Source organism: Streptomyces albireticuli (assembly GCF_002192455.1).
GTDB classification, from domain to species: Bacteria; Actinomycetota; Actinomycetes; order Streptomycetales; family Streptomycetaceae; genus Streptomyces; species Streptomyces albireticuli_B.
The window spans coordinates 226,922-342,264 of the sequence record NZ_CP021744.1 but is presented as its reverse complement, the minus strand read 5'-3'; the positions used below and the strand labels follow the sequence as shown (position 1 = coordinate 342,264).

The following is a 115,343-nucleotide window of genomic DNA, read 5'->3' as shown; positions in this document are numbered from 1 at the left end:
GCGCTCTCGCGCGGCCTCGGAACGGCCGGACCGGTGGGTGACAGCGGGGGAGTGCCCGGGGGCCGGTGGACATGTGCCGGCCTCCGGGCGCGGGCGCGTCGCCACGGCGTGGGCGGTCCCTTCCGCCGACGCGTCCTCCGGGCGGGGCGGCGGGCTTCCGCACGCGGTCCGCGACCCCTGCTACCACGACGCCGTCACCCGGGCGTCGAAGCGCACCGGCAGCCCGCGTCCGGCAGCCTTCCGCCCGGCAGCCAGGAGGGTCAGGGCCGGGCCTTGTCCTCCAGGCCGGGCGATTCGTCGACGTCGTCGCTCAGCACGGCCTCGCCGGTCGCGGCGTCGACGTCCACCTCCCGCTCCGTTCCCTGGGGGTCTTTCAGCCGTACTTCCCAGACGGTGCGCCCGTTCTCGGTGTCCAGATGGCTGGAGGCCACCGTGGAGCCGGGCAGCATCTTCTGGGCCGCTTGTTCGGCGCGCTGTTTGTCCACCGCCGGCGACCCGGACGGTGCCGGGCCGCTCGGGGTGGTCCTCGTCACGCCGGGAGAGACCGAGGTGGCGGCGGGAGGCGTCGTGACGTCGTCCTTGTCCTTGTCTTTGTCGCCGTCGCTTCCGCACCCGGTCAGCACCAGCATCGCGGCCGCGACCGTACCGGCCGCGCACCACCGGTTCGCGCGGCGCGCCGGACGGGCGTCGCGCCTGTGGTCCCACTGCATCGAATCGCCGGCCTTCCTGTTCGTGGATGAGCCGGCGGCCGGGGTCACGGGTCCTCGTCCCGTGACCCCGGCCGCCGACAGAGGCGCCGTCGGCTACTTGTCCTTCTTCTCGGTCTTCTCCGCGGTGGGGCCGCGCAGGACGTGGCCGCTGTGCGGGTCGACCAGCACCTCGTAGGTGGTGCCGTCGCACTCGACCTCCACCGCCCACACGGTGCGCTTCTTCTCCTTCGAGCTGAGCTTCTCCTCCTCCAGCTCCGCGCCGGTCACCCGCCCGTGCTTCGCCTTCTCGGCGATGTGGGCGGCCTCGTAGATGGACACCTTGTAGTGGTGCTCCGACTTGCCGGACTTGTCGGTGACCGGCGTCACCGGGTGGCCGCTCGTGCCGGCCCATGCCGTCACGGGGGCGCCGACCGTCAGCAGAGCCGCCGTCAGCACGCCTACGGCCGCCGCGCGGCGTCGGGACGAGTTCTTCACAGTCATCACGTCTCTTTCTCCTCGACTATTGGGTGGGCAGCGGCCGGGCCGCTGCCACGGGGGAATCGACGCACGCATCGCGCCCACCCCCGCAGAGGGGATCATCGGATTCGCGGTGAATATGAATACCCTATGGAACTCGCGGGGCCGATCAAGCTTCGTCGTAGGCGTGTCCGGTCAAGGGTTCACCCCCACACGGGTGAACCGCCCGCTGCGGGAATCCTCATCGTTCATCATTGGATAAACTGCGTTACCGGATTCCGTGTCGAAAGCGGTCGAGTATGGCGGTAGTGCGAGGGCCTGACGGTTCGGCTGTGACACCGGGCGGCGAAGCCGCTCCCGCGCGTGCCGTGGAATTCGCGTGACGTCGACGCCGTCGGTGACGGCCTCCCGTGCCTCGGGATCCTCCGGCCCGCCGGTCAATTCCCACAACGAGTGGGATCCGTTGGAGGAGGTCGTCGTCGGGCGCCTCGAAGGCGCGACGATCCCCTCCCGCCATCCGGTCGTGGCCTGCAATCTCCCGCCGTGGGCGGCGCGGCTCCAAGGGGCCACCGCCGGCTTCGGGTATCCGCGCGTGCTCGTCGAGCAGGCGCAGCGGGAACTCGACGGGTTCATCACCCTCCTGGAGTCCCTCGGCGTCACCGTCAGACGCCCGGACGCGGTCGACCACAGGCGGCGTTTCGGAACGCCCGGCTGGTCGTCTCGCGGCTTCTGCAACAGCTGTCCGCGGGACAGCATGCTGGTGATCGGGGACGAGATCATCGAAACCCCGATGGCGTGGCCGTGCCGGTACTTCGAGACCCATTCCTACCGCGAGGTCCTCAAGGATTACTTCCGGCGCGGCGCGCGCTGGACGGCGGCGCCGAAACCGCAGCTCACCGAAGCGCTGTTCGAGACGGATTTCCGTGTCCCCGGGCCGGAGGAGCCCATGCGGTACATCCTCACCGAGTTCGAGCCGGTGTTCGACGCGGCGGATTTCGTGCGGGCGGGACGCGATCTGTTCGTCACACGAAGCAATGTCACCAACCGCATGGGAATCGAATGGCTGCGCCGCCATCTCGGGCCCGGTTACCGGATTCACGAGATCGAGAGCCGCTGTCGCACGCCGATGCACATCGACACGACGTTTCTCCCTCTCGCGCCCGGCAAGGTGCTGGTCAATCCCGAATACATCGACATCGACCGGCTGCCCGACGTCCTGGGCTCCTGGGACATCCTTGTCGCTCCCGAGCCCACGCCCATGGAAGAGCGTTTGCTCAAACTCACCTCGATGTGCGGGAAGTGGCTCAGCCTGAACGTCCTCGTCATCGACGGCCACCGGGTGATCGCGGACCGGCACCACACCGGTATGCTGCGCGCGCTCGAACGATGGGGGTTCGAGCCCGTCCCGTGCGACCTGCGGCACTACGCGCCGTTCGGCGGCTCGTTCCACTGCGCGACGCTCGACATCCGGCGCCGCGGGACGCTCGAATCGTATTTCGACTGACCGCTTCACCGGTCGGCCGAGCCGGCGGCACGCGTCATCCCCGCCGGACCTGCCGGATCCGCGGGCGAACGGCTAGAACCCGAAGCGCCACCGCTGGTCGTAGTTGCCGTGGCAGTCCCAGATGACGAGCCGGGTGCCGTTCGCGGTGCTGCCGTTGTTCGCCAGTCCCACGCACTTGTTGGCGGCGGCCTGACTGCGCACGCTGTTGTCGCTGTGGACGGCCCACTGCTGGTCGAAGTTGCCGTGACAGTCCCATACGACCAGCCGGGTGCCGTTGGCCGTGCTGCCGTTGTTCGCCAGCCCCACGCACTTGTTGGCGGCGGCCAGGCTCTGGATCAGACCTGCCGGGGCGCCGGCCGCCCACCGCTGGTCGTAGTTGCCGTGGCAGTCCCACACGACCAGGTCGGTGCCGTTCGCGGTGCTGCCGTTGTCGGCGAGCCCCACGCACTTCTCGTGGCCGGCGAGGCTGCGCCACAGAGGGACCGCGGCCGGCGCGGGGGACTTGTCGTGGCTCTGCGCCGTACCGGTCGCCATCCCTGTGGCGGCGAGCACCGACGCGGCGATCAGGGCGGGGATACGGATGGATCTCATCTCGTCCTCCTGGTGACGTGACGGGTCCGGGCCCGCCCATTCCCCACCCGGTGACGACCGGCCGTCAAGGCACTGGTACGACATGGACGGAATCGGTCCCTCTGGCCGGTCGCCGTCAGCGTCCGGCGTCTTCGAGTGGATATCGCCTTGCCGGACAGGCAGGGGCGGGGCCGCTCCGGTGCGTATCGCCGCGAGGCCGTGTGCCGGGCCGGTCGCGCGGCAGCAGCGACGCCGGCAGCAGGCCGAGAGCGGTGAGTCCGGCGAGGACCAGCAGGGTGGACCCCATCGCCGGGGACGACTCCAAGGCCGCGCCCGCGTCCGAAAGCCCCGCGGCGGACGACGCCGGCGGCGTCATCCCGGCGGCGACGGCGATGCCGAACGTCGGGCCGACGTTCATGGCGGTCTGCTTGAGTCCGCCGACGACCCCCGCGTACCCGGGCGGCGCGTCGCCGACGACGGTGCCGGTGGCGGCGACCATCACGGTGGCGAACCCCGCACCGAGCACGGCGAACGCCGCGCCGGTGACCGTCCACGCACCGGCCTCGCCGATCCGGGACAGCCCCGCGATGCCGAGCACGACGAGGACGACACCGGCGAGCGCGGCGCGGCGGGGGCTCGTCCAGCGCAGCGCGGCACCGGCGAGAGGCGCGCCGATGACCATGAACGCGGTCAGAGGGAGTACCCGCAGACCACAGTCGAGCGGGTCGAGACGGAGCACGTCCTGAAGGAAGAACGTGGTCACGAACAGCGTGCCGAACAGGCCGGCGGTGCTCAGCAGCAGGAGCGCCATCGATGCCGTCACCGGCACCGACCGCGCCACGGCCGGTGGCACGAACGGGTGCGCGGTACGGCGTTCGTGCGCGACGAGCACTGCCGCGACGCCCGCGACGGCGACGAGCCCGAGCAGCGTCGGCGTCCCCGTCCACCCGTACGCCGGCACCCCGGCCAGGGTGTGCACCAGGACCGCGAGCCCGGTCGTGAGCAGGGCGGCACCGGTGAGCCCCAGCCGCTGGGACGGGTGGCGTTCGGGCGCCGGCGCCCGAACGGCGAGGGTGAGCGCGGCGATCGCGAGCGCGGCCGGGACGTTGACCCAGAACACGGAACGCCAGCCCAGATGCGCCACGAGGACACCCCCGAGCAATGGGCCGGCCGCCGCGGCCACCCCTATCGCGCTGGTACGGACGGCGACCGGAGTGCCGAGCCGGTCCGGCGGATACGTGAGCCTCAGCAGTGCGAGCGTCGCCGGCTGGAGCAGCGCGCCGAACACCCCCTGGGCGACACGCAGGCCGATCACCCAGCCGACGGAGGGCGCGAGCGCGATGCCGGCCGAGGTGGCCCCGAAGCCGAGCACGCCGGTGAACAGCAGCCGCTGGTGCCCGTACCGGTCGCCGAGACGCCCCGCGAGGACCAGGAGCGCGGCCACCGCGAGCAGGTAGCCGGTACTGGTCCACTGGACCTGCGCCACGCTCGCGCCGAGGTCGCGCCGGAGACCGGGCTGGGCCATGAGCAGGACCGTGCCGTCCAGCGCGACGATCATCGCGCCGGCCGCGCTGACGAGGAGCGCGAGGTGCCGCCGTGCGGGTCGGGCTCCGGCCGCGGTCACGGGGTCACCGGGCCGAGATGAGCGTCCAGGGCCGCCGTGACGAGCCGGTCGAGCCGATCATCGTCGGGGGCACCGCTGGTCGACGGGGTGCCGAGGGCGAGCCGCAGGCTGCCCCAGGCCCAGAGCTGGGCGATGCCGTGCAGGTTCGACCAGAGGGCGGCGGCCGTGACCGCCGCCGCGCCCGCGTCCTCCGCGGCGCCGGGCCCGTGCGCGGGGTCCCGCTCCGCCCGGCAGCGGGTGACGAGCTCCACGACGACGCCGAACAGCGGGAGGGTCGACTCCCGCAGCCGGGGCCGGTCCGGTGCCGCGTCCTCGCTGTCGAGCAGGTCGTGCCGGAACATCAGCTCGAACATGCCGCGGTGCTCCAGCGCGTACCCGACGTACGCCCGCCCGAGTGCCCGCAACTGGCCGCGCGGCGACGTCGTACCGCCGGTCGCGGCCTCGAACCGGCCCTTGAGGTCCGCGAAACCGCGGTGGGCGATCGCGGAGAGCAGGGCGTGGTGGGTGGGGAAGTAACGGCGCGGCGCTCCGTGCGACACCCCGGCCCGGCGGGCGATCTCACGCAGTCCCAGTGAAGCGGTTCCCTCGGTCATGACGAGGTCCACGCCGATGTCGATCAGCCGTTCCCGCAGCGGGCTCCCAGATTCCATAGACAGTGTCTACCAGAGGAGGTAGACACTGTCTACTCGCAGAGAAAGGGCGGGTCAGGCCCTGTGGGGCCGGGGGTCCGTGCCGTACGGGCCGCTTCTGACGGTCGGCGTTCGAGCGGCGCGATCCGGACATGCTTGCGCATTCAAGCGTCCCGTCAGCCCTGGGGATGATCATCTTCCGGTGCGGCGTGCCCGCCCCGTCCCTTCGGCTCACTGTTCACTCCTACCTGCGGTGATCACTGAGTGTGCACGCCTCGCCGCGCTCTGGTGAGAAGCGGCTCAAAAACCGGCAGAATCCCGAGTTTGTCGGCCATATGTTCGGGGATTGATCACTCGCTTTCAAGATTGCTCAACAAGACGACGCCGCGACAGCACCGTTCCGGCCGCGCCGTGCCGGCCACCGAGACAGGAGCCCCACTCATGCTGCCCTCCATGCCCAGCCCCGCCCGCGAGCACTTCCTCGCCGAGCCGCGCGTCGGCGTCCTGGGGGTCACCGACTCCCGGGGCGGCGATCGTGCGCCCCTGATCGTGCCGGTCTGGTACGGCTACGAGCCCGGCGGTGACGTCGTCGTCCAGATGGGCCGGGCGACCATCAAGGCGAGTCTCCTGCGCGCCGCCGGCCGGTTCAGCCTCTGCGTGCAGGACGAGGGCAGGCCGTACCGCTACGTCAGCGTCGAGGGACCCGTCACGGCGATAGAGGAGACGGTGGACCCGGAGCTGCGCGAGGCACTGGCCCGGCGGTACCTGGACCCCGAGGAGGCGGGCGCCTATCTGGCGGCGACCTCCGACCAGCTCAAGGACGACATCGTCTTCCGCATGCGCCCGCGGCACTGGCGCAGCGCCGACTTCGCCGCCTTCGCGGCGGACTTCGCCGAAGCCGGCGCCGCCCAGGACGACGGCGCGGCCTGAGAGCCGGCGCGTCCTCCGCACCGCCCCACCGCACGAAACGGCGCGCACCCGCGCCGAAGCCCCACAAGCAAGAAGGACTCGATGACCGACACCGACGTTTCGTCACGCCTGCTGTTACCCCGTTCCCCGGCCCCCGCCCCGTCGCCGGCGGCGCCCGGCGCGCTCGCGGCCGGCTACCCCCGGGACAGCCTCGTCCCCGAGCTGTTCGAGGCGCGGGCCGCGGCGCGGCCGGACGCCCCGGCGGCCCGGCACGGGGAGCGCACCGTGACCTACGGGCAACTCGACGCCCACGCCGACGCCCTGGCGGCACGCCTGCTCGCCCGCGGCGTCCGTCCCGGTGACCTCATCGGCGTGTGCGGCAGCCGCTCGCTGGAAGCGCTGGTGGCACTGCTGGGCATCCTCAAAGCAGGCTGCGCGTACGTACCGCTCGACGACGACCTTCCGCCGGCGCGCCTGCGGGCCATGGCCGAGGACGCGGGGCTCAGCGCCGCCGTCACCCTGCCCGGCAGCACGCGCCCCGTGCGTGGTCTACGCGCGTCAGTCGAGGTCGGTTCCCTCGACCACCCCGTGCCTCCCACCGACGCCGCGGCCGCCGGCGCCCACCGCGGCCACCCCCGTACCCGCTCCGCGACCGACTGCGCCTACGTCGTCTTCACCTCCGGCACGACCGGCCGCCCCAAGCCCGTCGCGATACCGCACCGGGGCGTGGTGCGCCTCGTGCTGTCCGACCCCGAACTGTCACCGCCCGCCCCGGGCGACGGGGTGCTGCACGCCTACGGCCTGTCCTCCGACGCCTCGACGATCGAGATCTGGGGCGCGCTGCTCACCGGCGCCTGCCTGGTCCTCGCCGACCGGGAGGAACTCCTCTCACCCCTCGCCCTGGAACGCCTCTTCCGCGCGCAGAACGTGACGATGGCGTACCTGACGACGAGCGTCTTCCACCTGGTCGCCCGCACCCGCCCCGAGGCACTGGCCACGCTGCGGCACGTCTCCGCCGGCGGGGAGGCGATGGACCCGCGGCTGGCGAACGCCGTCCTCGCCGCCTGCCCGGACACCACCGTGGTCAACTTCTACGGCCCGACCGAGAACTCCGTGGTCTCCACCGCCCACGTCCTGGACCCGCTGCCCGAGGACGCCACGACCGTCCCCCTGGGCCGCCCCTTCGGCGCCTCCACCTGCCACGTCCTGCGGCCCGACGGCTCGGTGGCCGGGCCCGGCGAGGAGGGCGAGCTGTACGTCGGCGGCGACGGGCTGGCCCTGGGCTACCTCGGCGACCCGCGGCTGACCGCCGAGCGCTTCGTCCCGCTGCCCGCCGTGGAGCCGGACGGGCCGCTGTACCGGACCGGCGACCGGGTCGTACGGACCGCCGACGGCCTGCTGGAGTACCGCGGCCGCCTCGACCGCCAGGTCAAGCTGCGCGGCGCGCGCGTCGAACTCGACGAGGTGGAGACCCGGCTGCGGGCCCACCCCGCGGTCGGCGAGGCCGTCGTCGAGGCCGAGTCCGGCGCCCTGACCGCCTACGTCACGGCCGCCCGCCCCGGCGACCCCCTGCCGCTGCCCGCCCTGCGCGCCTACTGCGCCGAGTGGCTGCCCCCGCAGGCCGTCCCGGTCCTGATACCCATGGACCACTTCCCCGTGACCAGCGGCGGCAAGGTCGACCGCGCCCGCCTGAAGTCCACCGCACCGCTGCCCGGCCGCGCCGACGACGCGGCGAGCCGCGAAGGGACGGAGGAGGCGGAGGAGCCGAAGGTCGAGGGCCTGCTCGACGTCCTCACCGAGGTGTGGCAGCGGGTGTTGCGCGTACGCCCCACGCCCCAGGACGACTTCTTCCTCCTCGGCGGCGACTCCCTGCTCGCCTCGGAGGCCGTCACCCGCACCCTCGCCGTGCTCAGCCTCGACGCGGCCCTGGGCTCCACCCTCATCAGGGCCCTGCTGGCCGCGCCCACCCTGGAGGGCTTCACCGCCGCCGTGCGCGAGGCCCGGGGCGGCTTCGGCCGGGCGGACGACGCGGAGCCGGCCGTCGACTTCGCCGCCGAGACCGAGCTCGGCTTCGACCTCCCGCCCGCCGAAGGCCCGGCACCGCACCCGCACGACCCGAAGGACATCCTGCTCACAGGCGCTTCCGGGTTCGTCGGCGTGTTCCTGCTGCACCGCCTGCTGCGCTCGACGACCGCCCGCGTCCACTGCCCCGTCCGGGCGACGAGCCCGGCCCACGCCGAACAGCGGGTACGTACCGCGCTCACCCGCTACGGACTGCACCTCGACGAGGCCGACCGGCGGCGGGTCGAGTGCTTCCCCGGAGACCTGACCCAGCCGGGACTGGGGCTCGACGCCGGGCACTCCGCCGAACTGGCCCGCCGGCTGGACCTGATCGTGCACAACGGCGCCCGCGTCAACTTCCTCTACCCGTACGAGCAGCTGCGCCCGGCCAACGTCGACGGCACCCGCGAGATCATCCGCATCGCGGCACCCCGCCGGGTCCCGGTGCACTTCGTCTCGACCGTCGCCGTCGTCGCCGGGTTCGGCACCGCCGGGGTGCGCGAGGTGGACGAGGACCTGCCGCTCGCCCACGCGGACGGGCTCACCATGGGCTACGCCGAGAGCAAATGGGTCGCCGAAGGCGTGCTGCGCCGCGCCGCCGAACAGGGCCTGCCGGTGGCCGTGTACCGGCCGTACGAGGTGACGGGCGACCGGGCGACCGGCGCGTGCAACACCGAGACGGCCATCTGCTCGCTGTTCAAGACGGTCGCCGAGACGGGGCTGGCCCCCGACATCGAGCTGCCGATGGACTTCGTCCCCGTCGACCACCTCGCCGAGTCCGTGGTCCACATCGCCACGCACCAGAAGGCCGACGGCCGCGTCTACCACGTCACCAACCCCCGCCCGGCGATGTTCTCGGACGTCCTCGACCGGATGCGGGCGGCGGGCTTCACCCTGCGCACGCTGCCGTACGACCGGTGGGTCGGCGAGCTGGTGCGGTACGTCGCCGAGAAGCCGACGAGCGCCACGGCGCCGTTCGTGTCCCTGTGCGTCGACCGCAGCCGCAACGCCGACATGTCCGTCAAGGAGATGTACCTCAAGGACACCTTCCCGGTCCTCGGCCGGCGCAACGCCGAGGAAGCGCTCACGGACAGCGGACTGCACTGCCCGCCCGTGGACTCCGCGCTGCTGGACCGGTACCTGGAGTACTTCTTCGCCTCCGGCTACCTCGACCGCCCCGCGCACGTACCGGACCGGCCGGCGCCGCACGCCGCCGCGGCGGGATCGGAGCACACCGCGTGAACCCGTCCGAAGCCCTCGTCCCGGTCCCCGAGGTCGAGCCCGGCACCGCCGGACCGCCCTGCGCCTACGCCCGCCTGCGCGCCGAACAGCCCGTCGTCAAGGCACAGCTGCCCAACGGCGAGACGGGCTGGCTGATCAGCCGTTACGACGACGTGCGCGCCGCGTTCGCCGACCCCCGGCTCGTCCGGCCGCTGCTGTCGGCCTGGCCGCCCCGCGAAGGGTCCGACGCCCCGCCGCCGTGCCTGCCGACCTTCCTGGAGATGACCGGCGCGCACCACGAGCGGGTACGTCGCACCGTCCTGCCGATGTTCGGCCGGCGGCGGCTGGAGTTCATGGGGCCCCGGATCCGGACGATGGCCGGGGAGCTCATCGACGCCATGGTGGCCGGGGCCCGGGACGGCACGGCGGACCTCGTCGCCGCGTACGCCGAGCCGCTGCCGCTGCGCGTGCTCTGCGAGACCACCGGCCTGCCGTACGAGGACCGCGACGTCTACCTGCCGCACACCCTGGCGCTCCTCGGCGCGGCCGGGCTGACGATGGAGGAGGTGCTCGCGGCGCTGTACGCGCTCCAGGACTACGCCGAGGAGCTCATCTCCCTCAGGGAGAAGGACACCGACGGCGAGGACTACATCCGGCTGCTGCTGGCCGAGGCCCGCCGCCCGGGCAGCGAGCTGACCAGGGACGACGTCGTCAGCTTCGTCGTCACCATGCTGATGGCCGGCTACAAGACCAACATCCAGCACACCGGCAACGCCCTGCTCGCCCTGCTCACGCACCCCGAGCAGCTGCGGATGCTGCGTGAGGAGCCCGGGAGGATCGGCACCGCGGTGGAGGAACTGCTGCGGTACGTCCCGCTGATGAACGCCATCAACATCCTCGTCGCGAAGGAGGACTTCACCCTGCACGGGCAGCACATCCGGGCCGGGGACGCGGTCGTCCCGGTGCCGGCGTCCGCCAACCGCGACCCGGAGGCCTTCGACGACCCCGACCGGCTCGACCTGACCCGGTCGCCCAACGCGCACGTCGCGTTCGGGCACGGCCCGCACGCGTGCACGGGCGGGCACCTGACCCGGCTCCAGCTCGCCACCGCGATCGAGGTGCTGCTCGAACGGCTCCCCGGCATCGAGCTCGCCGTACCGGCGGAGACCATCCCCTGGGACGAGTCCACCCCGCTGCGCGCCCCGGCCCGGCTGCCCGTGCGCTGGTGACGCGCCCGCCCGGCGGACGCACTGCCGGCGCCCCCAGGAAAGAACCCAGGAAGATCCCAGGAAAGAGACCCCGCACACCATGACCGCACCTCACGCCCCCGCGTCCGAGGAAACCCCGCACGACGAGCCCCTCCCGCACTACCCCTTCAGCACCCGGGGCGACCGGCTCGCCCCCGAACTCGGCGAGCTGCGCGGCCGCTGCCCCGTGGCCCGGGTCAGCACCAACTCCGGCGACCAGGCGTGGCTGGTCACCGGCTACGAGCTCACCCAGCACGTGCTGCGCGACCGCGCCTTCGCCCGCTCCGTGCTGGCCGAGGCGGACAGCCCCGGGCAGGACGCCCCGATCCTGGCGCCCGAGCTGCTCGACGCCATGAACCACCTCCAGAAGGCCGGGCTGCGCGACGAGGTGCTCAAGGCCCTCGGCCGCAACCAGCCCGAACTTCCCGCCGACTGGGTGGAGGAGGTCACCCGCGAGGGCCTGGAGGCGATGGTCCGCGGAGGCGGCCCCGGCGACCTGCAACACCACTTCGCGGAGTGGGTCGCGGGGCAGTGCATGTGCCGGCTGCTCGGACTGCCCTTCGAGGACCACGCCTGGCTCGCCGTACGGGCCGACCTCGACCTGACCATGGTCACGCCCACCCACGAGGAACTCGCCCGCAACTGGGAGGAGATCCGCGTCTACATGCACGAGCACATGGCGGCCCGCCGCCCCGGTGAGCCGCGCGGCCTGGCGGACCGCCTCGCCGACCTCAACGCCACGCACCAGGGGCTGACGGACCGGCAGCTGTCGAACATCGTGTCCGTCCTCTTCGTCAGCGGCTACGAGGACTTCGCGAGCTTCCTGGGCGTCGCCGCCTTCAACCTCCTCCAGCACCCCGAGGTCATGAGCGAGCTTCGGGCCCGCCCGGAGACGATGCCGCAGTGCGTCGAGGAACTCCTGCGCTGCGGCGTGGTCCTGGGCAACGCCATCCCGCGCTTCGTCACCCGGGACGCGCGGCTCGGTCCGGCGGAGGTGAAGGAGGGCGACATGGTCCTGCTCTCCCTGGACGCGGTCAACCACGATCCCGCCGCGTTCCCCGAGCCGGAGACCTTCGACCCGACCCGTTCGCCCAACCCGCACCTCCGCTTCGGCTACGGCCGCCACCACTGCCCCGGCGCCCACCTGGTCCGCCGCCAGTCCGACGTGGCCTTCCGCGTCCTCCTCGACCGGCTGCCCGGCATCCGTCTCGCCGTGCCGCCGTCGGAAGTGCCCTGGCACCCCGACCGCATGGCCATCATGCCGGCCGGGATCCCTGTGACCTGGTAGACGGAACCCGGCACCGCGATCGCGGCTGAAGACGACGAGGCCACAGCTCTATGGGCTGTGGCCTCGTCGTCTGCGCGCTGTCGTCCGCGCGCTCAGGAGACCGGGGCCCCGCCGGCCTCCGGCGTGCCGGCGGGTGCGGCGGCCAGCCGCAGGGCCCGGTCGCGGTCGCGCGCGTCGAGGGCGTCGACGAGAGCGGCCTGCCGGTCGTACCGGGCCCGGAGAATCTCGGGGGCGGTGGTGGTGGGTCCGGCCGGTTCGGCGACGGTCAGCAGGCCGTCGTACAGCGAGCGCAGCAGTGCGCTGGGGCTGAGGGCGGCGAGGCGGGCGCGCAGCGTCCGGTCGGCGTGGGCGAAGGCGACGGGGTCGGCGGCGTCGGCGGCCTCGCCCAGGGGAGTCAGGTGACGCCGCAACCCGGCGATGTCGGCGGGGGAGGCGTGCCACAGGGCGTCCTCGACGAGCAGGGGGTCGAGGGCGTCGCGGACGCGCAGGGCCTCGTCCGGGCGCCGCTCGTCCAGGGCCCGGGCCCAGGCGTCCAGCCGCCCGGCGGGCGGTGGCTGGGCGGCGAAGAGCCCGCCGCCCGGGCCGGGCCGGACGGTGACCAGGCCGCGCGCCTGGAGGAGACGCAGCGCCTCGTTGAACGTGCCGACGGACACCCCGCACGCGGTGCGCAGTTCGTCCTTGGTGCCGAGACGGGCGCCCGGTTCGGTGCGGGTGACGCGCTCGGCGATGCGCTCGGCGGCCATCTCGGCGCGGGAGGGGGAGGCGGGGCGCTCCCAGTCGTCGCGGCGCAGGGCGGGGGGTTCGGCACCGTCACGCGCGTGGCCGGTGTCGTGCCCGTCTGTGCGGTGGTCTGCGGTTCCCACGGTGCCTCCTCGGTCCCCGACAACCCCGCCGGAATTGATTATGACGAATAGCATCGCACCTCTTGACGCCTTTCGTAAACCACATGCATGATCACCGTAATCATCATGATGATTAGAGGGGAGCGAGCACGGTGATCGAGCAGGACTTCCGCGACGCGATGGCCGGGGTCTGTGCCCCGGTGACGATCGTGACGGCCACTCAGCACGGGACCCCGTACGGGGCCACGGTCAGCGCCTTCACCTCGCTGTCACTCCGCCCGGCGATGGTCTCGGTGGCGCTGGACCGTTCCTCCGACGTCCTCGCGCGCATCCTCGCGACCGGGCGGTTCGGGGTGAACGTGCTCGGCCACGACCAGGACGAGCAGGCCAGGACCTTCGCCCGCCGTGTGCCCGACCGCTTCGCCGCGTCCGGGACGCCCTGGGGCTACGACCACGGGCTGCCGCGGCTGACCGGTGCGCCGGGCTGGCTCGTGTGCGAGCTCGGATCGGTGGTCGAGGGCGGCGACCACCTGCTGCTCCTCGGCGACGTCGCGCACGTCCGCACGGCCGAGGCAGCACCTCTCGTCTACGGTCGCCGCACCTTCGGCACCCACTCCGCGTTCGCGCGATGACCCCCGCCCCTTCCGCGTTCGCGCGATGAACCTCCGTCGGACGCCCCTCAGTCAGACACCCAGCCAGCCGAACCCCAGCCGGGAGCCCCACATGACCAGCACGTACACCCGTCCCGCGCCGTCCGCCGTCCCGCCCGCCGCGGCCCCGGCCCCGACCCGGGCCGAGCTCGTGGCGCGGGCGGAGGCGCTTCAGCCCCTGCTGCGTGAGCACGCCGCCCGGATCGACGCGGAGCGGCGGGTGACCGACGAAGTGATCGAGGCGCTCGCGGAGGCCGGCCTGTTCAAGCTGACCGTGCCGCGGCGCTTCGGCGGCCACGAGAGCGACGTCCGCACCCTGATCGACGTGACGGCCGCGATAGCCGAGGGCGACGGCTCGACGGGCTGGGTGGCCGCCGTGGTCAACACGGCCAACTGGCTCGCCGCGCTCTTCCCCGAGCAGGCGCAGGAGGAGGTCTTCGGTGCCGACCCCGACGCCCGGGTCACCGGCGTGTTCAGCCCGACCGCCACCAGCCGCAAGGTCGAGGGAGGCTGGCGGATGACCGGCCGCTGGTACTACAACTCGGGCTCCTCGCACTCCTCGTGGGCGGTCCTCGGCATGCCCCTCACCGACGGGGACGGCGAGGTGGTCGACCAGGCGATGGTGCTGGTCCCGCGGTCCGAACTGGAGCTGGAGGACACCTGGTTCGTCGCCGGGCTGCGCGGCACCGCCAGCAACTGCCTGATCGCCGAGGACGTCTTCGTGCCCGGGCACCGGGTGATGTCCGTACCCGGTGCCATCGAGGGGGACGTCCCCGCCGACCACGGCCCGAGCGGCCTGTTCCGCACCGCGTTCTCCCCGCTGCTCGCCGTGGGCCTCGCGGGCCCCCAGCTCGGCCTGGGGCGCGCCGCCTTGAAGCTCGTCACCGAGAAGGCCGCGACCAAGCCGATCTCGTACACGTACTACGAGACCCAGGCCGAGTCGGTGGGCGTCCAGCTCCAGGTCGCCGAGGCCGCCATGAAGATCGACACCGCCCATCTGCACGCGCACCGGGCCGCCGCCGACCTCGACACGGCCGCGGCGCAGGGCGCCGACCTCGACATGCTGACCAGGGCGCGGGTGCGCGCCGACACCGGACACGCCATCGACAACCTCCTGTCCGCCATCGGCACCCTGCTCAATGTGCACGGCGCCGGGTCCTTCGCGGACACCAGCGCGCTCCAGCGGATCTGGCGCGACGCGAGCGTGGCCGGCCGGCACGCGGCGTCCACGCCCGCGGTGGCCATGGAGATCTACGGGAAGGTGCTGCTCGGGGTCGAGGAGCGGATCACGCCCTTCGTCTGACCGCGCCCGATGCCGCCGGTGCCGGTCATGTCGGGGACGACCCGGCCCGGCCCGCTCGCCGCGCCGGGCCGGAGCGCCCTCCGGCGCGGTGTCCGGTTCCCCCCTTGGATGTCCTGTGAAGAGCGTGAAGAATCCGCACCGTCACGCCATGTCTCTCGTGTCACATCGGTGAGGAGAAATCATGCGCTCGGTGAAGACGGCCCTCGCTCTCGGTGTCGCGGCGCTGGCCGCGGCGGGGAGCGTCATGGCCCCGGCCGCGACAGCCGCGACTCCCTCCGTGAACGCCAACGGAAAGGCCATGACCTGGACCCTGCTCGCGGACGGCCCCAGTGGAACGGTCCAGGTGGGCGGCGGTCCGCTGAGCAACGCCTATCAGGGCGACACCGCCGTGTCCACGGCGTTGCCCCTGCTCTGCCTGAGAGTCGACGGCCGGCCGGCCCCCGCGGGCATCACACCCGGTTTCTACGCGGGCTGGGCGCGCGGCACGGTCGCGGCCACCGGTCCGATCCGCGGCACCCGCCTGACCAGCCTCGCGGTCGCCGACGGCGTCTGCGCGAACAACTTCGGCCCGGGCTGGCGCATGGCCGAGTTCCACGACGGCAGGTACGGCCCCAACCTGGAGAGCTCAGGGGGCTGGAGCTTCTGGGCCTACGGTGACGTCCCCGCGGGCACCCGGTTCTGGACATCCATCGACGACCAGCCGGCCAACCCCTGGAACTGAAACGGTCCGGGCGGCGGGGTAGGTCAGGGTGATACGCCCTGACCTACCCCGCTGTTCTTCACTGTGAACGATCCGTCACCATCCGTCTGGAGCCTGACTGTTCCGGCCTGGCGCCCTGACCAGCCGCGCAGCCCTTCCTCGCCTCCATGTCATAGTGGAGCCTTTCATTCAGCAAAGGACCAAAGGCTCTCTGCCTGAGGTCCCGTCAGCTATGAAGACTGAGCAAGGGCTCGATCGTCACGCAGCGGCCCGGAAGCCCGGGAAACCGTGGCGTGGTTCCGTGCGCGCTGTGCTGCCGCCGAGTCTCCACCACCGGAGATCGGAGACCGTGTGACCGCCAAGACCCCCCGCACAGCACTCGCCGCCGCCGGCGCCGCGCTGATCCTGTCACCCCTTCCCACCGGCACGGCCGTGGCCGCCGAGAAGGCACCGGCCATCAGCGTGATGGCCTTCAACGTCGAGCAGCTCCCCTCCATCACGGAGATCGCCCGCACCTGGGGCAGCGACCGCCGCACCGAACGCGCGACCGTGGCCGCCGAGGTCATCCGGCGGGAGAACCCCGACGTCGTCGTGCTGGACGAGGCGTTCAACAAGTACGCCCAGGCCATGCGCACGGACCTCCGGAAGGCCTACCCGCACCAGAGCTCGCTCGTCGGCGAGCACTGCGGCGGGAAGGGCAACTGGACCAGTTACGCGGGCAATTGCAGCAACTCCCCGATCGTCGTCAACGGCGGCGTGACCGTTCTCAGCAAGTACCCCATCCTCGAATCCCACCAGCTCGTCTACAGCGACAGCGACAGAAAGACCAGCGACTACAAGTCCAACAAGGGCGCGGCGCTCGTACGCCTCTCGGTGGACGGCGCCCCCGTCTGGGTCGCGGGCACCCACCTCCAGGCGGACGAGGAGTCGGGCAGCCCCATCGAGAACACCCGCAAGGTCCGCCTCCGGCAACTGCGGGAACTGCGCTCCTGGGCCACGGAGAAGTCCGGCGGCCGCCCCGTGATCGTCGCGGGCGACCTCAACGTCGAGTACCACGCGACCGACCCCCGCGACGGCCGCGCGCCCACCGGAGCGGTCAGCGCCGACGTGGCCGAGGCCGACGGGGCACTCGGCGGGAAGCTCTCTCCGCAGCACATCACCCAGCACACCTACGACATGGTCGGCAACGCCCGCGCCAAGCTCCGCGACGACGCCAAGGGCAGCTACGCCAAGTACCGCAACCGCCTCGACTACATCGGCTACATCAACGGCACCGGCCCCGCCCCCACCTTCACGGACGGGCGCGTCGTGAGCTACGCGGGCCTCCACAAGGGAGGGGACCCGCTGGCCGAGATCCCCTCCGACCACCAGCCCCTCGTCTCCCGCGTGACCGTCGCACGCTGACCCGACGCCTCACCCCGGGGCGTGTGGACGGGCCCCATGGGGCGGCCCGTCCACACGCCCGGAACCTGTCGGGGGAAGCCGAGAGGGGCGTACCCGCGTGCGTTCCGTCATGGTGGGAGGGGTGGCACCGCGTGGCTCCCGCCGGTGCTCCGCCGTTCCCGGGCGCCCGTCGATTCCGCCGCCTCATCGGCGAGGCGGGCCCCCGGGGCCCTCCCCGGCGGCCGGCCGGGTGGTACGCCCACCACGCCCTCGGCGGACGGCTGCGCGCATTCGCCTGATCATCGTTCGCCGGACGGCGGCGCGGGGGAGAGATGCTCCATGCCCAGGACCCCCGCCTTCTGCTACGCCTTCATCAGCCACCGCCTCATCAGGGCCGCCCTGGGAGACAGCCCGTCCCACGACGTCCGCTGGATCACCCCGGCCCCCGGCACGCGCTGCGCCGAGATCGGCAGCGGAGGAGGCTTCTACACCTCCGCCCTCGCCGCCCACCTCGGCCCCGGCAGCCTCCTCGTCGCCCTGGACCCCGCCGCCCACGACCCCCGCGCCCGACGCGGTACGGGACCGGGCGCCACGACCGTCCACGTCGCCGGGGACGGCCTCGCCCTGCCCTTCGCGTCCGCCAGCCTCGACGCCCTGCTGTACAGCTACAGCCTGGAGGAGATGCCCGACCAGCGCGCGGCCCTGGCGGAAGCCGAGCGCGTCCTGCGCCCGGGAGGACAGCTCGTGCTGTTCCTGTGGCGGCCCCTGATGCCCCGTCGCCGCCGCACGTCCGCCCTCACGGCCCTACGGGCCCGGGGCGAAGGACTCGTACCGGTCCGTGCCCACCGCGGGTTCCAGAACCTGCGCCTCGCCTACAGGAAGCGGTGACCGGCCCTGCGGTCATTTCCGGAAGCACAGTGACGGGCACCGGGCACCCGGCACCCTTGGTCTGAGGACCAGTCAGCGGTGCCGTCCGGCGGTGTGGTTGGCTACGCCGTATGGGTCTCAGGCAAGAGTTCTTCGAGTGCGCAAATGTGCGATCGAGTGTTTTCCGCCGGGGTGCCCGGCGGAACCTCGCCGGCCGGGCGGGGGGTGCGTCATGAGCGTCGGCAGCGTCCCGTCGGAGCCCGGTCGCGTCCAGGCGCCGTATGCGGCGCCCCCTTTCGATCCCGAACTGGAGCCCGCGCTCGCGGCCATCAGCAGGGAGTCGCGGGAGTCGCTCACCCCGGACAACCTGGAGGCGCGGCGGGAGCGGGACGCCGCGTCCCGGCCCAGGCCGACGGCCGAGGAACTGCGCGCCGACGGACGTTTCGAGGTGACGGAGCTCCGTGTGCCGGGCCCGCCGGACGGACCGGACGTCACGCTCGTCAGCGCACGCCCGGCCGGGCTCACCGGCCCGCTGCCTCTCCTGTACTACATGCACGGAGGCGCCATGGTCATGGGCAACGCCTGGTCCGTGCTCCCGCGCATCCTTCGCGAGTGGGCCCTCCCGCTGGGGCTGGCTGTCCTCTCGGTCGAGTACCGGCTGGCGCCGGAGACGCGGTACCCGGGACCGCTGGAGGACTGCTACGCCGGACTCGTCTGGGCGGCCGGACACGCGGCCGAGCTGGACATCGACGCGGACCGCGTCATCATCGGAGGCAAGAGCGCCGGAGGCGGGCTCGCCGCGGCCCTCACCCTGCTGAACCGCGACCGCGGCGGCCCCCGGCCGCTGGGGCAACTGCTGCTGTGCCCGATGCTCGACGACCGCGGCGGCACCTTCTCCAGCCACCAGATGTCGGGCCTCGGCATCTGGGACCGCACCTCCGACGTGACCGTATGGAAGGCCCTGCTGGGGGAGCGCTACGGTGCCGCGGACCTGCCGCCCTACGCGGCCCCCGCCCGTGCCACCGACCTCTCCGGCCTTCCTCCGACCTTCATCGACGTCGGGTCGGCCGAGATGTTCCGGGACGAGGACGTGGCCTACGCGAACGCCATCTGGCAGGCCGGCGGCCAGGCCGAACTGCACGTATGGCCGGGCGGCTACCACGGCTTCGACGGCCTGGCCCCGAAGGCCGCCCTCAGCCAGGACGCACGCGAGGCCCGTACCCGCTGGCTCCGGCGCCTCCTCGCACAGTCCGGCGAGGGGAACCGGCACGTCCGATGAGCGGGCGGGGGCCACGGCGTGCCCGCGGCTTCCCGTACGTTCTCGCCTGCCGGGCCCGGCAGGGCATCCGCGGCCCCGCGCGGCACGCTGCCGGTCAGCGGCGGAGGGCCGAGTCGAGCTGGTGACGGAGCACGTCGAACCGGGTGCGGCCAGGGCTGTGCGGCGGCATCTGCCGCATGATCGCGCGGACCGCTTCCGGTGCGTGCTCGATCGCCCACCGGATCTCCTCGTCACCGACGCCGGCGTCGTCGCCCGCCGCGAGTTCGCCGGCGCGCGCCGCGTACATCGCGGGTCCGAGGGCGTGCTTCGCTTGGTGAGGTGTGGCCAGCGGGTGGATGTAAGGGGCGGCCGCCGAGTAGCCCGCGGCGCGGGCGGCTGCCGTCGCGGCCGGATCGCCGACCTCCCGCGCGGCGGCGAGGGCCGCGAGGGCGAGGGAGCGCAGCGGCCCCTTCCGCATCTCCTCGCGCGCGTAGGAGCGTATGCCCTCGACGGCCTCGCGAGGGCGCGTGTCGGAGGGGGCCTTCGCCTCGAACAGCGGCAGCGCCCGCTCGGCGCAGTCGGCGGCCCAGGCCCCGAGGCGGCGGCGGTCTTCTTCGCTTATGGTCACCTTGTCCACTCGCACATACTGCCGGTTCCGGCGCTCCCTGTCGCCGCGGGCCGTCACCGCGGCGGGCTGCCGACCTGAAGTCGGCAGCCCGCTGGAACAAGCCCGCAGCGGGGCCGGCCGGGCGGTGTCAGCGACCTTCGTCAGGCGGTGTGCCACAGCTCCTGCCGCCCGGCCCGTCGAACTGCACCGAGCTGAAGAAGTCCCGGTAGGTGGGGAAGAAATTGCCCTTGCCCGCCGGGCCGGCGGAAGTGACGGCCGTACAGCCGGAGTAGTTCACTTCGGACCAGAGGTGGATGGTCGAAGAGGTCCGGTTCCAGTCGGACTTGGCCCGGTCGTTCATGCCGAGTGGGATGAGGTCCGGCGTGCTCGCCCTCAGCATGACCATGTCGCCGGTGCCGTCGAGTCCCGAGAACATGCAGTAATAGCCGTCAGGGCACCGGTCGTATCCGTCGGCCGCATGGGCCGTGGAGACCGGCAGTACGACGGCGGCCGCGGCCGCCGCGAGCATGAGAAGGGCACGCTTCGTGTTCCTCATCCGCTTGTGCTCCTTGATCCGAATCCCGGGATTTCGCCGCCCGACGAAGAGCACCGCCCGCACCGTCACCGCTGCCCGGTGCCGTTTCGAACAGACGCCGCAGAGGGCGGCCGGACCGGCCGCCCTGGCATCGCGTCCGCCCGGTCGGAGGGGACGGAACGCGGGTCATCCAGGGCTCGGCCTGCTGTGCCTGACGTTACCGGGAATCGGCTGTACGGGGGAGGCTTTGTGAGGCTGGCACTTCTGTTCTGGGCGAAGGGGGACGTGGTCACGGTGGGGACCGTCCTGCCTGGGCGCGACGCTCCGATGCCCAGCCGACACCGACGGGATCGGCGCATCGGCCCAGCCAGGAATCGCCACAGCCGCCGCTCGCCCACCACCTTGCCGGGAAGCCTGGCGGTCAGCCTCGCAGGGCCTCGTAAGCGGCTCGCAGCAGTTTTCGGCCGCGGGGGTCGGTGAGGCCGAGGTGGGTCATCTGGTTCATCACGTAGGAGACGGTCATGCGTGCGTCGAGGTCGTTGACGATCAGTGATCCGCCCCTTCCGCCCCAGTAGCAGGTATGTGGGCTGGGCGTGTCGACCGGTGCGTCGTCGGAGGCCAGGGCGTAGCCGGTTCCGAAGCGTACGGGGATCCCGAGGACGAGGTCGGTGCCGTGGGACTGCTCGTCGAGCGCCGCGCGGCAGGTGGCTTCGGAGAGGAGACGTGCGGAGGGCGTCCTGCCTCCGTCGGCGAGTACGGACTGGACGGCGGCTACGGACCGCGCGTTTCCGTAGCCTGCCGCGGCGGGTATCTCGGCCCGGCGCCAGCGGGTGCTCCAGGTGTCCTGGGCGGTGACGTAGGCGCCGACCGGGATGGTCACGCGCGATTGGCGGCGGGTGCGGGTTCGCCGTCGAGGCGGATCGCCACCGAGGCGCCGACGTCCGCCCCGTCGCGCAGGGAATCGGCGAACGCCTCCCGCACGGCGCCGAACCGGTCGCTGCAACTGCCGTGAATCTCCATGTCGAAGAGGATCTCCGATCGCAGCGCGCCGCGGAGCCCTTCCTGCGCGGCTGTCCGAACACGTGGGCTCGCTGACCGATGCCTTCGGAGTTCCTGAACAGGCCGTCGGCCGAACCAAGGAAGGCCCGGCCCCTTTCGGCCTCCTGTGACACGGCCGGGCCGGCGGCCACCCCCGTCCGGTCACAAGACAGGCGTGACGTCCCCCGGTGTTGTGTCGTTGTCGTGTTTGGGTGCACGAACCCCGTGTGCCGGTGGACCGGGCGTAGTTCCGGGCACCGGCGCACGGGGACTCCCCGGCAGCATGAGACCCGATGGACCTGCGGAGATCCCTGCGGTACGGCTGCGTATGCTCCTGTGGTGACTGAAGTGAACATGAAAAAACCACAGGACGGGACCGTGGACCGGGGGCTGTACCTCATGTTCACGCTCGCCGTGGTGCTGCTCGGCTGGATCATCGCCGCGGCCAATACCGGCCTCGCGTACCTCACCCTCGGCATGGACTGGATACCGATCTCCACCGGCGTGCTCGGGTGCTTCGTCCTCGCGATCGTCCTGCGCTTCCTCCACTGCGCGTGGTGGCTGGCCGCCCTCTCGTTCGTACCGGCGCTGTGCGTGCTCGTGGGCTCGGTCCAGTACGCACCCGAGGCCGCGCTCGACAACAGAGGCGTCCGTGAGAGCGTCCTCATCACCGACGACAGCGCCGAAGCCGGCCGGTCGGACCACCGCTTCACTCTCACCGGCCGCTCGGGCGAGCTCAAGGAGACGCTCAACCACGACGGAGCCTTCCCCGAGTGGAAGGTGGGTGACCGCGTCGAGGTCATCAGCGACCCGAAGGGCGTCGTCCCGCTGGAAGCGGCCTCCGGCGTCGACCCGGACTCGGAGTTCGACCTGCTCGTCATGGGCGTCATCGGATGGACCGGCATCACGCTGCTCGCCGGCCGCCGCGGATTCGTACGGCGCAGTGCGGGCCGGCGCCCTCTGTTCGACCACGACTGAGCCCGGCGGTCGGTCATGCCGTGCGACACCGGGGTCGCACGAACGAGTGACGTACGGCATGTCCGCCAGGCCTCGTGGGAAGCCCTGCGGCGACATGCAGTGCACTTCAAGGGGGCGTTCATGCACCGTATCTCCGCAGTAGCGGCAACTCTCGGGGGCCTCGTGCTCCTCGGTTTCCTCGCCACGCCGGCCAACGCCGTGCCGGACCCGGTGGCAACCGTCACCTGTGTCGTCGAGGACGTCACGGGTCTGGTCGACCCGGCCAGCATCGCGGTCCCGAGCGAGCTTCCCGGCGTTTCCTGCCTGGCTCCTTGATCCGCGCGAGGGCGGGAACGGCCCTCGATGTCCTGGCCCGGGGACGGCGGGCACGCCACCCTGGCCCCGCGGATGCGCTCGGTGTTCGACGAGCAGCAGGCGCGCCCGGCGCTCTGCTCTCCCCTTCACCATGGGGAGGGCAGAGCGCTTGTTCGTTCTCAGCGAGGCAGCCGGTCGGCCGACCGGATCGTGTTCGTGCAAGCCCTGTGCTGCCCGCGGGCAGAGAAGAGCTTGCCGCAGTACGAGACCTTCGCCGAGGAGTGCATGCTCGGCGACGTCCTCGTGGACCGGGACATGCCACCCGGGTACGGCGTGCGTGCCACCGCCGCGAGGAGGATGGTTCGGCCGATGACGTGCTGGTGTGCATCCCCTTGCCGGAGCGGGCCGCTACCGCATATCGATTGAAGGCCCCGGCCGGGTCCTCCACGCGGCCGCCCGGGGGAGGACCGCCCTTTCATACGAATGCCGCAACGCGCCCATCGCGTACCTGCCGGGGAGGGAGAAGGACAGACCGTCGGATGCCCCGCCGACCTGCGCGGAACCGGGCGGGCACCGCCGGACGACTCGTCTCGCGACCCCAGGGGCGCAGACCTACGCTGATGCCGTTGCCTTGGTCCTCGGACGACAGGAGCGCATGCGGTGAAGCCGTCCCTCACCCGGTTGTACCAGGCCTGCGTGGCCGCTGCCGCCGCCGGTGTACTCGTCGCCCCGGCCGTCGCGGGCCCCGCGTACGGGGCCACCGCCCCGGTGCGGCCCGTCCCCGCCGCCTCGTCGGACAGTGACACGGACTTCTCGCGGCTCACCCCGGCCGTCGCGGCGAAACTGGACAAGGCTGTGCGCCGGACCATGCGTGAGGCGAAGGTGCCGGGCGTGATCGTGGGGCTGTGGGCTCCCGGCAAGGGAAGCTACGTGCGGGCCTTCGGCGTGGCCGACAAGGCGACCGGCAGGCCGATGAGGCCTGATCTCAACGTCCGCATCGGCAGCGAGACCAAGACGTTCACGGTCACCGCTCTCCTCCGGCTGGTCGACAGGAGGAAGGTCGGCCTGGACGACGCCATCGGCAAGTACGTCACCGGCGTGCCGAACGGGGACCGCATCACCCTGCGCCAACTGGCGGGCATGCGCAGCGGGCTCTTCAACTACAGCGAGGACGAGGCGTTCGACAAGGCGCTCACCGCTCACCCCGAACGGCCGTTCACGCCGAGGCAATTGCTCGACTACTCCTTCAAACACCCGGTGGGGTTCGCGCCGGGGGCGAAGTTCGAGTACTGCAACACCAACCTGATCCTGCTCGGGCTGGTGGTGGAGAAGGTCACCGGCCGGCCCCTGCACAAGGTCATCGAGCAGGACGTCCTGAGGCCCGCCGGTCTGCGCCGCACGCTCTTCCCCACCGGCGCGGAGTTCCCCGCACCGCGCCCCCACGGCTACACCGGCCAGTCGGCCTCCGGCAAGATCGTGGACGCGACCCACTGGAACCCCTCCTGGGCCTGGGCGGCGGGAGCGATGATCTCCGACCTGCGGGACCTGCGCAGCTGGGCCCACACCCTCGCCACCGGCACCCTGCTGAAGCCCGCGACCCAGGCCGAGCGCCTGAAGACCCTGCCGACGGGCATTCCCCGCGCCGGCTACGGTCTGGGGATCTTCGACGTCAACGGCTGGATCGGCCACAACGGCTCGCTGCCCGGGTACGAGAGCCTGGCCGTCTACCTGCCCCAGGCGCGGGCGACCATGGTCGTCCTCCTCAACACCGACGTCCTGCACAAGGGCCAGGAGCCCAGCACGCTCTTCGGCGAGGCGGTCACCCGCATCGTGAGCCCGGGACATGTGTACCCCGGCCACAAGCTGTCCGAGACCAAGTGACACCCATGGACACCCTCGCGAGCACACGAGGGCGCGGCCCCTCGCGGTGTGTCGGGTTCCACTCAAGCCCCGGGAAAGCGGGCACGCCGTGTCCAGCCGGCTGGACACGGCGTGAGATGCCGCGCGGGGCGCCCATCGCCTGATGCAACGCGATTCACACCAGTTCGGGCTGCGGTTTCGGTTGCCGCACCGCTGCGGCCCCGGGTTCCTGTTCCCACAGTCTGATGGTCCGTATGTAGCCGTAGATCACCGAGATCATCGCCAGGACGAGAAGCGGTCCGAACACCCACGGATATTCGGCCATTTCCATCGGCAGATAGCGATAGGAGACCAGGAACGCGGCGAATACCACCGTGCCGTAGGTGACCAGCTGAATTCCCGACCGGTCCCAGCCGCGGTCGAACGCGCGCAGCGCCGCCTCGATCGTGAGCGTGAACACCACGCCGGCAATGATGTCCGTGCCGTAGTGGTAGCCGAACCCGAGCGTCGCGCCGAGCGTGGCAATCAGCCAGAACGCTCCTGCCCATCGCAGAACTCGCGGGCCCTTGCGGGAATGAATGAATATCGCGGTGGCCCATGCGGTGTGCAGGCTGGGCATGCAGTTGCGAGGAGTGAACTCGTCGAACGGCATCTGGTGCGGGGTGCCGAGCGGCGGCGGCGTGTCCGGCCACAGGTTGGCGACCGCCCAGTGCCCGCCGTCGGCGCCGTAGGCGAAGATCGGTCCGACCACCGGGAAGATCATGTAGATGCCCGGTCCGAGGAGGCCGATCACCAGGAAGGTGCGCACCAGGTGGTGGCCCGGGAAGCGGCGCTCGGTCGCCACGTTGCGCAGCTGGTAGAGCGCGACGGCGACCGCGGCCACCGCGAGCTGGATGTAGACGTAGTCGAGAACGTGCTCGCCGACCGTACCGGTGGCCTCGACGATCCGGCCCGCCAGCCACGAGGGGTCGCCGAGCGCGTGATCGGCGGTCGCCACGTACTGGTCCAGCACCATCGGGCGGGTCTTCGACGTGATGAGCAGCCAGGTGTCGCCGGTCTTACGGCCGGCCACCAGCAGCAGGCCCAGTCCGACGCCCTTCAGCAGCAGGACGCGTTCCTTGCCGGTGCGGCGCGTGACAGCGATGACCGCGCAGCCCAGAATCACCCACAATGCGCCGTTGCCGAACATCATCTTGGCGTCGATCATCCACCGCACCAGGAAGAAGACGATGTCGATGCCGACCGCGACGCCGGCCGCTATGAATCGCTGCCGCCAGGTGAGCACCACCATCATCAATGCCATGCTGGCGTACAGCAGCGGCCCCGATTTGGGGGCGAGTATCACCTCTTTCGCCTGGTTGGTCATGGGCCCCGGAAGGCCGTAGTGGCGCGCGGCGACCTCCAGCATGATGAGGAATCCGAGTGCCACCACGCTCGCCGCGGTCCACAGCATCACCCGTGGCTGACGCCACGCGGCGAATGTAATTCTGGAATTTATTCGCGAAAGCACCCGCGATGCTATAGATATCAAGTGTTTGGCCGATTTGTTAGGTTTTGGTTAAATAAGTCACTCTTCGTGCCGGATAGCATGGTTTTCCGGTGAAGGACGGGCGATGGGGGCGCTCGTCATGAGTTCGGTCATGCTATCGAAGCGGTGCGGGTGGGTTTGGCTGGTCACGGGTGGTACGTGGGTCGGCCGGTCCTGGGCTCGGCGATCCGGTGGCCGAGGCGTGCGGACCAGGTTCACCGGGTCGGGTCCCTTGTGATCCACCAGGCGTCCGGCGAACGGGGTGCAAAGTGTGGCCGCCGCGTCGACCGGGGCCGGCATCCCCGCGGCCTGAGTGCCCAGGCCGTAGGCCGGGCCTGTGGGGGAGAGCGCCAGGCGGGTCCAGCCGGACGAGGAACCGGCGAAGACCGTCACCTGGTAAAGGCGGGAGCGGCGCGGGTCCGGCTCTCACTCGGCGGTAAGCGCACCGCTGTGCGTATATCGCGTTGTGGGCGCCAGGGGTGCGGCCATAAGGTCATCCGTATGTCTATGCGACTTCGTATGCGTCAAGCGCTGCCGGAAGCGATGCGTGCCCGTGACAAGACGGCGGTGCGTGCCCTGCGCGCGACACTCGCCGCGCTGGACAACGCCGAGGCGGTACCCGTTGATGAAGCGGAGCTCCGCGGCGTGGCCCTTGAGCATTCGCCGGCCGGTGTAGGCGTCACCGAGGCGGTGCGGCGCGAGCTGAGCGAGAGCGATGTCGTGGAGGTCGTGCGCGCCGAGGCTGCCGAGCGGCTGGAGGTCGCGGCGCAGTTGACCGCGCCCGCGCATGCTGACCGAGCCGCGGAGCTCCGTGCGGAGGCGGCCGTGCTGCTTCGATTCCTTGACGGTCCCGTGACCGCTTAGCACGCGGTGCGGCCTCGCCTGCGACCGCTTTGGCGCGAGCCCGGAGACAGCTACGGTGTCGTCGTGATCGGTAATACGCTGCCCCTTCTCTTTCTCGATGTCGACGGCCCTCTCATCCCCTTCGGGGCGACGCGACAACAGCTTCCTCACGGTTACCCGACATACCGGTCCGGGCGTGAGACGCAGGCAGCCGACGCGAATCCGCTGATCACCAGGATCGATCCGGCGCACGGGCCCCGGCTGATGGCATTGCCGTGCGAGCTGGTGTGGGCCACGACCTGGATGTCCGACGCGAACGAATGCATCGCACCCTGGCTCGGCCTGCCGGAGCTGCCCGTCGTGATCTGGCCCGAACCGTCCGACGAGGACGAGCGGGGCGGGCTCCACTGGAAGACCCGCGGCATCCTCGACTGGGCGGCCGGACGACCGTTCGCCTGGGTGGACGACGAGATCACCGACGCCGACCGGATCTGGACGGAGGCGCACCACCCGGGGCGGGCCCTCCTGCGCCGCGTCGATCCTCGGCAAGGCATCACGGACGAGGACTTCGCCGCTCTCGACCTCTGGCTGCGACTCCACGCGGGCTAGCCGCATGCCCGTGCCGGTCCAGCAGGCCCTGTGGCGACACATGTGACCGAAGGTTGCTGGACTGCGTACGTCCCCCATGTCACCTTCGAAGCCATTCGAAGCCACAGGAACCGGCTACGGGGGGTTGGGAATGCTGGTGACGGATTTCAGTACAGAGGTCGTGGCGGCGCCGGAGCGGTTCGCGCTGTTCGAGGAAGTCGCGGCAGGGTCGCACCTGCGCAACCGGCTGCGCAGCGACGACCGGGAGGACTTCCGTGCCCGGGTCCGCGTCCTGGACCTGGGGGAGTTACAGGTGTCCGCGCTGTCCTTTCCGCATCTGGAGATCACGCGGACAGCGAAGACGATCCGGCAGTCCGACCCCGAGGTGTACATGGTCAATTACATTTTCGGTGGGGGCGCGGGTTTCGCCCAGGCCGGCAAAGACACGACGTTGCGTGCGGGCGACCTCATGGTGCTGGACAGCAGTCGTCCTTTCGACGCCCATCGCCACGCCGTCCGGGAGAGCTGGTCGCAACTGACCGTGCAGCTGCCTCACACGCTGCTGCCGCTGCCGGAGAAGACGATGCGGGGCCTGCTCGCTGTCCCGATCAGCGGCCGCGGCGGCATGGGCGGGGTGTTCGCCCGCTGGCTGGCCGACCTCGACGCACGTGCCGAGGAGTTCACTCCGGCCGACATCCCCACGCTCGCCTCGGTCACCCTGGACCTCCTGACAGCCGTCGTCGCCCGCTGCCTGGAGGCCGAAGAGGCGCTGAACCCGGAGGCCCGCCGGAGTGCCCTGCGGGCCCGGATCAACGCGTATGTCGAGCAGCGCCTCGGCGATCCGGCCTTGACCCCCCGGACGATCGCGGACGCCCACCACATCTCCCTGCGTCATCTCCAGCAGCTGCTCGCCGAGGACGGCACGTCGCCGGCGGCCTGGATACGTCACCGCCGTCTGGAGCGCTGCCGCCACGACCTGGCCGACCCCCGCCTGAGCGCCCGTCCGGTCCAGGCCGTCGCCGAACGCTGGGGCTTCGTCAACCTCGCGCACTTCAGCCGCCTGTTCCGGGACGCCTACGGGATACCACCGCGGGACTACAGAACCCTGTCGCCCAAGACGTGCGCGAATCGTCAACAGCCCTGCGCGGACTGACAAGGCCAGGCGCTGTCGCTCCCGGCATCCTGAATGCCGGACACCCCGAACAGCCCCGGCCGGCTTTCGCCCGGCCCGCCCAGCCCTCGGCTCGGGTCGGGGCGAGGACCACCGAATGCCCGCTGCCCGCCGCCCGTTCACGGCAGGCGGCTGCTGTTCAGAAGCGTGCCCTCCGGCGGCGGGGGAGGCGCGACTCTCAGGGGGAGGGAACCCACATGCGTATCAGACGCGCACTCGCCACCACCGCGGCGGCCGCCGCACTCGTCGGCGGCCTCGCCGTCGCACCCGCCGGTGCCGACAGCAGCGGCGAGATCAATGCCGCGGTGGTCTGCGACGTGGTGCCCGATTACCACCACTGGGAATCGGTCGTCGTTCGCCACGCGACCGCCCCGTTCCGCGACGGCCCCTACGCCGAGTGCGACGGGACCACCAGGAGTGCCTCGTCCTACCTCGACGCGTACTGCCGGTACCGGAACAGCTACGGCAACATCTGGTACTTCACCTACTACGGCTGGGTGTACGGCACGCACGTCACCCGCCCCAACGGTGAACCCGTTTGGTGCGACATGTCGTGATCTGGTGATGCGGCCTCCACCTCGGCCGGCTCTTGGCCGGCCGAGGCTGCTCGTGCTGGGACCCCGACAGGTCTTGGCCCCCATCTGGAAGCGGGCGGGAAGCCACCGCCCCGAGAAAACGGGTAGAGGCGAGACGAGCCGTCTTGTTATGGTGGGTGCATGCACTTCTTCTACTTTCTCTGAGTCCGGGCACGGCCGATGCCGCCGTTTCTGCTGCCCGTAGACACTTCGCATTCCCAGGGAAAGCCAGATGCGCGAACGCGCCCATACCGCCGTGCCCGCTGCCGTGGCACAGCTGTCCGTCAAGGACGTCACCAAGACCTACGGCACCCGGACCGTCCTCGACCAGGTCTCCTTCACCGTCCGCCCGGGCGAGAAGGCCGCCGTCATCGGCGAGAACGGCTCCGGCAAGTCCACCCTGCTGCGCCTGCTCGCCGCGGCCGAGGCGCCGGACGCCGGGGAGATCATTGTCAGCTTCCCCGGTGGCACCGGCCACCTCACCCAGACCCTCGACCTCGACCCGGACCGCACCGTGCGGGACGCCATCGACCTCGCCCTCACCGAACTGCGCGACATGGAGCGCCGGCTGCGCACGGCCGAGGAACACCTCGGCGAGGCCACGGAGGACGAACTCACCGCGTACGGCGAGCTGCTGATCGCGTACGAGGAACGCGGCGGATACGAGGCGGACGCCCGCGTCGACGCCGCCATGCACGGGCTCGGGCTCGCCGGGATCACCCGCGACCGGGTGCTCGGCTCGCTCTCCGGCGGAGAGCAGTCGCGGCTCGCGCTCGCCTGCGTGCTGGCCGCCGCCCCCGAGCTGCTGCTCCTCGACGAGCCGACCAACCACCTGGACGCGACGGCCGTGCGCTGGCTGGAGGAGCACCTGCGCGCACACCACGGGACCGTCGTCGCGGTCACCCACGACCGCGGCTTCCTGGAGCGCATCGCCACCACGATCCTTGAGGTCGACCGGGACGCGCGCACGGTGCACCGGTACGGCGACGGCTGGACCGGCTACCGCGCCGCGAAGGCCGCCACCCGGCGCCGCGCGGAGCAGGAGTACGCGGAATGGCTCCAGGAGGTGGCCCGTACCGAGGAGCTGCTGGAGGCCGCCGGACGGCGGCTGGCCACCACCGGCGGGGACCCGCGCCAGGGCTTCGGCAAGCACCGCCGCTCGCACGAGGCGAAGCTCGGCGGGCAGGTGCGGGCGGTCCGGGAGCGGCTGGCCCACCTGCGGCGCCACCCGGTGGCGCGACCCGCCGAACCGCTGCGGTTCACCGCGGCGCTGACCGCGGCGGGCGGCGAGGACCCGGCCGCCCACCTCCCGCTCGCCGAGCTCGACGGCATAGCGGTCGGCGAGCGGCTGCGCCTGGTCGGTCCACTGGCGATCGCGCCCGGGCAGCGACTGCTGGTCACGGGCGAGAACGGAGCGGGCAAGACGACCCTGCTGCGCGTCCTCGCGGGCGATCTGGAGCCGGACGCGGGCGTCGTACGCCGCCCCGCGCGGATCGGTTACCTGGCGCAGGAGCTGCCCGCGCGCTCCACGCGGCTCCCGCTGCTCGCCGCCTTCGCGGCCGGGCGGCCCGGGCTGCCGGAGGAGTACGCCGGGGAGCTGCTGGCGCTGGGCCTGTTCCGTGAGGAGGACCTGTACGTCACGGTCGCGGCGCTGTCGGCGGGTCAGCAGCGGCGGTTGCAGATCGCACGCCTGGTGACCGCGCCCGCCGACCTCCTCGTACTCGACGAGCCGACGAACCACGTCGCGCTCGATCTGGTCGAGGACCTGGAGGCGGCACTCGCCGCCTACCCGGGCGCGGTCGTCGCGGTCTCGCACGACCGCGGCTTCCGCGAGCGGTTCCCGGGGGAACGGCTGGAGCTGCGCGGCGGCCGGCGGGGCTGACCCACCGGGCCGGGGCCCGGCCCCGTGGGACCTGCGGGCTTGCTGTCGAGAGCCGCGCGGGGCCTTCGGGGCCGGGCGCCCCACCGCCGTCTTGACGCTCAGCCGCGGTCGCGGCCGAGGCGGTCGACCTCCTGGAGAACGGCCGCGGTTCCGTCCAGACCCGCGACGACTTCCCCCGTCCGGTGGGTGCGTTCCCGGTATCCGGGGTCGGCCAGGAGACGCGCGAGGCCGGCCGTGAGGATGCCGCCGTCGAGGCGGCGCATCGGGGTGACGCCGGGGGTCAGGCCGAGGGCATGGAGACGGGAAGCCCAGAAGGGCTGGTCGAGGCGGACGGGGACGGGCAGAGCGGGGGTCCGGGACCGGAGGCAGGCGTGGGTGGTGCCCGCGCCCGCGTGGTGTACGGCCGCGGCCATGCGCGGCAGGAGCCAGGAGTGAGGGCATTCGCCGATGTTGAGGATGTCGTCGCCGGGCACGTCCAGCTCCGCCCAGCCTCCTTGGACCACGGCGCGGATCCCGAGCCGCTGGACGGCCTGCTCGATGGCCCGGGAGACACGCGCGTTGTCGAGTTCGTTCATGCTGCCGAACCCGAAGTACACCGGTGGGGGACCGGAGCGGAGGAAGTCCGTGAGGCGGTCGTCAGGGCGCCAGTCCGCCGGAAAGGGCGGGTGCCAGGGGCCGACCGCGCGGTGGCCCGGGGGCAGGGGAAGGCCGGGCGGGAGGAGGGCCGGGGCGAAGCCGTAGCGCACGGGGTGGCGGGGTGAGGGCGGGGCGACGGCGTCCGCGAGGCCGGCCTTGACGTCGAGTTCGCGTCGTAGCCGGGCGGCGGCCGTACGGTAGACCGGGCTGAGGATCAGCCTGGTGAGGCCGTCGGTGACGGTGTACCGCCGGCGGGGCGTTCCGCTGATCAGGGCGGGGAGCATCATGGCGTGGGAGACGGTGTAGGCGCCGACGCACGGCACCCGCAGCCCCTTTCCGATGACGGCGGCCAAGGGGTGCATCAGCGGGTGGGCGAGCAGGACGTCGGCTCCTTCCCGTGCCGCGTCCAAAAGGCATCGGGCGCCGACGTCCGCCATATGGGCCGCGTTGGCGATGCGGGCGCGCCACGTTCTGTGCGGCCCGATCGTGGCTTCCTGCGCGTCCAGCGGCATGGCACGGACGGTCAGCCGGTGGCGGCGGAAGACGGGGGCGTAGCGGTTGGAGGTCACGACGGTCACCCGGTGGCCGGCCTCTTCGAGGGCGACGGCGAGTCCGGCGTAGGGGGCGATGTCGCCGGTGGAGCCCCAGGTCGCCAGCAGGACGCGCTGTGGTGCGGCAGATGGTCGCGGCGTGGGCGAGTGCACAGTGGGGTGTCTCCTGCGGGGAGTTACGGACCTGAGCGGGCCGCCGGGGGTGAGCGGAAGTGTTCCGTGGTGCAGTGGGGCAGGGAGTCGAGGGGACTGCCGCGCAGGAAGAGGGTGAGGGCGGCGGCGAAGTCGGCGTCGCGCTCCACGTGCAGCAGGTGGTCGGCGTTCCGCATCACCAGGAAGGTGGAGCCGGAGACGGTCGCGGCGACGGCGCGGTTGTCCTCGACGGTGGTGGCGGTGTCGTGTTCGCCGACGCCGACGAGCGTGGGGACACCGGTGAGGCCGCCCGGGGGGAGCGGGTCGCGGAGGAGCAGGGAGCCGCGGTCGGATACGTAGCGGACCAGGGGGTCTCCGGGAGCGGCGGTGAGCTGGTCGGTCATGACGCGCGCGGCGGCTCTGATGAGCAGGTGGTCCGCGGCGGCCTCGGTGTTGGTGAGGACGTCGACCAGGTCGGCCGCGGTGCGCCGGTGTGTGCCGGGCGGGTCGTCGGCCCGGGGCGCGGCTTCCCGGCGGAGGCCCTCTTCGATGAGTGCGGCGAGCCGGGGGCCGGGCCGGGGAGAGGCGCCGAAGAGCATCAAGTGTGTGACGCGGGCGGGGTGTCGTTGCGCGAGCCGGTAGCCGATGGGGTAGCCGGAGGAGACGGCGAGGACGGCGAAGCGCGGTACGCGGAGTTGGTCGACGGCGCTCAGGGCGGCGTCGGTGAGGTCCTCCCACGTGAGGCTCGTGCGGGCGCGTCCGGGTGAGCGGGCAGGCGGCAGGTCGGGGATCAGGAGGGGGTGACGGGCGGAGAGGCGGCGTTCCAGCCGCGCCCAGGAGTGCCGGGTCTGGAGGCCGCCGCCCAGTACGAGGAGTGGCTCACCCGGCGCCGGGGCGCGGGGGGTGAGGACCCGGCAGGGGTAGTCGGCCGCGGGCCAGGTGATGTGGTGGTCGCGGATGTCGGCCGCGGGCGGGGGCGGTGCGGTGGCGGACCGGGGTGCGCCCGTCATGGGTTGGCCGCCTGGTGCCGTTCGATGAAGGCGGCCAGGTCGGCGATGGTGGAGTTGGCCGAGAGGTCCGTCTCGGTGATCACCAGGCCGTGGTCGTCCTCCAGCACCATGGAGAGGACGGCGATGGCCATGGAGTCCACGCCGGCTTGGGCCAGGGTCGCGGTGGGGGTGACGGAGGCGGCGGGGAGCCCGGCCTTTTGCGTGAGGGTTGCGATGACGATCTTCAGCATGTCGCTCATGGGTTCTCCGTGGACGACCGGCCCGGCCGACCGGTTCGGGTGGCGTGACGGCGGCTTGACGGCTTGCGTAGATGCGACGTTCGCGGGGGAAAAAACCGTAGGCTCCCTCGCGCCGCGTCAGAGGCAGGGAGTGATTCCCGGAGGCCACGTAACGGTGGTCGCCGCCCAGGACAGCCCGCTGCCGAAAGCCACCATCAGGACGCGCAGGCCCTCCTTGACCGTCCCGTCGGCGGCCGCTTGTGCGAGCAGGATCGGCACGGAGGCCGCGGCGGTGTTCCCGACGGTCTCGATGTTGGAGGGCATACGGGCCGAGGGGAACTCCAGAGCGGCCGCCAACGCGCCGGTGATCGCGGCGTTGGCCTGATGCGCGACGAGCACGTCGACGTCCGGCAGGCCCCAGCCGGCCGCCTCGGCGGCCGCGGTCGTGGCCGCCTTCATCCGGCGCACCGCGTTGCGCAGTACTTCGGTGCCCCGCATGCGCAGGAAGAGGTCGGCTCCGCCGGAGTCGGTTCGGGCCGTGCGCTGCCGGGATCCGCCCGCCGGGATCGCGATGGCGTCGGCGAGTGTTCCGTCGCTTCCCCAGACCGTGGGTCCGAGCGTGGGCACGTCGCCGGGCCCGGCCCGGCGCAGCACGACGGCGCCCGCGCCGTCGCCGAAGAGGGGGCCGGTGCCGGGGTCCGCGGGGTCGACCATGGCCGACGTGCTTTCGGAGGCGATCACCAGGACGGAGTCGGCGGCGCCGGTCGCGATCAGTCCCTTGGCCACCTCGCAGGAGTAGAGGAACCCGGAGCAGCCGGCGTTGACGTCGAAGGCGGGAACGCCGGTCAGGCAGAGGCGGCTCGCCACTTCGGGTGCTCCGGCGGGGCAGAGCCGGTCGGGGGTGGTGGTGGCCAGGACGAGGGCGTCCACGCGTTCGGCGCGCGCCGAGGTGAGGGCGCGGGCGCCGGCCCCGGCGGCCATGTGGACGGTGGCGGCGCCGTCGGTGATGCGGTGCCGCCGTGCGATGCCGATACGCCGCCGGACGAAGGCATCCATTTCCGGGCTCATCAGGTCCGCGTTGTCCACGACGGTCGGTGGCAGCCAGCACCCGAGCCCGGCTATGACGGTGTTGCGGGTCATGTCTCTCGCTCGCCCCGTTCTTCATCTGTGCCACTGTTCCGGTGCCGTTCGGTCCCGACCGGGCGTGTGCGGCGGGACGTTCGTGCCGTCGGGTCCGCCGCGGCGGCGAGCCGCGACACGCGTGCCGGTCAGCCGTGTACGGCGGCTGTGCCGACGGCGGCCGCGGGTTCGACCAGGTAGTCGCGGTCCTGGAACGGCCGGCCGGTGAAGAAGCGCATCACGAGGTCGCTCGCCTCGTCGCGGCGCTGCATGAACACCCAGTGGTCGGCCTCGGCGATCGCGGCGAAGGCGCAGTCCTCGATGGTCGCGGCGAACCGCCGTTGCTCCTGCGAGGAGCTGACGGTGTCGTGCTCACCGCAGAAGACGAGGGTGGGAACGCCCCGGAGGCCGCCTTCGGGGTCGAGGTTCTCCAGGACGGACCGTTCCATCGTCTCGAATCCGTGGGCGCTGGCGGTGACCGCGCGCAGGGTCATGCGCTTGACCAACTGGCGTACGACGTCCCGGTTCCTGACCTCGGCCCGGGGGTCGGAGCACAGGAACATCTCCGCCAGTACGTCGACGAAGCCGGAGGCGTCGCCGCTGAGCATCCGCCGGGCGCCGCGCGTCCACAGGTCGATGAGCTTGTCGCTGATGCGGACGGGGACGCCGCCGAGTGCCAGCTTGGCGAACCGCTCCGGACGGCGCTGCGCGCAGCGGAAGGCGATGGCGGAGCCGAAGGAGTACCCGAGGAAGTTGACCCGTTCCAGACCCAGGTCGTCGATGATGATCTCGGTGGCCTCGCACATGGTCTCCATGCTCTGCTCGGGCCGCAGCGGTGTGGACCGGCCGGCGCCGGGCAGGTCCACCGAGATGAGACCGGCGTGGGGCAGGACGTGGCGCTCCATGATGGACCAGCCGTGCATTCCTTGCAGGACGCCCCCGATGACGAGGACGGGGTCGGTGCGCGGGTTCTCCGCGTGGGTCACCTGATAGGAGAAGGACAGTCCGTCCAGGGACAGGGTGCGGGTGAGCGTCTCGGTCACGGCTCTCCGTCAGACGGCAGAAGGGCGGGTGAGGGCCGGGGGCGGGGAACGGTCCGTGCTCAGAGCGCGGGCGCGCGGCCGGTGGACGGCGCCCGCGCGGGGTGCCGCAGGATGTGCCGAGCCGGGGGCGGTGTATGTGCCGGGTCGGTGGGTGTACGGGCGTCAGCCCGGCGCGACCGCTCCGGCGTCCTGCGGCTTCGGCCGCCCACCGCCGCTCTCCAGGGCCGCCGAGACGAGGTCGGCTGTCTGTCGCAGGGTCATCTCGTCGCCGGCCAGCGAGTCGTCCAGCTGGACGCCGTAGTGGTCGGAGAGCGTCACGAACATCTCCACCTGGGCGATGGAGTCCAACTCCAGGCTGCCGAAGGTGCGGTCGCCGGTGAGCTCGTCCGCGGTCAGGCCGAACGCCGATGCCAGGTAGTCGCGGATGTAGGTGAAGGGGTGCTGCACGGCCTCGCTCATGAACGTGGGGTCTCCTTCGGGATCAGGACGCGGGCTTGAGGTCGGGCCAGGTCAATCCGATCGCGCCCCACACGGCCCCGCCGCCGAAGGCGGTCAGCAGCGTCCTGGCGCCGCAGGGGACGGTGCCGGCTTCGACCAGGTCGTGCATGACCAGGGGGATCGAGGCGGAAGAGGTGTTGCCGACGTCGCGGATGTTGGCGAAGCGGCTCGTGGCGGGCACGCCCACCAGGTCGGCGACCTTGTCCAGGATGCGCTGGTTGGCCTGGTGGCCGATGAACGCTCCGACCGAGTCGACGGGCCACTCCAGCCTCGTCAGCAGCAGCCGCGACACCTCGGTCATCCGGCGTACCGCATGGGCGAACATGTCGGGGCCGCGCATCCGCAGACAGCGGTCGGCCAGGGCGGCGGCACCCTCGGGATCCGGGCGGCGCGAGCCGCCCGCGCTCACGACCGCGAGGTCGTGCTGTGCGCCGTCGCTGCCGAGGCACACGGCCTGGACGGCACCGGGCTCGCCGGGCTCACCGCCGCGCAGGACCACGGCGCCGGCACCGTCGGCGAAGACCACGGCCGTTCCCCGGTCGCTGGGGTCGGTGATCGTCGACAGCGTCTCGGCCGCCAGGACGAGCACGCATTCCGCGGACCCGGATCTGATCCAGGCGTCGCCGACCGCCATGCCATAGGTGAATCCGGAGCAGGCCGCCGAGATGTCGAACGCCGGGACCGTTCCCAGCCCCAGTCGCGCGGCCACCCACGGGGCCGTCCCCGGCGAATGGTGATCGGGTGTCGTGGTGGCCAGCACCACGAGATCCACCACCGGGTCGCCCGCGCTGCGCAGCGCCGCCCGGCCCGCTTCCACCGCCAGGTCCCCGGTGCTCGTTCCCGGGTCCACCCAGCGTCTGCGCTCGATGCCCGTCCGCTTGCGGATCCAGTCCTCGGTGGTGTCCAGGCCCGACAGCGGGGGGTCGCCGTTACGGACGACGCGCGGTGGCAGGAAGGACCCGACACCGGCGACAACCGAAGCCAAGCAGGATGCCATCAAGATCCTCAGTGATCGGTCGGCGGCGGCTGCACTTGATTCCTCGAACTCCGCGCGCATGGTCCCCATGGGGCGATCCGCGCACCGGGCGGCACCATATTAATGCCTGCGCATACCCGCCAAAAGAGGAAGAACATTTTCCCGAAAACCCTGCGGCGTCTTATCGTTCAGTCTGTTTTTCGGTTTTTCTTTGCCTCGTGCATTCCGTGTATGAATCACAGGCGAGTCCCCTCGGGGCGATGCCCCGTCCAGCACAGGCCCGGCCCGCACCGCTAGCATCCGCACATGGATGCGAACAGCGGATTCGACCCGTGGTCCTCCCGGTTCGTCGCCGATCCCTATCCGGGGTACGAGCGGCTGCGGGCCTCCGGGCGGGTGCACTGGTTCGAGCCGAGCCGTCAGTGGCTGGTGCCGCACCACGAGGACGTGCGGGCGCTGCTGCGCGACCGGCGGCTGGGCCGGACGTACCTCCACCGGTTCTCCCACGAGGAGTTCGGGCGCACCGCTCCGCCGGCGTCCCACGAGCCGTTCCACGTCCTCAACGGCAACGGCCTGCTGGACCTCGAACCGCCCGACCACACGCGCATCCGGCGCCTGGTGTCGAAGGCGTTCACGCCGCGCACGGTCGAGGACCTGGCGCCGGTCGTGGCGCGGCTGGCCGCCGGGCTGGTGGACGAGCTGCTCGCCGAGGGCGGTGGGGATCTCATCGGCGCGGTCGCCGAGCCCCTGCCGGTGGCCGTCATCGCGGAGATGCTGGGCATCCCCGAGGCCGACAGGAGGCTGCTGCGGCCCTGGTCGGCGGCGATCTGCGGGATGTACGAGCTCAACCCGGACGAGGAGACGGCGCGGCACGCCGTCCGCGCCTCCCTCGACTTCTCGGCCTACCTGCGGGAGCTGATCGCCGACCGCAGGGCCCGCCCCGGCGACGACCTGATCACCGCGCTCGTCCACGCGCACGACGAGGGCGACCGGCTCACCGAGCAGGAAATGGTCTCCACCTGCGTGCTGTTGCTCAACGCCGGCCATGAGGCCACCGTCAACACCACGGGGAACGGCTGGTGGGCGCTGTTCCGCCATCCGGACCAGCTCGCCGCCCTGCGTGCGGACCCCGGCCTCCTGCCGGGCGCGATCGAGGAACTCATGCGGTACGACACCCCGTTGCAGCTCTTCGAACGGTGGGTGCTGGACGACATCGAGATCGCGGGTACGGTCGTCCCGCGCGGCAGCGAGGTGGCCCTCCTCTTCGGCTCGGCCAACCGCGACCCCGCCCGCTTCCCCGACCCGGACCGCCTGGACGTCACCCGGGCGGACAACCCCCACCTCAGCCTGGGCGCGGGCATCCACTACTGCCTGGGCGCGCCGCTCGCCCGCCTCGAACTCGCGGCGTCCTTCGGTGAACTGCTGCGGCGGGCGCCCCGGCTCCGGCTCGTGGCGGAGCCCGAGTGGAAGCCGGGCTTTGTGATCCGGGGGCTGCGGGAGCTGCTCGTCGCGTGCTGACGTGACGGGTTCGGCCCCACGCACCGCCGCCGGCCTCACCGGGACCGCGTGCTGGGCGGAGGTCTCTCGGGTGGCCTCTCCGAGTTGCCCATGCGGTGGTAGCGACCCCGCCCGGCCGGTGGGACGGGCCCCGCCTCCCCATGAGGGTGGAGGCGGGGCCCCGCTCGTTCCGCGGTGTCCGTGGTGGTGCCGGGCGGCGCCTGTGCTCAGGTCGTCGGTGCCTCTGTGGCGCTCGCCGTTCCTCCGGTGTGGTGAACGGCTCGCGTACTCCCCTCCGTTGCGCTTCCGGCGTGTCGGGGGCGCCGGGTGAGTGCGTGGAGGGAAGCGGCCGAGAGGAGGGTGAGGGCGGCTTGGTAGAGGGCGATGGGCCAGAGGTGGTTGCCGGAGAGGGTGGTGAGGGTCTGGGCGGTGGCGGGGGCGGTGCCACCGAAGGTGAGGCTGGCGAGTTGCTGGGCGAGGCTTATGGCGGTGTAGCGGATGCGGGTGGGGAAAGCGTCGTGGAGGAGGGTGGCGATGACGGTGTAGGTGATGGCGCTGGCGGCTTCGAGGGCGGCGATGCCGGCGGTGATCCACCAGATGCTCTGTGTGTGCAGGCAGTAGAGGTTGAAGGGGATCGCCGCGAGGTAGAGGGCCAGGCCCACGGCGCAGATCCGGGCGGGGCCGTAGCGGTGGGCGGCGAGGGCGGTGAGGGGCTGGAGGAGGCAGCGGCCGGCGGCGGAGCAGAGGATGACGGTCAGGACGGTGTGCCGGGGGAAGCCGAGGTGGGCGGTGGCCCAGGACAGGACGAAGGTGCCGGCGAGGTAGGTGCCGGCGATGGGGATCGCGCAGGCCCCGGCGCACAGGGCGAGGGTGCGGCGGTGGTGGCGCCAGGTTTCGGCCAGTGGGGCGGTGGCGGTGCCCTGGGGAGTGGCGGTCAGGTCGCGGTACTGGGGGGATTCGGCGACCCGCAGGCGGATGAGGAGGCCGGTGGCGGTGAAGGCGGCGGCCAGAAGGAAGGGGACGCGCCAGCCCCAGCTGAGGAACTGGTCGTCCGCCAGGCGGGAGAAGGGCAGGAAGACGGCGGTGGACAGGAGCGAGGCGACGGGGGTGCCTTGCTGGATGTAGGCGGTGAAGAGGGTGCGGTGTCCCCGGGGGGCGTGTTCGCCCGCGAGGAGGACGGCGCCTCCCCACTCCCCGCCGACGGCGATGCCCTGGAGGAGGCGTAGCGCGCACAGCAGGGTAGGGGCCGCGACACCCGCGGTGTGGTAACTGGGCAGGAGGCCGATCGCGGTGGTGGTGGTGCCCATCAGGGTCAGGCTGGTGATGAGGCTGCGTTTACGGCCGTAACGGTCGCCGAGGTGGCCGAAGAGGGCCGCGCCCAGGGGGCGGCCGAGGAAGCCGACCCAGAAGGTGGCGAAGGAGGCGAGTATCCCGCCGCCGGGGGTGGTGGAGGGGAAGAACAACTGGGGGAAGACCAGGCTGGACGCGGTGGTGAAGACGAAGAAGTCGTACCACTCGACGGTGGTGCCGAGCATGCCGGAGAGCCCGGCGCGGTGGGCCTGAGTGAGGCGGCCGCGGTCGGTGGCGGCGGGGTCGGGGTGTGTGGTGTCGGGCATGGTTCTCCAGTAGGAATCATCGGGCAGGGACATACATACGGGTCGGGACGCGAGGACAGGTCGCGGGGCGGGGAGCGGTTGCCGGTGTGCGCGCTGGTGGGGGCGGCGGCTCCGCTGCCCCGGGCCTGCCCGCCCGGGTCCGGCTGCCGTTCCCGATCCTGTGGCACGGCCGCCGCCCGGAACGGGGCTGTGCCCGCTCCTGCCGCCGCTGTTGACGGCTGTTCGCCCGCCGCCCTGGCCGGCGGCGGGGCTGTCCCGGCCGTCTCACGGTGCCGACTGCCGACCGCTGCCTGTCCGTGTGCGCTGTTGCCCTACGAGCCGGTGACGCCGCATCAGCCCGGCAGGGCCGTACGTACGGCCGCCGATGTCAGCCCCCGCCCGTGGCGTGCGCCGTCATCACCTGTCAGGGCTTCGGGTCCCGGCCGGTCGCACTCCTCGCTTCCGCCGGCTCCCTGCCTGCCGCCGGGCCCGGCCCGTTCGTGCCGGTGGCCGGGTGGTGGTGCCCGTGTGCTGTTCCTCCTGGGCTGTCGCAGGGGGTCGCGTGGAGCATGCTGGCCCGTCATCCGTCCGTGCACCAGCGCTCCTTCATGGCGTTTTCCCGCCCGTCCGCCGGGCCGTGCCGGCTGTGGACGCGTTGACCTGCGGGGTGGCTGTTCAGGGTGCCGCGTCCGGCCCGGCGACTCTCATCATCCGCTATAGCGGATGCCTTGACGGGTTTGGGTCCGCTGAGTAACGTTCCGGATACTCCGGCCACTTGGCCTGTACGGACGGCATCATCCGCCGCCCGTGCACGCACTCACGCGGCTGGTACGGGGGCGCAGCCGCGTGAGTGTGGTGGTACCGGGTACGCGCACGTGCCGTGAGGCACCCGCACCGCTGGTGCGAGGGGCCTCACGGTGGTGCGGGTGCCTGTTGCCCGCCGCGCCGCCCCGTGGCGGGAGTGTCATCAGTCCACCTTTCCACTCTTCCCCCGTGGCTACTGCTCCACCCTGCGCACCGTTCGCGCGGCCACCGGCTCCCGACCCGGTGGCGGTGCGGGCGTTCTCCCGCTCCGGAACACTGCCGGCACCTCAGAGATGGGTGAAGATGCTCAAGGAAGCCGTACCGGTCCACTCAGCCGCGACCGCGACACCTGTGGCACCCGTAACTCCCGTAATACCGAGGTCCCCTGTGGCGGCGGTGTCGTACGCCCGTCACCGTGCCCCGGCTCCTCCGGCTCCCGCGCCGAACGCCGTTCCCCGCACCGCCGCTCCTGCCGCCGCCGCGCCGGTCTCCGATGCGCCGCGGGCGTCCACCGTGGCGGACGCCCGCGGAACGGCGCCCGCGGAGGTCGCGGTCGCGGGTGTGGGGGAGTGCGCCCTGCGCCTCTACGCCTTCGCCTTGGGCCGGTCCTCGGTGACGGTGGGGGAAGCGGCCGCCGTACTGGGTGTTCCTGTGAGACGAGTGGAGCGGGCGGTGACAGAGCTGCGGGAGTTGCGACTTCTGGTGGGTGCGGCGGGTTCGGGAGGCGGCTTCGCGGCGGTCGGCGCGGAGGTGGCGCGGCGGGAGCTGGCCGTACCGCTACAGCGGGTGATCGAGGACGCCCACCGTGAACTGGACGGTGTCCACGAGCGCCTGGCGTCCTTCACCGCCGCCCTCCACACCTCCGCCGGCCATGCCCCGTCCTCCGCCGCTTCCCCCGCGGGTGCTTCCGCCGAGGACGCTTCGACCGGGGTCGTACGGCAGGCCCGGGCGCGGCTGGTGAACCTCGCCGGGGGCTGCCGGTTCGAGGTCGTGGTGATGCTGTCGGCCCGGGAGGTGTCGGGCCCCCGCCCGTTCGTCCTGGAGCTGCTCAAGGAGCCGTTGCGGAACCAGGCCCGGGTCCGGGTCCTCTGCCCGCACACCCTGCGCGCGGACGCCGCCGCGCGTTCGGTGCTGACCCGCCTCGTCCAGGACGGTGCCGAGGTGCGTTCGTGCACCGAGGCGTTCGACCCGGTGGTCGTCTTCGACGGGCAGGCGGCCTTCCTCCCCGCCCAGGACGGGCGCGAGGAAGAGGACGGCGGTGCCCTGACCTACGAGCAGCACCTGGTCGCCTTCCTCGGGCGGGTCTTCGAGCGGCTGTGGGAGCCGGCGAGTCCGGTCGAGGGCGCGGCGCCGGGTTACGGGGACGCGCTGGGGGACCTGAAGTCCACGATCCTGCAACTGCTGGCGTCCGGGCTGAAGGACGAGGTGATCGCCCGGCGGGTGGGGATGTCCTCGCGCACCTTCCGCCGGCACCTGGCCGCCCTGATGCACGAACTGGGGGCGGGCAGCCGCTTCCAGGCGGGTGTACGAGCCGCCCGGCTCGGCCTGGTCAGCTGACACCGCCTCGCCTTCCCCCTTGTCCTCATTCCCACCCCCCACCCCTGTTCCAGGGTCCGGCCCGGGTCCCACCCCCGGTCCGGACCCTGGCCAGGGACCCGGCCGCGGTCACCCGCCGCCGCGGCTTCCGCCCGGCCTCCGGCCGGCCGTCACCCGGCGCCGAGGCGTCCGCTCAGCCACCGCAGGGACGGCGGGATCTCCCGGAGCCAGGTGTTGACGTTGTGGCCGCCGCGGTCGAGGGTGACCGACGAAACGCGTGCGGGACTCCTCACCTTCTCGATGAACTGCTGGGCCGGTGCGCATCCGGCTGGAGCGATGCACGGGACGAAACGTTCCGTCCGAGTGTGGATCCTGATCGATTCCGCAGGGCGGGCAAGGGGCCGGCCTCTTGGCGAACAGGTTCGCGGACCGCATCGTAGAGGAGGAAGAGGACTTCCTCCTCGGTCCTGACGGCTGCGCGAACGGATCTGTGATCGGAGCGGAAATGGCTGCTCTCAGGGCGGGTGACCAGCGCGAGCGGCGCTCGGGGCGCTGTGCGCGCCATCGGCGCCCCGGTGGCACGGGCGGCGGTTCGTCATAACGAAATGCGGGCATTACAGGCAAGCGTTCGACGGGAATTGACAATTTTAGGCTTGCCTAACCTAAGGTCTGCCCCGTGAACGCGACCGATGTCCGGCCAGTCCGGCCGCCCCGGCCCGCCGCCGGGCGCCCGGCGGCACTCCGCAGGGCCCTGCTGCTGACGGGCGGCGTGGCCCTGCTCGTCCTGTGCGTGGCGCTCAGCCTCGCCGCGGGGTCGCGCGCCGTGCCGCTGAGCACCGTGTGGCACGCCCTGGCCGACGGGGACCGCAGCAGCGACGGCCTGGTCGTCACCGGGCTGCGCGTGCCGCGCACCGTCATCGGCGTGGTGGTCGGCGCCGCCCTCGGCGTCGCGGGCGCCCTCGCCCAGGGCATCACCCGCAACCCGCTGGCCTCGCCCGCCACGCTCGGCATCAACCACGGAGCCGGCTTCGCCGTGGTCGTCGCCAGCTATGTGCTGCACCTGACGCACCCGGCCCAGTACCTGCCCTTCGCCTTCGCCGGCGCGGCGATGTCCACCCTCGCCGTCCTCGCCCTCGCCCGCCGCGCCGGCGACCTGGACCCGGTACGGCTCGCGCTCGGCGGCACCGTGCTGGACGCCGTGCTCATCTCCTGGACCTCCGCGGTGATGCTCACCAGCCACCGCACCCTGGACGAAGCCCGCTTCTGGCTGGCCGGCTCGCTCGCCGGGCGGCAGACCGACATCCTGCTGCCCGTCCTCGCCCCGCTCGTCATCGGCCTCGTCCTGGCCCTGGCCGTCACACCCGCGCTCAACGCCCTCGCCCTCGGCGACGAGACCGCCCAGGCACTCGGCGTCCCGGTCGCCAAGGTGCGCGCCGCCGGCGGGATCGCCGTGATCCTGCTCGCCGCCTCCTCGGTGGCCGTCGCCGGCCCGCTCTCCTTCGTCGGCCTCGCCGCCCCCCACCTCGTCCGCAAGCTCGTCGGCGCCGACCACCGCTGGCTGATCCCCGGCTGCCTGATCGCGGGCCCGCTGCTGCTGCTCACCGCGGACGTCCTCGGCCGCCTCGTGCTGCGCCCCGTCGAACTGGAGGTCGGCATCGTCACCGCCCTGCTCGGCGCGCCCCTGCTGGCCCTCCTCGCCCGGAAGGTGGCGCGATGACCGCCGTCATGACCGATGCGCCGCCCCGCGCGGCAGGCGGCGCGCTCGCCCGGCAGCGCCGGCGGACCGCCCTGCTGAGCGCGGCCGCCACGGCCCTGCTCGTGGTGCTCACGGCGATCGGGCTCGGCACCGGCGAGGTCCCGATCGCGCCGGTGGACGCCCTGCGCGGCCTGGTGGGTCTCGGCGACGCCGGCGACGTGATGCTCGTCCAGGAGCTGCGCGCCCCCCGCGTGCTGTCCGCCGTCGTGGCCGGGGCGGGCCTGGGCGTCGCCGGCGCGGTCCTGCAACGCGCCGCCCGCAACCCGCTCGCCTCGCCCGACGTGGTCGGGGTGACCGGCGGCGCCTCGCTGGGCGCGATGGCCGTCCTCGCCTCGGGCGCGCCGGCCTCGCTGATCTCACCCGCCGCGCTCGGCGGCGGGCTGCTCGCGGCCGGCCTGCTCGGACTGCTGGCCTGGCGGGGCGGGTTCACCGTCTCCCGGCTCGTCCTCGTCGGCCTCGCCGTGCAGTCGGGCCTCGCCGCCGCGGTGAACCTCCTCATCGTCCGCTTCCCCGCCGAACTCGCCTCCTCCGCCCTGCAATGGACCACCGGCTCGGTGTACGGACGCACCTGGGCCGAGGTCCAGGCCGGGGGAGCGGTGATCCTCGCCGGGCTCGTCCTCGCCCTGGTCTGCCACCGCAGGATCGCCGTCCTCGACCTCGGCGACGACAGCGCGGGCGCCCTCGGCCTGCCCCCGAACGCCGCCCGGCTGCAACTGCTGCTCCTCGCCGTCGTGCTGGCCTCGGTCGCCGCCGCCCTCACCGGCCCCGTCGGCTTCGTGGCCCTGGCCGTACCGCACATCGTGCGGTTCCTGGCCGGGCCGCCCACCACCGGCACGCTCGCGCTGACCGCGCTGACCGGAGCCGTCCTGCTGCTGGGCGCCGACCTCGTCGTCCTGCACCTCCTGCCCGTCCACGGGCTGCCCGTCGGCGTCGTCACCGCCACCCTCGGGGCGCCCTGGCTGCTCGTACTGATGCTGCGTCAAATGAAGCCCAACGCCGGGAGTGCCGTCCGATGAACGCCACGACGAACGCCAACGAACTGGCGACCAGCGGCCTGCGGCTCGGCTACGGGAACGCCGTCGTCGTCGACGGGGTCGACCTGACGCTGCCCGGCGGCGCCGTCACCGCCGTCGTCGGCCCCAACGCCTGCGGCAAGTCCACCCTGCTGCGCGGCATGGCCCGGCTGCTGGCCCCCGCCGCCGGCACCGTCACCCTCGACGGCAGCGACATCCACCGGATGCCCGCCCGCGCCCTGGCCCGCCGCATGGGCCTGCTGCCGCAACAGGCCGCCGCCCCCGAGGGCATCACCGTCGAAGCGCTCGTACGCCTGGGCCGCTACCCCCACCAGCGGATGCTCACCCCCTGGTCCAAGGCCGACCAGACGGCAGTCGAGGAGGCGCTGGAGCGCACCGGCACCGACGCGCTGCGCGACCGGGCCGTCGACGAACTCTCCGGCGGCCAGCGCCAGCGCGCCTGGATCGCCCTCGCCCTCGCCCAGGACACCCCGCTGCTGCTCCTGGACGAGCCCACCACCTTCCTCGACCTGCGCCACCAGCTCGACGTGCTCGACCTGGTCGAGGAGCTCAACACCGAGGCCGGCCGGACCGTCGTCATGGTCCTGCACGACCTCGGCCAGGCCGCCCGCTACGCCGACCACCTGGTCGTCATGTGCGACGGCCGCCCGGCGGCGGCCGGATCCCCGGCGGACGTGCTGACCGCCGAACTCGTCGAGGAGGTCTTCCGGGTGGAATGCCGGGTCGTCCCCGATCCGGAAAGCGGCACCCCCCTGGTCGTCCCCCGCGACCGGTCGCGCAGACGCGCGGCCGCCGCGACCTCCTGACGCCCCCACCACGCCGAAAAGCCCCCTACCGCTCGAAAAAGGGAAACCCACCATGACCGTGCTCCGACCGGCCCCGAGCCGAATGCGAAGAGTGTCCGTGATGGCGCTCACCGTGATCATAGGCGCCTCCGCGCTCGCCGCCTGTGGTGGCGAGGACAAGAAGAACGACGAGTCCAAGCCCGCCGCCTCCGCCGGCGCCGGCTTCCCGCGCTCGATCACCCACGCCATGGGCAAGACCGAGATCAAGAAGAAGCCCCAGCGCGTCGTCGTCCTCGACACCGGCGAACTGGACGACGTGACCATGCTCGGCATCGAGCCGGTCGGCGCGGTCTCCCCCCACATGAAGACCGAGGGCGGCTTCCCCGCCTACCTCTCCGCCAAGATCAAGAACACCAAGGACGTGGGCCCCATGGCGGAGCCCGACATCGAGCGCATCATGTCGCTCAAGCCCGACCTGATCCTCTCCTCCAAGGTCCGCCACGCGAAGGTCTACGACAAGCTCAAGGGCATCGCCCCCACTGTCTTCACCGAGACCACCGGCGCCCCCTGGAAGGAGAACCTGAAGGTCCACGCCCAGGCCCTGGGCCTGGAGAAGGAGGCGGCCTCGGCCATGAACGCGTACGAGAAGCGCGCCAAGGCCCTCGGCGAGGAGATCAAGAAGAAGAACGACGGCAAGGCGCCCACCGCGTCCGTCGTCCGCTTCGTCGCCGGCCCCACCCGCCTCTACCAGAAGCAGTCCTTCAGCGGCATCGTCCTCAGCGACATCGGCCTGCGCCGCCCCGAGTCGCAGGACGTCGACAAGCCCATGCTCGACATCTCCCCGGAGCAGATCGACAAGGCCGACGCCGACATGGTGTTCGTGACCGTCGCCGACGACCCGAAGAAGACCCAGCAGGACGCCGTCCAGGAGAACCCGCTCTGGAAGGGCCTCGGCGCCGTCAAGAACGACAAGGTCTTCCAGGTGCCCGACGAGACGTGGATGTCCGGCATCGGCATCCAGGCCGCCGGCCACGTCCTCGACGACATCGCCAAGGCCGCCGGGGTCACCGCCCCCAAGTAGCCGCCCGGGGCCTGCCGGTCGCCCTACCGGCAGGCATCGCCTCACCGTCGCTCCACAAGACGGCGGAAGCGGTGCGGCACAATCCCCGTATGCGAACTGTGATCTTGTGTGGTGGAGAGAGCTCCGAGCGGGACGTCTCCCTGGCCTCCGGCCGGTCGGTGGCCCGGGCTCTGCTCGAACGGGGCCATGAGGTGGTGCTGGTCGACCCGGCGGCGGCGGTGCCGGTCCTGGCCGGACCGCTGCGCCCGGGTGACGTGGTCGACGGGTTCGCCGTCGCGAAGGAGCCGCCCTCCCTCGCTGATCAGCGGCAGTGGCGGCAGCGTATGCACGCGTCCCTGACGTCCGGTCCGGTCCTCGATCTCCTGCGTGACGCGGAGGCCGTGTTCCTGGCGCTGCACGGTGGCTGGGGTGAGGACGGGCATGTGCAGGCGCTGCTGGAAATGACGGGTGTCCCGTTCACCGGCGCGGGCAGCGCGGCGTGTGCGGCGGCCTGGCACAAGGGCCGGGCGCAGGCGGTGCTCGGCGCGGCGGGGCTGCCGGTGGTCGAACGGGCGCTGTGGCGGCCCGGGGCGGGCGACGTGCCCGAGGACGTGGAACGTCTGGTGGCGGCCGGTCCGGTGGTGGCGAAGCCGGTGGCCGACGGATCGAGCGTGTCGGTGTACCGGGTCGACTCGCCGGCGCAACTGTCCCAGGTCGCCTCCGAGGTGCGCTCCCGTGGGGTCGAGCTGATGGTGGAGCCGTTCCTGCCGGGGCGCGAGTTCACCGTGGCCGTGGTCGGTGACCAGGCGCTTCCGGTGATCGAGATCGAGCTGACGACCCCGGTGTTCGACTACGCGGCCAAGTACCAGCCCGGAGCCGTGAACGAGGTGTGCCCCGCGCGGGTCCCGCCCGCCTTCGCGTCCCGCCTGACGGAGCTGGCGCTGCGCGCGCACCGTGCGCTGGGGTTCGACGGTGACGCGTACTCGCGCACCGACTTCCGCTGCGACGCCGACGGCGATCCGATGTGTATCGAGGTGAACGCCCTTCCGGGCCTGACGGCGACGAGCCTGTTGCCGCTCGCGGCGACCGGTGCCGGCTGGACCTACCCCGACCTGATCCAGCGCATCCTCGACCTCGCGACGCGCTGAGCACCGGTCGTGACGCGCGCCGGTGCGCTGTTTCCCGCCCCCGTGACCGGGCCCGGCCGGGCGTGTGAGCCGGCGGCCACCGCCGGCTCACACGCCCGTCACATCAGGTCGGCGTGTGGGCTCACGCCTCAGGGGCCCCGGTCTCCGTCAGCAGGCCGTCGGCCAGCCGCAGCCACCGGTTCACACCGATCCGCTGGAGGAACCGCTCGTCGTGGCTGACCACCACGAAGGCCCCCTGGTAGGAGTTCAGGGCGCTCTCCAACTGGCCCGTGCTGACCAGGTCGAGGTTGTTCGTCGGCTCGTCCAGGAGCAGCAGGTGCGGGGCCGGTTCGGCGCACAGTACGCAGGCCAGGGTGGCGCGCAGCCGCTCGCCGCCGGAGAGCACCGCGACGGGCAGATGGGCGCGGTCGCCCCGGAAGAGGAAGCGGGCGAGCAGGTTCATCCGCTCCGCCTCCGGCCGCTCCGGGGCGAAGCCGGCGAAGTTCTCCGCGACCGTACGGTCCGGGTCCAGCAGGTCGAGGCGCTGCGAGAGGTAGGCGACGCGTCCGCCGGCCCGCTTGAGCTCGCCGCCCCCGGGGGCCAGGTCGCCGTTGAGCAGACGCAGCAGGGTGCTCTTCCCGGCGCCGTTGGGGCCGGTCAGCGCGATGCGTTCCGGTCCCCGTACCGTCAGGTCGACGCCGTCGCCGGCGAAGACGTCCTTGTCGCCGAGACGGACGCGGAGCTGTTCGCCGGAGAACAGGTTGCGTCCGGCGGGCACATGGGTGGCGGGCAGGTCCAGCGTGATGCGCTGCTCCTCGCGCAGGGCGCGCCCGGCCTCGTCCAGCCGGGCCTTCGCTTCGTCGATCCGGCCGGCGTGCATCTGCCCGGCCCGTCCGGCGGACTCCTGCGCGCCGCGCTTCATGTTGCCGGCGAAGATACGGGGCAGCCCGGCGCTCTTGAGGTTGCGGGAGGCGTTGCTCTGCCGGCGTTCGGCGCGTTCACGGGCCAGCTGCATCTCCCGCTTCTCCCGCTTCAGCTCCTGTTCGGCGTTGCGGACGTTCTTCTCGGCGACCTCCTGCTGGGCCCGCACGGTCTCCTCGTACGCGGTGAAGTTCCCGCTGAAGGAGCGGAGTTCGCCACGGTCGAGTTCGGCGATGCGTTCCATCCGGTCGAGCAGGGCGCGGTCGTGGCTGACCAGCAGCAGGCAGCCGTTGAAGTCCGCCAGCGCGTCGTAGAGCTTGTGCCGGGCGGCGAGGTCGAGGTTGTTGGTGGGTTCGTCGAGCAGCAGGACGTCGGGCCGCTTCAGCAGTTGGGCGGCGAGGCCGAGGGAGATGACCTGGCCGCCGCTGAGGGTGTGCAGGGTGCGGTCCAGCGCGAGGCCGGCCAGGCCGAGGCGGTCCAGCTGGGCGCGGGTGCGTTCCTCGATGTCCCAGTCGTCGCCGATGGTGGCGAAGTGCTTCTCGTCGGCGTCCCCGGACTCCACGGCGTCGATGGCCCGGACGATCGCGGCGATGCCCAGGACCTCGGCCACGGTGAGGTCGCCGGTCAGGGGGAGGCTCTGCGGGAGGTAGCCGAGGGTGCCGGTCATGGAGACCGACCCGGTGCCGGGTCGCAGGTCACCGGCGATGAGCTTGAGCAGGGTGCTCTTGCCGGTGCCGTTGGGCGCGACGAGACCGGTGCGGCCGGAGCCGAGGGTGAAGGACAGGCCCTGGAAGACGGGGGTGCGGTCGGGCCAGGTGAAGGACAGGTTCGAGCAGACGACGGAAACGCCGGACATGGAGGTGACCTCATGAGGAGGGAGGCAGGGATGAGACTTCTGCCTCGGCAGCAGACAAGGGAACGAGGAGACGACAACGAAGCCACGACGGCGGCGCTTCCGCGCACCGGCCGGTGGCCTGTCGGGTCCGGGTGGTCACCCGGAGATGTCGTCGTCCATCACCATGTCCGGCGTCTCCTCAACGCATGATCAATATTGGTGGCAGTTTAGCAACGGGGGCGGGGACGGTCGAAACGATTTAACGGGCCGGGAAGGCCGGCCCCCGGCGGACGCTCCGGGCGTCCGGCACGCCGGGCGCCGGGCTCGGGGACTCGGCGTCGCGACAGGCCGGTGAGCTGTTCGAAGGCGCCCGGCAGGGCTGAGTGGCCGCCCGGCTGGGGGTCAGCGCCGGTAGAGGGTGATCTCCAGGCCGCGGGCGCCGCGGTGGTGGGCCGGGGACAGGCCGGCGCGGGCGAGCGCCTCTTCCTGGGACGCCGCCGTGCGGGCGCCGGCCCGGCGGGCGCCGGGGGAGAGGTGCCGGCAGGTGATGTGCCAGACGCGGGACGCGGCCGCGAGGCGTCGGTCCAGGAGGGCCGGGCCGGCGGGCAGGCTGTCCAGGGTGCCGCGCTCGGCGGCCGTCTCGGCCGTGCCCAGGTCGGGGTGGTGGGCGAAGGTCTCCGGGGCGGCGGAGGCGATCAGGTCGCACCGGGCGCCGCTGAACAGGACGCCGTCGCCGGGGGCGGCGCGGGCGTCGAGTGTGGTGATCACGGCGGTGGTGTCCCAGGGGCGGCTGTCCTGCTGGCGGACGGCCAGGTGGGACACGGCCATCGGGACGGCCAGCAGGAGTCCGAGCAACAGCCGCTTGGGAAGCGGGGCGACGGTGGCGGCCGCCGCGATCAGCAGCGCCAGGGCCGGCAGGCAGAACAGCAGGTAGCGGTAGGCGAAGAGGGGCTGGCCGAGGGAGGCGGCCATGAGGACCAGCGGCGGCACGGTCAGCCAGGGCGCGCCGACGGCGAGGACCAGGGGCGGGGCCTTGTGCCGGCGGGCCACGAGGAGGGCCACGGCGGCGAGGGCGGTGGGGGTGAGCAGGAGTTTCAGGGCGGCGGGGAGGGTGTCCTGGCCGGGGGTGAGCAGCCAGGTCAGGTAGTTGTACGGGGTTCCGCCGGCGACCGGTGCCACGTCGCCCACGGCGGAGCGCTGGGAGAAGCCGAGGACCAGCAGCGGAGCGACGGCGGCGATGCCCGCGGCCTGGGCCGACAACAGGCGTACGACCACGCGGCGGCCGGGACGCCGCAGGACCACCGTGACCATGTGGGCGGCCACCAGCAGCAACCCCATCGCGTTGAACCAGCCCAGCAGCGCGATCAGCACGGCGTAGCCGGCGGCCCACCGGCGGCCGCCGGACAGGGCCTTCACCAGGGCGCCCGTGGCCAGGACCGCCACCGCCATGACGAAGGCGAACGAGCGGGCCTCCTGCGCGTACCGCGACGCGGTGGGCATCACGGCGAGCAGCAGCCCCGCGTACAGGCCCAGGCGCGGACCGCCGAGCATCCGTCCCAGCCACGCGAGGCCCCCTGCCGCGACGGCCACCGCCACCGCGGAGGGCACCCGCATCGTGAACTCGCCGACCCCGACGGCCTGCCCGACCAGGTGCATCAGTACGTAGTGCAGACCGTGTACCGCGTCCAGGTTCCCCAGCAGCTCCATGAGCTGCGACCCGGACCGCTGGGCCACGTCCATGGTGACGACCTCGTCGGTCCATGCCGAGGGTCCCGTGATCCCCCACAGTCCGAGGGCGAGCGCGACGACCGCCGGTGCCCACACGGCCGTCCGGTCGGGGCTGGGCAACGGCAGACGAATGACCCGAAGGATGGAGGCTCTCCCCGCGACCGGTGGTACATGGGCTTGCGCGGCGGGCTTGAGGTGCCTGCTGCCCTGCCGAGCGTGATCACGCGAGGGTACAGCTTTCGCCGCAATATTTACCAATTTCGGATAAATTGCATGCCGGTCAGTAACCGATCGGCGCGGGCGTCGTTCATGGGCGGCGGGCCGGGCCCGTCCCTCGCCCTGGGGCAGCGGCGCGTAGCGGCGGTGAGTGCGGCATGGCGAAGGGGGCTGCCGGACGGATCCCCCCGCCCGGCAGCCCCCTTCGGACCGCCGGTCAGCTCCCGGAGGTCCGGCGCACGAGGTCCGCGGGGTCGGTGTTGGAGCCGCACAGGACCACGGCGATCCTCTCGCCACCGCCGGGCCGGTAGCCGCGGCCCGGGGAGGTGAGCGCGGCGAGGGCCGTCGCGGCGGCGTGCTCGACGGCGACCTTGTGGTCGTCCCACAGCGCCTGGCGGGCCCGGACGATCTCGGCGTCCGGCACCAGGACGGACCGCACACCGTCCTGCCGGGCGGCGTGCAGGGCCATGGCGGAGACGCGGCGGGCACCGAGGGAGTCGGCGGCGACCGAGTCCACCGGGACGTCGACCGGGCGGCCGGCCTCGAGCGCGGCGTTCAGCGCGCGGCAGTTCTCCGGCTCCACCGCGACGGTGCGGATGCCGTGGTGCCGGGCGGCGGTGGCCACCCCGGCGAACAGGCCACCGCCACCGACCGAGACGACCACGGTGTCCAGACCCGGGACCTGCCGGCGGATCTCCTCCAGCAGGGTGCCTGCCCCGGCGGCGATCAGCGGGTGGTCGTAGGCGTGTGAGGCGAGCGCCCCGGTCGTGCCGGCGAAGTCCTCGCAGGCGGCCAGCGCCTCGGCGTACTCCGTGCCGACCAGCCGGACGTCGGCGCCGTAGCCGCGCAGTTTGGCCACCTTCACCGCCGGGGCGGTGGTGGGCAGGAACACGGTGGCGGTGACGCCCTGCTGCCGGGCGGCCCACGCGCACGCGAGCCCGGCGTTGCCGCCCGAGGCGATGGTCACCCCGGCGGCCGGCAGGGTCCCGGCGTCGTGGTGCGCCTGGAGGAAGTTCCGGGCGCCGCGGGCCTTGAAAGAGCCGGTGTGCTGCATGAACTCCAGCGCCAGCCAGACCTCGCAGGACTCTTCCGGCCGGTCACCCGGGAGGCCCGGTCCGTCGCCGTGGCGGGCGGCGCGGATCGCGTCGGGCTCCACCGGGGCGAGGGCGACGGTGCGGACGCGTCCGGCGATCCGGTCGGCGGCGGCCGTGATGTCGCCGTACGTGAGCTGGTGCACTTCTTTGCTCCTGCGGGGAGAGGGCCGGGGCAGGCGATGAGCCCGCCCCGCGGTGGTGGGGGCGAGAGGCGACGCGGAGGCGGACCGTCGCCGCACGGGGCGGGGCCGGGCGGCGCGGCGGCTCGCAGGGGTGGGGGTCGGTCCGCCGCCGAGGCCGGGCCGCAGGCCCGCCTGTCGGCAGCGCTCGGGGGTCTCGGGCCGGCAGCCGGACATCTTGCGGTGCTGTCCGTCGGTCGGCCGGCTCGCGTCGGGGGTGTCGCACGGTCGCCGCCCCGCGGGGACCGGTGCCCGGTCGGCCTGGCGCACGCAGGTCCGGTGGCCCGGGAAGCCGGGGACGCGGACGGCGGAGAGGGCGTCGACCGCGAGATCGGCCGGGTGCCGGTGAATGAAGCCCGCCGGAGCGTCCACGGCGGTGAGCAGGGGGTCGAGCGCCGTGCGGGACACGTTGTCGCCTCCGAGTGAGCCTACCGTGAACGATACGCTGTACCGTACGCTGGCTCGCATGCCTAGGCAATCCGCTTCCCTGGACCTCGCGACCCCCGAACGCATCGCCGCGACGGCCCTGCTGATCGTGGACCGAGAGGGCGCGGCGGCCCTGAGCTTCCGGTCCCTGGCCGCCCGGCTCGGCATCGCGCACGCGACCATCCAGCGCCGCTGCACCGACCTGGCCGGACTCCTCGACCTGTGCGCCGACCACCTCGCCGCCGGCCTGCCCAACATCCCGTCCGGCACCCCATGGGCCGACGCCACCGAGACCCGCTTCCGGCGGCTGTACGAGCTGCTGACGGCCCACCCGGGTCTCCTCACCCTGCGCGGCGGCCGGCCCTGGCTCGGTCCGCAGCTGCTCAAGCGCCTGGTGGAGCCGCAGCTCGCCGATTCCCTCGCGGCCGGCATGACTCCGCAAGAGGCGATCACGGGCTACCGGCGGATGTACCTGCTCACTCTCGGCAGCGCGAGCTTCGTGGACCACCGCGACCCGAAGGCCGCGCAGGCCGCCACCCGGACCGCGCTGGCCGCCCTCGATCCGGAGGAGTTCCCCGCGCTCACCGGGAACCTCGCCGTCATCCTGCCCGCTGTGGTCGACCACGAGGTCTACTACGGGGCGCTCCGCCAGCTCATCCACGCCGCCGACCCCGCCCGGACCGGCCGGGGCGAAGGGCACGGCCGGTGACCTGAGCCTCGCGGGCACCGCATCCCGGCCACGCGGGACCCCGTGTCCCGGCGGCCCGAGTGGTGTGCGCTCGCTGTGTTGCCCGTCGGGCGGGTGCGCCCGGTGGGGCGGGGACGGAATCGGACATGCCGGGGGAGGGAATCGGCCAGGGCGTGATGCAGGGGTGGGGGTGGTGTGCCCCGTGGTGCCAGGCTCGCTGGCGGTCGTTCACCGAGCGGTGAACCGGCCTACGGGGAAAGGAAGTTGACATGCGAATAAAGAACGCGGCGGTAGTCGCGTCCGGGATGGTGCTGCTGGGGACGGCCCTGGCCGGTACCGCGCAGGCCGCGCCGTCCGATGACCGGCTGGAGGTCTCGCTCACCCCGGTGACGGCCGGCGCCGCCCTGGCGGCGGGAGAGCTGAAGTGCCCGGTGCCGCCGCCCGGCAACACCAGCGTGTGGAGCCGCACGCACTCGTGTCAGACGGTCAACGCGACCGTGAACGTGCTGCGCAACGGCAGGCCGGTCGGATCGGCGCACTTCACCGTCCAGCACGTCATGAGCCTCGACATCAACAAGACGGCCTGGTCGGAGACGGTCAGGACGACCAAGGCCAGACTGGTCGGCAACGCCTCCGGCATCCGGGCTGTCTTCGGCACCACCTGCGGTTCCGGTTGCAAGGCCACCCCGGGGCTCAAGCCCTTCACCCTCGGTTCGTCGGCGCCCTCCGCCCGCACCGCGTACCAGGCGACGGTCAAGCGGTACACACAGCGCGACAGCATGTCCCGCTACACGTTCTCGCTCACCAAGCCGGGCTTCACCCCGGGCAGCCTCGCCTACAACTCGTCCGTCTACCGGTGCGACGACAAGTTCTATTCGAAGAAGCCGCAGTTTTCCAAGCCCCCGGGCTGTGTCTTCCGCACCCACCCCGCCGTCGAGACGAACCAGCGGCTGCTCCCGTACATCAGCGAGAACATCCGGAACGTGCAGTCCAAAGGGATCCACATCGGCTCCCCGAACTACGGCCGGCCGCTGCACCGGATCACCGACGGGAAGAAGATCGCCGCCAACCGCGAGGCGGTCTGCCCGGCCAGGACCAAGCCCCCGACGAACCTGCCCTTCCCCAAGCCGCAGTGCGACGAGTACCCCTTCGCCTCCACCAAGGAGGGCGGCACCGCGCTCGCCAAGCCGAACCGGGGCACCATGTGGGTGCCCGACAAGGAGAACCAGACCCAGGGCGGCTTCCTCGCCACGTTCTACCGTGAGAACCGTGTCCTCAACGGAGACCCGTACTACGTGTACGTCGGCGTGTGACCCTGGCTGACCACCGCACCACGATGGGGTGGCCGGTACCGCGAGCCGCGGGTACCGGCCACCCCTGTCGCACGCGCCCGAGAGAGGAAGGGGCATTCCATGAGCGCCAGCACCCGCGAGGTGTTCGTCGAGACCGGCTACTGGATTGCGTCCGGCGGCACCGAGGACTTCGACCGCTTCGTCGGCGAAGTGGCCGACCGCGACGACCGTACGCTGGTGCACGTCTCCGCGGGAGGCGGCCTCCTGGCCGTGACCACCGCGACCGAGTGGGCCGATGTCCACCTCACCGCCCGCGTCCACGACACCGAACCCGCGCTGGACACGGCCCCCTGGGACGCCGTCGACGAGGTCAGCATCCTGGTCGACCCGCCCACCGAGGACGACGAGCGGGACTCCTCCCTCGGCATCATGGCCGGCCCCGTGCCCGAGGACGCGCCCGAGCCCCTCCCCGTCCCCTGCCCCACCGGCGAGCCCGCCTGGTGGCGACTGCGCCTCCACGCGCGCGTCGGCGACACCGGGACAGAGGAGCACTTGCTGCTGCTGTGGCCCGCGGACCGGCGGCCCACCGTCCACCACCGCACCGGCGGACAGGACCGCTGATCCCGCGCCGCCCGTCGCGGGCCGCATGGGACCACTGCCGCAGCGCACCGCCACAGCGGCCCGGGCCGCTGTGGCGGTGAAAAGGAGACGAACATCCGGCAAGGCCGCAACGGCATCCAGCGGAAGGCGGGTTGTCCTTGCCTGGCCATGCGCTGGTTGTGTGCGGGTGCGCTCCTGGATGCCGCCGGGGACTCGTGAGGAAGCGGGTGAGGTCCGGTGCGCGAATGGGTAGGTTCCGGCGGTAGTCCGGCGCCGAGCCAGGAGGGGACCAGCACATGGTGGAGGAACAGGGACGGCAACACCCGCGCGGCGGCGGGAGGCACGCCAGGCGCCGCTTCCTGACCCTGGCCGCGGCGGCCTCGGCGGGAGCCTTCGCCGGCATGCCGCGCGCCCACGCCGAACAGAGGCGGGTGACACCGGCCGGCTTCCCTTTCACCCTGGGCGTGGCCTCGGGAGACCCGCTGCCCGACTCCGTCGTGCTCTGGACCCGGCTGGCCCCCCGCCCCTACGAACCGGGCAGCGGGCTGCCCCCCGCCGCGGTGGTACCGGTCCAATGGGAGATCGCCCGCGACGAGCACCTGCGGGACACCGAGCGCACCGGCCTCGCCGTCGCCGACGCCAGGAACGGCTACAGCGTGCACGTGGACGTCCGTGGCCTGCGCCCCGGAAGCGACTACTGGTACCGGTTCCGCACCGGATCCTGGACCAGCCCCGTGGGCCGCACCCGTACCGCACCGCCCCCGGGCGCCACGGTGTCCCGGCTGAGAGTGGGGCTGGCCTCGTGCCAGCAGTACGACGAGGGCTACTTCACCGCCCACGCGCATCTGGCCAGGGAAGAGCTCGACGCGGTGTTCTTCGTCGGCGACTACATCTACGAGAACGCCATCGACCCCCGGGCGGGCGCGCGCGAACTGCCCGCCGGCAGCCGGCTGCCCGAGGTCTTCGGCCACGAGCTGGCCACCCTGGAGGACTACCGCCTGCGCTACGCCCTGGCCAAGACCGACCCCGACCTCCAGGCCGCCCACGCCGCTCACCCCTGGTGCGTCACCTGGGACGACCACGAAGTCTCCAACAACTACGCGGCCGGCGTCCCCCAGGACGGCGAGGACGCCGGCCGATTCCTCCAACGCCGCGCGGCCGCCTACCAGGCGTACTGGGAGAACATGCCGCTGCGCCGCTCCCAGGCGCCGCAGGGGCGGGAGATGCGCCTGTACCGGCGCCTGCGGTTCGGGACCCTGGCGCAGTTCGACGTGCTGGACACCCGGCAGTACCGATCGGACCAGGCCTACGGCGACGGCTGGCAGTACCCGGGACCCGCCTCGCAGGACCCCGCGCGCACGCTCCCCGGCCACCAGCAGGAGCGCTGGCTGCTGGAGGGCTTCCACGCCTCGGCGGCGACGTGGAACGTCGTCGCCCAGCAGGTGGCCTTCTCCCGGCGCAGGCTCACCGTCAGTGGCCCCTCACGCCTGTCCATGGACGCCTGGGACGGCTACCCCGCCTCCCGCCGACGCGTCCTCGACGGTTTCCGGGCCAGAGGCGCCGGGAATCTGGTCGTGCTCTCCGGCGACTCCCACATCCACCTCGCCATGGACATCAAGAAGGACTTCGACGACCTCCGCTCGCCCACCGTCGGCGTCGAGATCCTGGGCACGTCCATCTCCAGCAACGGCGACGGCATGGACAAGCCCGAGGACTGGGCGGCCCTCCTCGCCGCCAACCCCCACATGTCCTACTACGCCAAACGCCGCGGCTACGTCGTGCTCACCCTGACCCCGACGCACGCCCGTGCCGACTACCGCACCTTGCCGTATGTCACCCGCCCCGGCGCGCCCCTGGCCACCGAGGCCAGCCTCGTCACCCAGGCGGGACAGCCCGGTTTCCACCCGGCCTGACGCGTAAGAGGGGGCGCTCCGGGCCGTGTCGGCGGTCGCCTCGCAGGAAGCAATGCGGGAGGAAACGGAAATTAGCGGACCAGGTGTGAGGGGCGCCAGAGGCTCCAGGCACACTCTGTGTGTTGCAGTCTCGTATAGCAAGAGGTGTTCCACGCATGATTACGCTCAAGAAGGAAGACGGCCCGGCGGACCTGGACGGTGTGACCCACCTGTCCATCGGGGTGTCCTGGGACCCCACCGGCGGGAGCAGCGGCGGCGTGATGGGTGTGCTCCGCCGCAAGACCGGCACCGACCTCGACCTGATCGCCATCGCGATGCAGGGCGCGGACCCGGTGCGCCTGGCGGGCCTGGACTCCCTCGACCCGATGGGTAACGGCTCCGTGGTCCACAGCGGAGACAACCAGACCGGTCGCGGGGACGGCGACGACGAAACGGTGACGGTCGAGTTCGCGCGCGTTCCGGAGAACATCACCTCGATAGTCTTCGTCGCCGCCGCGTACAAGAAGGGCAGCTCCTTCCAGAAGGCGCGCAACATCAGCTTCAAGGTGTACGACGCGAGCGGTGGCAGCTCCCAGCAGGTCGCCGACATCTGGCCGAGCCTGCTCAGCAGCGACAACGGCTGCGCCGTGGCCAAGGCCGTGCGTGTCGGCGGCAGCTGGAAGCTCGAAGTGATCAACGTGACGGGGAAGATCAAGCAGGGCGACGAGCACGCTCTGATGCGCTTCGCGATCAGCAAGTAACACGGATCCGTGCGGCCCGGCAGCCTGTTGGCTGCCGGGCCGCATTTCTGTACCGGGGCGTGGATCCGAGATCTGAGCCCTGACTCCTGAGCCCTGAGCTCTCAACGTGGCACCGGCCGACCGGCCGGTATCCGGCCGCGCTGATGAGTGAGCCGGGGGCGGGCTGCCGGCTTCGGGCGGCGGGTGCGTGCGGCTCCCGGTGGCCTCGTTCGGCCGTTTTCGCCCACTCAAGTGGCGAACAGTTGACCGAAAATTGTTGTGCCCGGAAGGTTTGGCGGTCGTTCCACAGGCGTGGCAACCCTGGGGCAGGCGGCGGCGTCTGGCTCAGTGCCGGCGTCCACAGTGGAGCGAGCCGTAACGAATCACCCTTCATCCACCACTCCCGCCTCACGAGGTGGAAGCGGTACCTCCTGTATCGGGGAGGGGAACAGGCCAGATCGCCAAGATCCTCTTTACGTGTCAACTGGGCGCCCTAGACTGCCGGTTGGCAGGCAACTTGCGTGGTCCAGATGACATACGGGCCTCTGGTCGCCGTCCGGGGCCCCGTCGCGCCCCACGGCGGGCCTGCCCCCCGTACAGCACGTACCCACCGCACCCTCGACAGTCCAGCCACCGCCCACGACCCGGCCTCGCCCCCCACCACAGTCCTGACCGGTACTCGACCCTTGAACCCCCGCAAACCCCTGTAGCGCACCATCTCGTACGACTCGTGACAGGCAAGTCCCCCGTGGGCGCGCCCCTCTCTTGGTGGGGTGGGCCCGGTTGCCCTTTGTGCCGTGAGGCCGACAGGTGAAGGACGACAGATGCAAGGTCTGCGTGGCGTCCACCGGGCGCTCGAGGAGCAGGTCGCGCGGCAGGTGCCGCCGGACCTGGGCCCGGTGTGCGAGCTGTCCGGCCCTGAGCTGCTGGAGGCCGAGGAGCGGGAGGTGGCCCGGCTGCTGGTCCTGGCCGCCGTGGGGTCGTACGCCGGGGGCGGGCCGCCGGTCACCGGCGCTCTCCTGGCGGTGTCCAGCCGGTACCAGGAACGGTCCTTCCTGTGCACCGGACGCAGTCTGCCGCGTGCCGGTGAGCTGATCGGACTCCTGGACGCCGCGGTCGCCGCCCGCTCCCCGCGGCTGCTGGCCGAGGTGGCCGACCACCTCGGGCAGGGCTGGCCGGGCTACCCCGATTCCGTCTTCCCCGCCGCCTTGGCGGCCCTGGCCGCGCGCCTGGACCCCGCCGGCGCCGCCGGCCCGGGATCCGACCGCGACGCCGGGGCCACCACCCCGGGGAGCGGCACCGTTTCCGCCCCACGCCTGTCCTCGCCTCCGGATCCGGCGCCACTTCCGTCCCCGGGCCCAGGGCCGGGACCGCTCCCGTGCCCGGCGCGGGGGAGTTCGCCGTGACTTCCTTCATCTGCCGGGAGCGTGGTCTGCGGTACGCCGCCGCCGGCCGCGCCGCCCGGGCGGCGGACCTCTTACGGGATGCGTCGAGGCGGTACCAGGCCTCCGCCTACCGCGCGGACGCCGCCTGGCTGTTCACGGACGTGATCCTCGCCGAGCTGATGGCCGGGCAGGTGCGGCGGGCCGCGGCGGTGGGGGAGGAGCAACGGCGCTTCGTCGAGGAGGTGTTCACCACGCTGCCTCCCGCGACGGGCCCCGGGGCCGCCTCGGCCTTCACCCGGCCCGTGGGCCTGCGGCCCCGGGCGCTGACGCCCGAGGACCACGAGATGCTGCTGCGCTACGTGCGCACCAGCCAGTTCCTCGTCGAGGCCTGCCGGCACCGGTCCGCGGAGGACTTCGCCGCCGCCGTGGACCTGATGTCCTTCGGGTGGGCGGGTTTCGCCGCCTCCCCCTACCCGAGGATCCTGCGGCACCTGGCCGACCGTTACGCGGCCCCCGGCGCTCCCTGGGAGGTGCACCTGGGCGCCGACGGGTGGTGGCACCGGATGCTGCGCAGCAGCCGGGTCCAGGTCACCTCCGCCCATCTGGTCGCCACCGCCGTGGCGCTGCGCGCCCGTCTGGGCCGGGCCGGTCTGCTCGTGCACGGCGACGTGGCGCTGCTGGACGCGGCGGTGGTGCACGCCCGCCTGTACGGGACCGCGGCCACGGTGGAGTGGGTCACCCGCTACGTCGCCGAGCTGCGCCCGCGGATCCCCGGTCTGCTGCGTACCGCGGTCACCTACCTCCAGGCGTCCTCCGGTCAGGAGGCCGCCCGGCTCCTGGCCTCCTACACCGCCCTGCGCACGGCCTGCGCCGCCCCTGACCTGCTCTGTGCCGCCGGTCTTCACCCCGCCGGCCCCCTGCCTCCCGCCGGCCCGGACGGTGCGGCGGTGCGGGGCGCGCGGTCGCCGCGGCTGGAAGTCGCCTTCTACGGAAACCTGCTGTCGGTGGAGGGGATCACGATCCACCGCGTCACCCCGGCGCCGCTGACGCAGCTGCTGCGGGTGCTGGGGAGGAGTTCGTACGGGCGGGGGAGCGGGGGGAGGAGGTGCCGTTCCTCTCGGCCGGCGAGCTCTCCGCGCGTACGGGGCGCACCCCCGCGGCGCTGGCGCAGACCGTGCGCCGCTTCCGTGCCGTGTGCCAGGACCGGTTCGCCGAGGCCACCACCTGCCCGATCGGCCCCGAGACGGTCATCCAGGGGCGCCCCGGCTACCGCCTCAACCCCGACAGCGTGGAACTCTTCCGCCCTCCGCCACCCCCCGTACCCCCTGCGCCCCTTGAGCCTTCCGCGCCCCGCACGCCCCGCACGACCCGCGCGTCCGACGGGACGACGGCGCCCGCCGCGTCCCGTACGCCTGCCACGTCCCGCACCGCCCCGGCTTCCCGGGCGGTGCGGGAAGCCCGTACGTCCCTCTCGTCCCCGGTGGCCGGGCTGTCTCCCATGCCCGGTGCACCCTCCACCCCCCACCCTGGCCTGTCAGCTTCTTGTCCGCCCGCCGGATCCGGGCCTGCCCCGAGTACCAGGAGCCTGTTGTGAGTACGGAAACCACCTCATGGGCATACAGTGGAAAACGCTACCGTATGTACCGATTTCAGCCGGATGTCGAGCGTGACCTGCGCGCGCTGAACCAGTCCGACAACTGGCACGTCTTCCTCGCCTGGGTCCACGACGCCGTATGGATCGCCGCGTGCATAGCCCTGTGCGTCTACGGCAGTTACTGGACCTACCCGATCGCCGTCCTGATCATCGGGGCCCGCCAGCGCGGGCTCTCCACGATCCTCCACGACTGCGCGCACGGTGTGGGCGTGAAGAACCGCCGCCTCCAGATGTTCGCCGGCACGGTGCTGACCGCCTACCCCATCTTCCAGCAGCACTACGCCTACAAGGTCTCCCACGTCTACACCCACCACCCCAAGCTCGGCAGCCCGGACGCCGATCCGGACCTGCGGTTCTTCATCGAACAGGGCGCCTACCGGCGGGACTCCACCGCCGCCTACGTCCGCCGTGTGGTGATCATCCCGCTGCTGGGCTCGCAGACCTGGGCCTACCTGCGCTACCTCGTCCGCAACCGGTACCGGGTCCTGAAGGGCGAGGACAAGCGCCCCGAGGCCGCCTCGCCCGTCCAGCGCCGCAAGCGCGCCGCGGACCGGATCGGGTTCTGGCTCTTCTGGGCCGTCGTCGTCGGCCTGGCCTGGTACGGGGGCTGGCTGCTGGGTCTGCTGCTGTTCTGGGTGATCCCCTACCTCACCAGCTTCCAGATCCTCGGCTGGTACATCGAGCTGTCGGAGCACACCCCGCTGGTGCGGGACTCCAACATCGACCTGCACATGACGCGCAACCGCAAGAGCCGGACGTGGGAGAGGTTCCTCACCGGCATCCACAACGACCACTACCACCTCGAGCACCACCTCGACCCGCGCACCCCGTTCTGGAAGCTGCCCGAGGCCCACAAGATCCGTATGCGCGACCCCGGTTACGCCGCCGCCGACGCCGAGGTGGGCGGCCTGTTCACCCGCGGGCCGCAGAACCAGCCCAGCGCCATCAGCGCCATCATCCGCTCCATGACCCCCGAGAACCCCGGCCCCACCCCCACCTCCTCGTCCACGTCCTCGCCCGCTTCCGGTTCCGCCGGTACGCACCCCCAGGAGACCCACGATGCCGCAGCATGACCACCCCACCACCCCCGCCGCCGACTCCACCGCCTCCGACGCCGGTCCGGGGCTCGCGCCGAAGGTGTTCGCCCGGCCCGAGACCGCGGCCATCCACGGCGGCTTCGAGGCCCGCATGGGCCTCAACCCGCCGATGATCACCCCGATCTTCCAGAGCGCCGCCTACGAGCTGCCCTCCACCGCCGCCGCGGCCGGCATCTTCGACCTCCTGACCGACGGTCAGGCCTACACCCGCCTGAACAACCCACCTGCGACGTCCTCGAAGAGCGCATGGCCGCCGTCGACGGCGCGGTCGCCGGCCTCGCGACCGCCTCCGGACAGGCCGCCACCGCCCTGGCCCTGCTCAACCTCGCCCAGGCCGGCGACAACATCGTCTCCTCCAACGAGCTCTACGGCGGCACCTGGAACCTGCTGGCCAACACCTTCGCCCGGTTCGGCATCGAGACCCGCTTCGTCAGCCCCGAGGACCCCGCGAACTTCGCCGCCGCCACCGACGAGCGCACCCGCGCCTACTTCGGCGAGACCCTGCCCAACCCCCGCCTGCGCCTGTTCCCCGTCGAGGAGGTCGCCCAGCTCGCCGAGGCCCACGGCGTCCCCCTCGTGCTGGACAACACCATGCTCCCGCACGTCCTGCGCCCCATCGAGCACGGCGCGCACATACTCGTCTACTCCGCCACCAAGTACATCGGCGGCCACGGCTCCAGCCTCGGCGGCCTCATCCTGGACGCCGGTACCTTCGACTGGGAGGCCCACGCCGCCCGGCACCCGCTGATGACCACCCCCGACGCCGCCCACGGCGGTGTGGTGTGGACGCGCACGGGCAAGGAGCTCGGCGGCGGGCTGGGCCGCAGCGGCTACCTCCTCAAGGCCCGCGAGACCCTCATGCGCGACCTGGGTCCCTGCCTGAGCCCGTTCAACGCCTTCCTCCTCCTCCAGGGCCTGGAGACCCTCCCGCTGCGCATGCGCGTCCACGGCGAGAACTCCGCGCGCGTCGCCGCGTACCTCCAGGGCCACCCCCTGGTCGAGCAGGTCCGTCACCCCAGCCTCACCGAGGGCGCCGAGGCCGACCGGGTCCGCCGCTACCTGGGCGGCAACACCGGCCCCCTGCTCCAGTTCGAGCTCAAGGGCGGCCAGCAGGCCGGCAGCCGCTTCATCGAGGCCCTGCGCCTGGTCTCCCACGTCACCAACATCGGTGACGTCCGCTCCATGGCCACCCACCCGGCCTCCACCACCCACGCCCAGCTCCCCGAGGCCGACCTCGCCGCCGCCGGCGTCACCCAGGGCTCCATCCGCCTGTCGGTCGGCGTCGAGCACATCGACGACATCCTCACCGACCTCGGCCAGGCCCTGGACGCCATATGAGCACCCCTCACACCCCCTCCGACGCGGGCACGTCCCCCGGCACCGGGGCGGGCGCGGGAGCCGGTACGGGCACGGGCGCCCGTACCGCTCCGGCGCCCGCCGGCGCCCGGCACGCCCGTACCCCGCTGGTGGCGCTCGCCTGCTTCACCGAAACCCTCGACGGCGTCCCCTACGCCGCCGTCCGCCAGGCCTACGTCCGCGCGCTCGAGGACGTCGCCGGCTGTGCCGTGGCCCTGATCCAGGGCCCGGCCCCCTGGCTGCCCACGGTCCTGGACCGATTCGACGCGGTCGTCCTGGGCGGGCACGAGTCCAATGTCGACCCCCGCCACTACGGCGTCCCGCCCGCCCCCGGCCCCCGCGCCCCCGAACGCGACACCCTGGCCCTGGACCTGCTGCCCCGGGCCGTCGACGCCGGCCTGCCCGTCCTGGGGATCTGCCGGGGCCTCCAGGAACTCAACGTCGCCTACGGCGGCACCCTGCGCGACCTGACCGGCACCGCGCTGGGGGAGGCCCACCGGGAGGACCTCACCCTGCCCCGCGACGCCCAGTACCTGCCCCGCCACCCCGTCACCCTGACCCCCGGCGGCCTCCTGCACCAGCTCACCGGACACCCCACCGTCACCGTCAACTCCCTGCACCAGCAGGCCATCGACCGCCTCGCTCCCCGGCTGCACACCGAAGCGGTCACCGACGACGGCGTCATCGAAGCCGCCTCCGTCACCGGCGCGGACGCGTTCGCCCTGGCCGTCCAGTGGCACCCCGAGTGGTACGCCGCCTCCGACCCGGTCTCCAAGAGCCTCTTCACCGCCTTCGGTGCCGCGGCCGCCCGGCGGGCGGGGGGACGCGCATGACCGTCACCGTCCCCCGCCACGCCCGCACCCTGACCCTTTTCGAGGACCCCGCCCGCCCGCTCCGGCTGGCGGGCGGGGGCTCCCTCATCGGCGTGCCCGTCGCCTACGAGCGCTACGGGCCGCCCCCGGCCGACGCCGAGGGCACCGTCTTCGTCTGCCACGCCCTGACGGGGGACTCCCATGTCGCCCGCCACGACGACACCGACGCCCCGGGCTGGTGGGACGCCATGGTGGGCCCGCAGCGTCCCCTGGACACCGACCGTTACCACGTCATCTGCGCCAATGTCCTGGGCGGCTGCTCCGGCACCGCCGGCCCCGCCCCGGACGCCACCCCGTCCGCCTTTCCCGTGCCCTTTCCGGCGGTCACCGTCGCGGACATGGTCACCGTCCACCGCGAACTGCTGCGCCGGCTGGGCATCGGCCGCCTCCACGCCGTGGTCGGCGGTTCCCTGGGCGGCATGCAGGCGCTCGAATGGCTCCTGCGCCATCCCGCCGACGCCGACCGCTACGCTCTGATCGCCACCGCCGCCCGGCTGAGCGCCGACAACCTCGCCTACAACGCCATCGGCCGGGCCGCGATCCGCGCCGACCCCCGCTACGCCGGCGGCCGCTACGACCCCCAGGCACCCCCCGACACCGGACTGGGCATCGCCCGCATGATCGGCCACCTCACCTATATGTCCGCGCCCTCCCTCCAGACGAAATTCGCCCGCCGCCTCTCCCCGCCCACGACCGCCATGGGTGCCACCGCCGGCGGGTACCTGGCCGCCCCCGCCCGCGGCCCGTTCGCCGTGGAGCGGTACATGGAGTACCAAGGGGAGAAACTGGCCGCCCGTTTCGACGCCAACAGCTATCTGTACCTGACCGCCGCCATGGACGCCTTCGACGCCTTCGCCACCCCGTACGACGCGGCGGCGCTGGCCGGCGCGGACGTCCACCTCTTCAGCTTCGATTCGGACCGGCTCTTCGGCTTCGACCACAGCCGCCACATCGCCGGCCGGCTCGCGGAGGCAGGGGTGAAGTGCGGCCACTTCCACGAGGAGAGCGCGCCCGCCGGGCACGACGCCTTCCTGATGGATGTTCCGCCCTACCTCCAGGCCGTCCGCCGCTGGTTCACCGCCCCCACCCCGGCCCCGGCTTCCGCCGCGGGCCGGGCCCGGTCGGTGGTGCGCCCGCACGCCCTGATGCCCGCTTCCCACGGCCCTCGAAGGTCCCAGGAGTCCCCATGACCCCCACGCCCTCCCGCCCCCCGGGCACCCCCACCCCCAGCCGCGGGGGCGGGCGGCTGCGCGCCGTCGGCCGCTATCTGATCCCCGACCGGCCCTCCCGTCGCCTGACCCAGCTGCTGCTGGGGCTGGTCCTGTACGGGGTCAGCGACGCCATGGTGATCCTTTCCGGCCTCGGCGTGGAGCCCTGGGACGCCCTGAGCCAGGGCCTGACCCGCACCGTGGGTCTGAGCATCGGGATCTGGACCAACCTCATCGGCGCCGCCGTGCTGCTGCTCTGGATCCCCCTGCGGCTGCGCCCGGGCCTGGGCACCGTGTGCAACGTCCTGCTGGTGGGCACGTCCATGGACCTGCTGCTGATCTGGGCGAGCACCCCCGATTCCCTCTGGGGCCGGTGGGCGCTCCTGCTGGGCGGGGTCTTCCTCAACGGCGTCGCCACCGGCGCCTACATCGGCGCGAACCTCGGCCCCGGCCCCCGCGACGGACTGATGACCGGCTGGGCCGCCCGCGGCCACTCGATCCGCGGCGTGCGCTGGGTCATCGAGCTGACCGTCCTGGTCATCGGCTTCGCCCTGGGCGCCACGCTGGGCGTGGGCACGCTGATCTACGCGCTGGCCATCGGCCCGCTGGCGCAGATCTTCATCCCGATGCTGGAGGTCAAGTCCCCACCCACCACCCCCGCGCCCGGCGCCCGCACGACCCCCGCCAAGTCCGCCGCTTCCGGGTCCGCGCCCGCCGGTCCGGCTTCTCCGGGGCCGGGGCCGGACATGGCTCAATAGTCCCTCTCCCTTTTGATCCCTGTCGCGGACTAGCGTGCGTCGGCGCGGGGGTCTCTCGGGCGATGAAGGGGACGAAGCCGGCGTGTTCTACCACCTGTTCAAGTCCATCGTGCTGATACCGCTGTTGCGGTGGGTGTTCCGACCGCGGGTCGAGGGGCGCCGGTACCTGCCGGACACCGGTCCCGCGATCATCGCGGGTAATCATCTGTCCTTCTGTGATCATTTCCTGATGCCGGTGATGATCAAGCGTCGGATCGCGTTCCTGGCGAAGCAGGAGTACTTCACCGCCCCCGGTCCCATCGGCCGTCTGAAGGCCGCCTTCTTCCGTGGGATCGGTGCGATCCCGGTCGACCGTTCCGGCCGCCACGCCGCCCAGGCGGCCGTCGACAGCGGCCTGGACGTGCTGGGGCGCGGCCAGTTGCTGGGCATCTACCCCGAAGGCACCCGCTCCCACGACGGGCGTCTGTACAAGGGGAAGGTCGGCGTGGCCGCCATGGCCCTGCGCGCCGGTGTCCCCGTCATCCCCTGCGCCATGATCGGCACCTTCGAGGCGCAGCCCGCCGGGCGTCTGCTGCCCCGCCTGACCCCGGTCACCATCCGCTTCGGCGCCCCTCTGGACTTCTCCCGCTACGCGGGGATGCAGGACGAGCGCCTGATCCTGCGCGCGGTAACGGACGAGATCATGTACGCGATCCTGAAGCTGTCGGAGCAGGAGTACGTCGACACCTACGCCGCTGAGGCCAAGGCGGCCCTGCACGCCGCGCCCGCCGGCCCGGCCGCGCCCGTGACGCAGCCCGCCGGCGGTGCTCCCCGCCCGCCCGTGGTGCCGGCCGTGTCCGGGCAGGAGCCCCGCGCCGCGGCCTGAGCGACCCGGGGCTGCGGTCCCGCCCCGTTCTTTGACGGCTCTCCCCGGGGGACCGGTCGGCTCGTGGTGGGTGTGGTGGCCATGGGCCGGCCGGTCAGGTGCCTGCGGCCGGTGGGACCTCGTCCGGTCCGGAATCCGGCTGTCGTGCCCACAGCACGCCGCCCAGGTCGTGTCGCCCGGCGCGCAGTACGGAGCAGCCCGTGGCCGGGAATCCCTTGTCGCGCAGCCGGGTCAGCCACGTCCAGCGATCCGTCCCGCCGTCCCCGGTGGAGCCGTCCAGGAAGGACAGCAGGGGGCCCAGTGGCCACACCGGGCCGTCGGCGGCGGGCCCGTGCGGGAGTACGAGCAGTGAGCTGTCCCCGAAGTGGGCCTCGGTGCCCAGCGGCACGGGCGGTCCTTCGAACCCGTGGCGGTCCGCCACGTCCGCGGTCAGTTCCGCGTGCGCCGCCAGGGGCCACTCGGTGAGAAGTGCCCTGTGCCAGTGGGCCTTGGCCTCGGACAGTTCCGTGCCGTCCTCGTCGTGCCAGTGCTCCCGCATGAAGTCGAGGGCGCCGAAGACGGCTTCGTCGTCCGCCCGGGGGCGCGGGTCTCCCGCCGACGCGGCCAGCGCGCGCAGGCCGGGGTGGTCGGCCCCGGTGCGCAGCAGGTCGTGCGCGGTGGCCGCCGCGTGGCGCAGCAACCGTTCGTAGCGTGCGGGGGCCAGGCGGCGCGCGGCGAGGCTCCGGCTCATCGCCGTGCGCCGGGGCTTGCCGGTCGGGGTCGCCAGGAAGCCGCCGAACTGGATCGCGGACGGCCGCAGCGGCGCCCGTTCGCAGAGTTCGCGGACGTCGGAGACCGGCTGCTCCGTGGCGATCAGGCCGATGTCCTGGCCGAGCGTGGGTTCGTCCACCGCGACCGCCGCGAACCGGCCGGACAGCCCGGCCTCGCGCCAGCCGTGCTCGACGTCGAGCGGGTAGTACTTCTCCCCGCCCCGGTTGATCCGCTCCCCGGCGCGGCCCCGGAGGACCAGCAGGCCGTCCCGGAGTTCGCCCAGGTCGCCGGTGCGCAGCCAGCCGTCGTCGGTGACCGCGGCCGCCGTGGCGCGGCTGTCCTGCCAGTAGCCGGTCATCAGGTCCGGCGTTCTGATCCACACTTCGCCGGATTCCAGCCGCAGTTCGGTTTCCGGCAGCGGTGTCCCGACCGGGGGCGTGTGCTCCAGGTACTGGTCGCGGAACTCGGCTTCGTCGAGCACGGGCATGGTGAAGCTGAAGTTGACCGCCTCGGTCAGGCCGTAGCCCTGCCGCAGGCGCGGGCCGTACCGGCGGTGGAAGCGGCGGGCGAGATCGCTGGTCAGCGGGGCGGCCGCGGTGATCAGGTACTCCAGGCCGTCAGGCCATCGGGGACCGGCCTCCAGCAGGTCCGCCAGCAGGGCGGGCACGATCGAGGCGGTCCGGGCCCCGGTGGCGTCCAGTGCCGCGAAGTAGCCGGCCGGGTCGAAGGCGGCTCGCAGGGTCAGCGGCGTGCCGGTGAGGTGCGTGCCGAGCAGCGACATGACCAGCGCGTTGCAGTGGTACAGCGGAAGGCAGGTCCCGTGCGGGCGTTCCGGTGTCAGTCCGTGCAGGGCCGCGGTCCTGGCGGCGTTGCCCAGGACGGCTCGCCGGCCGAGCATGACCCCTTTCTGCGGGCCGGTGGAGCCCGAGGTGAACATGATGAAGGCCAAGTCGCCCGAGGCCGAGGCCGGGGCCGCGTGGACGTCGGGCGGGCCGGTGCGGTGCAGCCCGTGGAGGTCCACCAGGGCCGCCGCGGAGACGCGTTCGGCGATGTCCGCGAGGGCCCGGTCGGTGGTGCGGGGGTGCAGGGGGACCGCGACGAGGCGCAGGGCGAAGCAGGCGAGCAGGACGTCCGCCAGTGCGCGGCCGCTGGGCAGCCGGATCACCACCCGGGCGCCCGCGGGCAGTCCGGCGAGGGCACCGGAATCGGTGCGGGTGCGGGAATCAGTGGAGGCGCCGGGCTCGGTGCGGATCAACGCTGCCTCCTGAGCAGGTCGCGGAGCTGGATCCCGACTTCGTGCACGTGCTGCGGCTGCATCGCCCGGTAGTGGCGCGCGGAGACGTACCCGACGGTCAGATCGCCGCCGAACCGGGGCCGCCACAGTTCGTGGTTCGGGACGCGGCGCGGCCCGTCCCCCGTCGCTTCGATGTAGGTGGCGTCGCCGGGGTAGCGCGGCGGCCGGTAGGCCCGCGCGAGCTTGTCGTGGTGACGTGACACCGCGACGACCCGGCGGATCTCGTCCTCGGTGAACCGGGCGAACACGCTTCCCTCCCGGCGCAGCAGGGCCGAGACGGTGGCGAAGTCCAGGTCCGTCGCGGCCCAGCGCGCGTCGTCCAGGCCCGCGGCCGTCAGCAGCACCCGGTGGACGCGCTGGTCGTCGATGGGTTCTTCCGGTGCGGCCGCGGCGTCGGCGGCCGTGTCCACCAGGCACAGCGAGCCGGCCGGCTCGCCGAGCTCGTGCAGCCGGACCGCCATCGCGTAGGCCACCAGCCCGCCGAAGGACCAGCCGACGAGGTGGTACGGGCCGCGGGGGCGGACCGAGCGCATCAGGTCCACATAGCGCTCGGCCATCGCCTCGACGCTGCCGGGCAGGTCGCTCACCCCGCCGGGTCCCTCGGCCTGGATGCCGTACACCGGGTGGTCCCGGTCGATGTGCCGCAGCAGCCCCGCGTACAGCCAGCTGATCCCGCTGAGCGGCGGTGCGCAGAACACCGGTGCCGCCGGGCCGCCCGTGCGGAACGGCACGAGGTGCGTGGCCCCGGTCTCCGGCGACGCCCGGTTCAGGAGACGGGTCAGCGCGGCGGGAGTGGCCGCCTCGAAGACGTTCCGGATCGTCGGTTCCAGCCCGAGCACGGTCCGTACCCGGTCGGTCAGCCGCGCCGCCAGGAGCGAGTGCCCGCCGAGTTCGAAGAAGTTGTCGCGGGGACCGACCCGGGGCAGGTCCAGCACGTCGGCGAAGAGCCCGCACATCCAGTGCTCGTCCAGGTTCTCCGGGGGCGCCGGGTCTCCCGCGGGGGCCCAGTCCGGTTCGGGCAGCCGGTCGCGCAGCAGTTTCCCGTTGGGGCTGAGGGGGAGCTCGTCCAGCCCGACCAGGCGGGTCGGCAGCATGTAGTCCGGCAGGTGCGCGGCCAGGTGCGCGCGTACGGAGCGCAGGTCGGCGCCGGCGGGGACGACGTAGCCGACCAGGCGGCGGTCGTCGGCCTTCCGGTCGTGTACGGCCACCGCGGCCGCGTCGACGTCCTCGTGGCGGGCGAGTACGGCCTCGATCTCGCCGAGTTCGACGCGATGGCCGCGGATCTTCACCTGATCGTCGGTCCGGCCGTGGAAGCGCAGTACCCCGTCGGAGGTCCACGAGGCGAGGTCGCCGGTGCGGTACATCCGGTGCCCTTCCGGTCCGAAGGGGTCCGGGACGAACCGGGTCGCCGTCAGCGCCGGCCGGTGCAGGTAGCCCGTCGCGACGCCGGCGCCGGCCAGGTAGAGCTCGCCGGTGACGCCCGGGGGCACGGGCCGCAACCGGGCGTCGAGGACGTAGCACCGGGTGTTCCACAGCGGACGCCCGAGCGGCACCGTGGCGCCCACCTCGCGGCCGACCGGGTGGGTGGTCGACCAGACTGTCGTCTCCGTCGGGCCGTAACAGGCCAGCAGCGATGCGGTACGGCCGGACAGCGTCGCGGCCGGTTCCGTGGGCACCGCTTCGCCACCGATGACCGCGCGGATGTGGCGCAGCCGGTCCGGCCGCCGGGCCACCAGGGCCTGCCACAGCGACGGGGTCGCCTGCATCACGGTGACCTGGTGCCGGTCGAGCAGCGCGGACAGTTCGTCGGGCTCGCGCAGCGCGCCCTGCTCGGCGAGGACCATCGTCGCGCCGGTGACCAGGGGCAGCCACAGTTCGGGCTGGGACATGTCGAAGCCCGCGGGCGCGGCGGCCAGGACCCGGTCGGCCGCACCGACGGCCAGTTGTTCGCGCAGCGCGAGCACGAGGTTCGTCAGCGCGCTGTGGGGCACGACGACGCCCTTCGGCCGCCCGGTGGAGCCCGAGGTGTAGATCACGTACGCCGTGTTCCGCGGCACGACCGCAGGTTCCCGGGCGCCGGTGGTGACGGTGAGTCCGCCGTCGAACCCCTCGTCGTTGTCCACCGCGTTGCGCACCACCAGCAGGGGGCGGGCGTCCGCCAGCAGCGCCGCCTTCCGCCGCGGCGGCAGTGCGGGGTCGACGGGCAGCCAGGCGGCCCCGACCGTCTGGACCGCGAGCAGCGCGGCGGGCAGGTCGGGGTCCCGCCTCAGTTCCAGTGCGACCAGGCTGCCCGGACGGGCTCCGTGAGCCCTCAGTTCCGCCGCGATGACGGCCACCCGCCCGGACAGCTCCCGGTAGGTGCGCACGGTGTCCCCGTGCCGTACGGCCGGTGCGCCGGGGGTGCGGAGCGCCTGTGCCGCGAACAGTTCGGCCACGGTGGTCCGGGGCACCTCATGGGCGGTGGCGTTCCAGCGGCCTGTGATCTGTTCCCGCTCGCCGGCGACGAGGACCGGGAAGTCGGCGACCGGGCGGTCGGGCTCCGCCACCACCGCCCGCAGCAGCCGTTCCAGCCGGGCGGGCAGCAGACGGGCGGAGGCGGGCGTGAACAGTTCGGTGTCGTACTCCAGCTCGCCCTCGACGCCGGCTTCCGCGCCGTGGTCGCCGTGGTGCGGGCGCAGGCTCCACAGCAGGTCCATACGGGAGGCGCCGCCGTGCGCGACGACCGGCTCGACGCGCAGCCCCGGCAGGTCGAAGACGACGGGCGGCGTGTCCTGGAAGGCCAGCATCACCTGGAAGAGGGGGTGGCCGGACAGCGAGCGCGGCGGGTTGACCGCCTCGACCACCGACTCGAACGGCACGTCCTGATGGGCGAAGGCGTCGAGATCGGCGGTCCGGACCCGCTCCAGCAGCTCGGTGAACGTCGGCGTTCCGCTGAGGTCGGTGCGCAGCACCACCGTGTTGACGAAGCAGCCGACGGTCTCGTGCAGCGCCTCGTCGTGCCGCCCGGCCACCGGCGTGCCGATGGGGACGTCCGTACCGGCGCCGAGCCGTGACAGCAGCACGGCGAGCGCGGCGTGCGTCACCATGAACAAGGTGGTGCCGGTGGACCGTGCGAGCTCGCCCAGCCGGGCGTGCAGATCGGCGTCCAGGGTGAAGCCGACGGTCTCCCCGCGATGTGCGGACACCTGGGGCCTGGCGTGGTCGAACGGCAGGGAGAGCGCCTCCGGGGCGCCGCGCAGGGTCTCCTTCCAGTAGGCGATACCGGCGCCGAGGTCGGTGTCGCGCTGCCAGAGGGCGTAGTCCGCGTACTGCACGGGGCTCCCGGTCCACCGTGGGGCCTCGCCCGCGGCGCGCGCCCGGTACGCGGTCGACAGGTCGCGGGCCAGCGGAGCGAGTGACCAGCCGTCGGCGGCGATGTGGTGCAGGAGGACCAGCAGCACGTACCGCTCGGGTGCGGTCTCGAAGAGCGTGGCCCGGACCGGGAGTTCGCCACCGAGGTCGAAGACGTGCGCCGCCGCTTCGGCGAGCAGGCCGGGCAGCTCGCCCTCCGACGTGGTCACCACCTCGAAGGGCAGCTCCGCCCTGTCACTGATGCGCTGGTACGGCTCGCCGTCGGACTCGGTGACGGTGGTGCGCAGGCTCTCGTGCCGGGCGAGCACGTCACCGAGGGCCGCGCGCAGGTGCCCGGCCGTCAGGGGACCGCTCAGCCGGGTCGCGAAGGACATGTTGTAGACCGAGTTGGGGCCGGCGAGCCGGCTGAAGAACCACAGCCGGCGCTGCGCGGGGGAGAGGGGGATACGCTCCGGCCGTACGGTCGTGCCGAGCCCGGCGCGCGGGGCGCCGGCCGGCTCGGGCAGGCGCTCGGCCAGGTCGGCGACGACCGGGGCGTCGAAGAGGGTGCGGATGCTCAGCTCGGAGCCGGTCTCCGCCCGTACCCGGTTGATCAGGCGGGTGGCCAGCAGCGAATGCCCGCCCAGATCGAAGAAGCTGTCCTCCGCGCCGACCTCGGGGACCCCGAGGACCTCGGCGAACAGCGCGCACAGGAGCCGTTCCCGCTCGGTCGCCGGCGGGCGGCTCACCCGCACCGCGGACTCCGGTCGCGGCAGGGCCCTGCGGTCCAGTTTGCCGTTGCCGGTCAGCGGGATCGCGTCGACCGGCAGGATGAACGCGGGCACCATGTGCGCGGGCAGCACCGTACGGGCGTACGCGCGCAGCTCACCGGGTGCCGGCTCCCCCTTCGTCACGGCGTAGCAGAGCAGCCGGCCACCGTCGGCGTCCGCCTCCGCGAGCACCACGGCACGGTCCACGGCGGGGTGTTGTTCGAGGACGCGCTCGACCTCCCCGGGCTCGATCCGGTAGCCGCGGATCTTCACCTGGTGGTCCGTCCGGCCCAGGTACTCCAGCGTGCCGTCGGCCCGGCGCCGTGCGAGGTCCCCGGAACGGTACATACGGGTACCGGGCGCGCCGAAGGGGTCGGCGACGAAGCGGCTCGCGGTGAGCCCGGGGCGTCCCAGATACCCCCGCGCCACCCCGGGACCGGCCACGTAGATCTCACCGGGGCAGCCCGGCGGGACCGGCCGCAGCGCGTGGTCGAGCAGGTGCAGCCGCAGGTCGGGCAGGGCGGTGCCGATGACGCCGGCGGTCTCGTCGGGGTCGGTCAGCTCGGTGTAGGTCGCGTGCACGGTGGTCTCGGTGATCCCGTACATGTTGACGAGCCTCGGCCGGCCGGGTCCGTGCCAGGAGCGGACGCGCGTGGGCTCCAGCGCCTCACCGGCGAACACGACGACCCGCAGGTCGGGCAGCGCGCCCGGCTCCGCTTCCGCTTCGGCCCGCATGAGCTGGTAGAACGCCGACGGGGTCTGGCTCAGGGCGGTGACCCGCTCCCGGGCGAGCAGCGCCAGGAGTTCCCGCGGCGACCTGGCGACGTCGTCCGGCACCACCACCAGGCGGCCGCCGCGGCCCAGCGACGTCCACAGCTCCCACACCGAGACGTCGAAGGCGTAGGAGTGGAACAGCGTGTGCACGTCGTCGTCACCGAAGCCGAACCGGGCGTCGGTCACCGTGAGCAGCCGTCCGGCATTGTGGTGCGACACCACGACGCCCTTGGGCGCTCCGGTGGAGCCCGAGGTGTAGATCACGTAGGCGACGCTGCCGGGGTCCAGGGCCAGGCCGAGGTCGTCCGACGGGTAGCCGGCGGCCGGATCGGTGCCGTCGAGCACGATCTGCGGGTCCGGCACCGCGAGCGGCCCGGAGGTCACCACGAGCACGGGAGCGGCGTCGGCCAGCACTTGCCGCACCCGCTCCCGCGGGAGGGCCGGGTCGAGCGGCAGGTAACCGGCTCCTGACTTCAGCACGGCCAGCACCGCGACCACGAGGTCCGTGGAACGGCCGAGGACCAGGGCCACCAGGCGTTCGGGGCCGGCCCCGCGTGAGGCGAGGAGCCGTGCGAGACGGTTGGCCCGCGCGTTGAGCTCCCCGTACGTCAGGGTGGTCTCCCCGCAGGTGAGGGCGGGGGCTTCCGGCCGGCGGCGCACCTGCTCCTCGAACAGCGCGGGCAGGGCGACCGGGGCCGTCCCCACCCCGGTGTCCGCGGGCTCCTCCTGTTCGTCCGGGAGCAGCAGACCGAGCTGCCCCAGCCGTGCCTCCGGGTCCGCCGTGATCCGGTCGAGCAGGGCGGCCAGACGATCGAGCAGGCGGCGGGCTCCCGCCTCGTCGAACAGGTCGGCGCTGTGGTCGAGGCGGAGCCGCAGGCGGCCGCGGCCCGGCACGGCGATCAGCGTCAGGGGGTAGTGGGTGCCGTCCCGGCCCCGCACGTCCCGGATGTCGAGACCGGGCACGACGCCGTGCAGCGCGTCCTCGTCGATCGGGTAGTTCTCGAAGACCACGACGGTGTCGAAGAGTTCGGCATGCCCGGTGATCGACCGGAGCCGCGTCAGATCGGCGTGCTGGTGGTCCAGCATGGACAGCTGCTGGGCGCGCAGCTCGGCGAGGCACTCGGCGACCGACCGGCGCGGATCGAGGCGGACCCGCACCGGAACGGTGTTGATCAGCAGGCCGACGATGCGTTCCGCACCGGGCAGTTCCGCCGGTCTGCCGGAGACCGTCGCACCGAACACCACGTCGTCCCGGCCGGTCATGGCACCCAGCAGGACGGCCCACGCCAGCTGGACGACGATGCTGGCGGTCAGCCCGTGCCGCCGTGCCATGGCGTCGATCCGCGCGCTCGTGTCCTCGTCCAGCTCAGCGGTCCGCCGGTGGCGGGCCGCGGCCGAACCGCGCCGTCCCGCGCCGCCGACCAGCGTCGGACCGTCCACGGAGGACAGCAGCGCGCGCCAGGCCGCCTCGTCCGCGCGGGAATCCCTCGTCGACAGCCAGTCGAGGAAGTCGCGGTACGGCGTCGCGGGCGGGAGTTCACGGCCGGCGTAGAGCGAGAACAACTCCTTGACCAGGATCGGCATGGACCAGCCGTCCAGGAGGAGGTGGTGCGTGGTGAGGACGAAGGTGTGCCGCGCGTCGGTGCGGCGCAGCAGGGCCGCGCGGACCAGCGGGGGAGTGGCGAGGTCGAACCGTCTCCTGCGGTCGGCGTCGAGGAAACGCTCCAGGTCCTCGTGCGCGGGTATCTCCTGCCATGCCACGGCGAAGTCCGGGACTACCACCTGGACCGGACGCCCCGACGGACCGTGCCGCACGCCCGCGGAGAGCTGGGGATGACGCAGCAGCAGGCGGTGGAGTGCGTCGCGCAGCGCGTCGGGGTCCAGGGGTCCGCCGAGCTCGAAGACGAACTGGACGAGGTACGGGTCGGCGCCGTCGTGGTCGTAGAGCGAGTGGAACAGCAGCCCCTGCGCCAGCGGCGGCAGGGGCAGCTCACCCGTCGCCCGGGCACGGCCCCGCCGCGTCAGGGCCTCCAGCACGTCGAACCACCGGCGCGCGAGCCCGGAGACCCGCTTCTCGGTGAGCAGTTCACCCGGCCAGGACCAGTGCGCCACCAGCCGCGGCCCGTCCGGACGATCGGTGATCACCGCGTCGAGTTCCACGGTGTGGGCCATCGCCAGGTTGCCGCCGGTGGCCGGGCCGAGCACCGAGGCGTCGGACGGCACCGCCCAGTCGCCGTCACCGCCGACGTCGAACCGGCCCAGGTAGTTGAACGCGAACTGCGGCGACGGCCGGGCGGCCAGCGCCGGAGCGGTCTGCGGGTTGGCGTGGCGCAGCAGACCGTAGGCAAGACCGGCGCGCGCGGCGTCCCGTACGCGGGACCGCACCCTGGCCACCGCGCCGTCCAGCGCGGCCGGATCGGTGCGGGCGTCCGCCCAGGAGCAGCCGGGGTCGAGCACCACGGGGCACAGGGTGGTGAACCAGCCGACCGTGCGGGACAGGTCCAGGCCGGCGGCGAACTCCTCACGCCCGTGGCCTTCGAGGTCCACCAGCAGCGCGTCCGGTCCCTCCCGCCAGTCGGCGGCGGCAAGGGCGAACGCGGTCAGCAGCAGTTCGTGCACCGAGCAGCCGAAGGCCGCGGTCGCGTCGGTCACCAGACGCGCGGTGAGCGCGCCCGGCAGGGTGACGGAGTGCCTGCGGCGGGTGTCCTCGGTGTCCACGTCGCCGTCCAGCGCACGGTGCGCGACGGGGGGATCCTCGGGTACCGCCTGCCACCGGGAGAATTCCGCGAGGACGGACGGGTGGTGCGCGTACTGGACCAGCGCCCTCGCCCACTGGGGGAAAGGGGTACCCGTCGGTTGCAGACGCGGTGCGCGCCCGTGCCGGACCGCCTCCCACGCGGTGCGGAGGTCCTCCTGGAGGATGCGCCAGGAGACACCGTCGACGCCGAGGTGGTGCGCGGTGAGGGTCAGTTCGCCCGGTGCCGCCGGCCCGGGATCCCGCCAGCTCGCGCGGACCACGTGCCCGTTCGCGGGGTCGAGCGTGGTGCCCGGCCGGTTCAGCTCGACGGTGGCGTGCGGCAGTACTTCCAGCGTCCACAGCCCCTCCACCGCTCCCAGCGACAGCCGCAGCATGCCGTGGTGATCGACCAGTGCCTGCACCACCGCGCGCACCTGCGCCTCGGTCATGCCCGCCGGGGTACGCACGGTCAGGGACTGGACGAAGCCGTCGACCGGGCCGCCGCGTTCGCGCAGCCAGTGCATGACGGGCGTCAGCGGGACCGCGGGGTCGTCCGCGTCACCCAGAGCGACCCGGTGCCCCGGTTCCGGCACCGCTCCGATGCCGGCGGCGAGTGCGGCGACGGTGGGCGTGCGGAACACGTCCGGGGTGCTGACGGCCAGACCGGCCCGCTGCGCCGCACCGGCGAGCTGGATCGCCTTGATGCTGTCGCCGCCGAGCTCGAAGAAGTCCTTGTCGAGCGGAACGCTCGCCAGACCGAGGACCTCGCCGAACAGCTCGGCCAGCCGGTGCTCGACGGCGGTGCGAGGAGCCCTGACCGCGTCCGTGCTCCCGGCCTCCGGGGCGGGCAGCGCGCGCCGGTCGAGCTTGCCGTTGCGGGTCAGCGGCAGCCGGTCCACCGCCACGACGGCCGACGGCACCATGTACGGGGGCAGCCGGTTCGCCACGCCGCCGAGCAGCCGCGTCGTGTCGCCCGAGGCGGCCACGTAGGAGACCAGCCGCCGTACGCCCGGCCGGTCCTCGCGCAGGATCGTGGCGGCCTGCCGCACCCCGGGCTCGGCCAGTAACGCGGCGTCGATCTCCCCCGGTTCGATCCGGTAGCCGCGGAGCTTGATCTGCCCGTCGGCCCGCCCGGCGAACTCCAGCCGCCCGTCGCGGTTCCAGCGGGCCAGATCGCCCGTGCGGTAGACGCGGGCGCCGGGCGGACCGGTCGGGTCCGGCACGAAACGCTCGGCGGTCGCGGCCGCCTGCCCGACGTAGCCGCGCGCGACCCCCGTACCTCCGAGGTACACCTCGCCCACCACGCCGGGCGGCACCGGCCGCAGCGCGTCGTCGAGGAGCAGCACCCGCTTGCCGTCCAGCGGCGTGCCGATGGGAACCGAGCCGGCGTCCTCCGGCAGTTCGTCGACGGCGTACCGGGTCGCGAACACCGTGGTCTCGGTGGGTCCGTAGCCGTTGACGACGGTGAGCCCCGGCAGCGCGGCCCGCACGGCGCGTACCGCCGCCGGGGACACCACGTCACCGCCGGTCCAGACCTGGCGCGGTCCGGCCAGACAGGCGGGGTCCTCGGTGGCGAACGCCTCGAACAGCCCGGCCGTCAGCCACAGTCCGGTGATCCCGGTGGCGGCCGTGATCCGGGACAGTGCGGCCGGGTCCAGCCTCCCCGGCGGGGCGACGACCACCTCGCCACCGGTCAGCAACGGCACCCACAGTTCCAGGTTGAACGCGTCGAAGGCGTGCGGCGAGTGCAGCAGCACCCGGTCCGCGCCGCCCTCGGCCCACCACTGGTCGGCGGCGAGCCCGGCCAGGTTGCCCTGGGTAATGGCGACCCCCTTGGGGCGCCCGGTGGAGCCGGAGGTGAACATCACGCACGCCAGCGAGTCCGGTGTCGTCGCCCGAGGCTCCATGGCCGCGGTTCCCCGCTCCCGTACGTCCAGTCGCCGCACACCACGGTCGATCGCCCGCGCGACGACGCGATCCTTTTCGGTGTCGCGGTCGGTGAGCAGCAGCCGTGCTCCCGCGTCGGACAGCACCGTTTCCTGCCGGGCGACCGCGTCGTCCCGTTGCAGGGGGACATAGGCCGCGCCCGCCTTCACCACCGCGAGCGCCGCGACGACCAGGTCCACCGAGCGTTCGAGCAGCAGCGCGACGGTCCGCTCCGGGCCGGCGCCGGCCTCGGTGAGCGCGGCGGCCAGCGCGGAACTTCGAGCGTCCAGCTCGCGGTAGGTCAGCCGTTCCCCGGTCCCGGCCGAGCGGACCGCGACCGCGTCGGGTGTGCGGGACGCCTGTTCGGTGAACCGGCCGACGGCTGTTCCGGCGGGCGCGGCCGATGTGCGGGCCCCCGTGCCCAGAGTGGCCGCGTGCCGGCGCTCCTTCGCCGTGGTCGCCGCCACCCGCGCCGGTGGTGTTGCGCGGTCGGCCTCCGCGACCTGCCACAGCACGTGCAGGAAGCGGTCGGCGACATCCTGGAGCAGCTCCTCGCTGTGATTGGCGGGATTGGCGTCGAAGTCGAGGCGCAGCACACCGTCGCCACGGTCGTAGGCGACGATCGAGAGGTCCTCGGACGGCGGCGCCTGGAGGTTGTGGACGGTCGCGGTCGTCGGGCCGAACCGCAACGGCCGGTCGAAACGCTGGATGTTGAGCACCGGGCCGAAGAACTTCCGGCCGTCCTCGGGATAGCCCAGCTCACGCCGCAGGTGCTCACCCCGGTATCGCTGGTGACGGCTCACCAGCCGTAATTCACCGGCGACCTGGTCGAGCAGGGCGCCGAGGGAGGCCGCCGGATCGACGTACAACCGCAGGGGGAGGACGTTGGCCGACATCGCGGGCACGGTCCGGGCGAGTCCGGCCGGACGGCCGGCGACCGGCAGGCTCAGTACGACGTCACGGCTACCGGTCACCGCGTGCAGGTGGACCGCGGTCGCCGCGGTCAGCAGCCGGGTCCAGCGGTGCCCGAGCCGTCGCGCGCCGTCCCGCAGACGGGTGAACTCCTCCGCCGGCAGCACCCTGGTCAGCCGTAACGAGCGGGACGTGGCCGCGGCCGCGTGGGTGCCCAGGCTCAGGAAGTCCGGCCGCCCGGCCAGTCGCTCCAGCCACCAGTCCCGGTCCGCGGCGCGTTCGGCGGCCTCCCGGTATGCGGCCTCGGCGTGCAGCAGGGTACGGAGCCCGGTCCAGCCGCTCTCCGGAACGGCGCGCCCCTCGTGCAGACAGCTGTAGACCTCGGCGACGCGTTCGGCGAACAGGGCCATGCCCGCCCCGTCCAGAGCGATGTGGTGGACCCGGTGGAACACCAGCGAGCGGTCGTCGGCCACACGCAGTACGGCCCCCAGGAACAGTGGCCCGGCGTCGCTGCCCCCGGCCTCGGCCATCTCGGCCCGCATCCACTCCCGTGCGGCGGCGTCCGGGGCGGGCGCTTCCCGGAGGTCGACCACGTCCACGGTGTGTTCCGGGTCCCGGAGGAGCCGCTGCACCGGTGCGGAACCCGTCGTTTCGACGATGCGGACGTTGACCGCCTCGCAGTCGGCGGCCGCTCTGGTGACCGCGGAGGCCAGGAGGGTGACGTCGACGTCGCCGTCCAGGACGAGGTACTCGGCCCATTGGTAGTCGCCGGGACGGCTGTGCCCGGCACGCTCCGCCAGCCAGACCCCGAGTTGAGCCTCGGAAAGGTGTAGTTCAGGGCAGTGTTCGGGCATGAGTGCGAGCATCCCTGTCGGTCCTGCCGACGTGACGCCGGCGATTGCCGTCGGATGTGGGCGGTTTGATCGAAAGCGACGCGCCCTATCGAACACAGCGGGCAATGGGGGAGTAAAGACGCGGAAATGTGGCCTACGTCACGTTTACTTGAAGTCTCTCGTTTACGCGGATGGGAGGGTGCCCCGTCCGCTTCCTGGGTGGCGCCCTACGCCGATTGTCGCTGCGGGGAGGCGGGGGGAGGTGGACGCCGCGTGCCGGGATGTGGGGGTGTGTGACGCCTCGGTGGGACGTATCGCGTAGGTGGGGTGGTCCGGTTGAGCTGGTTCCGTGCCGCTTGTGGCGCTCCCTGGGGTTCCGGCGGTCGAGGGTTGGTGTGTCCTGTCGTGTCGCCGTGGGGTGGCGGGCCGTGCGGCTGGATCCGCCGGAGGTTCGGACGTATCGAGGGGTCTGCGAATTGGTAATGGGATCCATTTTCATATAGCGTCTGGTCCGCACCGACCGGAGAGGACCCCGAAACCATGGCCGTTCCCAAGCGGAAGATGTCCCGCAGCAACACCCGCCACCGCCGCGCCCAGTGGAAGGCCGTGACGCCGCAGCTCGTGCCGGTCACCGTCGACGGCGTCACCCACCTGGTGCCGCAGCGCCTGGCCAAGGCCTACGAGCGCGGCCTGCTCCACCCCGAAGGCTGACGGGCGTGCGCGGACAACTGCCCGTCACGGTCCTCTCCGGCTTCCTCGGCGCCGGCAAGACCACTCTGCTCAACCATGTGCTGAGCAACCGCGAGGGCCTGAGGGTCGCCGTGATCGTCAATGACATGAGTGAGATCAACATCGACGCCGCGCTCGTGCGGGGCGGCGAGGCCGCCCTGTCGCGGACCGAGGAGCGCCTGGTCGAGATGACCAACGGGTGCATCTGCTGCACCCTGCGCGACGACCTGCTGGAGGAAGTCGACCGCCTGGCCCGCGAGAACCGCTTCGACCATCTCCTCATCGAGTCCAGCGGCATCTCCGAACCGATGCCCGTGGCGGCCACCTTCGCCTTCCCCCGCGACGACGGCGCCACTCTGGGCGACCTGGCGCGCCTCGACACCATGGTCACCGTTGTCGACGCCGCCAATTTCCTGCCGGAACTGGAAGGAGGGGACGGGCTCGCCGAGCGCGGGCTCGACCAGTACGAGGACGACGAGCGCACCGTCAGCGACCTGCTGATGGATCAGATCGAATTCGCCGACGTCATCGTGCTCAACAAGCTCGACCTCGTCGACGCGGAGAGCGCCGAGCGGCTGCGCGCCGCCCTCACCCGGCTCAACCCGCCCGCCCGCATCGTGACCGCCTCCCACGGGCGAGTGGCCCTCGACGACGTGCTCGGGACCGGGCTGTTCGACCTGGAGCGTGCGCAGCAGGCCCCGGGCTGGGTCATGGAGCTCAACGGTGACCACGTCCCGGAGACCGAGGAGTACGGAATCTCCAGCACGGTCTTCCGCTCCGACGCCCCGTTCCACCCGGGGCGTCTGTGGGAGTTCGTCACCGAAGGTCTCGACAGCGGGGCCTACGGCCGGATCCTGCGCTCCAAGGGCTTCTTCTGGCTGGCCGGCCGCCCCCGGGTGACCGGCCTGTGGTCGCAGGCCGGCTCCGTCGCCCGATTCGAACCCTCAGGGGCCCGGGACGCGGACAGCGCCCAGGGTCAGGAACTCGTCTTCATCGGCACCGGTCTGCGCGTCGACGAGCTCCGGACCGCTCTGGCCGACTGCCTCGTGCGGCCCGGCGAAAGCCTCCCCCTCGCCGATCCGTTCCCCGTGTGGGACACCTACGGGATCGACGACGCCTGCGAGCACGAGCACCCCGCGCTCGTACCGCAGGGCTGAGACCCCCGGGCCGGGCAGTGGTCGCAGCCACGGCACTGCCCGGCCCGGTACATCCCGCTCGGCCGCACCGGTGCCGGGGCTGACCGGGAAGCCTGCCCCTCGGGGCGCTAACGGGTGGCGAGCCGCTCCAGCAGGGCGGCGCTCCGTGCCAGCAACGCCCGCTCCTCGTCCGTGAGTTCGGCCTCGATGGCCTGCGCGAGCCAGCCGACCCTACGGCCGCGCTCCGCTTCGAGCGCGGCCCGGCCCGCGTCCGACAGCTCGACCAGCGACTTGCGGCCGTCCGTGGGGTGCGCCCGGCGCGTGATCAGGTTCTGCTCCATGAGCAGCCCCACCGCGCGGGCCATCGACTGGGGACGTACGCGCTGATCGGCTGCGAGGTCGCTGGTGGTCATGGCGCCGTCGCGGTCGAGTGCGCCGAGCACGGCGACCTGGCCCAGCGGGATGCGGTCCTCGTGCTTGACGCGTCGGGTGAGCTTGCCCATCGCGGTGCGCAGTTCGGCGGCGATGGCGGCGGCTTCCGGGGTGGGCATAAGGCATTTTAGCCCGTTGGTCAGCAAAGCTGCGCACCTGACCTGCGCACCTGACCTGCACAGCATGGCTGCACAGCAATGCTGTGCAGCAAAACTGATCAGCATTGCTGTAGTGTTTCGGGCTGCCGGGCTCAGCGCCAGCGTTGTCGCAGCAGGGGCCCGGCACACGACAACGGGAAGGACCTCCCATGTCCGCAAAGGCAGCCGGAACCGTCGACGCCACCATCGAGACCGTCACCGCCCGCCGGATCATCGACAGCCGGGGCAACCCCACGGTCGAGGTCGACGTCGTCCTGGCGGACGGGTCCCTGGGGCGCGCGGCCGTCCCCTCCGGCGCCTCCACCGGTGCCCGGGAGGCCGTGGAACTGCGCGACGGGGACTCCGCGCGCTGGCACGGCAAGGGCGTCGACCGCGCGGTGGCCCACGTCAACGGGGAGATCGCGGCGGCCGTGCGCGGCCGGGACGCGGCGGACCAGGCGGGTCTCGACGCCGCGCTGGTCGCCCTCGACGGCACCGCCACGAAGTCCCGGCTCGGCGCCAACGCGATCCTCGGCGTCTCCCTCGCCACCGCCAAGGCCACCGCGGCGGCCCACCGCCTGCCCCTTTACCGCTACCTCGGCGGCGCCGACGCCCACCTCCTGCCGCTGCCGATGATGAACATCGTCAACGGCGGCGCCCACGCCGACAACCCGCTGGACTTCCAGGAGTTCATGATCGCGCCCGTGGGCGCGGACACCTTCGCCGAAGCCGTCCGCATGGGCAGCGAGGTCTTCCACACCCTGCGCCGCGACCTGCTGGCCGCCGGGCACTCCACCGGCGTCGGCGACGAGGGCGGCTTCGCGCCCGCGCTGCGTACCGCCGAGGAGGCGCTCGACTTCGTGGTGGCCGCCGTCGAGCGCACCGGGTACCGCCCCGGCACGGACATCAGCCTGGTCATGGACCCGGCGTCGTCGGAGTTCTTCCGCGACGGGGTGTACGACTACGCGGGCGAGGGGGTGCGCCGCACGCCCTCCGAGCACGCCGACTACCTGGCCAAGCTCATCGACGCCTACCCGGTCGTCTCCATCGAGGACCCGATGGCGGAGAACGACCTGGACGGCTGGCGCGAGCTGACCGCCCGCGTCGGCGACCGCTGCCAGCTCACCGGCGACGACGTGTTCTGCACCAACGAGACGCTGCTGCGCGAGGGCATCCGCACCGGCGTCGGCAACTCGGTCCTGGTCAAGGTCAACCAGATCGGGACCCTGACCGAGGCGCTGGCCGCGGTGGCCACGGCCCACGAGGCGGGCTGGACGGCCGTCATGTCGCACCGCTCGGGCGAGACGGAGGACACCACCATCGCGGATCTGGCGGTGGCGACCGGCTGCGGTCAGATCAAGACCGGCTCGCTCTCCCGCTCCGACCGCACGGCGAAGTACAACCAGCTGATCCGGATCGAGGAGGAGCTGGGCGACTCGGCACGCTTCGCGGGCCGCTCCGCACTGCGCCGGGCGTGAACAGCAGGCAGAGGTAGAGATCGCGTGGGCCCCTCGATCACGATCGGGGGGCCCGCGCGCATGCCGGGGAGAAGGATCTCCTGGGCGGCGGGCCGGATAGGCTGACCCGATGCAGGGGCGAGTGCGCGAGCGATGGAGAGAGCAGCCGCCGTGGGCGAGACGGGCCCTCGCGGTGTACTTGATCGGCTTTCTGGAGGGGGCCGCCGCCCACTGTCTGGATCTGATCCGGGGCGGGATCCATGTCTACGCGTCCTTCGCGCCGGTTCCGCTACAGGCGCTCTTCGTCAGCTTGGTGGTCCTCGATCCGCTGGTCGTCGTCCTCGTGGGACTTGTGCGTCCGGAGGGCGTCCGGTTGGCGAGCGGGGTGATGGCGCTGGACGTCATCGCGAACTGGATCGTGAACTGGCCGCGGCTGGAGGAGGATCCCGCGTGGCTGCTGCGTCCCGTAGGACTGCTGCCGATCACACTCTTCGGCCTGTTCGTCATCGCGTCCTCGGCTCGCTTGCACGGGGCCATGACGAGACCACGTCTCAGCTGCACGGCCCCATGACGGACCGGGAGCCGACCACGGCAGCCACTCCGTAGGGCGGGTGCAAAACCATGAAGGCTCCGCATCAGGGCGGCGTCAGGAATGCGGTGCGCCGGTTGAACCCGGGGCGGCGGCCTCGTTGAATGCATGACGTGAACAGCTCTTCGCGCAACGACGACCGGCCGCCTCATACGACGCCGCCAAGTCCTGCGCGCTGTTCGCTCCCGGTGTGCGGAAGACAGCGCCTTACGCACCTGCCGCACCTCTGACCGCGGCCCGCTGACGCCGAACCGCACCGATTTCCTGTACCTGCTCGCCGGCACTCACCGACCGCCTGGCGATGCTTTCCCGTTCGCACGACACCCCCGCCGCGAGGCGGGGCGCTGTCGCGATCGCCCATATCCCGGAGTGGATCATCATGTCTGCTGTCTCGCCCGTCTCCCGGACCGCGCTGGTCACCGGTGCCACCTCCGGCATCGGCTGGGAGACCGCCCGATTGCTCGCGGGCCAGGGCTGCACCGTCATCGTGCACGCGCCGGACGTGGCATCCGGGCGGGACGCCCTCGACCGGCTGGTGGCCGCCGGCGTCGACGCCTCGCGCCTGTGCCTCGCCGTCGCGGACTTCTCCCGCCTCGACGAGGTACGGAGCATGGCCGCCCGCGTCGCCGACGGGCACCCCGCCCTGGACATCCTGGTCAACAACGCGGCCGTCGTGGCCCCCGAGCGCCACACCATGACCGCCGACGGCAACGAACTCTCCCTCCAGGTCAACTTCCTGGCCGCCTACCTCCTCACCCACGAGCTGTCCGGCCCGCTGACCGCCCGGCCCGGCAGCCGTGTCGTCAACGTGTCCTCCGCCATGCACCGCACGGCCTCCATCTCCTGGAACGACCCCCACCGCGCCAAGCGCTACTCCCGGCTCGCCGCCTACGCCCAGTCCCAGCTGGCGCTGACGGTCTTCAGCAGGGAGAAGGCGTCCTGGACCTCCGTCAGCGTCCACCCCGGCGTCTGCGACACCGCCCTGCTCCCGCTCTACGCGCACGAAGGCGACTCCGCGGTGCAGGGCGCGGAGCGCGTAGCGCGGCTGTGCGACCCGGCCACCGAGGTCGTCCCGGGCGGCTACTACGACCGCACCGCCCTCTCCCCGGCCGCGCCGGTGGCCATGGAGGACCGTACGGTCCGCCGTCTGTGCAAGCTCGCCGGCCGGCTGGTCGCCAAGGCCGCCTGAGGTCCTCCACCCGCTGCGACAAGCGCCATGACGTCCACCTCGGCACCGCGACCGCGGCAGCCCTCACGATCCGGCTCCGAACATGACCGACGGGCAAGCCAGTCGGCGACGACCCCCGTGTTCTGGCAGGCGGTCAGCAGGCATGCATATGAGCGGCCGGACACGTCCTAGCCGGGGAGCCGGAGGAGGAAGGACGCGCCTTCACCGGTCGGTGTGGCCGTGAGGGTTCCTCGGTGGTGGTGGGCGATGTCCCGGGCGATGGCGAGGCCGAGGCCGCTGCCGCCGGTGTCGCGGGTGCGTGCCTCGTCGAGGCGGGTGAAGCGCTCGAAGATGCGCTCACGGTCCGCTTCGGGGAGGGGGTCGCCGTCGTTGTGGACGGTGCACTCCACCCATCCGGGCCGGGAGTCAAGGGTGACCGTGACCTGGGTGCCGGCGTGGCGGGCCGCGTTGTCGAGGAGGTTGCGCAGCAGGCGGCGCAGCTGGTCGCGGTCGCCCGGGACGTCGAGGGGGCCGTCGGGAGCCTGGAGGGTGAGCTGCGCGGTGGCTCCGGGTTGGGTGTGGGGAATTTCGAGGAGGAGTTCTCGGACGAGATCGGTGAGGTTCACCCGTGTCGTGGTCGCCGGCGGCGTGGGGGTGTTGTCGAGGCGGGCCAGGGTGAGGAGGTCCTCGACAAGGTGCTGGAGCCTGGTCGCGGCCTGAAGGGCGTTGGAGAGGGCGCCGGGCCGTCGGGGGTGGTTGAGGGCGACTTCGAGGGTGGCGCGCAGGCCGGTGACGGGGCTGCGTAGTTCGTGGGCGGCGTCGGCGATGAAACGGCGCTGGCGGCGGGCGTGGGCGTCGAGGATGTCGAGGGTGTCGTTGGTGGTGCGGGCCAGCCGGGTGATCTCGTCCTCGGCCGCGGGGACGGGGACGCGGGTGCCCGCGCCCGGCTGGTCGACGGTGGCCAGGCGGGCGCGGATGGCTTCGATGGGGCGCAGGGCGCGGGTGGTCGCGACCCACGCGCTGAGGGCGACGATCAGCGCGGCCAGTGGCACCGCGCCGGCCAGGGCCGGGATGAGCGCGTCGGCCGCCTGGGCCGCCTCGGTCCGGGTGGCGGCGACGTAGACGGTGTAGCGGCCGGCGGGGGCCGCGGAGGGGGCGGGGGCATCGGCGGTGTGGATCTCGACGCTGGTGCCGGCCATGTCCAGGGTCTGCCCGGCCAGGGCCGAGGCTTTGGAGAGACAGTCGGTGACGGGCTGCCCGGACGCGGTGCGAGAGGGGCCTTGCCGGCAGGAAGAGGCCGGCGTGCCGAAGTGGACCGGTACGAAGGTCCCCCAACCGGGTTTCGCCGACGCGGGTGCGGGCGGGAGCGTTCTGGCCGCGTCGGGGAACGCCTGGGGGAGCCAGGATGCGAACGGGCCGCTCGGGCCGATGATGATCACCGGCCACAGGTCGATGACGTCGCTGGTGGCTTCCCGGTCCCTGGCCTGGATGCGGGCGAACTCCGCCGAGACCGCGCGGGACTGCGCCAGCGCGCGGCTGCGGGCAGCCGTCATCTGTGTGGCGTAGATGTCGTGGTGCAGCCACCACGCGCCGGCGCCGGCGAGGACCAGGGCGGCGGCGCCCGCGGCGAGGGCGGTACGGGCCCGGGTGGGCAGCCGCGCCCACCACGGGAACGTCCGGCCGGGGAGCCGGAGAACGGGGTCAGGCATGTGAGGCGTCCAAGCGGTAGCCGTGTCCCCGGACGGTCACGATGCTCCGGGTGCCGTACGGTTGGTCGATCTTGCGGCGCAGGAGGCTGATGTACACCTCGACGATGCTCGTCCCGCCCCGGTAGGCGATGTCCCAGGCCTCGCCGAGGATCGTCTCCTTCGACAGCACCCGGCCCGGCTCGCGCATCAGGACTTCCAGTACCGCGAACTCCTGGCCGGTGACCTCGATGTGCTCATCGCCACGTCCGCAGGTCCGTCCCTGCACGTCCAGCCACAGATCACCGGCGCGCAGCACGTCCTGCCGGTCCGGGCCCGCGGCCGTACGGGTACTGCGGCGGATCAGTGCCCGCAGGTGCGCTGTGAGGACGACGAGGGAGAACGGCTTCGTCAGATAGTCGTCCGCGCCGGTGTCCAGACCGTGTGCCTCGTCGAGTTCCTCGTCCCTGGCCGTCAGCATCAGCACCGGGGTGTCGACACCCAGGGCCCTGAGCCGTGCGCAGACGGCGAAACCGTTCAGCGACGGCAGCATGACGTCCAGGACGATGGCCGAGAACCCGCCCGTGCCACCGAGCTCCACGGCGGCCAGGCCGTCCGCCGTATGAGTGACGGTGTACCCCTCGGCCTCCAGGCCGTCCCGCACAGCGGCCGCGATCACCGGATCGTCCTCCACCACCAGAATGTCCACCACGCCAGCATGGCACCGCGGAGGTGCCCGCCCGGTGGCTCACACAGCGGGCTTCAGGAACGCTTAAGGATGACCTGCGCATAGTGGGGGCCGCCCGCGACGTCACCGGCCGTTGCCGAACGGCGCGCCCATGCTTCGGTCTCCTGCCCGTGACCGTGCCCCTGCCATCCGTACGCCGGGCGGCTGAGCCGGGCGAGGTACCCGCATTTCGACGCCCTTCCACCGAAGCCCTTCGCACTACCGAAAGGCGTGCCGCCCCATGCGCATTTCCTTCCTGCTCCACAACGCCTACGGCATCGGCGGCACGATCCGGTCGACGTTCAACCTGGCCGCGGCACTGGCGGAGCACCACGAAGTGGAGATCATCTCGGTGCTCCGCCACCGCGACGTGCCGGTCATGGGCGCACCTCCCGCGGTGCGCCTGACCCCTCTGGTCGACATGCGCACATCCTCCGCGGACTACGACGGTGACGATCCCCGCCACGCACAGCCCGCCAAGGTCTTCCCCCGCGCCGACGGGCGGCACAAGCAGTACAGCAGGCTCACGGACGAACGTATCGGCCGGTACCTGTCCCGGCTGGACGCCCACGTGATCGTCGGGACCAGACCGGGGCTGAACGTTCACATCGCCCGCCAGGCGCACGGTGCGGCCATCAGAGTGGGTCAGGAGCACCTGACCCTCTCGGGCCATGGTTTCCGTATGCGGCACGAGATACGCCACCGCTATCAGCAGCTGGACGCCCTCACCACCGTCACCGAGGCCGACGCGCGCGCCTACCGGCAGCTCGGCCTGCCGGGGGTGAGGGTGGAGGCCGTACCGAACAGTGTCCCCGCGGCCCGCGTCGAACCGGCCGACGGTGCCGGCAAGGTGGTCGTGGCGGCGGGCCGGCTCAATCCGGTGAAGCGGTACGACCTGCTCATCAGGGCTTTCTCCGAGGTCGTCGCCGCCTACCCGGACTGGCAGCTGCGAATTTTCGGCGGTGGCGACGCCACCGGCAACGAGAAGGACAACCTGTCCGCCCTGATCGATGAACTGGGACTGGGCCGCAGCGTCCGGCTCATGGGCAGAGCTCATCGGATGGAAGCGGAGTGGGCGAAGGGTTCCATCGCCGCTTCCACCTCCGACCATGAATCCTTCGGCATGACCATCGTCGAGGCGATGCGCTGCGGTCTCCCCGTCGTCTCCACGGACTGCCCCGCCGGGCCGCGCGAAATCATCGAGGACCGGGTCGACGGGCGTCTTGTCCGCCCAGGTGACCCGGGCGCCGTCGCCGCCGCACTGCTCGAACTGGTGGGTGACGACGAGCTGCGGCAGCGCATGGGCGAGGCGGCCTTGAGGAACTCGGCCCGTTTCGACCCGGCGCGGACAGCCGAGCGCCATCTGGACCTCTACCAGGACCTGCTCCGTATCGGCCCCGGACGGCGCTCGCTCGGTCCCGTGCGGGAGGTCGCACACCGAGCGCGTACCGGCACGATCGACACGGCACACGCCCTGCGCTCCACTGCTCGCGAGGTACTGAAGAAGTGCCGAGCCCCGGCGGGATGAGGGACGACCCGAGCCCCTGAGCCCGCGGCTCCCGGTGCGGGCGGCGTCCCCCGTTCGTACGCCCCCGCCTCTCGTCTTTCCTCGCGGAACGCGACACTCGGACGTGGACGGGTCGCACAGGCCCGCGCGGAGAACGGGGCCTTCATGGCGGCAGCGTCATCCAGCACCTCCTCGGTCGTACTGTCCAAGGGCGGGGCAGTCCTGGTGGACCTGCTCGTCGGCACCGCGGAGTTCAAGATCACGGTCACCGGCCCGCGCATGCTCTTCGAACACCTCAACCTGCTCACGACGCTCTCCCCGTTCGAAGGCTGCACCGCCCAGCGCGTGGAAGAGCTCGCCCACCACCTGGAAGGCACCATCCACTGCGGCCTCATCGGTATCCAGCAGGCCGACATCACGGTGGACAAGCACCGGGCGGGTGCCGTGCTGCAGATCGGTCTCGGCCCGGCGAGCATGTACCAGAGCGAACTGGTGTTGCGTACCCGGACGGGTGAAACCTTCCGTGCTCTGATCACGAGGCTGCTGTCCGACGACCCCTCGCGCCCGTTCTTCGCCGGCCTGTACGCCGTCCCGGCAACGGGCCACCTCGAACACCACCACCCACCCGCGGGCGGAGGGGGCGGGCACGGTGGCCATGGCGAGCATGGCGGGCACGGTCCACACCACGACGGCGCGCACCACGACGGCGCGCATAACGGCGACGCGCATAACGGCGGTGCACATCACGCAGGAGCCGGCCATGGACACCCGTAAGAGCGCCGCCGACCTCACCCCCACCGAACGGGACGCCTTCCTGGAGGCCGTGGTCCGCCTCAAGCACCGCCCCGCTCCCGGAGGCCCCGCCGGCGCGAGCGTCTACGACCAGTTCGTCGCTCTGCACGGGGCCGTCATGGCCGTGACCACGCCGGGCCTGCCGCCCGGGGAGACCGTGAACTTCGCCCACTGGGACATCGGCTTCTGTGCCTGGCACCGCAAATACCTCATCGAGTTCGAGAAGGCGCTGCAAGCGGAGGTCGCGGGGGTGGCCCTGCCGTACTGGGACTGGTCCCGGCACACGGACGCGGTCAACAAGCTCTTCCGCCCGGACTTCCTGGGCTCGCTGCGCGCCGGCTCGCCCGGGCCCGTCACCGACGGTGTGCTGCGCGACCCGCTCCCTCCGGCGGAGCGGCCGGCCTGGTGGCCGGCGGGAGCGGAAGGGTTCCCGGTCCACCCGCTCCTGGAGGAAGGCTTCGGCACCACCCTGGCCCGGGGCAGCGTCGGCGTCGGCTGGCCGCCGACGGCTGCGCAGACCACGCAACTGGAGCAGTTGGTCATCCAGCAGCCGGGCGTCCACCCCCTGTGGTACTTCTGGCTGGTCCTGGAACAGGGCCACGACCAGATCACCGCCCGCACCCACAACCGGGGGCACAACTTCATCGGTGGGCACATGTCCGGTGCCTTCTCGCCCAACGACCCCGTCTTCTGGCTCCACCACGCCAACGTGGACCGGCTCTGGGCGAACTGGCAGCAGCGCCGACAGGCCGCCGTCCCCGGTTCGGCCCCTGAGGACCACTACCCTCCCGGGCCCGAGCTCTCCCCCTTCACGGGTTCCCAGGCCCCGCCGGGACACCGCCTGGACGACGCGATGTGGCCGTGGGTGGGCGGCGCCACGGGCTTCGACGTCAGCATCGACCCCGCGGTGCGGCAGCTCGTGCCCGACTATTCCGGCGCCCCGGCGGTGACGGTGAAGGAGATGCTCGACCTGAACGCCCTGGGATACCGGTACGCCCCGCCGGGGCCCTGAGACAGCCGGCCTCCGGCTTTCGGTCACCTGCCCGCCGGCACCCACGAGACCTGCGCCTGGGGATCAGAGCGATCGTCCTCGGCGGTTGCCGGGGCTTTCGATCAGGGCCCTGGTCCGGCCTGTCTCAAGGGGCGTGCGCCCGGGGGCGTGTGTTGCGCGCCTGGCGCCAATTACCCTTTCAAAAGCATTAGTTGACTGTCTCATAAGCTGCGGCCGTAAGGTAATCTCCGGGTAAAGGGGCGGTCGCAGTCGTCTGAGCTGGCTCGGCTGTTGGCGCGCCCGCCCTGAGGCAGCGGCACACATGACGTACGGCCGACCGGTCATGTCACTCGGGGGAGTAGTGCTGATGGATCCACGGAGGGTTCCACCTGACGGCGGACACCGAGGGGTGCGGCCGTTCCCGGACGTTCCGTGTTCACGATCGCTCACCAAGCGGTGAGGGCGCGCTCCGTCCCGTAGCGGCGAGCGAAGTACCGGCCGGACAACCGCTCCGTCACGTCGAAGGCGACATGACGAGCCGTCAGTGGTCATGCCCTGCCGACCGCTGACACACCAACCCAGTGATGACCTTGAACACACCGCGCTCCCCGTACTCGGCGGGCGCAGGAGGGAGGCCACCATGAAGTCCCTGGTAGAAAGCGCACGTTCCTTCTCCACGCACGTGGCTGAGCGGGCTGATGAGTTCCGCGTCCTGGAGGCGGGCCAGAGCCCGCAGGCGCTGTTCATCACCTGCTCCGACTCGCGGGTGGTGCCCGCGCTGATCACCGGAGCCCGCCCGGGGGAACTGTTCGAACTGCGCACGGCGGGCAACATCGTCCCCGAGTACCGCACCGATGTCCCGGCCGGCGAGATGGCCACCATCGAGTACGCGGTCCGGGTGCTGGGCGTCCGCGACATCGTCGTGTGCGGGCATTCGCACTGCGGCGCGGTGGGCGCCCTGGTACGCGGGGACGACCTGTCCGCCGCCCCGGCGGTACGGGGCTGGCTGGAGCGGGCCGCGCCGCGGCCCGCGCGGGAGGCGGTGGCCTGCTCGCCCGACGTGGCGGAGGCGGTGCAGGGCCATGCGGTGGCGCAGGTGGAGCGGCTGCGCGCGTACCCGTGTGTGCGGGAGCGGCTCGAGGACGGGACGCTGTCGGTGCACGCCTGGTACTACGAGGTGCACACCGGCCTGGTCAGCGAATACCACAGCGGCGACGAGTGGTTCCGCCCGCTGTGACCTGCCGCCACCCGTCCCACACGCCACCGCTCCAGAGCCTGCCTTCCGCCGTGCGAGGAACCCCATCATGCTCCCCACCCTCATCAAAGATCCCGTAAGCGTCCGGCGCGACGTCCTGGCCTCCCTCGTCGTGTTCCTGGTGGCCCTGCCCTTGTGCGTGGGTGTGGCCGTCGCCTCGGGGGTGCCCGCCGAACTCGGGCTGATCACCGGCATCGTCGGCGGCCTCGTCGTCGGCGCGATGCCCGGCAGCAGCCTCCAGGTCAGCGGCCCCGCCGCGGGGCTGACCGTCCTGGTCTTCGAAGCGGTCCAGGAATTCGGCCTCGGTGTCCTCGGAGCGATCGTCCTGGCCACCGGCCTGGCCCAGATCGCTCTGGGCGCCGTGCGCTTCGGCCGCTGGTTCCGGGCGATCTCCGTGGCCGTCGTCCAAGGCATGCTCGCCGGCATCGGACTCGTCCTGGTCTTCGGACAGCTCTACACCATGGCGGGCGTCAAGCAGCCCCGCTCCGGTGTGGACAAGATCCTCGGCATCCCGGCCCTGATCGGGGACATCGCCACGAACCGCACGGCCCTGACCGCCTTCGCGGTCGGGGCGGGCACCATCGCCGTACTCGTCCTGTGGAAGAAGCTCCCGGCAAAGGCCCAGGTGCTGCCCGGCCCGCTGGCGGCCGTAGCCCTGGCCACGGCCGTCACGGCCCTCGGCGGCCTCGACATCGCCAACGTGCAGGTGAAGGGCCTGGCCGACGCCATCCAGCCGCCGGCTCTCAACGACCTCACCACTCTCGGCGGGATCGGCGTCCTCGGCACGGTCCTGGCCTTCACCCTCATCGCCTCGGCGGAGTCCCTCTTCAGCGCCGCCGCGGTCGACCGCATGCACCACGGCCCGCGCACCCACTACGACAAAGAACTCATGGCGCAGGGCATCGGCAACACCGTCTGCGGCATCCTCGGCGCCCTGCCCATGACCGCCGTCATCGTCCGCAGCTCCGCCAACGTCCAGGCGGGCGCCAAGACCAAACTCTCCCGCATCCTGCACGGCGCGTGGCTGCTGCTGTTCGCCGTGCTGCTCCCGGCGGCGATCGGCATCATCCCGCTGGCCGCCCTCGCGGGCGTACTGGTCCACGCCGGCTGCAAGCTCGTGCCGTTCAAGGAAATCCTTCCGCTGTGGCGCGAGCACCGCGGCGAGGCCGTCATCCTGGGCACCACGGCCGTCGCCATCGTCACCACCAGCATGTTCGAGGGCGTCGTGCTGGGGCTGCTGCTCGCCGTCGTCAAGTCGGCCTGGGAGAGCTCCACCCTCCACCTCGACGTCCGCGAGCCGGCCCACGGCCGCATCGTCGTCGCCGTCTCGGGATTCGCCACCTTCCTGCGCCTGCCCCGCCTCCTGGAAACCCTGGAGGCCCTGCCGCAGAACCGCCCGATCGAACTGGACCTCTCACAGGTCCGCCACCTCGACCACGCCTGCCGCGCCGCCCTGGAGAACTGGGCGGCGCGCCACAACGGGAAGGGCACGGAAGCGGTGCGGGTCAGGCACCCGGAGGCGGTGACCGCGTCATGATCTACGCGCCGCGCCGGGTGGTCCCCGACACGCTGGTGAGACGGTATCCACCGCGTACGGCCTGACGTACGAGCTCCCCTGCGAGGGCTCGGCGGTTGTCGCACCCGCTCATGAAACCCTGGTCGCGAGGCGCTCACACGGTGCACCGGCGGAGCCCCGGTGCACCGTGGCCGGCACCGCTGGGCGACGCTCCAGGACGCATTCCGTCGCCTTACGCCGGCGAGCCGGCGAATGCGGACCGGCCGCCGGCGGCGGGACACGGCCCAGATCCCCGTCCCTGGGCCGCCTGGTGAGGCAAAATACCGAAAACTCCTCATAGGTCCGCTTGTGAGCGTGGACCGTCAAGGAAGTGACCAGCGTGCTCGAGGTTCCGTTCTGGCTCTGGATGGTGTTCGCCGCGACGGTGGTGGTGTCGCTGGCCGTGGACCTGCTGGCCCACCGCAAGGCACACGTCATCGGCTTCAAGGAGGCCGCGGCCTGGAGCGGCCTGTGGGTGGGCCTCGCCCTGGCCTTCGCCGTGGTCGTCTTCCTCGTCCTCGGCACGACGGCCGGGACCGAGTACACCACCGCGTGGCTGCTGGAGAAGAGCCTGTCGGTCGACAACCTCTTCGTCTTCGCGGTGATCTTCGCCTATTTCAAGGTGCCCCGCGCCTACCAGCACCGCGTGCTCTTCTTCGGCGTCATCGGCGCCCTGGTCTTCCGCGCTGTCTTCCTCGCCCTCGGCGTCGCCGTGGTCAGCCGCTTCACCGCCGTGCTGTTCGCCTTCGCCGCGGTCCTCTTCTACAGCACCTACAAGCTCCTCAAGGACGAGGAGGAAAGCTTCGACCCGGGCAAAAGCCTCGCCGTACGACTGCTCCGCAAGATCATGCCGGTCCGGGACGAGTACGCCGGCATGAAGTTCTTCGTCATGGAAGCGGGCAAGCGTACGGCCACCCCGCTTCTCGCGGTGGTCGCCGCGATCGAGGCCGCCGACCTGATCTTCGCCGTCGACAGCGTCCCCGCCGTCCTCGCCGTCAGCGACGACGCCTTCATCGTCTACACCAGCAACGCCTTCGCCATTCTCGGCCTGCGAGCCCTGTACTTCATGCTCGCCGGGCTCCTGGACCGCTTCCACTACCTGAGCAAGGGCCTGGCGATCATCCTCGCCTTCATCGGCGTCAAGCTCATCCTCCAGGCGTCCCACAAGATGATCAGCCCCGGCATCCCGGAGATCCCCTCACCCGTCAGCCTCGCGGTCATCGTCGTGGTCCTGGCCGCGTCCGTGATCCTCAGCCTGCGGCGACCCGTCCCACCCCACGCCGCCGCACCGGACGGGACGGCGGCCCCGGCGCCCGACGCGACACCCCCCGAGCCCCTCGGGCCCGACGGTGACGCCCGCGCACGGCAGGATCAGGAACCGGACGATCCGCCCCGCACGGCGCGCTGATCGGCGGCCGCTGTCCCGCGTCCCCCCTTGTTCCGACCACAGGATCTATGGTTAAAGAATGAGTAAAGTCCAGCGCGAGACCGGTCCCCAGGGAGAGGTTCTCTGCCCGGTCTGCAAGCAGCCCCTGGCCATGACGATCAAGAGGCGGCGCAAGACCCTCGGAATCTTCGTGCCCGTGTGGACCCCCCGCCGCTGCCACAACCCCGACTGCCCGGAATACCGGGAGGGCCCGGACCCGGACCTGGAGGCGCATCCGGAAGACGGCCGGCCTCAGGAGCACTGACACGGCCTCGCCTTCCGCGGCTGCGGAACCTACCTTGTGCGGGCGGGTACGGGCCGGGAGGCGACGGCCGCGCGCCGCTCGACTCCGTCGTCCTGTCCGCCGCCCGGCCCAGAGTCGTTACCTCCGGCTGACTTCGTAAGCCTGCGCAGCGCGCGATCGCAGCGGCGTCCGGTCCGGCTTGCCCGCGTCCGTCAGCGGCACCTCGTCGACGAAGGTGATCCGCGCCGGTTCGTACATCGTGTCGACCACCCTCGCGCACGCCGCCGGGCTGATCGCCGACCACCTGCTGGCCTCGCCGACGGGGGGCGCCCACGCCGACATGATCCGAGAACCTCGGGCTGGAGTCCGCTCCGGCACACGGGAGGACGTGACGGCGACAGGGCTTCCGGGTCCTGCGCCGGCGTCGTCCGGAAGATCACATACTTGTCCTCAACCGCACTTGAGGTCATACGCTCTCCGCATGACCTGCACGGCACGCAGGCTCCGAACCGAAAGACCAGGAGGGGACATCCCATGACGCCCCAGCAGATCTCCGACGCCGAACTCGCCGGGCAGCCCGCCGCGTACTGGACCGGTCTCGCCTACGAGGCGCTCATCGCGTTCACCCGGGAACAGATGACCGCGAAGGGCTACACCCAGCCCCAGCTCTGGCTGCTGCGCAACCTGTCGGCGAACGACATCTCGCCCGACGGCGAGGGGATGACCCTGCCCGAGCTGCGTGAGGCCATGGCTTCCTACATACGGTCCGAGGACGACCTGGCGGCGGAGGCCGCGGTGCTCCTGGAGCGCGGCTGGCTGACCCAGGACGCCGAGGAGCGGCTGTGGCTCACCGAGGAGGGGGAGCAGGCCCGCGTCGACCTCGCGCGCAACGCCCCCGCGATCCGCGCCGCCCTCCACGAGGGCATCGACGACGCTGACTACGTCGTCACGATGAAGGTGCTTCAGAAGCTGATCCGGAACGCGGGCGGGACGCTCGCCTGATAGACCGAGGGGCGTCGCCGGCAGTGACCGTGGGCGATCGGCCGGGTCCGGCATCACTCGACGAGGCGTCGTCGGCCCCTCCATCTGAGCGTGGAGTCGGCGCGGGTCATCGGACGCTGCCCGCTTCGGCGGTGTTCCCGGCCAGGGAGCCCGTGCCCGGACCGGCGTCGTCGGTGCTGGTGGAGGCCCTCGGCAGGTGCCGCAGGGCGAAGACACCGAGTGCGACGTGGAGGATGCCCCCGATCAGGGCGGCGATGTGCAGACCGGTGACGAAGGCCGACTTCGCGTCGCCGATGACCGCGGCGGTGAGACCGGGGACCCGCAATGTCTCGTTGAGGGTCCCGGCGACGCCGGGCCCCTGGAGCCGGAAGACCAGGGCGGCCAGCGAGCCGAGGAGCGCGATGCCGAGGGCGTTGCCGATCTCATTGCTGGTCTCGGCGATCGCCGCGGCGGACCCGGCGCGTTCCGCGGGAACCGCGGCCACCACGGTATCGGCGACGACGCTGAAGGAGATGCCGTAGCCGAGACCGGCGACGACGGTGGACGCCACGTACCAGCCGACACCACCGGACACGCCGGTGAGCAGCAGCAGGAACAGACCCGCGGCGATGAAGACGTGGCAGCTGATGAACGCCGCCCGCGTGCCGGTACGCGCGACCAGCGCCGGTGTGACGACGCAGGTGACGGTGAGCACAGCCGCGCCCGGGAGCGCGACGAGAGCCGCGTCCAGGACCGTCAGCCCAAGGACGGACTGGAGGTAGATGCCACCGAGGTAGGCCATCGCCGACCATGCGGCCAGCGGCAGCAGACCGGTGACGGCCGCGATCGTGAACACCCGGTCGCGGAAGAGACCCAAGTCGATCAGGGGATGCTCAAGGCGGAGTTGCCGCCGGGTGAACCACCCCAGGGCGACGACGCCGACGGCGCCTGCGGCCACAGGGGCCGCGGTCACCCCCTCCGCGGCAGCCTGCTTGACCGCGTAGACGGTCAGCAGGATGCCTGCGGCCGAGAGCGCCACGCTCAGGACGTCGACGCGGCCGGTGCGCGCGGTACGTACCTCGCGGAGCAGAACCGGGGCCAGGGCCAGGAAGAGCACGACGACGGGGAGATTGAGGAGGAAGACCGACCCCCACCAGAAGCCGTTCAGCAACTGACCGCCGACGACCGGGCCGATCGCGAAGCCGGCGGCAAAGGTGGCAGCGAAGATCCCGATCGCTCTCGCCCGGTGGCGAGGGTCCGGGAACAGTTCGCTGAGTACCGCCAGCGCCGACGGCAGCAGCGTGGCACCCGCCACACCCATCAGCGCCCGGAAGGCGATCAGCAGCTCCGGCCCAGGGGCGAACGCCGCCCCCGCCGAGGCCGCGCCGAACACCGCCGTGCCGGTCATCAGAAGCTTCAGCCGCCCGTACCGGTCGCCGATGTTCCCGAACGCGACGAGCAGGGACCCGACGGCGAATCCGTAGGCGTCCAGGATCCACAACGCCTGACCGGCGGTCGGCGACAGCGCCTCGGAGATCTCGGTCATCGCCAGGAACAGGACCGAGCCGTCCATCGCGACCAGCAGCACCGGGCCGAGTACCACCAGCAGGCCGAGCCACGCCCGCAGACCGGGGGAGTGAGAAACACACTGTGCATTCATGCCTCCGACGGTGCGACACCGGTCGGCCCGGCAACCATCCCCACGTCATGGGTACACCTCGCAGGGGCACCCAGCCACGGACCGCAGCACCTACGCTCGGAGTCATGCAACTGGAGAGCCTCGGGGCCTACCTCAAGACCCGCCGCCACCGGGTCACGCCCGCCGACGTCGGACTGCGCACCTACGGCACCGCCCGCCGGGTGCCGGGCCTGCGCCGCGAGGAGCTCGCCCAGCTCGCCGGCGTGAGCGCCGGCTACTACACGCGCCTGGAGCAAGGCCAAGCCGGTACCGCCTCCCAGCAGGTCCTCGACGCGCTCGCCAACGTGCTCCGGCTCGATCCGGCCGAGACCGCCCACCTGCACAACCTCGCCCGTCAGCCCACCACATCACGCCTGGTACGCCCCCGCCCGGAACGGCCGCACCAACGGGTGCTCTCGCTCCTGGCGTCCCTGGGAGACGGCACGCCGGCCGTCGTGCTCGGCCGCCGCGGCGACGTGCTGGCCTGGAACCGCACCGGACACGCCCTCGTCGCGGAGCACGTCGACTTCACGGCGCCCCACGACCCCGCGCGACGGCCGTCCGTCCCCCGGATGTTCTTCCTCGACTCCCTCACCCAAGACCTCCACCGGAACTGGGAGGAACTCGCCCGGGTCCACGTGGCCTACCTACGGCTCACCGCGGGCCGGTATCCCACCGACGCCCGGCTGGCCGAACTGATCGGCGAGCTCGCCATGCGAAGCCCGGACTTCGCCCAGCTGTGGGCCAAGGGCGACGTCGCGGACTGCACCGTGGGCACCATGCACCTGCGGCACCCGACCGTCGGCAACCTCGACATCGACTATCAGGTGTGGCTCCAGCCCGAGAGCCCTGACCACCGGCTGGAGGTCTACACACCCAACGACACCGCCTCGGCCGACGCGCTGCGCCTGTTGTCCAGCCAAGTAGCCGATCAGCGGAAACCCGAGCCCGCCCGTGCCGAGGCAGGCCGCCATCCGCTCGGCGGCTTCGGCCTTGAGCCGGGTCTGGGTGGGTGAAGGCACAGCCCGTTCACGCGCAGCTGGGCCGCCGTGAGTGCGCCGTGACCGGCCGGCGTCGGGTGTACACCGTCTCGGGTCGACCAGGCACAGGCCGACCCGCGTTGGGCAGCCGGTCAGCGGGCCTGTGCGGCAAGGTGGTCCGCCTGATGGCGGGTCAGCCGCCAGACCTGGTCCTCGCCGGTCTCGGCCGGGGCGAGGCGCTCGGCGGGGCGGCGCAGGTGTTCGGTGAAGCCGAGGCGGGCCGGGACGGCGCCGCTGGCGCGGTTGGCCAGGTCGTGGACGACCTCGACGTGGTCCACGCCGCGGAGACGGAAGGCTTGCGCGACCAGAGCGCGGGCGGCCCGGGTGGCCACCCCGCGGCCGGTGGCGGCGGGGTGCAGCCAGTAGCCGATCTCGCGTCCGTTGCCGGGATCGTCCTCGCGCCGCAGGAGCCAGCAGAGGCCGACGATCGCGCCGTCCAGCACGATCACGTAGGTGAACTCCTCACCGCTCGCCCAGCACTCCCCGTGACGGATCAGCAAGTCGCCGGTCGTCGCCGGACTGTGCTCCGCGACCCAGGCCATCCACGGACGCAGGTGCTCCAAGGACTCCTCGATGACGCGGAGGAGCTCCGGGAGGTCCGTCTCGCCGTCGAAACGGCGCAGCGTCAGGTCGTCCAGTTCGATCACCTGCTGTGCGAGATCCATGCCAGGAGGATCGTATGCGGCCGCTTCCGGCGGCAACGGGATTTCGAACCGCGGCCTCATCGGGGAATGCCGCCCGCCGTGAGAGCCGGCTCGGTACGGGAGGGTTCCGGTTCTGCGAGGTATGCCGACAGGGCGAGGGGGAAGCACGGCCCCGGCGCTTGGGTGTGGAGCCCTACCACGGGACGGTCTCGCCGCGGCGATCCAGGAACTGCAAACCGGGGGCACCGGCCTGCGTTTCGAGGACGTCGACGACGGCTGGGATGCTCTCCTCGGGGAGGAGCGGCGCGTCGGGCCCGCCGAGCTGGGTCCGATTGTGGCCGGGATCGAGGGTCCACATACCTCGAACGAGTCACATCAATACGTCCTCCACCACCGGCAATCGGCCACAGCTCCTGGCCACAGCCGGTCCTCTTCCAGCCTCCGGATCGCTACGCGAGTCGTCGCGGACACCCCGCCGATGCGGCGAACCGGGACACCTCTCCCGGGCCGCCAACGCTTCGAGCGCAGCCTCTTCGGGCGCCTACGCGGCATCGCCCTTTCGGATCAGCGCCCCATCAGCCGGCCACGGGCCGACCCGCCTCCGCCCAAGGTCGTAGCTTCTCCGGGTTGCGGACCACCCAGATCCGGGTGACGCGCCCGTCGGAGAAGTCGAAGGAGGCCACGGTCATGACGATGCCGGCTCTTCGGGCCACCAGCCCCGGCGCGCCGTTGACCGACCGCTCCAGGAGTTCGAGCCCCGGGGCCTTGTCGGCCATGGCGACCATGTACTGGGCGATGCGCGTGCCGCCCTTGAGCGGGCGCGGGATGGTGCCGGCCATGCCGCCGCCGTCGGCGGTCATCACGGCGGCCGGGTTGAGGAGAGCGACGAGGGCTGCGATGTCCTTGTCCTCCCATGCCTCTTTGACCTGCCTCACCACGTCCGCCCGGCTGGTGGCCGGCGTCGGAGCGGGCGCGGCGCTCACCCGCTTCCGGGCGGAGGCCGCCAGCTGTTTGCAGGCCGCGGGGGTGCGATGGAGAACGTCGGCGATCTCGGCGAACGGGTACCGGAAGACGTCGTGCAGGACGATCGCCACCCGCTCGGCGGGTGTCATCGACTCCAGGACGACGAGGAAGGCCATGGCCACCGACTCGTCCAGAACGATCTGGTCGGCCGGGTCCGCGCGGTAGGCGGGACCGGAGCCGCCTGATGGGCCCCACTCGGTGCGGTCGGGCAGCGGCTCGGGCAGCCACGCGCCGACGTAGCGTTCACGGCGGGCCCGAGCCGAGCCGAGCAGGTCCAGGCAGATACGGCTGGTCACGGTCGTCAGCCATGCGCCGGGGGACAGGATCTCCTCCTGCCGGCTTCGTGGCAGCCCGTACCAGCGTGCGTAGGCGTCCTGTACGGCGTCCTCGGCCTCGGTCAGCGAGCCGAGCAGCCGGTAAGCGACATTGATCAGCTGGCGTCGCTCGCCGGCTGTCCCCTCAGCCCCGGCCCCGGCAGTCCCCATGCGTCCGGCCCCCTCCCGCCTTACCTTTCGCAGGCCCGCGTCGTCGGGCTGGTGAGACTTTATCGACCTGCTGCCCGAGGGCGGAGAAGAGGACTGTGATATGGCCACCCAGGTGACGACGACGGCGAACGCACCGCGCGTTTCCTCGTTGCTGAAGACAGCGATCGCCTTGCAGACCGTGACCATCTTCCTTCAGGCGGTCTCCGCCGGAATGCTGCTGACCTCGTCCTACGGCGAGACACTGCACAGTGTCGGAGCCCGTGTGATGTACGGGGCGTCGATGCTGTACGTGCTCGCGGCGGTGCTGGCGTGGAAGCCGGGCGGCGGTTCGCCCCGGCCTGTCTGGCACGCGTCAGGATTCCTCGTACTCGCCTCGGTACAGGTCGTCCTCGGCATCGCGCACGTCCCGTCGGTCCATCTCCCCTTGGGTGTCTTGATGTTCGGCCTGAGCGTGCTGGCGCTTGCCCGGCGCTGAGGTCCGAAACGGGGAGCCGCCAGGATCCACTGGACCGCGACACTGACGCCCCCACACTGACCGCCGGGTGCGACTCGGTGATCGAGCGACCGGCCGTCTGCATCCTGTCCGCCTCCGGCAACCCCGAACACGTGGCCACGGCGCTGGCCGCGGGCGCGGTCGGCTACGTACGCAAGGACACACCGCCCGACCGCCTCGCCCCTTGGTGCGCTTCCTCGCACAGGGCTGGACCGTGATGTCCGCCGGCGTCAGCGCACCGGTCGTCAGCGCCTTCCTCTCGGACGCCGGCCGGACCGAGACCGCAGCCGCCCTCGCCCGGCTCTCGCCCCGGGAGCGGCAGGTCCTGATCCTGCTGGCCCAGGGGCTGCCCAACACGGACATCGGCCGTCAGCTGCACCTGGGCCTGGGCACGGTCAAGGACCACGTACGAGTCGTGCTGCGCAAGCTCGGGGTGCAGCGCCGCCTCCAGGCGGCCCTCCTCGCCGAACGAGCCGGCCTCCTCGCCGACCAGCCCTGACGGGCCGAAAGGGTCTCCGCCACGGGTCGGCGGCGACGGACGCCGGCCGGGCCACCTGCCGGCCTTCGTCACATGCGGCGCCCCCTCCCCGGACGGGGGTGGAGGGGCGCGGTTCTCCATCTCCACCTGTTGTTCCACCCACGGGTCCAGGCGCGGAAGGCGCGGGATCAGCAGGCTTGAGGCATGACAACGACCGACTGGATCACCGACATCGCCCTCGTCCTCGTCGTCTTCCGGCAGCTGCGGGAAGGCCGGCTCGACCTGAAGACCTTCCTCATCCCGCTCGGGATCGTGGCCTTCGTGGCCCATACCTACCTCGACACCGTCCCCACGGCGGGCAACGACCTCGTGCTCATCGGCGCACTGATGGCCGTGGGCGCCGCGCTCGGCGTCGCGGGTGGCGTCTACACCCGCATCCGCGTCGCCGGTGAGCACCTGCTGATCAAGGCGGGCGCGGTCTCCGCGATCCTGTGGGTCGTCGGCATGGGTGCCCGCATGGGCTTCCAGGTGTGGGTGGAGAACGGTGGCGCCGACGACGTCGCCCGGTTCAGCGTCACGCACCACATCACCAGCGACCAGGCGTGGGTCGCGGCCTTCGTCCTGATGGCGCTCACCGAGGTCGTCACGCGACTCGCCACGATCTTCGTCCGCAGTCGGATGGCCGCCCACCAGCGGTCCGCCGCCGTGGCGACGCGTCCCGCGCCCGTCCTCGACCGTACGGCCTGACCGTGGGCTATGGTCGCGCCGTGCCTGAAGCAGCCCAGAGCGTCCCGGATCACGGGCCGACCCCGCACCAGGGGGCCGGCCCCCGGCCGGTTCCCGGTCAGGACCCCTGGGTCCAGCGGGCCCTGACCGTCCTCGTCATCGTCGCGGCGCTCTGGACGGTCCGGCCGCTGGGCCTGAGCGGCCGGGGGCCGGCGGTGGCCGTCCTGCTCCTGGTCAACTCCGTCGCCCTGGCGGCACGGCACCTGCCGGAGGAGTGGATTCCGCCGCGCCTCGCCCTGGTCTGGCTGACCCTGGGTGTCGTGGCGGCGGCGGCCCTGATCGGCGTCAGCAGCACCGGGTCCGGCTATCTCTTCGCGTACTTCCTCGTCGGTCACATCGGGGTCCGCCTCGAACCCCGGCAGTCGCTCACCCTGGCGGCCCTGTGCAGTGTGCTGTGCGGCGGCGTCCTGTACTTCCGCCTCGGCCCCGGCCACAACCTGTTGCCGTGGACGCTGGGCCTGACCACCGGTGCTCCCGTCCTGGTCGGCATCCTCAACCGCAGCCGCCGGCGGGCCTTCGTCGCGGCCATCTCGGCGGCCGAGTCGGCGGAACGGGCGGCGCGGGCCGAGGCCAGGACCGCCGTCCTGACCGAACGGAGCCGGATCGCCCGTGACGTCCACGACGTCCTGGCCCACTCCCTGGCGGGCATCAACATGCAGCTGGAGCTGGCGGACGCGCTGATCGACACCGGCGACCTGGACCGGGTCCGCGAGGCGAACCAGAAGGCGCACAGCATGGTCAAGGAGAGCCTGAAGCAGGCGCAGTGGACCGTGCACGCGCTGCGCGAGGACGCGCTGCCGCTTGTCGAGACCCTCACCGCGATGCTGGACACCTCCGGCCACCGCGACGCGCTCACCGTTGCCGGGACCGTCCGCGAGGTCCCCTCCCGCGTGGCCCAGAACCTGCTGCGGATCGCCCAGGAGTCGCTGACCAACGCGGCCCGGCACGCGCCCGGTGGCAAGGTACGCGTGAAGCTGACGTTCGGCGCCGCGTCGACGACACTGAACATCCGCAACGGTCCGGCGACCCGTACGGTGGGCACGGGCGCCGGCAGCGGGATGGGCCTGATCGGCATGCGCGAGCGGGTCGCCCTGCTGGAAGGGACGATCACCGCGGGCCCGGTCACCGAAGGACCGGACGCGGGCGGGTGGCAGGTGGAGGCAGGGATCCCGGGATGAGTGAAAGCACGCGGGACGTACGGCGGTTGAAGGTGGTCGTGGCCGACGACCAGGCGGCGGTGCGCGAGCCGCTGGCCGCGGTCCTCGGCCTGTCCGAGGGCATCGAGGTCGTCGCCGCGGCGGCCGACGGGACCGAGGTGCTCGCGGCGGTGGCGTCGGGGCCCGTGGACGTGGTCCTGATGGATCTGCGCATGCCCGTGATGGACGGCACCGAGGCGACCCGGCGGCTGACGGAGGAGCACCCGGAGGTGGCGGTGGTCGTGCTGACCACCTTCGCCGACGACGATTCGATCCTGGCCGCGCTGAGCGCCGGGGCGCGGGGTTACCTGACCAAGAACGCGGGGCGCCAGGACATCGTCCGCGCGATCCGCGCCGCCGCCGCGGGACAGTCCGTCCTCGATCGCGAGGTGCAGGACCGGCTCCTCGCCACCGTCCGTACGAAGCCCCCGGCGCCCGTACAGCCGCTGCCCCGGGATCTCACGCCCCGCGAACGCGAGGTGCTCACCCTGATCGGCCAGGGCCTGCCGAACCGGGCGATCGCCGAGAAGCTGTTCATCAGCGAGGCCACGGTCAAGACGCACATCAACAACCTGTTCGCCAAGGCGAACATCAAGGACCGCGCCGACGCCGTCCGCCGGGCCATCGCGTCGGGCCTCGCCTGAGCCCACCCGCCCGGCGACCCTGGGACGTGCTTCGTCACCGGCAGGACGGCGCCGACGACCAGCCGGAGCGCACCCGGTAGGGGGGGCGCCACTCAGGAAGTCGCGGCGACTCCCCAAGTAGCCCTGCGTAGCGCTTCCGTGGCATCCGGCCGCGAAGGCTCCGCAACAAACTGTTGGCGGACGAGGGCGAGCACTGCTACGTTTTCGGAGGCCGTGCGAGAGATCGAGGAGGTGGTACCCGTGAACGCAGTATCGACATGGGTGCTCCCCTCCGGGGTCACGGTCGGGCGATAGGCAGGTCGTCCGGGAGCGCCGTTCCAGTGCACTCCTGAAAGGCACGACCATGCATTTCACTTCCGAGAAGCGGCTCGACGACGGCGTCCTCGAACGCGAATTCATCCTCGGTGAGATCCCCGGCATCCTGTGGACACCCGCATCGGCATCCGCATCCGCACCGGCGCCGCTGATCCTGCTCGGCCACCCTCCCCTCGGGCTGCGCAGGATGTACCCCCGGCTGGTGGCCCGGGCCCAGCACTCCGCGGCGGAGGGCTTCGCCACGGCCACCATCGAGCTCCCCGGAAGCGGCGACCGGCCCCGTTGGCCCGCCATCGAGCAGGCCGGCGCCGACCTGCGCCGGGCGATGGGGGCCGGCGAGCCGGTCAGCGACGAGATCGTCGACGCCCTCATCCTCCCGCTGGTCGACCAGGCGGTCCCGGAATGGCAAGCAGCCCTGGACTCCCTCCTTCCGCTGCCCGGGATCGGTGGCCCGGTCGGGTACTCGGGGGGAGTGATCTCCATCGGCATCCGGCTGGCGGTGGTCGAGCCTCGCGTCTCGGCCGCTGTTCTGTTCGCCGGGAGCTTCGTGCCTCGCGTCCTGTTCGAGGAGGCCCGGCAGGTCACCATTCCACTGCACGTCCTGTTGCAGTGGGACGACGAAGGGAACGACCGGCGGGCGGCCCTGGACCTGTTCGACTCCTTCGGCTCCAAGGAGAAGTCCCTGCACGCCCATCTCGGCGGGCACACCGGCGTCCCGCAGTTCGCGGGGGACGCCGCGGCCCAGTTCTTCACCCGACATCTGAAGTGAGGCCGGGCTGTCAGGCCGGCAGCGGACGGTAACTGATGTCGGCCGGCATGCCGCTCGTCGAGGACGGGCACCGGCCCTCCGCCGACCACAGCAGCAGCACGTCGTCGAGGATCGTCACGAGTCCGAGGTCGCACGTATCCGCTCGCGGGTTTTCTGTGGCCGCCCGGGTTCCGTGGCGGCGAGTTCCGTGTCGAGTTCGCGTAGGCGGTGCCTGTGACCAGCGAGAGTGCGGATTGTCGAGGCACTCGTTCCCGCACAACCGGAGGTACCTCGCAGGTCAGCGCGAGGCTAGTAGCGTCATCGGGTGGCCGCCGCCGAAGTGTTGATGCGGGGTAGCCCACCGCCAGCAGCACCGATACGGTGACCGCGTGGACCAGGATGAACGGCTGCTTCACGCCTCGTCGTTCGGCGCAGCGGCGGTCGCATACGCCGAGCACCGTCCGGACTACGCGCGGGCCGCGGTGCGCTGGGCGCTCGAACCCGCGCCCGGCCCGCGCGTGCTCGACCTCGGCGCCGGAACCGGCAAGCTGACCGCCACGCTGGTCGCGCTGGGTGCCGAGGTCATCGCGGTCGAACCCGATCCGGCGATGCTGAACGAGCTGCGCCGCTCGCTGCCGGGTGTCCGTGCCCTGTCGGGTAGCGCCGAGGCGGTACCGCTGCCGGACGGGTCCATCGATGCCGTGCTGGCCGGCAATGCGATGCATTGGTTCGACATGGACGTCGCGGGGCCCGAGATCGCCAGGGTCCTCGCACCCAGCGGGATCCTGGCCGGCCTGTGGAACGTTATGGACGACCAGGTCGAGTGGGTTGCCGGGCTCGCGCGGGTCAGCGGGAGCGCGGCCATCGGCCCGCGTGACACGCCCACCAGCTGGCGCGCCGAGACGGCCTGCATGCACCTTCCGAAGACTGGCGTGGCCGCCCGGTTCGGCTCACCGGAGCAGGCCGAGTTCCCGCACGGGCAGCGCCGCACCGCGGACTCTCTCGTCGCCACCATCGCGACGCGCGCGGGGGTGTTGGTCATGCCGGAGCAGGAACAAGAGGCCACGCTGGGCCGGATCCGCGCCTTCCTCGCGAGTGGACCGGAGACCGCCTGCGGCGAGTTCACTCTCCCGATGCTGACCGGCGTGCTGCGCGTCCGGCGGCTGTGAAGCATCACGCCGACGATGAGTGTTCCCCTCATCACCGCAGTGTTGCCCGTCATCGACGTCAAGCGACAACCCCGCAGATCAGTCCCGATGTCAGTGGTGCCTGTCAGACTCGGTCCATTCCCGGCCCGGAAGGCAGACGATGACCGACACAGCGGCCCCCAAGCACTATGCGCCCCGGTGGCACAACGACACCCGCCCGACCCCGCCCGACGTCGGTGGCGAAAGGGAAACCTTGGGCGCGGTCTTGGACTGGCACCGGGCCACCTTCGAGCACAAGTGCGCCGGCCTGTCTCCGGAGCAGTTGTCCGAACGGGCGGTGCCACCGTCCGGCTTGTCCCTGCACGGCATGGTGCGGCATCTGGCCTGCGTCGAGCGCTGGTGGTTCCGCATCCAGTTCGCGGGCGAGAACGTTCCGATGCTCTACTACTCCGACGATGACCCCGACCAGGACTTCGACAGCCTGGACGGTGACGTCGAGGAAGCCTTCGCCGTCTGGCGGACGGAGTGCGAGCACTCCAGGCAGATCACGGCCGCTGCCGCATCGCTGGATAAAACTGGGATCCGCAAGGGGACCGGCGAGCCGATCTCACTGCGAAGGATCATGGTGGACATGATCGCTGAGTACGCACGACACAACGGCCACGCCGATCTCTTGCGCGAATGCATCGACGGCTCCACCGGGATGTGATCCAGCAAGGAAGGCCGTCTACTCGTGAGACTTGACGAGCACTGATTCCACAGAATTATGTGGCTGCCCCGGCTCTCGATCGGACCGGAGTACCAGCGGGAAGGTGCCGGGGAACGATGCCGCAGCGGTGTGCCGCCTCGGTCGGCGGCCCCCAACACGGGGCGCACTCGACCCGAGGAGCAACTACTGGGATCGGCGGCCCGATGCGGGCTCTCGGTCCCGCGGCGCAGGCCCTGGCAGTTGGTGACCGTGCCGCCCGCGTTGTTGGTGGAGTTGAGCCCAGCCGGGCACGTCGCGGCGGGGCCCTTCTGAGGTGCCCTGCCGACGCGCGGCGTGGCCGACCCGCAGCGTCTGCGCCCGCCACCGCGTCCAGGAACTGGCCGGGGAAGCGGCGTGCTGATGAGCCGACCACGACCACCGTTGACCGCCCGCTGGTGCGCAAGTATCGCTATCGTGGACATGGGAAAGCCCGCCGCGGGGCTGGACCCGCGACGGGCGCCGAAGGAGCTGGCCGTACGGGGCCTATTGGGAGTAGGCCCCGAGGGTCAGTTCTTGCCGGCCCAGATCAGCCCGGTGACGGCGGCCAGCAGCTCCGCCCAGGGTGCTGCTGCCGCCGCTCCGCGCTTGATCCGACCCCAGTCGAACGGCGGTTTCGGCCTCCTGTGTCGCACCATACGTGCGCCTCTCCTCGGGATTCGGAGACTCGCCGTTTGCGAGGCCCCACGAGGGGCCCTCGGACACGGCAGAGACACCGGCCCCGCCCGAGACCCCCGGATGGGGCCCCGACCGCGGCGAGCTGACCCGAGTCAGGGCTGATGCGTCACGCGGCAAACCCTACCGCTCCTGGCCTCGCAAAGGGGCTAATCTCAGCTGGAGTTGGCGCGCCTTCGTCCTGGACTCCCCGAGCGATCAAGCGTTCCGATTGGCGGCCGCGCACCGTGCGGTGTCCGGCCCGCTTCGGTCACCTGAACTCACCCGCACCCCAGGGGGTGCGGACGGGCGGTGAGACGTCCGGCGTCGGCCTGATCCGCTTCGCACGGACCGTGCAAATTCTTGTGCCAGGATCCGTGCCCCGAACCGGTCACCGAGTGCCGCCGCGTCGGCCGGACCGGTGAAGGCAGGGAGGTGGATTCGAGTTGTCCATGCAAATAGGGGAATTCTATTTCTGCTGTAGAAAATTCCGATCGCTTGTACTGATTGGTGAATCGGGTCACCTCGCCATGCCTTTGCCGAATTTTGGTGTTCCCTTCGCGGGTCCGCACGGCACTGTGGTCGTGCGGAATAAGGAACGGAATGTTCCGGACGACTGAAAGGCCAGAGGTATCGATATGGCGAACTTCCGGATGGGAAAGAGGGGCCGCGTTCTGCTCGTGGCCGCGGCCGCGGCCACGGCGGTGGGCGCCGCCGCCCTCCCCGCCACAGCCGCTGACGGACCCACTGTGGCCGACGTCATGGCTTCGTGCGCCAGCGGCTCCGATGTCAGCAGCTGCGAGTTCCTCAACCCAGAGATCCAAAAGGCATACCTGGGAAATTTCCACCAGGTGTCGGACACGCTCTACAACTGCAGCACCTCGGACGCCACCCAGGGCCTGAACTGGTCCGACAAGGTGGGGACGACCGACTCGGCGGAGGTCTCCATCACGGCCGGCGGGAAGCTCGCCGGAATTGTCGACCTCAGCGTCACCGCGAAGTACGGACATTCGTGGAGCACCGAGCATTCGGACGGCGGCAGCATGGGTATGACCGTCAAGCCCGGTGAGGTCGGCTGGATTTCCCGGGCCCAGGCTATGCAGGAAGTCAAGGGGCGGTGGAATCTCTGGTACAAGCACACGCACTGGGGCCACTACAACTGGTACTGGAACGACACCGTCACCAGCCCGGCACCCAATGACACGGACGGCGTCAAGAACGCCGTGGTCGTCAAGACCCGGCCGATGACCGATGCCGAAAAGGCGACGTGCGGTGCACAGAACGGCAAGGCATTCGTCTCCAAGACCAAGGTGGAGGTCCCGAAGGACGACAAGACGCACCACGATGCTCCGGGCAAGCCCACCCCGGGCACGAACGACACCCCGCCCGCGCAGGAGGTGAACGACAAGAAGCAGTGAGCTCTTTGAGCGTGGCCGCTGATCGGGTGAGGGTGGTGGTGTCCGCAGCGCACGAGGCTCCCGTGCCGTTGAGGAGAGGCGAGCTCGACGTCTCATCCCGCCGGTACAGGAGTCTCGTTGGTGGCTCCCGAGGACGTAGCCGGTCTTTCACCCCGCCTGGGCCAGAGGCCGCTGCGCGTCCTGCACCTCCGTCGCGAGGGCGCCGTGGACGGGCGGGCGCTGGTCGCCGCTCTCGAACGGGCAGCACGTGAGCGGAGCGTGAAGCTGGTGCCCGCCACCGTGCGTTCGCTGCTGCGGGCATCAGGCGGCGCGGTGTCAGGGGGGCCCTGGAGGACGGCCGGGAAGTGTCGGCCGACGCGGTGGTGCTGGCTGCGGGCGTGGCCAGCGGTGCTCTCGCGCGCCAGGTGCTGCCCCCGGGCGCCGTTCCGCCCATGCTGCACGGCACCGGCCTCGCGGTGACGGTGAAGCGGGCGAACACCGGGCCCCGGGGCCGCCACGTGATCCGCACACCCAACCGGGCCGGCACCTGCGGCCTGCACGTGGTGCCCCTGGCAGCGGAGGACGAGCAGTACATCGGCGCGACCAACGTCATCAGCTTCGATCCCGCACCCGGCGTCCACCTCGGTCTGGCGCAGACCATGATGCGACAGGCGTCCGAACAGGTCGACCAGGCTCTCGCCGTCGCCTACGTGCGCAGGTGGATGATCGGCACCCGCCCGATTCCCCTGGACTGCTACCCCCTCATCGGGCCGTGCTCCGTCCCCGGCCTCCTCTTCGCCACCGGTACCTACCGCGACGGCTTCCACAGCAGCCCGGCTATCGCCCGTCACCTCGCCGCGGTGCTCCTGCGGGGCACCGCGGCGGAGAGGGACAGCCCGTTCGCCCACTTCGCCCCCGAACGCATGCCCATCGAGACGATGTCCGTCCCCGAGGCCGTCGACGACACCGCGCGGCATGCCGCGGACACCATGCACGACCAAGGGACGCGTATGCCGTGGTGGCTCGACAGCACCCCCCTCGAAGAATGGGCACGCGAACGGATCCGCACCTTCTACGAAAGCCTGGAGGACCCGGTCGCCTTGCCGCCGGAGATGGTCGACCCCCAGTTCCTCGACCCGGCGGCGATCGAGACCCGGTCGGTCGATCTGCTGCGCCAATACCTTCGCGCGGCGCGCACCCACCACGGCACATGACGTCAGCCCACCGCCGGCCGTAGCCCGCCGACGGGGGAGGGAGACATGACAACGCCCAGCCCGTGGCTGACCCGGTCCGCACCGACCGGCTGCGCCCCACGCCCTTCACGGCGTTTGACTCACCGACCGGTTACGGCGCCACGGCCTCACGGTGGAGCACCTCAACCTCGGCGGCGGCCTCCCCGGCACCTACCGCACCGACGTGTCACCGGTGGAGGCGTACGCCCACGTCATCCTCACCGCGGTCGACCACCACTTCCCCCACCCCCACCAGCCGCGGCTCGTTCTCGAACCGGGAAGGGCCGTGGTGGCCGACGCGGGCATCACCGTCACCTCGGTGAAAGCCGTCGTCGACCGCTCTTGTGGCACCTATGTCGTCCTCGACACCGGGCTGTACAACGCCGGCCTCCTGGACAACCTCGGCGGCATCGAATACCGCGTCACCTTTCCCGGCCACCCGGAAGGCGCCGCCACACGGCCCGTCACGCTGTGCGGCCCTACCTGTGACTCGCTGGACACCTTCACCGCCGACAACGTCTACCACGCACCGTTGGCCCTGGCCCCCGGCGACCGGGGCGTGATCTGGTCGACGGGCGCCTATCGCTCGACCAGCACCTTGGTGAGCTTCAACGGCTACCCGCCGGTGCCGCAGTACACCCACGTGCCTCGGAGTGACGTCGCCGACCGGGTGCCGGAAAAGCCCCAGGAACTCTGAGGGCCTGGCGGCCCGGCGAGCCGGGGTTCGAGGGGGCGGAGCCCGCCCGGACGGGGACAGGATCCGCCGCACACGCCTAACGCCGCCGTATGGCGTCGCGCAGAGCCGAGCGGTCCGGCTGGCCTTTGCGGGTCAGTGGCAGTTCTGGCAGGAAGCGGATATCGCTCGGCGTGTACCGCTCGCCCATGGTGTTCCGGACGTAGTCCGTCAGTTCGTGCGCGCCGGTCGTCGCCCCGTCTGCGCGTACGACGGCCGCGTGGACCGTCTCGTGGAGGCGTGCGTCGGGGACGCCGAAGACGGAGGCCTGGCGCACGCCGGGGTGCGAGGCGAGGACGGCTTCGACGTCGTGGGCGTAGACGCACAGCCCACTGGCCACGATGATCTTGTTGCTCTCGCGGCCGGTGAGGCGGAGGTACCCGGCGGAGTCGACGCGGCCACGGTCGCCCGTGCGGAACCAGCCTCCCCTGAAGGACGACGCCGTCAGCACCGGATTGCCTCGGTACTCCGTCATCGCCGCGGGGGAGCGGACCCAGATGTCACCTTCATCGGTAGAGCCGGCCGCACCCGCCTCCTCGTCCCCGATACGGACGGTGACCCCGGGGAGCGGCTTGCCCACCGAGCCCCACAGGCCAGGAGTGTGCTCATCCGTGCCCAGGGTGGTGACGTAGGCCGTCTCGCTGGAGGCGTAGACCTGGACGAGCCGCGGACCGAAAGCGTCCAGCGCCTCCCCGACGATGGCGCGGTCGGCCGGCGCGCTACCGTACTCCACCTGGCGCAGGTGCGGATACCGAGCCGCTCCGGCGGGATCACCGCCGATTTCCGCTGTGAGCTCTTCCAGCAGCCGGGGCATGCAGTACAGATGCGTGACGCGTTCACGATCGAGCGCCTCGATCACCCGCGAGGGGCCGACGTCGCCCAGCAGTACGGCCGAACCTCCCGCGGCCAGCGTCCAGATCACGTGCTCGACCTCGGGGGAGAGCATGTCCCTGGCGTGGTGGAGGAAGCGGCGGGTGGGTCCGTCGGGGATGTCGCGGCGCAGCCACCGGTCCATGTGCTGTTGCGCCGTGAGGCCCGCGAAGGTGTGGACCGGTGTCTTGGGCAGGCCGGTGGAGCCGCTGGTGCACATGATCAGCGCGGGGTCGGTCTCCCGGCCGCCGGGCGGGACGGCTCGGGCCGGTGCGCGGGCCGCCGCGGCGAGCAGGTCCTGGCCGTGGTCGGCCGGCCCGAGGGACAGCACGTGCCGCGGGTCCAGGGCGTCCCGCACGGCCCTGGCGTTCGCGTCGCAAGTGGGAGCGAAGACGAGGTCCGTCGCCCCGGCCGTCCGGGCGAGGGCCACCAGTGCCGGTACGGGAACCCTGGTGGAAAGGGGGACGTAGCAGCCGCCGAGCAGCTGTACCGCCAGGCGCAGGGCCACCGCTTCGGGGGAGATGAGGTGCAAGGTGGCCACGGTCCTGCCCGGGCCGATACCCGCTCGGGCGAGCACGTGGGCGAAGCGGTGG

General features: G+C 72.1%; 97 protein-coding genes and 3 pseudogenes (1 of these 100 cut by a window edge). 66 read left to right on the top strand and 34 right to left on the bottom strand.

The genetic code is table 11. The features are described from left to right. Positions 1 to 260: 260 nt before the first annotated feature. Positions 261 to 710, bottom strand: a complete 450-nt coding sequence (locus tag SMD11_RS01490; protein WP_087924661.1) for a PepSY domain-containing protein — start codon at positions 708 to 710, stop codon at positions 261 to 263. Positions 711 to 803: 93 nt separating this feature from the next. Then, complete coding sequence (locus tag SMD11_RS01485) at positions 804 to 1,190, bottom strand: PepSY domain-containing protein (protein WP_159395177.1); 387 nt, start codon at positions 1,188 to 1,190, stop codon at positions 804 to 806. Positions 1,191 to 1,545: 355 nt separating this feature from the next. Between SMD11_RS01485 and SMD11_RS01480 the strand changes: the two genes are divergently transcribed. Continuing rightward, positions 1,546 to 2,670, top strand: a complete 1,125-nt coding sequence (locus SMD11_RS01480; protein ID WP_199843779.1) for an amidinotransferase — start codon at positions 1,546 to 1,548, stop codon at positions 2,668 to 2,670. A gap of 72 nt (positions 2,671 to 2,742) precedes the next feature. Here the strand turns inward: SMD11_RS01480 and SMD11_RS01475 are convergent, their stop codons facing one another. The 3 genes from SMD11_RS01475 to SMD11_RS01465 form a co-directional block, all read right to left on the bottom strand. Then, complete coding sequence (locus SMD11_RS01475) at positions 2,743 to 3,261, bottom strand: RICIN domain-containing protein (protein ID WP_107421917.1); 519 nt, start codon at positions 3,259 to 3,261, stop codon at positions 2,743 to 2,745. Positions 3,262 to 3,376: 115 nt separating this feature from the next. Next, positions 3,377 to 4,798: an MFS transporter gene (locus tag SMD11_RS01470; RefSeq protein WP_087930226.1), complete on the bottom strand. Its 1,422-nt coding sequence runs from the start codon at positions 4,796 to 4,798 to the stop codon at positions 3,377 to 3,379. A gap of 62 nt (positions 4,799 to 4,860) precedes the next feature. After that, on the bottom strand, positions 4,861 to 5,514 hold the full coding sequence (locus SMD11_RS01465) for a TetR/AcrR family transcriptional regulator (protein ID WP_087924657.1): 654 nt from the start codon (positions 5,512 to 5,514) through the stop codon (positions 4,861 to 4,863). Positions 5,515 to 5,934: 420 nt separating this feature from the next. On the opposite strand from SMD11_RS01465, the gene SMD11_RS01460 reads away from it, so the two are divergent. From SMD11_RS01460 to SMD11_RS01445, 4 genes are all read left to right on the top strand, one after another. Further along, on the top strand, positions 5,935 to 6,423 hold the full coding sequence (locus tag SMD11_RS01460) for a pyridoxamine 5'-phosphate oxidase family protein (protein WP_087924656.1): 489 nt from the start codon (positions 5,935 to 5,937) through the stop codon (positions 6,421 to 6,423). 81 nt (positions 6,424 to 6,504) lie between these two features. After that, positions 6,505 to 9,705, top strand: a complete 3,201-nt coding sequence (locus tag SMD11_RS01455; protein ID WP_087924655.1) for an amino acid adenylation domain-containing protein — start codon at positions 6,505 to 6,507, stop codon at positions 9,703 to 9,705. Next, entirely contained in the window at positions 9,702 to 10,913 is a 1,212-nt protein-coding gene (locus SMD11_RS01450; RefSeq protein ID WP_087924654.1) for a cytochrome P450 family protein, read from the top strand. The genes SMD11_RS01455 and SMD11_RS01450 overlap by 4 nt, the downstream gene beginning before the upstream one ends. Before the next feature lie 79 nt (positions 10,914 to 10,992). Continuing rightward, on the top strand, positions 10,993 to 12,219 hold the full coding sequence (locus SMD11_RS01445) for a cytochrome P450 (protein ID WP_087924653.1): 1,227 nt from the start codon (positions 10,993 to 10,995) through the stop codon (positions 12,217 to 12,219). A 92-nt stretch (positions 12,220 to 12,311) separates the two neighbouring features. Here SMD11_RS01445 and SMD11_RS01440 read toward each other — a convergent pair whose 3' ends face one another. Then, a complete protein-coding gene (locus SMD11_RS01440) occupies positions 12,312 to 13,082 on the bottom strand; it encodes a FadR/GntR family transcriptional regulator (RefSeq protein ID WP_234365843.1) in 771 nt (256 codons plus the stop codon). Between the two features lie 131 nt (positions 13,083 to 13,213). Here SMD11_RS01440 and SMD11_RS01435 point away from each other — a divergent pair, with 131 nt between their 5' ends. The 6 genes from SMD11_RS01435 (at position 13,214) to SMD11_RS01410 (ending at position 19,243) form a co-directional block, all read left to right on the top strand. After that, entirely contained in the window at positions 13,214 to 13,693 is a 480-nt protein-coding gene (locus SMD11_RS01435) for a flavin reductase family protein (protein WP_199843778.1), read from the top strand. 91 nt (positions 13,694 to 13,784) lie between these two features. Continuing rightward, complete coding sequence (locus SMD11_RS01430) at positions 13,785 to 15,014, top strand: acyl-CoA dehydrogenase family protein (protein ID WP_087924651.1); 1,230 nt, start codon at positions 13,785 to 13,787, stop codon at positions 15,012 to 15,014. Positions 15,015 to 15,195: 181 nt separating this feature from the next. After that, positions 15,196 to 15,735 carry a flagellar hook-length control protein gene (locus SMD11_RS01425; protein ID WP_087924650.1) on the top strand — a complete coding sequence of 180 codons (540 nt, stop codon included), beginning with the start codon at positions 15,196 to 15,198 and terminating at the stop codon, positions 15,733 to 15,735. A 330-nt stretch (positions 15,736 to 16,065) separates the two neighbouring features. Next, complete coding sequence (locus SMD11_RS01420; RefSeq protein ID WP_087924649.1) at positions 16,066 to 17,118, top strand: sphingomyelin phosphodiesterase; 1,053 nt, start codon at positions 16,066 to 16,068, stop codon at positions 17,116 to 17,118. A gap of 318 nt (positions 17,119 to 17,436) precedes the next feature. Next, positions 17,437 to 17,985, top strand: a complete 549-nt coding sequence (locus tag SMD11_RS01415) for a class I SAM-dependent methyltransferase (RefSeq protein ID WP_159395176.1) — start codon at positions 17,437 to 17,439, stop codon at positions 17,983 to 17,985. 211 nt (positions 17,986 to 18,196) lie between these two features. Beyond that, positions 18,197 to 19,243 (top strand): alpha/beta hydrolase, encoded by a 1,047-nt coding sequence (locus tag SMD11_RS01410; protein ID WP_199843777.1) that lies wholly within the window; start codon positions 18,197 to 18,199, stop codon positions 19,241 to 19,243. Positions 19,244 to 19,337: 94 nt separating this feature from the next. On the opposite strand, the gene SMD11_RS01405 is transcribed toward SMD11_RS01410, so the two are convergent. From SMD11_RS01405 to SMD11_RS35235, 4 genes are all read right to left on the bottom strand, one after another. Then, the gene (locus SMD11_RS01405; protein ID WP_234365842.1) at positions 19,338 to 19,850 is read right to left on the bottom strand and encodes a putative immunity protein; all 513 of its coding nucleotides are present in this window, start codon (positions 19,848 to 19,850) and stop codon (positions 19,338 to 19,340) included. A gap of 127 nt (positions 19,851 to 19,977) precedes the next feature. Beyond that, positions 19,978 to 20,385: a peptidase inhibitor family I36 protein gene (locus SMD11_RS01400; RefSeq protein WP_087924646.1), complete on the bottom strand. Its 408-nt coding sequence runs from the start codon at positions 20,383 to 20,385 to the stop codon at positions 19,978 to 19,980. 400 nt (positions 20,386 to 20,785) lie between these two features. After that, positions 20,786 to 21,244 (bottom strand): serine hydrolase, encoded by a 459-nt coding sequence (locus SMD11_RS35240; protein WP_159395175.1) that lies wholly within the window; start codon positions 21,242 to 21,244, stop codon positions 20,786 to 20,788. Further along, positions 21,241 to 21,384, bottom strand: coding sequence for a hypothetical protein (locus SMD11_RS35235; protein WP_159395174.1), 144 nt, complete (start codon positions 21,382 to 21,384; stop codon positions 21,241 to 21,243). The genes SMD11_RS35240 and SMD11_RS35235 overlap by 4 nt, the downstream gene beginning before the upstream one ends. 372 nt (positions 21,385 to 21,756) lie before the next feature. On the opposite strand from SMD11_RS35235, the gene SMD11_RS01390 reads away from it, so the two are divergent. From SMD11_RS01390 to SMD11_RS01375, 3 genes are all read left to right on the top strand, one after another. Then, positions 21,757 to 22,380, top strand: a complete 624-nt coding sequence (locus tag SMD11_RS01390; RefSeq protein WP_087924644.1) for a hypothetical protein — start codon at positions 21,757 to 21,759, stop codon at positions 22,378 to 22,380. A 120-nt stretch (positions 22,381 to 22,500) separates the two neighbouring features. After that, positions 22,501 to 22,695, top strand: a complete 195-nt coding sequence (locus SMD11_RS01385) for a hypothetical protein (protein WP_087930223.1) — start codon at positions 22,501 to 22,503, stop codon at positions 22,693 to 22,695. A gap of 639 nt (positions 22,696 to 23,334) precedes the next feature. Beyond that, positions 23,335 to 24,555, top strand: coding sequence for a serine hydrolase domain-containing protein (locus tag SMD11_RS01375; RefSeq protein ID WP_087924642.1), 1,221 nt, complete (start codon positions 23,335 to 23,337; stop codon positions 24,553 to 24,555). 154 nt (positions 24,556 to 24,709) lie between these two features. Here the strand turns inward: SMD11_RS01375 and SMD11_RS01370 are convergent, their stop codons facing one another. Continuing rightward, the gene (locus SMD11_RS01370; RefSeq protein ID WP_087924641.1) at positions 24,710 to 25,987 is read right to left on the bottom strand and encodes a phosphatase PAP2 family protein; all 1,278 of its coding nucleotides are present in this window, start codon (positions 25,985 to 25,987) and stop codon (positions 24,710 to 24,712) included. Between the two features lie 618 nt (positions 25,988 to 26,605). Here SMD11_RS01370 and SMD11_RS01360 point away from each other — a divergent pair. The 5 genes from SMD11_RS01360 to abc-f (SMD11_RS01340) all read left to right on the top strand — a co-directional run bounded on the left by SMD11_RS01360 (position 26,606) and on the right by abc-f (SMD11_RS01340) (position 31,121). Beyond that, positions 26,606 to 26,926 (top strand): hypothetical protein, encoded by a 321-nt coding sequence (locus tag SMD11_RS01360; RefSeq protein ID WP_087924640.1) that lies wholly within the window; start codon positions 26,606 to 26,608, stop codon positions 26,924 to 26,926. A 63-nt stretch (positions 26,927 to 26,989) separates the two neighbouring features. Further along, positions 26,990 to 27,514 carry an HAD domain-containing protein gene (locus SMD11_RS01355; protein ID WP_087924639.1) on the top strand — a complete coding sequence of 175 codons (525 nt, stop codon included), beginning with the start codon at positions 26,990 to 26,992 and terminating at the stop codon, positions 27,512 to 27,514. A gap of 130 nt (positions 27,515 to 27,644) precedes the next feature. Then, positions 27,645 to 28,646, top strand: coding sequence for a helix-turn-helix domain-containing protein (locus tag SMD11_RS01350; RefSeq protein WP_087924638.1), 1,002 nt, complete (start codon positions 27,645 to 27,647; stop codon positions 28,644 to 28,646). Between the two features lie 215 nt (positions 28,647 to 28,861). Beyond that, positions 28,862 to 29,221, top strand: coding sequence for a hypothetical protein (locus SMD11_RS01345; RefSeq protein ID WP_087924637.1), 360 nt, complete (start codon positions 28,862 to 28,864; stop codon positions 29,219 to 29,221). 250 nt (positions 29,222 to 29,471) lie between these two features. Next, positions 29,472 to 31,121 (top strand): ribosomal protection-like ABC-F family protein, encoded by a 1,650-nt coding sequence (gene abc-f, locus SMD11_RS01340; protein ID WP_087924636.1) that lies wholly within the window; start codon positions 29,472 to 29,474, stop codon positions 31,119 to 31,121. Between the two features lie 98 nt (positions 31,122 to 31,219). Here abc-f (SMD11_RS01340) and SMD11_RS01335 read toward each other — a convergent pair whose 3' ends face one another. The 7 genes from SMD11_RS01335 to SMD11_RS01305 all read right to left on the bottom strand — a co-directional run bounded on the left by SMD11_RS01335 (position 31,220) and on the right by SMD11_RS01305 (position 37,313). Then, positions 31,220 to 32,461, bottom strand: a complete 1,242-nt coding sequence (locus SMD11_RS01335) for a glycosyltransferase (RefSeq protein WP_087924635.1) — start codon at positions 32,459 to 32,461, stop codon at positions 31,220 to 31,222. A 23-nt stretch (positions 32,462 to 32,484) separates the two neighbouring features. Beyond that, positions 32,485 to 33,450, bottom strand: a complete 966-nt coding sequence (locus tag SMD11_RS01330; protein WP_087924634.1) for an alpha/beta fold hydrolase — start codon at positions 33,448 to 33,450, stop codon at positions 32,485 to 32,487. Beyond that, complete coding sequence (locus SMD11_RS01325) at positions 33,447 to 33,689, bottom strand: acyl carrier protein (RefSeq protein WP_087924633.1); 243 nt, start codon at positions 33,687 to 33,689, stop codon at positions 33,447 to 33,449. The genes SMD11_RS01330 and SMD11_RS01325 overlap by 4 nt, the downstream gene beginning before the upstream one ends. 117 nt (positions 33,690 to 33,806) lie before the next feature. Beyond that, on the bottom strand, positions 33,807 to 34,808 hold the full coding sequence (locus SMD11_RS01320) for a 3-oxoacyl-ACP synthase III family protein (RefSeq protein ID WP_087924632.1): 1,002 nt from the start codon (positions 34,806 to 34,808) through the stop codon (positions 33,807 to 33,809). 128 nt (positions 34,809 to 34,936) lie between these two features. Continuing rightward, positions 34,937 to 35,830: an alpha/beta fold hydrolase gene (locus tag SMD11_RS01315; protein WP_087924631.1), complete on the bottom strand. Its 894-nt coding sequence runs from the start codon at positions 35,828 to 35,830 to the stop codon at positions 34,937 to 34,939. Between the two features lie 162 nt (positions 35,831 to 35,992). Then, positions 35,993 to 36,289 carry an acyl carrier protein gene (locus tag SMD11_RS01310; RefSeq protein WP_087924630.1) on the bottom strand — a complete coding sequence of 99 codons (297 nt, stop codon included), beginning with the start codon at positions 36,287 to 36,289 and terminating at the stop codon, positions 35,993 to 35,995. 22 nt (positions 36,290 to 36,311) lie between these two features. Continuing rightward, positions 36,312 to 37,313 (bottom strand): beta-ketoacyl-ACP synthase III, encoded by a 1,002-nt coding sequence (locus tag SMD11_RS01305; RefSeq protein ID WP_234365841.1) that lies wholly within the window; start codon positions 37,311 to 37,313, stop codon positions 36,312 to 36,314. A 297-nt stretch (positions 37,314 to 37,610) separates the two neighbouring features. Here SMD11_RS01305 and SMD11_RS01300 point away from each other — a divergent pair, with 297 nt between their 5' ends. Beyond that, positions 37,611 to 38,822: a cytochrome P450 gene (locus SMD11_RS01300; RefSeq protein ID WP_087924628.1), complete on the top strand. Its 1,212-nt coding sequence runs from the start codon at positions 37,611 to 37,613 to the stop codon at positions 38,820 to 38,822. A 206-nt stretch (positions 38,823 to 39,028) separates the two neighbouring features. Here SMD11_RS01300 and SMD11_RS01295 read toward each other — a convergent pair whose 3' ends face one another. Next, positions 39,029 to 40,417 carry an MFS transporter gene (locus tag SMD11_RS01295; protein WP_159395173.1) on the bottom strand — a complete coding sequence of 463 codons (1,389 nt, stop codon included), beginning with the start codon at positions 40,415 to 40,417 and terminating at the stop codon, positions 39,029 to 39,031. A gap of 1,455 nt (positions 40,418 to 41,872) precedes the next feature. Here SMD11_RS01295 and SMD11_RS01290 point away from each other — a divergent pair. Continuing rightward, positions 41,873 to 42,757 carry a helix-turn-helix transcriptional regulator gene (locus SMD11_RS01290; protein WP_159395172.1) on the top strand — a complete coding sequence of 295 codons (885 nt, stop codon included), beginning with the start codon at positions 41,873 to 41,875 and terminating at the stop codon, positions 42,755 to 42,757. A gap of 149 nt (positions 42,758 to 42,906) precedes the next feature. On the opposite strand, the gene SMD11_RS34730 is transcribed toward SMD11_RS01290, so the two are convergent. Then, positions 42,907 to 43,029 carry a hypothetical protein gene (locus SMD11_RS34730; RefSeq protein ID WP_418952399.1) on the bottom strand — a complete coding sequence of 41 codons (123 nt, stop codon included), beginning with the start codon at positions 43,027 to 43,029 and terminating at the stop codon, positions 42,907 to 42,909. A gap of 383 nt (positions 43,030 to 43,412) precedes the next feature. Here SMD11_RS34730 and SMD11_RS01285 point away from each other — a divergent pair, with 383 nt between their 5' ends. From SMD11_RS01285 to SMD11_RS01265, 5 genes are all read left to right on the top strand, one after another. Further along, on the top strand, positions 43,413 to 44,453 hold the full coding sequence (locus SMD11_RS01285) for a FecCD family ABC transporter permease (RefSeq protein WP_199843776.1): 1,041 nt from the start codon (positions 43,413 to 43,415) through the stop codon (positions 44,451 to 44,453). Beyond that, positions 44,450 to 45,508 carry a FecCD family ABC transporter permease gene (locus SMD11_RS01280; RefSeq protein ID WP_234365840.1) on the top strand — a complete coding sequence of 353 codons (1,059 nt, stop codon included), beginning with the start codon at positions 44,450 to 44,452 and terminating at the stop codon, positions 45,506 to 45,508. Before SMD11_RS01285 ends, SMD11_RS01280 begins: the two co-directional genes overlap by 4 nt. Further along, positions 45,505 to 46,332, top strand: coding sequence for an ABC transporter ATP-binding protein (locus SMD11_RS01275; RefSeq protein ID WP_087924625.1), 828 nt, complete (start codon positions 45,505 to 45,507; stop codon positions 46,330 to 46,332). The genes SMD11_RS01280 and SMD11_RS01275 overlap by 4 nt, the downstream gene beginning before the upstream one ends. Before the next feature lie 100 nt (positions 46,333 to 46,432). Next, positions 46,433 to 47,392 (top strand): ABC transporter substrate-binding protein, encoded by a 960-nt coding sequence (locus SMD11_RS01270; RefSeq protein WP_234365839.1) that lies wholly within the window; start codon positions 46,433 to 46,435, stop codon positions 47,390 to 47,392. An 89-nt stretch (positions 47,393 to 47,481) separates the two neighbouring features. Further along, the gene (locus SMD11_RS01265) at positions 47,482 to 48,519 is read left to right on the top strand and encodes a D-alanine--D-alanine ligase family protein (protein WP_087924623.1); all 1,038 of its coding nucleotides are present in this window, start codon (positions 47,482 to 47,484) and stop codon (positions 48,517 to 48,519) included. A 121-nt stretch (positions 48,520 to 48,640) separates the two neighbouring features. Here the strand turns inward: SMD11_RS01265 and abc-f (SMD11_RS01260) are convergent, their stop codons facing one another. The 3 genes from abc-f (SMD11_RS01260) to SMD11_RS01250 form a co-directional block, all read right to left on the bottom strand. Further along, on the bottom strand, positions 48,641 to 50,275 hold the full coding sequence (abc-f, locus tag SMD11_RS01260) for a ribosomal protection-like ABC-F family protein (protein ID WP_087924622.1): 1,635 nt from the start codon (positions 50,273 to 50,275) through the stop codon (positions 48,641 to 48,643). Between the two features lie 381 nt (positions 50,276 to 50,656). Further along, the gene (locus SMD11_RS01255) at positions 50,657 to 52,102 is read right to left on the bottom strand and encodes a glycosyltransferase family 39 protein (RefSeq protein ID WP_234365838.1); all 1,446 of its coding nucleotides are present in this window, start codon (positions 52,100 to 52,102) and stop codon (positions 50,657 to 50,659) included. A 313-nt stretch (positions 52,103 to 52,415) separates the two neighbouring features. Further along, positions 52,416 to 53,435, bottom strand: coding sequence for a serine/threonine dehydratase (locus SMD11_RS01250; protein ID WP_087930220.1), 1,020 nt, complete (start codon positions 53,433 to 53,435; stop codon positions 52,416 to 52,418). A 502-nt stretch (positions 53,436 to 53,937) separates the two neighbouring features. On the opposite strand from SMD11_RS01250, the gene SMD11_RS01245 reads away from it, so the two are divergent. From SMD11_RS01245 to SMD11_RS01185, 13 genes are all read left to right on the top strand, one after another. After that, entirely contained in the window at positions 53,938 to 54,606 is a 669-nt protein-coding gene (locus tag SMD11_RS01245) for a TetR/AcrR family transcriptional regulator (protein WP_087924621.1), read from the top strand. Positions 54,607 to 54,854: 248 nt separating this feature from the next. Further along, the gene (locus SMD11_RS01240) at positions 54,855 to 55,898 is read left to right on the top strand and encodes a NucA/NucB deoxyribonuclease domain-containing protein (protein ID WP_087924620.1); all 1,044 of its coding nucleotides are present in this window, start codon (positions 54,855 to 54,857) and stop codon (positions 55,896 to 55,898) included. Between the two features lie 99 nt (positions 55,899 to 55,997). Next, on the top strand, positions 55,998 to 56,498 hold the full coding sequence (locus tag SMD11_RS01235; protein WP_087924619.1) for a hypothetical protein: 501 nt from the start codon (positions 55,998 to 56,000) through the stop codon (positions 56,496 to 56,498). A 275-nt stretch (positions 56,499 to 56,773) separates the two neighbouring features. Further along, a complete protein-coding gene (locus tag SMD11_RS01230; RefSeq protein WP_087924618.1) occupies positions 56,774 to 58,390 on the top strand; it encodes an alkaline phosphatase D family protein in 1,617 nt (538 codons plus the stop codon). 155 nt (positions 58,391 to 58,545) lie between these two features. After that, positions 58,546 to 59,130, top strand: coding sequence for a TerD family protein (locus SMD11_RS01225; protein ID WP_087924617.1), 585 nt, complete (start codon positions 58,546 to 58,548; stop codon positions 59,128 to 59,130). A gap of 803 nt (positions 59,131 to 59,933) precedes the next feature. Continuing rightward, on the top strand, positions 59,934 to 60,515 hold the full coding sequence (locus SMD11_RS01220) for a hypothetical protein (RefSeq protein ID WP_087924616.1): 582 nt from the start codon (positions 59,934 to 59,936) through the stop codon (positions 60,513 to 60,515). After that, complete coding sequence (locus tag SMD11_RS01215) at positions 60,512 to 62,164, top strand: hypothetical protein (protein ID WP_159395171.1); 1,653 nt, start codon at positions 60,512 to 60,514, stop codon at positions 62,162 to 62,164. Before SMD11_RS01220 ends, SMD11_RS01215 begins: the two co-directional genes overlap by 4 nt. Next, positions 62,133 to 63,221 (top strand): fatty acid desaturase family protein, encoded by a 1,089-nt coding sequence (locus tag SMD11_RS01210; RefSeq protein WP_234365837.1) that lies wholly within the window; start codon positions 62,133 to 62,135, stop codon positions 63,219 to 63,221. The genes SMD11_RS01215 and SMD11_RS01210 overlap by 32 nt, the downstream gene beginning before the upstream one ends. 270 nt (positions 63,222 to 63,491) lie before the next feature. Continuing rightward, positions 63,492 to 64,583 (top strand): O-acetylhomoserine aminocarboxypropyltransferase/cysteine synthase family protein, encoded by a 1,092-nt coding sequence (locus SMD11_RS01205; protein WP_234365836.1) that lies wholly within the window; start codon positions 63,492 to 63,494, stop codon positions 64,581 to 64,583. Beyond that, positions 64,580 to 65,434, top strand: coding sequence for a gamma-glutamyl-gamma-aminobutyrate hydrolase family protein (locus SMD11_RS01200; RefSeq protein ID WP_087924613.1), 855 nt, complete (start codon positions 64,580 to 64,582; stop codon positions 65,432 to 65,434). Before SMD11_RS01205 ends, SMD11_RS01200 begins: the two co-directional genes overlap by 4 nt. Next, positions 65,431 to 66,663, top strand: a complete 1,233-nt coding sequence (metX, locus tag SMD11_RS01195) for a homoserine O-acetyltransferase MetX (protein WP_087924612.1) — start codon at positions 65,431 to 65,433, stop codon at positions 66,661 to 66,663. Before SMD11_RS01200 ends, metX begins: the two co-directional genes overlap by 4 nt. Further along, on the top strand, positions 66,660 to 67,439 hold the full coding sequence (locus SMD11_RS01190; protein WP_234365835.1) for a YczE/YyaS/YitT family protein: 780 nt from the start codon (positions 66,660 to 66,662) through the stop codon (positions 67,437 to 67,439). Before metX ends, SMD11_RS01190 begins: the two co-directional genes overlap by 4 nt. Before the next feature lie 82 nt (positions 67,440 to 67,521). Next, positions 67,522 to 68,304 carry a lysophospholipid acyltransferase family protein gene (locus SMD11_RS01185; protein ID WP_087924611.1) on the top strand — a complete coding sequence of 261 codons (783 nt, stop codon included), beginning with the start codon at positions 67,522 to 67,524 and terminating at the stop codon, positions 68,302 to 68,304. A 94-nt stretch (positions 68,305 to 68,398) separates the two neighbouring features. On the opposite strand, the gene SMD11_RS01180 is transcribed toward SMD11_RS01185, so the two are convergent. Both SMD11_RS01180 and SMD11_RS01175 read right to left on the bottom strand, forming a co-directional pair. Continuing rightward, on the bottom strand, positions 68,399 to 70,309 hold the full coding sequence (locus SMD11_RS01180) for a class I adenylate-forming enzyme family protein (protein WP_199843775.1): 1,911 nt from the start codon (positions 70,307 to 70,309) through the stop codon (positions 68,399 to 68,401). Further along, positions 70,306 to 81,651 carry an amino acid adenylation domain-containing protein gene (locus SMD11_RS01175; protein WP_234365834.1) on the bottom strand — a complete coding sequence of 3,782 codons (11,346 nt, stop codon included), beginning with the start codon at positions 81,649 to 81,651 and terminating at the stop codon, positions 70,306 to 70,308. Before SMD11_RS01175 ends, SMD11_RS01180 begins: the two co-directional genes overlap by 4 nt. Before the next feature lie 519 nt (positions 81,652 to 82,170). Between SMD11_RS01175 and rpmF the strand changes: the two genes are divergently transcribed. Together rpmF and SMD11_RS01165 are read left to right on the top strand one after the other, a co-directional pair. Further along, positions 82,171 to 82,341: a 50S ribosomal protein L32 gene (gene rpmF / locus SMD11_RS01170; protein WP_087924609.1), complete on the top strand. Its 171-nt coding sequence runs from the start codon at positions 82,171 to 82,173 to the stop codon at positions 82,339 to 82,341. A gap of 5 nt (positions 82,342 to 82,346) precedes the next feature. Then, positions 82,347 to 83,516 carry a GTP-binding protein gene (locus SMD11_RS01165; protein ID WP_087924608.1) on the top strand — a complete coding sequence of 390 codons (1,170 nt, stop codon included), beginning with the start codon at positions 82,347 to 82,349 and terminating at the stop codon, positions 83,514 to 83,516. Between the two features lie 107 nt (positions 83,517 to 83,623). Here the strand turns inward: SMD11_RS01165 and SMD11_RS01160 are convergent, their stop codons facing one another. Then, positions 83,624 to 84,046, bottom strand: coding sequence for a MarR family winged helix-turn-helix transcriptional regulator (locus SMD11_RS01160; RefSeq protein ID WP_087924607.1), 423 nt, complete (start codon positions 84,044 to 84,046; stop codon positions 83,624 to 83,626). A gap of 188 nt (positions 84,047 to 84,234) precedes the next feature. Between SMD11_RS01160 and eno the strand changes: the two genes are divergently transcribed. The 3 genes from eno to SMD11_RS01145 all read left to right on the top strand — a co-directional run bounded on the left by eno (position 84,235) and on the right by SMD11_RS01145 (position 87,299). After that, on the top strand, positions 84,235 to 85,542 hold the full coding sequence (gene eno, locus SMD11_RS01155) for a phosphopyruvate hydratase (protein ID WP_087924606.1): 1,308 nt from the start codon (positions 84,235 to 84,237) through the stop codon (positions 85,540 to 85,542). 109 nt (positions 85,543 to 85,651) lie between these two features. Beyond that, on the top strand, positions 85,652 to 86,092 hold the full coding sequence (locus SMD11_RS01150; RefSeq protein WP_087924605.1) for a hypothetical protein: 441 nt from the start codon (positions 85,652 to 85,654) through the stop codon (positions 86,090 to 86,092). A gap of 397 nt (positions 86,093 to 86,489) precedes the next feature. After that, on the top strand, positions 86,490 to 87,299 hold the full coding sequence (locus tag SMD11_RS01145; RefSeq protein ID WP_087924604.1) for an SDR family NAD(P)-dependent oxidoreductase: 810 nt from the start codon (positions 86,490 to 86,492) through the stop codon (positions 87,297 to 87,299). Between the two features lie 167 nt (positions 87,300 to 87,466). Here SMD11_RS01145 and SMD11_RS01140 read toward each other — a convergent pair whose 3' ends face one another. Together SMD11_RS01140 and SMD11_RS01135 are read right to left on the bottom strand one after the other, a co-directional pair. Further along, positions 87,467 to 88,987 carry a sensor histidine kinase gene (locus tag SMD11_RS01140; protein WP_087924603.1) on the bottom strand — a complete coding sequence of 507 codons (1,521 nt, stop codon included), beginning with the start codon at positions 88,985 to 88,987 and terminating at the stop codon, positions 87,467 to 87,469. Next, positions 88,980 to 89,672, bottom strand: a complete 693-nt coding sequence (locus tag SMD11_RS01135; RefSeq protein WP_087930217.1) for a response regulator transcription factor — start codon at positions 89,670 to 89,672, stop codon at positions 88,980 to 88,982. Before SMD11_RS01135 ends, SMD11_RS01140 begins: the two co-directional genes overlap by 8 nt. 259 nt (positions 89,673 to 89,931) lie before the next feature. Between SMD11_RS01135 and SMD11_RS01130 the strand changes: the two genes are divergently transcribed. From SMD11_RS01130 to SMD11_RS01095, 8 genes are all read left to right on the top strand, one after another. Further along, positions 89,932 to 91,218, top strand: a complete 1,287-nt coding sequence (locus SMD11_RS01130; protein ID WP_087924602.1) for a glycosyltransferase family 4 protein — start codon at positions 89,932 to 89,934, stop codon at positions 91,216 to 91,218. A 204-nt stretch (positions 91,219 to 91,422) separates the two neighbouring features. Continuing rightward, positions 91,423 to 91,971 carry a hypothetical protein gene (locus SMD11_RS35230; protein ID WP_159395170.1) on the top strand — a complete coding sequence of 183 codons (549 nt, stop codon included), beginning with the start codon at positions 91,423 to 91,425 and terminating at the stop codon, positions 91,969 to 91,971. Then, positions 91,958 to 93,001, top strand: a complete 1,044-nt coding sequence (locus SMD11_RS01125) for a tyrosinase family protein (protein WP_159395169.1) — start codon at positions 91,958 to 91,960, stop codon at positions 92,999 to 93,001. Before SMD11_RS35230 ends, SMD11_RS01125 begins: the two co-directional genes overlap by 14 nt. 619 nt (positions 93,002 to 93,620) lie before the next feature. Continuing rightward, complete coding sequence (locus SMD11_RS01120; protein WP_087924600.1) at positions 93,621 to 94,217, top strand: carbonic anhydrase; 597 nt, start codon at positions 93,621 to 93,623, stop codon at positions 94,215 to 94,217. A gap of 67 nt (positions 94,218 to 94,284) precedes the next feature. After that, positions 94,285 to 95,772, top strand: a complete 1,488-nt coding sequence (locus tag SMD11_RS01115; RefSeq protein ID WP_087924599.1) for a SulP family inorganic anion transporter — start codon at positions 94,285 to 94,287, stop codon at positions 95,770 to 95,772. A 358-nt stretch (positions 95,773 to 96,130) separates the two neighbouring features. Next, the gene (locus SMD11_RS01110) at positions 96,131 to 97,198 is read left to right on the top strand and encodes a TerC family protein (RefSeq protein ID WP_087924598.1); all 1,068 of its coding nucleotides are present in this window, start codon (positions 96,131 to 96,133) and stop codon (positions 97,196 to 97,198) included. A 58-nt stretch (positions 97,199 to 97,256) separates the two neighbouring features. Next, positions 97,257 to 97,481 carry a hypothetical protein gene (locus SMD11_RS01105; protein ID WP_087924597.1) on the top strand — a complete coding sequence of 75 codons (225 nt, stop codon included), beginning with the start codon at positions 97,257 to 97,259 and terminating at the stop codon, positions 97,479 to 97,481. Between the two features lie 513 nt (positions 97,482 to 97,994). Further along, the gene (locus tag SMD11_RS01095; protein WP_087924595.1) at positions 97,995 to 98,462 is read left to right on the top strand and encodes a transposase; all 468 of its coding nucleotides are present in this window, start codon (positions 97,995 to 97,997) and stop codon (positions 98,460 to 98,462) included. A 106-nt stretch (positions 98,463 to 98,568) separates the two neighbouring features. On the opposite strand, the gene SMD11_RS01090 is transcribed toward SMD11_RS01095, so the two are convergent. Further along, the gene (locus SMD11_RS01090; RefSeq protein ID WP_087924594.1) at positions 98,569 to 100,101 is read right to left on the bottom strand and encodes an MFS transporter; all 1,533 of its coding nucleotides are present in this window, start codon (positions 100,099 to 100,101) and stop codon (positions 98,569 to 98,571) included. Positions 100,102 to 100,205: 104 nt separating this feature from the next. On the opposite strand from SMD11_RS01090, the gene SMD11_RS01085 reads away from it, so the two are divergent. Then, on the top strand, positions 100,206 to 101,135 hold the full coding sequence (locus SMD11_RS01085) for a helix-turn-helix transcriptional regulator (RefSeq protein ID WP_087924593.1): 930 nt from the start codon (positions 100,206 to 100,208) through the stop codon (positions 101,133 to 101,135). A gap of 116 nt (positions 101,136 to 101,251) precedes the next feature. Here SMD11_RS01085 and SMD11_RS01080 read toward each other — a convergent pair whose 3' ends face one another. From SMD11_RS01080 to sigJ, 3 genes and pseudogenes are all read right to left on the bottom strand, one after another. Then, a complete protein-coding gene (locus SMD11_RS01080; RefSeq protein ID WP_087924592.1) occupies positions 101,252 to 101,824 on the bottom strand; it encodes a GNAT family N-acetyltransferase in 573 nt (190 codons plus the stop codon). Between the two features lie 172 nt (positions 101,825 to 101,996). Continuing rightward, positions 101,997 to 102,152, bottom strand: a pseudogene (locus SMD11_RS36130) (3-oxoacyl-ACP reductase); the annotation flags it as partial. 226 nt (positions 102,153 to 102,378) lie between these two features. Beyond that, positions 102,379 to 103,311 (bottom strand): RNA polymerase sigma factor SigJ, encoded by a 933-nt coding sequence (sigJ, locus tag SMD11_RS01070; protein WP_087924591.1) that lies wholly within the window; start codon positions 103,309 to 103,311, stop codon positions 102,379 to 102,381. 100 nt (positions 103,312 to 103,411) lie between these two features. On the opposite strand from sigJ, the gene SMD11_RS01065 reads away from it, so the two are divergent. The 9 genes from SMD11_RS01065 (at position 103,412) to SMD11_RS01030 (ending at position 109,828) form a co-directional block, all read left to right on the top strand. Continuing rightward, entirely contained in the window at positions 103,412 to 103,786 is a 375-nt protein-coding gene (locus SMD11_RS01065) for a hypothetical protein (protein WP_087924590.1), read from the top strand. 77 nt (positions 103,787 to 103,863) lie between these two features. Further along, a complete protein-coding gene (locus SMD11_RS35225) occupies positions 103,864 to 104,022 on the top strand; it encodes a hypothetical protein (RefSeq protein ID WP_159395168.1) in 159 nt (52 codons plus the stop codon). Then, positions 103,992 to 104,303 carry a response regulator transcription factor gene (locus SMD11_RS01060; protein WP_087924589.1) on the top strand — a complete coding sequence of 104 codons (312 nt, stop codon included), beginning with the start codon at positions 103,992 to 103,994 and terminating at the stop codon, positions 104,301 to 104,303. The genes SMD11_RS35225 and SMD11_RS01060 overlap by 31 nt, the downstream gene beginning before the upstream one ends. Before the next feature lie 183 nt (positions 104,304 to 104,486). Next, positions 104,487 to 105,029 (top strand): hypothetical protein, encoded by a 543-nt coding sequence (locus SMD11_RS01055; RefSeq protein WP_087924588.1) that lies wholly within the window; start codon positions 104,487 to 104,489, stop codon positions 105,027 to 105,029. A 20-nt stretch (positions 105,030 to 105,049) separates the two neighbouring features. After that, complete coding sequence (locus SMD11_RS01050; protein WP_234365833.1) at positions 105,050 to 106,246, top strand: sensor histidine kinase; 1,197 nt, start codon at positions 105,050 to 105,052, stop codon at positions 106,244 to 106,246. Beyond that, positions 106,243 to 106,908, top strand: coding sequence for a response regulator transcription factor (locus tag SMD11_RS01045; protein ID WP_087924586.1), 666 nt, complete (start codon positions 106,243 to 106,245; stop codon positions 106,906 to 106,908). Before SMD11_RS01050 ends, SMD11_RS01045 begins: the two co-directional genes overlap by 4 nt. 343 nt (positions 106,909 to 107,251) lie before the next feature. Further along, positions 107,252 to 107,992, top strand: coding sequence for an alpha/beta hydrolase (locus SMD11_RS01040; protein WP_087924585.1), 741 nt, complete (start codon positions 107,252 to 107,254; stop codon positions 107,990 to 107,992). Positions 107,993 to 108,360: 368 nt separating this feature from the next. Continuing rightward, entirely contained in the window at positions 108,361 to 109,140 is a 780-nt protein-coding gene (locus SMD11_RS01035) for a class I SAM-dependent methyltransferase (protein WP_087924584.1), read from the top strand. Between the two features lie 139 nt (positions 109,141 to 109,279). Continuing rightward, entirely contained in the window at positions 109,280 to 109,828 is a 549-nt protein-coding gene (locus SMD11_RS01030) for a DinB family protein (RefSeq protein WP_087924583.1), read from the top strand. A gap of 545 nt (positions 109,829 to 110,373) precedes the next feature. On the opposite strand, the gene SMD11_RS36780 is transcribed toward SMD11_RS01030, so the two are convergent. Beyond that, entirely contained in the window at positions 110,374 to 110,502 is a 129-nt protein-coding gene (locus SMD11_RS36780) for a hypothetical protein (protein WP_267896791.1), read from the bottom strand. A 654-nt stretch (positions 110,503 to 111,156) separates the two neighbouring features. On the opposite strand from SMD11_RS36780, the gene SMD11_RS01025 reads away from it, so the two are divergent. The 4 genes and pseudogenes from SMD11_RS01025 to SMD11_RS01015 all read left to right on the top strand — a co-directional run bounded on the left by SMD11_RS01025 (position 111,157) and on the right by SMD11_RS01015 (position 113,844). Beyond that, entirely contained in the window at positions 111,157 to 111,936 is a 780-nt protein-coding gene (locus tag SMD11_RS01025; protein ID WP_199843774.1) for a hypothetical protein, read from the top strand. A 275-nt stretch (positions 111,937 to 112,211) separates the two neighbouring features. Next, a pseudogene (locus tag SMD11_RS01020) lies at positions 112,212 to 113,129 on the top strand (NAD(P)/FAD-dependent oxidoreductase); the annotation flags it as partial. A gap of 133 nt (positions 113,130 to 113,262) precedes the next feature. Continuing rightward, positions 113,263 to 113,430: pseudogene (locus SMD11_RS36775) on the top strand (hypothetical protein); the annotation flags it as partial. Between the two features lie 3 nt (positions 113,431 to 113,433). Next, positions 113,434 to 113,844, top strand: a complete 411-nt coding sequence (locus tag SMD11_RS01015; protein ID WP_324614797.1) for a hypothetical protein — start codon at positions 113,434 to 113,436, stop codon at positions 113,842 to 113,844. 76 nt (positions 113,845 to 113,920) lie between these two features. Here the strand turns inward: SMD11_RS01015 and SMD11_RS01010 are convergent, their stop codons facing one another. Next, positions 113,921 to 115,343 carry the 3' portion of a class I adenylate-forming enzyme family protein gene (locus SMD11_RS01010; protein ID WP_087924580.1) on the bottom strand. Its footprint extends 110 nt past the window's final position, so the window shows 1,423 of its 1,533 coding nt (coding positions 111–1,533); its start codon lies off the right edge, out of view — the gene reads right to left on this strand; it ends in the stop codon at positions 113,921 to 113,923.

Coding starts and splice junctions, on each gene's coding strand:
- SMD11_RS01400 (WP_087924646.1), bottom strand. CDS start 20,385: ATGAGGAACACGAAGCGTGCCCTTCTCATGCTCGCGGCGGCCGCGGCC.
- SMD11_RS01145 (WP_087924604.1), top strand. CDS start 86,490: ATGTCTGCTGTCTCGCCCGTCTCCCGGACCGCGCTGGTCACCGGTGCC.
- SMD11_RS01030 (WP_087924583.1), top strand. CDS start 109,280: ATGACCGACACAGCGGCCCCCAAGCACTATGCGCCCCGGTGGCACAAC.
- SMD11_RS01190 (WP_234365835.1), top strand. CDS start 66,660: ATGACCCCCACGCCCTCCCGCCCCCCGGGCACCCCCACCCCCAGCCGC.
- SMD11_RS01270 (WP_234365839.1), top strand. CDS start 46,433: ATGGCGCTCACCGTGATCATAGGCGCCTCCGCGCTCGCCGCCTGTGGT.
- SMD11_RS01125 (WP_159395169.1), top strand. CDS start 91,958: ATGGACACCCGTAAGAGCGCCGCCGACCTCACCCCCACCGAACGGGAC.
- SMD11_RS01225 (WP_087924617.1), top strand. CDS start 58,546: ATGATTACGCTCAAGAAGGAAGACGGCCCGGCGGACCTGGACGGTGTG.
- SMD11_RS01330 (WP_087924634.1), bottom strand. CDS start 33,450: ATGACGGGCGCACCCCGGTCCGCCACCGCACCGCCCCCGCCCGCGGCC.
- abc-f (WP_087924622.1), bottom strand. CDS start 50,275: ATGTCCGGCGTTTCCGTCGTCTGCTCGAACCTGTCCTTCACCTGGCCC.
- SMD11_RS01065 (WP_087924590.1), top strand. CDS start 103,412: ATGGCCACCCAGGTGACGACGACGGCGAACGCACCGCGCGTTTCCTCG.
- sigJ (WP_087924591.1), bottom strand. CDS start 103,311: ATGGGGACTGCCGGGGCCGGGGCTGAGGGGACAGCCGGCGAGCGACGC.
- SMD11_RS01245 (WP_087924621.1), top strand. CDS start 53,938: ATGCCTAGGCAATCCGCTTCCCTGGACCTCGCGACCCCCGAACGCATC.
- SMD11_RS01320 (WP_087924632.1), bottom strand. CDS start 34,808: ATGACCCGCAACACCGTCATAGCCGGGCTCGGGTGCTGGCTGCCACCG.
- SMD11_RS01150 (WP_087924605.1), top strand. CDS start 85,652: ATGCAGGGGCGAGTGCGCGAGCGATGGAGAGAGCAGCCGCCGTGGGCG.
- SMD11_RS01105 (WP_087924597.1), top strand. CDS start 97,257: ATGAGTAAAGTCCAGCGCGAGACCGGTCCCCAGGGAGAGGTTCTCTGC.
- SMD11_RS01325 (WP_087924633.1), bottom strand. CDS start 33,689: ATGAGCGACATGCTGAAGATCGTCATCGCAACCCTCACGCAAAAGGCC.
- SMD11_RS01140 (WP_087924603.1), bottom strand. CDS start 88,987: ATGCCTGACCCCGTTCTCCGGCTCCCCGGCCGGACGTTCCCGTGGTGG.
- SMD11_RS01120 (WP_087924600.1), top strand. CDS start 93,621: ATGAAGTCCCTGGTAGAAAGCGCACGTTCCTTCTCCACGCACGTGGCT.
- SMD11_RS01410 (WP_199843777.1), top strand. CDS start 18,197: ATGAGCGTCGGCAGCGTCCCGTCGGAGCCCGGTCGCGTCCAGGCGCCG.
- SMD11_RS01025 (WP_199843774.1), top strand. CDS start 111,157: ATGGCGAACTTCCGGATGGGAAAGAGGGGCCGCGTTCTGCTCGTGGCC.
- SMD11_RS01205 (WP_234365836.1), top strand. CDS start 63,492: ATGGCCGCCGTCGACGGCGCGGTCGCCGGCCTCGCGACCGCCTCCGGA.
- SMD11_RS01425 (WP_087924650.1), top strand. CDS start 15,196: ATGCGCTCGGTGAAGACGGCCCTCGCTCTCGGTGTCGCGGCGCTGGCC.
- SMD11_RS01390 (WP_087924644.1), top strand. CDS start 21,757: ATGAAAAAACCACAGGACGGGACCGTGGACCGGGGGCTGTACCTCATG.
- SMD11_RS36780 (WP_267896791.1), bottom strand. CDS start 110,502: ATGGTGCGACACAGGAGGCCGAAACCGCCGTTCGACTGGGGTCGGATC.
- SMD11_RS01175 (WP_234365834.1), bottom strand. CDS start 81,651: ATGCCCGAACACTGCCCTGAACTACACCTTTCCGAGGCTCAACTCGGG.
- SMD11_RS01475 (WP_107421917.1), bottom strand. CDS start 3,261: ATGAGATCCATCCGTATCCCCGCCCTGATCGCCGCGTCGGTGCTCGCC.
- SMD11_RS01095 (WP_087924595.1), top strand. CDS start 97,995: ATGACGCCCCAGCAGATCTCCGACGCCGAACTCGCCGGGCAGCCCGCC.
- SMD11_RS01465 (WP_087924657.1), bottom strand. CDS start 5,514: ATGGAATCTGGGAGCCCGCTGCGGGAACGGCTGATCGACATCGGCGTG.
- SMD11_RS01265 (WP_087924623.1), top strand. CDS start 47,482: ATGCGAACTGTGATCTTGTGTGGTGGAGAGAGCTCCGAGCGGGACGTC.
- SMD11_RS01085 (WP_087924593.1), top strand. CDS start 100,206: ATGCAACTGGAGAGCCTCGGGGCCTACCTCAAGACCCGCCGCCACCGG.
- SMD11_RS01080 (WP_087924592.1), bottom strand. CDS start 101,824: ATGGATCTCGCACAGCAGGTGATCGAACTGGACGACCTGACGCTGCGC.
- SMD11_RS01220 (WP_087924616.1), top strand. CDS start 59,934: ATGCAAGGTCTGCGTGGCGTCCACCGGGCGCTCGAGGAGCAGGTCGCG.
- SMD11_RS01345 (WP_087924637.1), top strand. CDS start 28,862: ATGCGTATCAGACGCGCACTCGCCACCACCGCGGCGGCCGCCGCACTC.
- SMD11_RS01240 (WP_087924620.1), top strand. CDS start 54,855: ATGCGAATAAAGAACGCGGCGGTAGTCGCGTCCGGGATGGTGCTGCTG.
- SMD11_RS01370 (WP_087924641.1), bottom strand. CDS start 25,987: ATGCTGTGGACCGCGGCGAGCGTGGTGGCACTCGGATTCCTCATCATG.
- SMD11_RS01310 (WP_087924630.1), bottom strand. CDS start 36,289: ATGAGCGAGGCCGTGCAGCACCCCTTCACCTACATCCGCGACTACCTG.
- SMD11_RS01230 (WP_087924618.1), top strand. CDS start 56,774: ATGGTGGAGGAACAGGGACGGCAACACCCGCGCGGCGGCGGGAGGCAC.
- SMD11_RS01490 (WP_087924661.1), bottom strand. CDS start 710: ATGCAGTGGGACCACAGGCGCGACGCCCGTCCGGCGCGCCGCGCGAAC.
- SMD11_RS01360 (WP_087924640.1), top strand. CDS start 26,606: ATGCGTGCCCGTGACAAGACGGCGGTGCGTGCCCTGCGCGCGACACTC.
- SMD11_RS01385 (WP_087930223.1), top strand. CDS start 22,501: ATGCACCGTATCTCCGCAGTAGCGGCAACTCTCGGGGGCCTCGTGCTC.
- SMD11_RS01115 (WP_087924599.1), top strand. CDS start 94,285: ATGCTCCCCACCCTCATCAAAGATCCCGTAAGCGTCCGGCGCGACGTC.
- SMD11_RS01045 (WP_087924586.1), top strand. CDS start 106,243: ATGAGTGAAAGCACGCGGGACGTACGGCGGTTGAAGGTGGTCGTGGCC.
- SMD11_RS01055 (WP_087924588.1), top strand. CDS start 104,487: ATGACAACGACCGACTGGATCACCGACATCGCCCTCGTCCTCGTCGTC.
- SMD11_RS01460 (WP_087924656.1), top strand. CDS start 5,935: ATGCTGCCCTCCATGCCCAGCCCCGCCCGCGAGCACTTCCTCGCCGAG.
- SMD11_RS01200 (WP_087924613.1), top strand. CDS start 64,580: ATGAGCACCCCTCACACCCCCTCCGACGCGGGCACGTCCCCCGGCACC.
- SMD11_RS01445 (WP_087924653.1), top strand. CDS start 10,993: ATGACCGCACCTCACGCCCCCGCGTCCGAGGAAACCCCGCACGACGAG.
- SMD11_RS01090 (WP_087924594.1), bottom strand. CDS start 100,101: ATGAATGCACAGTGTGTTTCTCACTCCCCCGGTCTGCGGGCGTGGCTC.
- SMD11_RS01275 (WP_087924625.1), top strand. CDS start 45,505: ATGAACGCCACGACGAACGCCAACGAACTGGCGACCAGCGGCCTGCGG.
- SMD11_RS01300 (WP_087924628.1), top strand. CDS start 37,611: ATGGATGCGAACAGCGGATTCGACCCGTGGTCCTCCCGGTTCGTCGCC.
- SMD11_RS01235 (WP_087924619.1), top strand. CDS start 55,998: ATGAGCGCCAGCACCCGCGAGGTGTTCGTCGAGACCGGCTACTGGATT.
- SMD11_RS01280 (WP_234365840.1), top strand. CDS start 44,450: ATGACCGCCGTCATGACCGATGCGCCGCCCCGCGCGGCAGGCGGCGCG.
- SMD11_RS01415 (WP_159395176.1), top strand. CDS start 17,437: ATGCCCAGGACCCCCGCCTTCTGCTACGCCTTCATCAGCCACCGCCTC.
- SMD11_RS01040 (WP_087924585.1), top strand. CDS start 107,252: ATGCATTTCACTTCCGAGAAGCGGCTCGACGACGGCGTCCTCGAACGC.
- SMD11_RS01350 (WP_087924638.1), top strand. CDS start 27,645: ATGCTGGTGACGGATTTCAGTACAGAGGTCGTGGCGGCGCCGGAGCGG.
- metX (WP_087924612.1), top strand. CDS start 65,431: ATGACCGTCACCGTCCCCCGCCACGCCCGCACCCTGACCCTTTTCGAG.
- SMD11_RS01485 (WP_159395177.1), bottom strand. CDS start 1,190: ATGACTGTGAAGAACTCGTCCCGACGCCGCGCGGCGGCCGTAGGCGTG.
- SMD11_RS01470 (WP_087930226.1), bottom strand. CDS start 4,798: ATGATCGTCGCGCTGGACGGCACGGTCCTGCTCATGGCCCAGCCCGGT.
- eno (WP_087924606.1), top strand. CDS start 84,235: ATGTCCGCAAAGGCAGCCGGAACCGTCGACGCCACCATCGAGACCGTC.
- SMD11_RS01130 (WP_087924602.1), top strand. CDS start 89,932: ATGCGCATTTCCTTCCTGCTCCACAACGCCTACGGCATCGGCGGCACG.
- SMD11_RS01295 (WP_159395173.1), bottom strand. CDS start 40,417: ATGCCCGACACCACACACCCCGACCCCGCCGCCACCGACCGCGGCCGC.
- SMD11_RS01160 (WP_087924607.1), bottom strand. CDS start 84,046: ATGCCCACCCCGGAAGCCGCCGCCATCGCCGCCGAACTGCGCACCGCG.
- SMD11_RS01210 (WP_234365837.1), top strand. CDS start 62,133: ATGTACCGATTTCAGCCGGATGTCGAGCGTGACCTGCGCGCGCTGAAC.
- SMD11_RS01455 (WP_087924655.1), top strand. CDS start 6,505: ATGACCGACACCGACGTTTCGTCACGCCTGCTGTTACCCCGTTCCCCG.
- SMD11_RS35235 (WP_159395174.1), bottom strand. CDS start 21,384: ATGGAGATTCACGGCAGTTGCAGCGACCGGTTCGGCGCCGTGCGGGAG.
- rpmF (WP_087924609.1), top strand. CDS start 82,171: ATGGCCGTTCCCAAGCGGAAGATGTCCCGCAGCAACACCCGCCACCGC.
- SMD11_RS01430 (WP_087924651.1), top strand. CDS start 13,785: ATGACCAGCACGTACACCCGTCCCGCGCCGTCCGCCGTCCCGCCCGCC.
- abc-f (WP_087924636.1), top strand. CDS start 29,472: ATGCGCGAACGCGCCCATACCGCCGTGCCCGCTGCCGTGGCACAGCTG.